The organism is Stenotrophomonas terrae, assembly GCF_039674165.1.
In the GTDB taxonomy this organism is placed as follows: Bacteria; Pseudomonadota; Gammaproteobacteria; order Xanthomonadales; family Xanthomonadaceae; genus Stenotrophomonas; species Stenotrophomonas terrae_A.
Window position 1 is genome coordinate 1 of record NZ_JBDJMY010000012.1, and the last position, 110,064, is coordinate 110,064.

The window sequence follows — 110,064 nt, forward strand, 5'->3', positions numbered from 1 at the left end:
TTTGAGCCCCTCTCCCGTTTGCGGGAGAGGGGTTGGGGTGAGGGCGGCTTTTGCGGCTGTACTGGTAAAGCCTTTGCCGAGCATGGCTCGGCACTACGGGCTCTACCGGGAAGGCCTCTGCCGAGCATGGCTCGGCACTACAGCCCCCCTGAGCTCAGGCCGACAGCTCCAGCAGCAGCTTGTTCAAGCGTCGTACGTAGCCGGCCGGGTCCTTCAGGCTGTCGCCGGCGGCCAGTGCGGCCTGGTCGAACAGCACATGGGCCAGGTCGTTGAAGCGGTCCATGTCGGGTTCCGCATCCAGCTTCTCGATCAGCGGATGGCTCGGGTTGAACTCGAATACCGGCTTGCTGTCCGGCACCTTCTGGCCGCTGGCTTCCAGGATCTGGCGCATCTGCAGGCCCAGGTCCTGTTCGCCGATGGCCAGGATCGCCGGGGAGTCGGTCAAACGGTGCGAAACACGCACTTCGGCCACTTCCTCGCCCAACGCAGTCTTCAGGCGCGTGGCCAGGCCTTCCTTGGTCTTGGCAACTTCTTCCTGCGCCTTCTTGTCTTCTTCGCTTTCCAGCTTGCCCAGGTCCAGATCGCCACGGGCGATGTCGGCGAAGGACTTGCCGTCGAACTCGGTGAGGTAGCTCATCAGCCACTCATCGATGCGATCGGTCATCAGCAGTACTTCAATGCCCTTCTTGCGGAACACCTCAAGATGCGGGCTGTCCTTGACCTGCTGGAAGCTCTCGCCGGTCAGGTAATAGATCTTGTCCTGGCCTTCGATCATGCGGCCGATATAGTCGGCCAAGGCAACGCTCTGCTCGCCGCTGCCGTCATGGGTGGAGGCGAAACGCAGCAGGCCGGCGACCTTTTCACGGTTGCCGTAGTCCTCGGCCGGGCCTTCCTTCAGCACCTGGCCGAAGTTCTTCCAGAAGCCTGCGTAGTCTTCCGGCTTGTCCTTGGCCAGCTTCTCCAGCATGTCCAGCGAACGCTTGGTCAGTGCCGACTTCATCGAGTCGATCACCGGGCCGGACTGCAGGATTTCACGCGACACGTTCAACGGCAGGTCGTTGGAATCGACCACGCCCTTGATGAAACGCAGGTACAGCGGCAGGAACTGCTCGGCCTGGTCCATGATGAAAACGCGCTGCACATAGAGCTTCAGGCCCTTGGGTGCGTCGCGGTGGTACAGGTCGAACGGCGCGCGGCCCGGCGTGTACAGCAGCGAGGTGTATTCCAGCTTGCCCTCGACCTTGTTGTGGGTCCAGGCCAGCGGGTCGGTCGGGTCATGCGCGATGTGCTTGTAGAACTCCTTGTACTCCTCGTCCTTGACCTCGGACTTGGGGCGGGTCCACAGCGCATTGGCGCGGTTGACGGTTTCCCACTCCGGGGTGGCCGGCTTGTCGGCTTCTTCGCCGTGATGTTCCTTCTGCAGCTCTATCGGCAGGCCGATATGGTCGGAATACTTTTTGATCAGGCTGCGCAGCTGCCAGCCATCGGTATAGCTGTCTTCGCCTTCCTTCAGGTGCAGCACGATGCGGGTGCCGCGCTCGGGCTTGTCGATGGTTTCAACTTCGAACTCGCCTTCGCCCTTCGATGACCAATGCACGCCTTCGCTGGCCGGCAGGCCGGCGCGGCGGCTGTAGACGTCGACCTGGTCGGCAACGATGAAGGCCGAGTAGAAGCCGACGCCGAACTGGCCGATCAGGTTGGAGTCCTTCTTCTGGTCACCGGACAGGTTCTTCAGGAACTCGGCGGTGCCGGATTTGGCGATGGTGCCCAGGTGCGCGATGGCCTCATCGCGGCTCAGGCCAATGCCGTTGTCGTCGATGGTCAGGGTGCGTGCGACCGGGTCGGCTTCGATGCGGATGCGCAGTGGTGCGCCGCCTTCAAGCAGCTCGGGCTGGGTCAGCGCTTCGAAACGCAGCTTGTCGGCGGCGTCGGCGGCATTGGACACCAGCTCGCGCAGGAAGATCTCCTTGTTCGAGTACAGCGAATGGATCATCAGGTGCAGCAGCTGCTTCACCTCGGTCTGGAAACCGCGGGTTTCCTTGTGATTCTGGTCAGTCATCGGTCGGGGTGCTCCGTTGCAGAGGGGCCGCGCAGCTGCGCGGCGGCTGCAACTGGGGTAAGGGTGAATGGGCCGATTTCAAGGTGGGAGCGGCCGGGGCGGGTGCTGGTCTATCATCTGCACACCCCAGAGTTGATCGATGTAGGCCGCCGATGTATTTGATTTGCCGCGTTTTGTCATTGGCTTTGCCGGTGTGGGCCGGATGAGCGCGCCGCACGGCAAGCTCGCCGCCGGCAGCGGCCAGGTGCGCATCGTGGGTGGGCGCTGGCGCAACACCCGCCTGCAGGTTCCTGAATTGCCGGGTTTGCGGCCGACCAGCGACCGCGTCCGCGAAACCCTGTTCAACTGGCTGATGCCCAAACTGCCGGGCGCGCGGGTGCTGGATCTGTTCGCCGGCAGCGGTGCGCTGGGGCTGGAGGCGGTGTCGCGCGGTGCCGCCCAGGCGCAGTTGGTGGAGCGCGATCCACGCCTGGTGGCCGCCCTGCGTGGGGTGGTGGAGCGGCTGGATGCAGCCGCCCAGGTCGAGGTGATTGCCGCCGATGCGGTGCAATGGCTGGACAGCGCGGCTGCCGCGCAGGCAGATGTGGTGTTTCTGGACCCTCCTTTTGCAGCCGGTTTGTGGGAACAGGTGATTGCGCGGCTGCCCCGGCATGTGGCTGCGGACGCATGGCTGTATGTGGAAGCGCCGGTGGGTGCGGCCCCGCTGTTGCCGGCGGAATGGCAGCTGCGACGCGAAGGCAGTACCCGCGAAGTGGGCTATGCCCTCTATCGACGAGCCGCTGCTACACTTCGCGGCGACATGAACGCGACCGAACCCGCATGACCTCAGCCAACCGCCGCATCGCTGTATACCCGGGCACTTTCGACCCGATCACCAACGGTCACATCGATCTGGTGAATCGCGCCGCGCCGCTGTTCGAGAAAGTAGTGGTGGGCGTGGCGCAGAGCCCAGCCAAGGGCCCGACGCTGTCGCTGGACCTGCGCGTAGCGCTGGCGGTGGAGGCCTTGCAGCACCACGACAATGTGGAAGTAGTGGGCTTCGATACCCTGCTGGCCCATTTCGTGCGCTCGGTGCATGGCGGGGTGCTGCTGCGCGGCCTGCGTGCGGTGTCCGATTTCGAATACGAATTCCAGATGGCCAGCATGAACCGCCATCTGATCCCGGAGGTGGAAACCCTGTTCCTCACCCCCTCCGAACAGCACAGCTTCATTTCCTCCTCACTGGTGCGCGAAATCGCCCGGTTGGGCGGGGATGTGTCCGGCTTCGTGCCGGCAACCGTGCTTGAAGCGTTGCGCAAGGCCCGCGAAGCTCGCGGGCAGTAAACCTCTTTCAGTAACACCACTTTCAACGGGAGAACGATCATGAAGAACACGATGCGCGTGCTGCTTGCCGCCTCGATGGTGCTGGCTGTAACCGCCTGCAAAAAAGAAGAAGCGCCGGTAGTTGAAGCGCAGCAGGCACTGGTCGCCCCGGCCAAGGACGACGATGCAGGCTGGAAGAAGTACCTGCAGGCCGTTGCCGTGCAGAACATGGGCAACATCACCGCCAGCCCGTTCCTGTACTACCTGCCGCCGGCTTCGGACCCGGAGTTCGCTGCCAAGTACGACCGTCAGGTCGAGAGCGCCACCACCGCCATTGGCCGTGGCATCCAGCCGGGCAACATGCTGGCCTTCGGTTCGTCGAACTCGGCCAAGATGGCTGACCTGATCGAAAGCGGCTTCAAGGACGTGCAGGCCGACTCGATGAAGGGTGTGCGCGTGGTGTTCATCGGCGACGCCGCTGACAACGCCCGCGTGCAGACCATCGTCAAGCCGACCGGCGCCGACTACATCTTCGTCGAAGCCAAGTAATTCAATGGCGGGGCTGCCTTGCGGCCCCGCTGTTGCCACGGCGTGACCCCCGCAGCGGTGGGGGTTGCTCCGCTTGCAGGTTGGCTCGGCCCCGGCCCGATGCGGCTGCGGCCAGGTTCAACAAGTCCTGCACATTGCCGATGCCGCCCAAGCCGGTCTCCACATCAGCGGAACGCTGCGGGACTGCGGCGCTGCCGCCAGCCCGGCCCCGGCAAAAGCAGGATCCGGTAAGCTTGCTGTCGGCGCTGCCCCTGGCAGGCCACGAACAGCAGGTCCGATGAACCGGCATGCGCCGGTTGCAAGCCCCGCTCTGACGGGAACACCGCAACAATGTCTCTGAAAATCAATGAGCTCTGCGTCAACTGCGACGTCTGCGAGCCGGCCTGTCCCAATCAGGCAATCGCCATGGGCGAGACGATCTATGTGATCGATCCAGCCCGTTGCACCGAATGTGTCGGTCATTTCGATGAACCGCAATGCGTGGTGGTGTGCCCGGTCGAATGCATCGACCCGGACCCGGATATCGTCGAGACCGAAGATCAGCTGCTGGCCAAACTGGCCGGCCTGCAACGCGACCACCCTGAGCTCTACCCATAGGAGAAACCAACGGCATGAAACACGTTGCTCGTTCGCTGCTGCTGTTCGCGCTGGTGCTGGCACCGGTTGCGTGGGCCGCTGATACCGCACCGGCCCGCGCCACGCACCCTGACGGCGCTGCGATTGCCAGCGGTCATTCGCTGGCAACCCAGGCCGGCATGGAAATCCTCGGCAAGGGCGGCAATGCGTTCGATGCTGCCGTTGCCGTGTCGTCCACCCTGGCGGTGGTTGAGCCGATCAGCTCGGGGCTGGGTGGCGGTGGGTTTTTCCTGCTGCATGATGCCAAGACCGGCAAGGACGTGATGCTGGACGCGCGCGAAACCTCGCCCGAATCCGCCACGCCGGACCGGTTCCTGGACAAGAACGGCGAGCTGGACCGCGACCGCTCGGTCAATGGCCCGTGGTCGGCTGGCATCCCAGGCCTGCCTGCGGCGCTGGTGAAGCTGGCCCGCGAGCACGGCAAGCTGCCGCTCAGCGATTCGCTGGCACCGGCGATCCGCGTGGCTACCGATGGTTTTCCGGTTTACGCACGCATGGCGCGTGGCTACGCCAGCCGCCGTGAGGTGATGGACCGTTATCCGGGTACCCGCGAGGTTTACCTGCGCAACGGCAAGCCGATCGCCGAGGGTGACATCTTCAAGCAGCCGGAGCTGGCACACACCCTGCAGCTGCTCGCCGCCAACGGATTTGACGGCTTCTACCGGGGTGAAACCGGGCGCAAGCTGCTGGCTGGCGTAAAGCAGGCCGGTGGCCGCTGGACCGCCGAGGAACTGGCCGGCTACACGGTCAAGACCCGCGAGCCTATCGTGTTCGATTACCGCGGCTGGAAGATCACCACTGCCTCGCCGCCGTCTTCCGGTGGCATTGCGCTGGCCTCGATGCTGCAGATCCTGGAACCCTGGGATCTGAACAAGATGGACCAGGCACACAGCACCCATCTGGTGGTGGAAGCGATGCGTCGCGCCTATCGTGACCGCACCTTCTTCCTCGGTGACCCGGACTTCGTCGACATCCCGCAGAAGGTGCTGACCAGCCGCGATTACGCACAGGGCCTGCGTGCCACCATCCATCCGGAAAAGGCCACGCCCAGCGACCTGCTGTCGGGCAACCCGACGCCGCTGGAAGACGACGAGACCACCCACTTCTCGATCATCGACAGCGAAGGCAACCGCGTTGGTGGCACCCAGACGGTGAACCTGTTGTACGGCTCGGGTTTGATCCCGGCCGGCACCGGCGTGCTGTTGAACAACGAGATGGACGATTTCGCGCTCAAGCCGGGCACGCCGAACGCGTTCGGGGTGATGGGCTACGCGGCCAATGCGCCGGCCAAGGGCAAGCGCATGCTCAGCTCGATGACGCCGACCTTCATGGAAAATGACGACAAGGTGGTGGTGATTGGCACGCCGGGTGGCAGCCGCATCATCACCATGGTGCTGCTCGGCATCCTCGGCTATGACGCAGGCCTGGATGCGCAGCAGGTCGCGGCCTTGCCGCGCTACCACCACCAGTGGTTGCCGGATGAGATTTCGGCCGAAACTGGTGCGTTCTCGCCGGAAGTAGCCCGGCAGCTGCAGGCGATGGGCCACAAGGTTGAACTGCCGGGTGACTCGGCAGCGGGTGGCCGTGGTTCCAGCCATGTGTGGGGCAACCTGCAGACGGTGGAGTGGGACCGGCGCAGCAATGTTCTCAGCGGCGGCAGTGATCCGCGCAACCCGGTGGGCAGTGCCGAGGTTCGCAAGTTCGGCAAGGCCGACTGAGTCAAACAGAAAACCCCGCTACGGCGGGGTTTTTCTTTGCCGGGTAACGCGCAGGTGCCGCGAGATCTGCTGGCACTGCATTGTCTGCGCCTTTTCGCTGTCGCAGGAATGAAAGCGAGGGCCGGAGGAGCACATGCGCAATGCCCAAGCCAGGCATCAATACCCCGACATAATCCGCAACACAGCCGTTGCCATCAACCCAGAAACAAGATGCAATGTTGCGCTGTTGATCTATAGCGGCCCGCGTCAATTATCCGTCAGCATTTACTTGCGAATATTTAACGCGCGGCGGGTAGAATTTTCATATGAAACTATGGTCGATTCGCGGTAACTCGCAAAAACTCGATGGCGGCGCAATGTTCGGCAACGCGCCCAAGGCCTTGTGGGAACGCTGGGCGCCAGCCGATGACGCCAACCGCATCGAACTGGCATGCCGGGCGTTGCTGGCCAGTCCTTTGGGCGGCAAGACAGTGCTGTTCGAAACCGGTATTGGTGCCTTCTTCGAGCCCAAGCTGCGTGAGCGCTACGGCGTGCAGGAGCCGCGACACGTGCTGATCGATTCGCTGCGTGAAGCGGGCTTTGAGCATGAAGACATTGACGTGGTGGTGCTGAGCCACCTGCATTTCGACCATGCCGGTGGCCTGCTGGCGCCGTGGTCGGAAGGTCGCGAGCCCGAGCTGCTGTTTCCCAATGCGACCTTCGTCATTGGTGCCGAACATTGGGAACGTGCCCGCCATCCGCACCCGCGTGATCGTGCCAGCTTCATTCCCGAATTGGCGGGTTTACTGGAAGCCAGCGGGCGCCTGGAGATCGTAAACGGTCCCCATTCGAAGGTGCTGGGCGAGTCGGTGCGTTTCAGCTTCAGCGATGGTCATACGCCGGGGCTGATGCTGGCCGAGATCATCGGGCCGGAGCAGGTCAATGGCCAGTCGCGCGGTGGCGTGGTGTTCTGTGCCGATCTTATTCCGGGGCGTTCGTGGGTACATGTGCCGATCACCATGGGCTACGACCGCAACGCCGAATTGTTGATCGACGAGAAGCGTGCGTTTCTGGAAGACAAGCTGGCGCGCAACGTGCATCTGTTTTTCACCCACGATCCGCAGTGCGCGATGGCGCAGGTGGTACGCGATGACAAGGGCCGCTTCGGCACCGCTCATGAAGTGAGCGAGTTGAAGGCACGTACGTTGGCGGCATGAGCTGACCAACGGCATGAAAGAAACTGACTTCCGGCACTGATTCCCGGCGCTGCCAAAGCCGACATTGCTCCCATCATTCTCAGATCGGGGCAATGTCTTGAAATTATCTTCTCTGTTGCGACGTGCCGGGCTGGCCATGCTGCTCTTGCTGGGACCGGTAACGCTCGCGCTGGCCGCGCCCACGCATGTGCTGCCGTTGCAGGTCAGTGCCGATCGCGCCACCACCATGGCGGTATGGGAGCCGGCGCAGGTGCGCGGCGTGGTGCTGTTCTCCTCGGGGCACGGTGCGTGGCCCGAGCGCTACGAGCGCTTGCTGCAATCCTGGGCAGATGCCGGCTTCGTGGTGCTGGCGCCGCTGCATGTGGATTCGATGAAGTATCCCCAGCGGGAGCAGTTTTCGTTGCAGCAGGGCTTGACCGAACGCTTCGCCGACATGCGCGCTGCCAGCGCCTACGCGGAAAAACACTGGCGTGGAATGCCGGTTGCGGCCACGGGCCACAGCTTGGGTACGCTGATCTCCGCAGCGCTTGGCGGCGCGTTTTCCGGGCTTGGCCCATTGCGTGACCCATCGGTGGTCGCGGTACTGGGCTTTTCTTCGCCTGGGCGGATTCCGGGCCTGGTGGATGCGCAGTCCTATGCTTCGTTGGCGGTGCCGCTGCTGCTGGTCACCGGCGATGAGGACAGGGTGCCGGGATTCGTGACGGACCCGGCCGATCACCTGTATGCGGTGGAAACCGCGCCTGCGGGCAACAACACCGGGGTGGTGCTTGCCGGCGGTGACCACAACCTTGTTGGCGGTGAGCCGGAAGCATTGTTCGAGCGGGCCCGCGAGCTGGGCACCGCGTTCCTGCGGTTGCAATTGCTCCAGGATGCGCATGCCGGAGAAGTACTGGCAGCTCCTGCGGCTGCAAACGAACGCTGGTTGCGGCGCTGACACACCGCGCTTGCTGCTGCAGCAAGCCCCGCCATGCCGATGCGCATGGCGGGGGTACCGTCAATGAATGGCGAAGCTGATGCCGTAAGCCGCTTGCTGGCCACGCCGGGCGGCCGCCCGCACCTGATATACCTGCACGGTATAGGTGCCTGAGTCCGGCAAAACGCCGTTCCACTCCTGTCCAACGCTGCCGTTGCCAAGCGCCGTGGCCACGCCGGGCACATCGCCTGGGGCATAGATGTTGAAGCCGACATTGCTGCTGCCGGTCAGGCTCACCCGCATGGATTGGCTGGCCTTGGCATTCAGTGTGTAGTTCACGCTGTCGTAGCCACGCAGGTTGTGGGTGGTACTGAAGCTGCTTGTCCCTTTGGCGAACTGGACGGGCACGGCGCTGACCTTGTCGGCGGCATCCGCAAGCGGGATGCCGAGGGCGAATGCCGCAGTCAGGATCAGGGTGATGGCAGGTTTCATCGTATTCACCATTTGATTGGGGTGAGGCTTGCGGCACCAACGCTGCAGGTTCCGGCCCTCAGGCGATGCGGGTGCCGAAGATGCGGTCGCCCGCATCACCCAGGCCCGGCATGATGTAACCCTTCTCATTGAGTCGCTCGTCGATGGCGGCGGTATAGATCTCCACGTCCGGGTGTACGGCTTCCAGTGCCTTCAGGCCCTCCGGTGCGGCGACCAGGAAGATGCCCTTGATGCGGCGTGCGCCGGCCCGCTTGAGCATGTCGATGGTGGCGATCAAGGTGCCGCCGGTAGCCAGCATCGGGTCCAGGATCAACGCATCGCGTTCTTCCAGGCGGCCGGTCAGGCGCTCGAAGTAAGGCACGGGCTGCAGGGTTTCCTCATCGCGCTGCAGGCCGACCACGCTGACACGTGCGGCCGGAATCAGCGACAACACACCGCTCAGCATGCCCAGGCCTGCACGCAGGATCGGCACCACGGTGATCTTGGCACCGGCAATGCGCTGCACCTGCACCGGCCCGGCCCAGCCGGCCTGGGTGTGGCTTTCCGTCTCCAGGTTGGCAGTGGCCTCATAGGCGAGCAGGGTGCCCAGCTCGTTGACCACCTCGCGGAAATCCTTGGTGCTCATGGACGCATCGCGCAGCAGGCCAATCTTGTGCTGGACCAGGGGGTGGCGGACTTCGACGATTTTCATGGGGAGGGGGCGCTGGAAGGGGAGGACGCCATTTTAGCGCTTCTGCGCGCCGGCCTCTGCCGTGGCAGCACGCCACGCGCAGCTGCCGGGCCGGGGCTTCGGGCGATGCGGCTCGGATAGCCGGCTATTGGCTGGACGCTGCCTGCCGCCTCGTCCAGGCAGGTTCAAGCAGGCAGCCGTGATCAATCCGGCCGGTGGCCCGGAACCGGGATTGCGGAGATGATGTCTGCAGCCGAGTGGGCGGCTCAGGGAGCTGATGAAATGCGGGTGAGTGCGGGTTTGTTGGTGTTGGCAGCGTGCACCGGTAGTGCCGGGTACGTATCAGCTCGGCCGCCGCTTGAGCGGGAAGTCGTGAATCCAAGTGAGGTGGTGTTTCGTTCCGGGGCGCCCTACATCGACCTGGGGCGGGGCCGGCTCGAGCCGCTGCAGCTGCGACGACACAACGGCGAGCCGGTCTACTACCGGCTGGTCCGCTACGACGCGGAATCTGGTTACGTGAACGAACCGGATACTGAGCCGGTGATACCTGCTCCTGCCGCCATGTCGGCTCGAAGGGCCGCGCCTGCGCCTGCGCCGACCGCAGTGCATGTCATCGAAAGCCGGATAGAGGGGCGTTTCGAAGGCTGGAGCGGTGCCAGCGTTTTCCATCTGGGGAACGGGCAGGTCTGGCAACAGGTTGATGGGCGCAGGCAGGCAGCGGACCGGCATTCTCCAAAGGTCACGCTGACCCGCTGGGACACAGGCTACGAGTATGAGATGCAGGTTGAAGGCGTGTCCGGCACGGTACGGGTGCGGCGTCGCTGACCCCGGCAGGGCAATCGAAGGCGCTGCGTGATCGATGGCGTGTTTCTGTGGCTGTACCCATGCCATGACAGACTGAAATATTCCCGCTTTGCCACTGTAACTGTCGCGTAACTGTACGGACATACCGTGCACACCCATCCTTTACACAGATTGGGGGCGGTAGTGCGCAAGAGCGTCTTGGTGGTAGCGGTGACGACCGCGGTGGCCTGCATGGCTGTCGCGCCTGCCTATGCACAACAGGCTACGGCCGATGCTGCATCCACTGTTGCCGGCGGTGCTGCGGCAGCCATCGACCTGGAACGCATCGAAGTGCGTGCCCAGCGCGAAGCACAGATCCGTGCGGTGGAACTCAAGCGCGACGCCAATGGCGTACAGGACGCGGTTGCTTCCGACTCGATGGGTGACTACCCGGACATGAACGTTGCCGAGTCGCTGCAGCGCCTGCCGGGCGTCAGCGTCACCCGTGATCAGGGCGAGGGTCGCTTTGTGGTGATCCGTGGCCTGGACGCGGCCTTGAACAGCGTCAGCATCGACGGCATCGCCATCGGTACGCCAGAGGATTCCTCACGCGCGGCACCGCTGGATGTGATTCCCTCCGAGTCCACCGAGCGGCTGCGGGTGATCAAGTCGGCAACCCCGGATATGCCCGGTGATGCCATCGGTGGCGCGGTGGTGGTTGAATCGGCCTCGGCCTTCGATCGCGATGGACGCTCCTTGAAGGGCAAGCTGGAAGCCAGCCACCAGGAGTTGTCCGGCGAGACCAGCCCGAAGGCGGCGTTCAATTACAGCGACGTATTCGGCGGCACCTTTGGCGTGGCGGTGGGCGTGAACTACCAGAAGCGCAAGTTCGAATCGGACAATACCGAAGTCGAGTACGACAACTTCGATGGTGGCGCCGACGATGATCTGGTCGCCGTCGATCTGCAGCACCGCAAGTACACCATCGAGCGCGAGCGCACCGGCGCCAACGTGAACCTGGACTGGCGCCCGGACGATGCCAACCGTTACTACCTGCGCACGCTGTACAGCCAGTTCGACGATGCCGAAACCCGCCAGCGCACCATCTTCGGCCTGGGCGATGGCGAAATCAGCGCGCTGGGTGGTGGTCGCTACCAGGTGGATGCGCTGCCGGCCGATGCCATCAGCAAGCGCATGCGCTACCGCACCAAGGAAGAGAATACCTTTGCGCTCAGCCTCGGCGGTGAGAACCGTTTGACCGACGCAGTGCTGGATTACCGCATCGGCTACACCAAGACCCGCGAGCGGGTGAACGATGAAATGGAGGCGCGTTTTGACTACGACGGCGATGACATGTCGGCCACGCTCAACCAGAACAGCGGCATCCCCGGCCTGAGTCTCAGCGACAGTGGCTGGATGGACAACGCCAACTACGCCTTCGACCGCGTGGTGATCTCGCCCAAGCAGATCGACGACAGCGAGCGCAGTGCTCAGGTCAACATCCGCTTCGACGGTGACAACGCCAGTTACAAGTTCGGCGTGCTCGGCCGTTGGCGCGAACGCGACGTCAATGTGGACGAAGCCGAGCTGCGCAGCGGTCCGGCGGTGGATCTGTCCAGCTGGAACGGCAAGACCCTGGATCACCGTGGTGGCAGCCTTGGCCAGGGCATGAGCTCGGCGGCGATGCGCGCCTGGTGGGCTGCCAACGGCAGCAAGTACAGCGCGAAGTCCGGCGATGTGGCTGGCAACCTGATGACCTCGCTGGAAGAGGACTATGTAGCCAACGAAGACATCCTTGCGGCCTATGCGATGGGCACCTGGGATATCGGCGCGCTGCGCGTGATTGGCGGCGTGCGTGTGGAGAACACGCAGTTCAATGCCACCGGCAACGACGTGGATGTTGCTGCCGATGGCAAGACCGTCAGCGTCACCCCGCGTACTGCCAACAGCAGCTATAGCAGCGTGCTGCCGGGCCTGCACCTGCGTTATGACACCAACAACAACTGGGTGCTGCGTGGTTCGGTCAACAAGACCGTGGCGCGCCCTGCGTTTGGTGATGTGTCGCCGCGCCTGGCGGTCAACCGCGACGATGAAGAAGCGCGTATCGGCAATCCGAACCTGGACCCGTACGAGTCCACCAACCTGGATTTCTCGTTCGAGCGTTATCTGGGCGACAGCGGCATCGTCTCGCTGGGGCTGTTCCACAAATCCATTGATGGCTATATCGTGCAGACGGTGACCGACAATGACCCGCAATATCCGGGCTTCGACGTCACCCGCTCGATCAATGGCGACAAGGCCAGGGTGTTTGGTGCCGAGTTCAACTGGCAGCAGCAGCTGAGCTTCCTGCCGGGTGCATGGGCGGGCTTGTTGCTCGGCGCCAGCGGCACCTGGCTGGATACCGATTTCGATCCGGGCATTGCTGGCCGCGAGCGTGATGACTTCAACCTGCCGCGTGCCTCCAAGAACATCTACAGCGCGCATATCGGTTATGAGTGGGGCGGCCTGAGCACGCGCCTGGCCGGTGTGTACCGCAGCGAATACCTGGATACCATCGGCGACAGCCGTGCCTTTGATATTTATGTCGCCCCGCACACCCAGCTTGATTTCAGCTTCGACTACAAGCTCAGCAAGAACGTGAGCCTGTACCTGGAGGCCTCCAACCTGCTGGATGAGCCGCTGGAGCTGTACCAGGGCGTGCGCTCGCGCACCCTGCAGAACGAGGAATACGGCCGCACCTACGCCGTCGGCGTGAAGGTGGCACTGTGAGGGCCGCGCTGCTCTGCACGGCAATGGCGCTGGTGCTCGGTGCCTGTCACCCGGCACCGCGGTCGGCGACGCCGCCGACCGCCGCCGATCTTGCCGAAGGCGCCACCGCCGCGCCGCCGAAGTTGGTGGCGGAAGCCTTCCTGACCCCGATGACGCCGGCCGACAACATCGATTCGCCGGCCAGCTGGCGCGGCGCCGACGGCCAGCTGTGGCTGATCGCCACCGCCAAGGCCACCGACAAGCTGGTGGTCTATGACGGCCAGACCGGCAAACACCTGCGTGACATCGGCAGCACCGGCACGGCATTGGGCCAGTTCGATCGCCCCAACGGCATCGCCGTGCAGGACGATCTGCTGTTCATCGTCGAGCGCGACAACCACCGCGTGCAGGTGCTGCAGTTGCCGGACTTCAAGCCGCTGGGTGTGTTCGCGGGCAACGATCTGCGCAAGCCTTATGGCCTGTGGGTGAACCCTGTGCAGGGCGGCTATGACCTGTATGTCACCGATTCCTACGACGATGGCGAGGATGCGGCCGGCAACGACATCCTGCCGGCGCTGGAGCGCTTGAACGAGCGCGTGCGCCGCTATCACGTCAGCATTGAGGGCGGCACGGTGCAGGCAAAGCTGGTGCGCAGCATCGGCGACAGCTCGCCCAAGGGCGCATTGCGCGTGGTTGAGTCGATCTGGGGCGATCCGGCCAACGACCGTCTGCTGATTGCCGAGGAAGATGAAACCTACGCCAGCGAGTTCAAGGTCTACAACCTGGCCGGTGATTTCAGCGGTCAGACCTTTGGCCGTGGCCTGTTCCAGGCGCAGGCCGAAGGCGTGATGTTGCGCACCTGCGGCGATGGCGGCTGGTGGATCACCACCGAGCAGGGGAAGCAGCGCAGCACCTTCCATCTGTTCGATCGAAAGACGTTGGCGCCGGTGGGCTCGTTCCATGGCAATACCGTGGCCAACACCGACGGTATCTGGAACAGCCAGCAGGTCTCGGCGCGCTTCCCGCAGGGCGCCTTGTACGCGGTGCATGACGATCAGGGCGTGGTGGCCTTCGATTGGCGTGACATCGCCACGGCGTTGTCGCTGCCGCAGGACTGCAGCAAGTGAGGGCCCAGCGTGTGAGCCAGCGGCTGTTATTGGCTGCCCTGATCGGCGCAGCTTTGAGCGGCGCGGCTGGAGCGGTGGGGGCAGCTCCAGCCGCCGAGCCCAATACGCAGGTGCCGGCGGGTAGCCAGCACTATGCGGCCAGTGGCTTCCCGGATCGCATCGTCGCCTCCCCGGCACAGGACGCAAGCAGCGGTTTTGCGGTGGCATGGCGTACCGCACCGCTGGCGCAGCCGCCGGTGCTGGAGCTGGCCGTGGCCGGTGATTCGCCGGACATGGGTCAAGTGCGGCAGCTGCGCGCAAGCAGCCAGGCCTTGCAGACCGAGAACGGCAACAGCCAGCATCATCGTGCCGTCATCGATGGTCTGCAGGCCGACACCCTGTATGCCTATCGCGTGCAGGGGCAGGGCACCTGGAGCGCGTGGCAGCACTTCCGCACGGCCGCTGCGGCGGGCGAGCCGCTGACCGTGCTGTACTTCGGCGATACCCAGAACAAGAACCTCAGTCATGTCAGCCGGGTCATTCGCCAAGGCTGGCAGACCGCGCCGGATGCGCGGCTGACCCTGTTTGCCGGCGATCTGGTCAGCGGTGGCGATGGCGAGGATGACAACGAGTGGGGCGAGTGGTTCGCCGCCGGCGGCTGGCTGTTGCCGGGTATGGCGATCGCCCCGGCGGCCGGCAACCACGAGTACTTCGAGGAATTCGAAGACACGCCGCAGGAGCGGCGGGTGCTCGGCAAGCACTGGCCGGTGACCTTCGCACTGCCGGCCAATGGCGCTGCCGCCACCGCCAGCACGACCTACTGGTTCGACTATCAGGGCCTGCGCGTGGTGGTGTTGGATGGCACCTCGGCGCTGGATCTGGGCACCGCCAAGGCGCAGGCAAGCTGGCTGCAGAAGGTATTGGAGGACAGCGCGCAGGTGTGGAATATCGTGGTCGTGCACCAGCCGCTGTATCCGCTGCGTGCAGAACGCGATACCTCGGTACTTGCCAGCGAGATCCGTCCGGTCCTGCAGCAGCACAAGGTGGATCTGGTGCTGCAGGGCCACGACCACACCTACGGCCGCCGCGCCGACGACGGAGCCGCCTTGCCGCAGTACATCTCATCGGTGGCCGGCCCCAAGCAGTACCGGCTGTCGCCGCAGGCGCGTGCGACGATGAAGCCCACTGCCGAGGACACGCAGTTGTTCCAGGTATTGCGGCTGGACGACAAGGGCCTACGCTACGAAGCGCGTACCGCTACCGGCCGCCTGTATGACGCGTTCCAGATCAGCCGTGACGCACAGGGCGGCAAGCACTTCAGCGAGATCACCGACGGGCGCATTCCACAACGCGATTGCCCGCGGCCGCTCTCGCCGAAGGGCCGCGATGACCGGTGTTGGGAATGAACCGATGAGCCGCGTGCTGATGCGTGTGGGTGCGATGTTGCTGGCCACGGTTTCGCCGCTGTTGGCCGGCGCGCAGGTGCTGCATCCGTTTGCATTGCCGCAAGCGGAGAACGCCCCGCAGGAAGTGCTGCTGGCGGTGGAAATCCCCGCCGGTGGCGCGATCAAGTATGAGTTCGGCGCGCATGGCGAACTGCAGGTGGACCGTTTCCTGTCGATGCCGGTGGCTTACCCGGCCAATTACGGGGCAATGCCACAGACCCTGGCCGGCGATGGAGATCCGCTGGATGCGCTGGTGCTGACCCGCTTTCCGGTCCAGGCCGGTGCGGTGCTGCGATTCCGGCCGGTGGCGGTGCTGCGGATGCGCGACAAGGGCCAGGCCGATGAGAAAATCCTCGGGGTGCCGGTAGATGCCGTTGATCCAACCTATGCCAAGGTCCACGACCTGGATGACCTGCCGGCGATGGAAGTCCAACGCATCGAGGCGTTCTTCCGCAGCTACAAGCAGTTGCCGGGTGGGGCGGACATCCAGCTCAACGGCTGGGGCGATGCGGCGCAGGCGCGGCAGGTGATCGATCAGGCGATGGCCGGCTATCGCGCCCAGGGCAGGCCCTGAGTATCGACCTGCTTCACGGCTGTGCCTTTGGCTTGCCCCTATAATGAACGCGGATTTGTCCCGATGTGTCATCGCGCGCGTGCCGCAGTTGCGGGCGTTGGGTGATGGCAACTGGAAGCAATGACGGCCCGGCCACGGGGTTGGCTGGGCGATCACGGCGGGCTGTCGTCAGAGGCAGGTGCCCAATCAAGGAGGGTGGTCATGCGCATTATGGGTAAGGCTTGGAGCAAGGTGGCCGTAGCGGCCATGTTGGTTGCATTGTCAGCGGGAGCCGCGGCGGCACCGCCGTTGGAGGAAGAATTCGTCAACCCCAGCGAAGTGCTGTTCGAGGGCGGCAAGGCTTACGCCGATGCTGGCGGTGGGCGCATGGAGCAGCTGCACAGCCGCAAGCAGGGTGGCGAGACGGTGTATTACCGTCTGGTTCGCTATGACAACGAAAACGGCTATGTGGACAACGACGGTACGCCGGCGTTGGCGCAGAACTTCCAGAGCGAATCCAGTATCGGCGCCACGCCATACCGCTATTTTGGCTCCGGCCATTTTTCGCGTCCGGATTTCTACAACAGCCCGTACAACCGCGACGCCCGCCAGCGTTATTCGGGCCCGGGTTACTTCGGCAGCTGCAGCCGCTATGACGGCTGCAAGGAAGTACAGATCGTACCGTTGTGGCCGTATTACCGCGGTTACTGAGTTTGCCGGCAGCGCATCGCCGGCAGGCGGCCTGATCGATGGATGTCACAACAGCAACGGCGCCTTCATTGGCGCCGTTGCTGTTTATTGGGGCGCAACTCAGGCGCTGAGCGCTTCGACGATGCGCAGCTTGGGGTGGGCCTTGGAACGCTGCTGGTATTCCTGCTCGATATCGGCCAGGCGCTTGGCGTTTGGGCATTGCAGCAGCATGTAGTTGGCGTCGAAGTTGAGCTTGGCGACCAGGAAGTCGATGAAAACACGCACCTTCGGCGACACCAGGCGGCCACCGGCAAAGACCGCGTTGAAGTCGTAGTTCGGGCCGGTCCAGCCCGGCAGCACGCGCCGCACCAGGCCGGCTTCGACAAAGGGCTTGGCCATCACGTCGCTGCTCAGCACCAGGCCTTCGCCGGCGACCATGGGTGCGTTCAGTGCTGAAGGGTCGTTGGCCAGCAGCAGGGGATTGACGGTGAACTCACGCATGTCACCGCCGTGCTCGGCCAAGGCCCAGGTGAAACGCTGGTTCTGGCCGTGTTGCGGCTTGCGCACTGCCAAGGTGCGGTGGAATTGCAGTTCATCCGGGTGCTGCGGTTCACCGTGCAGGTCGATGTAGGCCGGGCTGGCGAATACCTGGGTGCGCAGGCTGCCCAGCTTGCGCGCGATCAGGTTGGAGTCGGGCAGCGGGCCGACCCGTAGCGCCATATCCACTTCACCGCTGATCAGGTCCATGGCTTCGTTGCCCAGGTGCATGTCCACGCGGATGTCCGGGTAGGCACTCTGGAACTGGCCCAGCAGTGGCGCAATCCAGCTTGTGCCAATCGAATACGGAACGGTGAAACGCAACCATCCGCGCGGCCCCGACTGCAGCTGGCTGACGGCACTCTCGGCCTGGTCCAGCTCGCGGGCGATACGTTGGCAATGCTCGTAGTAGACGGTGCCGGCTTCGGTCAGGCCGAGGCGGCGCGTGGTCCGGTGCAGCAGGCGCGCACCCAGGCGGGTTTCCAACTCCTGCACCTTGCGGCTGACCGTGGTCTTGGGCTGGCCGAGCAGGCGCGCGGCAGCGGTGAAGCTGCCCTGTTCGACAACTTTGACGAAGATCAGGGTGTCGTTGAGATCATTGGCCATGGGAGAACCCTAGCGGCAGCGGAATTGTGCCGGCGACGGGATGATTATTCCCTTGAATTCGTACTAATCAAGTATGGATTTGAGGCCTACCTTGTACGCCTGTGTTCACGACGGACAAGTTGCCATGCGTATGCGCTCCCCATTGACCCTGCCTACGCCCCGCCGCGAACCCAGGTACAGCAATGTTCTGCGTGCAGGGATGACAGGCAATCGCTTGAATCCACTGCAGTTTGAAGCCCTGTCGGATGTCGCCACGGGGCTGCCTTCGGCGCACTCGAAAGGACCAGTAGCCGGCCTCCTGCGCACGCTGCTGCGCGCCGTTGTCCCATGGATGGTCCAAAAATTTCCGCGGGCGGGACAGTGATGCGCACTTTCCGCACAAGGTTTTCGCAACTTCCCGCAGTGCAGCGCAAACGCCCGCGCGATCCGGCGCCGGCGCTGCGATGTCGAAGCTGACGCTGTTGTCCTTCTGTCCCCTGATTACCTCCCCCCTTGGAGAATGAAATGAAAGGTATTTCGCAATCACCAGTGCTTCGACGTGCCGCGCTGGCCAGCATGTCGGCATTGACCCTGGCCGTGCTTGCCGCCTGCAGTGGCGGCCACGCAGAAAACGCCGCACCGCCGCCGCCCGAAGTCAGCGTCGCGCCGGTGCTGATCAAGCAGATCTCCCAGTGGGACGAATTCAGCGGCCGCGTGGAGGCGGTGCAGAGCGTGGAACTGCGCCCACGCGTCTCCGGCTATATCGACAAGGTCAACTATGTCGAAGGCGAGGAGGTGAAGAAGGGCGACGTGCTGTTCACCATCGACGCGCGCAGCTACCAGGCCGAATTCAACCGCGCCCAGGCCGAGTTGAACCGCGCACGCACCCAGGCCACGCTGGCCCGCAGTGAATCCGAACGCGCGCGTCGCCTGGCCGAACAGCAGGCCATCGCCACGGAAACCGCCGAGCAGCGCCGGGCCAGCGCCGATCAGGCCGGTGCGCAGGTGCAGGCGGCGCAGGCCGCTTTGGATGCCGCGCGGCTCAACTTGGAGTTCACCCAGGTGCGCGCGCCGATCAACGGCCGCGCCGGGCGCGCGATGGTCACCGCCGGTAACCTGGTCACCGCAGGCGACGCCGCCAGTGTGCTGACCACGCTGGTGTCGCTGGATACGGTGCACGTCTATTTCGACGCCGACGAATCCACCTACCTGCGTTACGCGCAGATGGCACGCGACGGCGAGCGCCCGAGCGAGCGCGACCAGGCCCTGCCGGTAAAGGTTGGCCTGAGCGGTGAGGACGGCTTCCCGCACGAAGGCAAGGTCGACTTCCTCGACAACCAGGTGACCCGCAGCACCGGCACCATCCGCGTGCGTGCGCTGCTGGAAAACAGCAACCGCGAGTTCACCCCCGGCCTGTTCGCACGCGTGCGGCTGCTGGGCAGCGGGCAGTTCCAGGCTGTGCTGGTGGACGACAAGGCAGTGCTGACCGACCAGGACCGCAAGTACGTCTACGTGCTGGACAAGGACGGCAAATCGGAACGGCGTGACGTGCAGCTTGGCCGCAACGCCGAAGGCCTGCGCATCGTCGAACACGGCCTTGCCGCTGGCGACAAGGTCATCGTCGACGGCGTGCAGAAGGTGTTCATGCCCGGCATGCCGGTGCAGGCCAAGCCGGTGCCCATGCAACGGGCCGCCGCCGCACCTCCGCAGGCCGTGAGCAGCATCAACTAAGCCGCCAACCACGTTTGCCGGCGCGGCTGCCGGCCGTCGCTGTCTGCGCCCTTGCGGGTGCGGGCAGGGCGACTGCAGCCCGGCGCCGGCTCTCCAAGGAATTCCCCATGGACTTTTCCAAGTTTTTCATCGACAGACCGATCTTCGCGGCGGTGTTGTCGATCATGATTTTCGCTGCCGGGCTGGTCAGCATTCCGTTCCTGCCCATCGGTGAATTTCCCGACGTGGTGCCGCCATCGGTGGTGGTGCGCACCGTCTACCCGGGTGCCAACCCGAAGGTGATTGCCGAGACCGTGGCCACGCCACTGGAAGAAGCCATCAACGGCGTCGAAGGCATGATGTACTTCAAGTCGGTGGCCGGCTCCGACGGCGTGCTGCAGATGACCATCACCTTCCGTCCCGGCACCGATCCGGACGAGGCTGCGGTGAAGGTGCAGAACCGCGTAGCGCAGGCGCTGGCGCGTCTGCCTGAGGATGTGCGGCGCCAGGGTGTGACCACCCAGAAGCAGTCGCCGACCTTCCTGATGGTCGTGCACCTGACCTCGCCAAAGGGTACCTACGACACCTTGTACCTGCGCAACTACGCACGCCTGCACGTCAAGGATGGGCTGGCCCGCATTCCCGGCGTCGGCGATGCACAGATCTTCGGTGGCGGTGACTACGCCATGCGTGCCTGGCTGGATCCGGAAAAGGTGGCCTCACGCGGCTTGACCGCCAGCGATGTGGTGCGGGCGATGCGCGAGCAGAACGTGCAGGTCTCGGCTGGCCAGCTCGGTGCCGAGCCGATGCCCAACAGCCAGTTCCTTACCCTGATCAATGCACAGGGGCGCCTGCGCAGCGAGCAGGAGTTCAGTGACATCGTGCTCAAGAGCGGTGCCGACGGCGAAGTGGTGCGGCTGTCGGATGTGGCACGCATCGAGCTGGGTGCGGGCGACTACACCATGCGTTCGCAGCTGGATGGCAAGAACGCCGTCGGCATCGGCATCTTCCAGTCGCCCGGTGCCAATGCGCTGGATATCCGCGACGCGGTGATCGGCCAGATGGACGAGCTGCAGAAGAGCTTCCCGGCCGACGTGAAGTACGAAGCGGTTTACGACACCACCATCTTCGTGCGTGATTCGGTCAAGGCTGTGATAAGCACGCTGCTGGAGGCAATCGCGCTGGTGGTGCTGGTGGTGATCCTGTTCCTGCAGACCTGGCGCGCATCGATCATTCCGCTGATCGCGGTGCCGGTGTCGGTGGTGGGCACGTTCGCGGCGTTGTACCTGCTGGGCTTCTCGATCAATACGCTGAGCCTGTTCGGGCTGGTGCTCGCCATCGGCATCGTGGTCGATGACGCGATCGTGGTGGTGGAAAACGTCGAACGCAACATCGAGGAAGGCCTGTCGCCAACCGCCGCCGCGCACCAGGCAATGAAGGAAGTTTCCGGTCCGATCGTGGCGATCGCGCTGGTGCTGTGTGCGGTGTTCGTGCCGATGGCCTTCCTGTCGGGCGTCACCGGCCAGTTCTACAAGCAGTTCGCGGTAACCATTGCCATCTCCACGGTGATCTCGGCGATCAACTCGCTGACCCTGTCGCCGGCGCTGGCAGCACGTCTGCTCAAGCCGCACGGTGCGGCCAAGGATGCACCGAGCCGGGTGATCGACAAGCTGTTCGGCTGGATATTCCGTCCGTTCAACCGCTTCTTCAAGACCAGCTCGGAGAAGTATGAGCGCAGCGTCGCGTCGATTCTTGGCCGTCGCGGTGCAGTGTTCGTGGTCTATGCGGTGTTGCTGGTGGGTACCGGGCTGATCTTCAAGCTGGTGCCGCCGGGCTTCATTCCCACCCAGGACAAGCTGTACCTGATCGCCGGTGTGAAGCTGCCGGAAGGTTCCTCGGTTGCGCGTACCGATGCAATGTTGCGCAAGGTGGCAAAGATCGCCCAGGAAACCGAGGGTGTCGCCCACACCATTTCCTTCCCCGGCTTGAATGCCCTGCAGTTCACCAATACGCCGAACACCGGTGTGGCCTTCATTCCGCTCAAGCCTTTCAGTGAACGCCACGGCCGTACCGCCGCGCAGATCAATGCCGAGATCAACCAGAAGATCGCCGGCCTCAAGGAGGGCTTCTCCTTCTCGATGATGCCGCCGCCGATCCTGGGCCTGGGCAACGGCAACGGCTACCAGATGTTCATCGAGGACCGTGGCAACCTGGGTTACGGCGCATTGCAGAATGCGTTGCAGGGCATGCAGGGTGCAGTGTCGCAGACCCCGGGCATGGCCTATCCGATCACCAGCTACCAGGCCAACGTGCCGCAGCTGGACGCGGAGGTTGACCGGGTCAAGGCCAAGGCGCAGGGCGTGCAGCTGACCGAGTTGTTCGACACGCTGCAGACCTACCTGGGTTCGGCGTACATCAACGACTTCAACCAGTTCGGGCGTACCTGGCAGGTGATCGCGCAGGCCGATGGCCAGTTCCGTGACAGCGTGGAAGACATCGGCAGGCTGCGTACCCGCAACGACCGCGGCGAGATGGTGCCGATTGGCTCGATGGTCACCATCAAGGAAACCTATGGCCCGGACCCGGTGCTGCGCTTCAATGGTTACCCGGCGGCCGATCTGGCCGGTGAAGCGGACCCGCGCATGCTGTCCTCGGCGCAGGCCATGACCAAGCTCACCGAAATCGCAGGGCAGGTGTTGCCGGCCGGCATGGTGACCGAATGGACCGACCTGAGCTACCAGCAGGCCACCCAGGGCAAGGCTGCCTTCATCGTGTTCCCGGTGTCGATCCTGCTGGCCTTCCTGGTATTGGCGGCGCTGTACGAGAGCTGGTCGTTGCCACTGGCGGTGATCCTGATCGTACCGATGACCTTGCTGTCGGCCTTGTTCGGCGTATGGATGACCGGCGGTGACAACAATGTGTTCGTGCAGGTGGGCTTGGTGGTGCTGATGGGTCTGGCATGTAAGAACGCCATCCTGATTGTCGAGTTCGCCCGCGAGCTGGAGATGGGCGGCAAGGGCATCGTCGAGGCCGCACTTGAAGCCTGTCGCCTGCGCTTGCGGCCGATCGTGATGACCTCCATCGCCTTCATCGCCGGCACCGTGCCGCTGGTGTTCTCGCATGGCGCAGGTGCCGAGGTGCGCTCGGTAACGGGTATCACGGTGTTCGCCGGCATGTTGGGCGTGACCTTGTTCGGCCTGTTCCTGACCCCGGTGTTCTATGTGGCATTGCGCAAGTTCATGTCGCGCCATGGCCATAGCAAGCTGGTCCAGCACGGTGAATCAACCCTGCATCACTGAGGCCGGATAAGCGGCAGCGGGAGGCGGTAGTTATCTGCCTCCCGCGCCATTCGGCCACGACTGGAATGCTGCTGCGGCATGACCCAGTTCCGCGCGGCATCAACTCATTCCCCAAGGGACAAGCAATGAACAACCCAAGCACAAAAATCGCACTGGTCACCGGCGCCACCCGAGGCATCGGGCTTGAGACCGTGCGCCAGCTGGCCAGCGCAGGCGTGCATACGCTGCTGGCCGGGCGCAACTATCAGGCTGCCGTTGCACGCACGCTGGAACTGCAGGCCGAAGGCCTGCCGGTGGAGGCAATACAGCTCGACGTAAATGATCCGGACAGCATCGCGGTGGCGTTTGAACATGTGCAGCAGCGGCATGGTCGCCTGGATATCCTGGTCAACAATGCCGGCGTGTTGATCGATGACCTGAAGCAAGGCGCCAGCGGGCAGTCGCAGGCGGTCTGGCGCAGTACCTTCGATACCAACCTGTTCGCCGTGGTTGAAGTAACCGTGTCCTTGCTGCCACTGCTGCGCCAGGCACCGGCCGGCCGCATCGTCAATGTGTCCAGCATCCTGGCTTCGCTGACCCTGCATGCGCAGCCGGGCTCAGCGATCTACGGTTTCCTGGCGCCGGCCTACAACGCTTCCAAGAGCGCGCTCAATGCTTGGACGTTGCAGTTGGCACATGAACTGCGCCACAGCCCGATCAAGGTCAACGCGGTGCACCCGGGTTACGTCAAGACCGACATGAACGCTGGTCAGGGTGAAATGGACGTGGCCGAGGGTGCACGTACCAGCGTAGCCATGGCGCTGATCGGCGCTGATGGCCCGACCGGAAGTTTCAGCTACCTGGGTGAGGTGCTGCCATGGTAACGCGCATTCTGGTAACCGCGATGGCGAGCGCTCTGCTGGCCGGCTGCATGACCGTTGGCCCGGATTACAAGGCACCGCCCATGCAGCCGGTAAGCCTGCACGGCGCAAGCGACGCTGCATTCTCTGTCGAAACGCCGGTGGCGAGCTGGTGGGCGCAGTTTGGTGACCCGGTATTGGAGCAGCTGGTGCACGACGCGCTAGGCGACAATCTGGACCTGCAGATTGGTTTGGCACGGGTACGTGCGGCGCGTTCAGTCTTCGTCGAGAAGCGTCTGGACCAGCTGCCGCACGTCACCGCAGGCGGCAGTCAGGATCGACGCATGCAGCCCGATCCATTGGTCGGCGGCGAGCGCGTCTTTACCGAAACCTACCAGCTCGGCTTCGATGCAGGCTGGGAACTGGATCTGTTCGGCAGGCAGCGGCGTGCGGCCGAAGCGGCACGCGCCGATCTGGGCGCCGAGCGTGACAGTCTGGCCGATGCGCAGGTGATGGTGGCTGCCGAGGTGGCGCGCAATTACTTCGAGCTGCGTGGCTCGCAGAAGCGGATTGCGGTCGCCCGCGACACCCTGGTCAATCTGCACGAGACCCAGCGCTTGACCGAAACCCGGCTCGAGCTCGGCGCAGGCAGCGAACTGGATGTGCAGAGCAGCCGCGCGCGCTTGAAGGCGATCGAAGCAAATATTCCACTGCTTGAAGTTGCCGAAGTGCAGTCGCGTCACCGTCTGGCAGTGTTGCTGGGGCAGCGTCCGGGCACGTTGGATGCACTGCTGCAGCCGCGCGAGATACCCGCGTTCGCCAAGGCCTTGCCCTTGGGTGATACCAGTGACCTGCTGCGCCAGCGTGCCGATGTACGGATGGCCGAGCGCCGCCTGGCTGCCGCAACCGCGCGGGTGGGCGTGGCCACCGCGGATCTGTTTCCCCGCATCAGCCTGAGTGGCTTCGTCGGCTTTCTCGGTGGCAATGCCAATGGTCTGGTCAACGGCAACAACAAGGCGTGGTCGTTGACGCCATCGATCAGCTGGGCAGCGTTCGATTTCGGCACGGTACGTGCGCGCCTGCGCGCCAGCAAGGCGCAGGCCGATGGTGCCGCTGCCGAGTATGAGAAGGCGGTGCTGCTGGCGCTGGAGGATACCGAGAATGCGTTGACGCGCTACGCCAAGGAGCAGGCGCGCCTGCGCATCGTGGTGGACCAGGCCGAAGCTGCCGGCCGCGCGGCAGCACTGGCCGAGTTGCAATACCGCGAGGGCTCGGAGGATTTCCTGGCCTTGCTGGATGCACAGCGCAACAAGCTGCAGGCCGACGACGCACTGGCGCAGGCGCAGGCCTCGGTCAATGTTGGCGTGGTCGGGATTTACAAGGCGCTGGGCGGCGACAGCCGGCCCTCGTCTGCAGTGGCAACCGCCAGCGTGGGCGCGACCAAGGGCTAGTGCTCGCGCTCGGCGGTGATGGGCGGCTGCCTGCGGCACCATGGGGCAGGCAGCCGCAGGCGCGCTAGGCGTGCGCGCTTGCTTGTGGTTGATGCTTTGAGAGTTCTGGCGCTTGCCGGTAGTTAAGAGGCGCTATTCGCCAAACCGGCGCCGATTGGCAACACCATCATTGTTCCGCGCCGCTGAGCGAAGGCGCGCCGGCGCTGTGTTGCTTGAGAAACAAAAAGGCGGCCGTGGCCGCCTTTTTGCTTTTACTCTTGCTTTGCTTTTGCTCGTGCGCAGATCAGGCAGCGTTGGCCTGTTCGCGGCGCGGGCCTTCGCGTAGTGCGCGGCCGACCATGTCGACCAGCACGTCCAGCTCTTCTTCATCCATGCCGAAATGCGGGGTGAAGCGCAGCGAGTTCTCGCCGCCGTGGATGACATTGACGCCGTGCATGCGCAGCCACTCTTCGGTGGAGCCGGCGCCGTAGCACTTGAACTGCGGTGCCAGTTCGCAGGAGAACAGCAGGCCGGTGCCTTGCACCTTGGTGATCAGGCCGCCGAGCTTGTCCTTGAGTGCTTCCAGTTTCTGCACGGCCTGCTCGCCGCGCAGGCGGATGTTCTGGCGCACTTCCGGCGACAACCGGGCGAGGGTGGCGCAGGCCACGTCCAGCGCACGCGGGTTGGTGGTCATGGTGTTGCCGTACACGCCCTTGCGGTAGAGCTTGGCGGCGTGTTCGGTCACGGCCAATACCGACAGCGGGAACTGCGCGCCGTTCAAGGCCTTGGAATAGGTCTCCATGTCCGGCGGGTCCAGCGTTTTGTAGCCCGGGTAGTCGACGAAGGACAACGTGCCGTGCGCGCGCAGTGCGGCCTGGATGGAGTCGATCAGCAACAGACTGCCGTGCTCGCGGGTCAGCTCGCGGACCAGCTTGTAGAAGCTGGCCGGCACCGCGCGGCCCGGGTCGCCTTCGCCCATGACCGGCTCCAGGAATACCGCCTCGATGAACCAGTTGTTGCTCTTGGCATCGGCGAACACCTTGCGCATCGCCGCTTCGTCGTACGGTGCAACGGTGATGACGCTGTTTTCGCCGCGGTAGCTGGCCAGGTGCTGGTCATAGGCCTTGCGGCTGGAATCGGAGTACAGCGCCGGCCGATCGGTGCGGCCATGGAAGCTGCCCTTGATCACCACGCGCTTGATGGTTGCGCCGGCATGTGGAGCACCCGGGTCGGTCTGCAGCTTGGCATTGATATCGGCAATACGTGCAGCCAGGCCGACGGCCTCGGAACCGGAGTTCAAACACATGAAGTGCGAGAACGGGCAGCCGCCACGGCTGTGCCCGATTTCCTTGCGCATGGCCTGCACGAAGCGGCGCTGGGCAAGGCTGGGCGTCATGATGTTGGCCATCACCTGCGGCTTGGCCGCTGCGGCCATCACATCGGCCGGGGTGTGGCCGAAGCCGAGCATGCCGTAGCCGCCGGCGTCGTACAGCACCGCGCCCTTGAGCGAGATCACCCACGGGCCGCTGGCGGCCAGGGCGATGTAGGGGACGATGGCGTCGTCGGCATAGAAATTGACGAAGCCGGCCTGCATGGCGTCGATCTGGTCTTTCTCGTCCAGATCCAGCAGATCGGCGGCTTCGGCCTTGATCCGGGTGTATTCGCTGGCAGCGGCCTGGATGGCGGCTGCCAGGTCGGGATGAGCAGCGGCCAGGCGTTCAACGCTGGCGTCGTCCAGGCCTGTGGTCAGGCGGCTGCCGGCGTGCGCGCGAAGCGGGGCGAGGGGGCCGAGTACGGTCATGCTCATCTCCAGAAGTTTCTTGTATATACCCATTATGTGGAGATTCTGGTCATATGGCAGCTATGATCTCGACATATTTTCGGGTAATTTCGTCGAATCGACGAAGTTGGTGAGCAATGTGAATATTTCCCCCGCCGACGAGCGCCTGTTATCCGTATTGCGCGAGGACGCCCGCGCCTCCACCGCGCAGATCGCCCGCCGGCTGGGGCTGTCGCGCACAACGGTACAGAGCCGCATCGACAGGCTGGAACAGCTGGGGGTGATTGCCGGTTACACGGTGCGTACCCATGAGGACTACGAACAAGGCCAGGTGCGCTCACACGTATTGATCACGGTGCTGCCGAAGAAGATGCCGGCCGTGGTCAAGGCGCTGCGGGACATCGCCGAGGTGCGTTCGCTGCATTCGGTCAGCGGCAACCACGATCTGATCGCGATGGTGGTGGTGGGCGGAGTCAGTGAGATGGATGTGGTGACTGACGCCATCGGTGCGATTGACGGGGTGGAGCGGACCAACAGCGCGATCATTCTTTCGACCAAGTTTGAGCGCTGAACGGACGCGGCATGGGCGGCGGTTGTTGGTGGCAATGAACACACCACCGTCCAAATACCGGGCTGCTGGCCGCCGGGAGCTACAATAGCCGGCTCCCCGTACGAAGTTCCGGCCTTGAAGAAGTCCGATTTCACCTATGACCTGCCTGAGGAATTGATCGCCCAGGCACCATTGGCCGAGCGTTCGGCCAGCCGTCTGTTGCTGGTGCCGCCAGCACCAGGCGCTTTCGACGACCGCCATATCAGTGATCTGCCGGATCTGCTGCAGCCCGGTGACCTGCTGGTGTTCAACGACACCCGTGTCATCCCGGCGCGCCTGTTCGGGCAGAAGGCCAGTGGCGGCCGCGTCGAAATCCTGATCGAGCGCCTGTTGGGCGGCCAGCAGGCGCGTGCGCAGATTGGCGCCAGCAAATCGCCCAAGCCCGGCAGCCTCATCCAGCTGGATGCCGGCGGCGAAGCCGAAGTGCTGGGCCGCGATGGCGAGTTCTACGTGCTGCGTTTCGACATCCCCGAGGCGCTGGAGTCCTGGCTGGTGCATGAAGGCCGGCTACCGCTGCCGCCCTATATCCACCGCGAACCCGGCGCCGATGATCGCGAGCGTTACCAGACCGTGTTCGCCAGGCAGGTAGGTGCGGTGGCCGCGCCCACTGCCGGTCTGCATTTCGACGAACCGCTGCTGGCGCGCCTGCGCGAGGGCGGCGTGCAGTTCGGCCATATCACCCTGCACGTGGGTGCCGGCACGTTCCAGCCGGTGCGGGTGGATGACCTGTCCCAGCATGTGATGCACCGCGAATGGCTCAATGTTGGCGCCGAATTGGTCGAGCAGGTGCGCCGTACCCGTGCTGCCGGTGGCCGCGTGATCGGCGTCGGTACCACCGTGGTGAGGGCGCTGGAGAGCGCCATGCGCGAGGGCGAGCTGCATCCTTATGCCGGCGAAACCCAGATCTTCATCACGCCGGGTTACCGCATCCGCAGCGTCGATGCGATGGTCACCAACTTCCATCTGCCGGAGAGCACCTTGCTGATGATGATCAGTGCGTTTGCCGGCAAGGCGCGGGTGTTCGAAGCCTATGCGCATGCAATCGTGCACAGGTACCGCTTCTTCAGTTATGGCGATGCGATGCTGCTGTTCCCGGCGGGCGAGGGTGCGGCGGATTGACGCAGTGCAGGGAGGGATCAAATGAGATAGATTCTCATTTGATCCGTTTCCGGCCATGGTGGTCGGTTCCGACGACCACTTCCGGAGTAATCCATGCGTCATCCGAAGCGTGCCGCCGGCCATCTGGCTGCCCTGTGTTCCCTCGTCCTGCTTGGCGCCTGCGCCAAGACCGGTGACAACCCTGCCTCTGCCGCCGCGCCGCAGAAAGCTACCGCCGCTGGTGAGGTCAACCTCTACACCACGCGCGAACCCGCCCTGGTCCAGCCGCTGCTGGATGCCTTCACCGCCGATACCGGCATCAAGGTCAACACGGTATTGCTGAAAGACGGTTTGACCGAGCGCCTCGCTGCCGAAGGCGAACGTTCACCCGCCGACGTGCTGATGACGGTGGACACCGGCCGGCTGCTCGACGTGGTCGAAGCCGGCCACACCCAGGCGATCAAGTCAGCGGTGCTGGAGGCTGCAATCCCGACGCATCTGCGCTCGCCGGATGGGCAGTGGTTTGCATTGTCGCTGCGTGACCGGGTGGTCTACGCCGACAAGGATCTGGACCTGAGCGGCTTCACTTATGAGAACCTGGCCGACCCCAAGTGGAAGGGACGGGTCTGCATCCGTTCCGGCCAGCACCCGTACAACACCAGCCTGTTCGCGGCGATGATCGCGCACGATGGCGCGGAAAAGACCGAAGCATGGTTGCGTGGCGTCAAGGCCAACCTGGCGCGCAAGGCTGCGGGCGGTGACCGCGACGTGGCCCGCGACATTCTTGCCGGTATCTGCGATATCGGCGTTGCCAATGCGTATTACGTCGGCCGCATGAAGAATGCCGAGGAAGGCTCCGAACAGCGCAGCTGGGGCGATGCCATCCAGGTAGTGCGGCCGGTGTTTGCCAGCGCTGCCGATACCGGCACGCACGTCAACATCTCCGGCGCCGCCGTCGCCCGCCATGCCCCCAATCACGACAACGCGGTCAAGCTGCTGGAGTATCTGGTCAGCGACAGCTCGCAGAGCCTGTACGCCCGTGCCAACTACGAATATCCGGTGAAGCCGGGCGTGGCGCTGGATCCTGTGGTGGCAAGCTTCGGCCCGATGAAGGTGGACCCGTTGCCGCTGGCCGAGGTGGTAGCCAACCGCAAGCTGGCCAGCGAGCTGGTGGACAAGGTCGGCTTCGATAACTGACCCTGCGGGTTCCCGACAGGCCGGCGCCGCCACAACGGGGCCGGCCTGTTGCTTTGTGATGGATAGTGCTTGATGACGTGGCGATGGAATCCGTGGCTGCTGGGCGCGGTAGCGGTGGCAGCACTGATGCTGGCACCGGTACTGGGGTTGGCGTGGGCCGCCAGCGATGGCAGTGCCGGGCTGTGGGCACACCTGTGGGCCAATGTGCTGCCGACGGCCTTGTTCAATACCGGCCTGTTGCTGCTGGGGGTGGGCGTGCTGGTCTGTGTGCTGGGCACCGGCAGTGCCTGGCTGGTGACCGCCTTTACATTCCCCGGGCGCAGGCTGTTGAGTTGGGCCTTGCTGCTGCCGCTGGCCGTGCCGACCTATATCGCTGCCTTCGCCTATCTGGATGTCCTGCACCCGTTGGGCCCGGTGCAGGGGCTTGTCCGTGACCTGCTCGGTTACGACAGTCCGCGCCAGTTCCGGTTGCCGGACATCCGCCATCTCGGCGGCTGCATCGTGCTGCTGGGTTTCGTGCTCTATCCGTATGTGTACCTGACCACCCGCGCCCTGTTCATGACCCAGGCCGCCGGCTTGCTGGAAGCGGCGCGCAGCCTCGGTGCCACGCCCCTGCAGGTGTTCTGGCGGGTGGCCTTGCCATTGGCGCGGCCGGCGATTGCGGTAGGTGTGGCCTTGGCCTTGCTGGAAACCCTCAACGATATCGGCGCCTCCGAATTCCTCGGCGTGCAGACGCTTACCGTGTCCATCTACACCACCTGGGTCAGCCGTGGTGATCTGGCTGGAGCGGCGCAGATCGCCTTGGCGATGCTGCTGGTGGTGGCCTTGTTGCTGGCCTTGGAACGGCATGGGCGGCGCCGGCAGCGCTATGCGAGCGTGGTGCGGCCGCGCCCGTTGCAGCCGCAGCAGCTGCGCGGCGGCCGCGCGTTGTTGGCGCTGCTGCTGGTGGCCTTGCCGGTGTTGCTGGGCTTTGTGGTGCCGGCGGCCTATCTGCTGTGGGAAGCGGTGGCGCGGCTGCAGGTAGCTGGCATTTCGCCGCAGTTGCTGGTCGCGCTGTGGAATACCGTGCGGGTGGCATTGCTGGCAACGTTCGCCGCTATGGTGCTCGGCCTGCTGGTTGCCTGGACGCTGCGCCTTGCGCAGGCGCGGCGAGGGCAGCGCGTGGCGGCGGCCAGTAGTCGCATCGCTGCGCTTGGTTACGCCATCCCCGGTACGGTCTTGGCCATCGGGCTGCTGTTGCCGCTGGGCGGATTGGATGCCATCGCGAGCCGACTGCTGGTGGTGTTCGGCGGCCAGCCGCAGATGCTGCTGATGGGCTCGGTGAGCATGCTGGTGCTGGCCTATACGCTGCGTTTCCTGGCGGTGTCGGTGGGCGGTATCGAGTCGGGTCTGGCCCGCATTCCGCTCTCGCTCGATCAGGCTGCTGCCAATCTGGGCGAGCGGCCGGCAGGCATGCTGCGGCGGGTGCATCTGCCATTGCTGCGTCCGGCCCTGGCCGCTGCCGCGTTGCTGGTGTTCGTTGACACCATGAAGGAGTTGTCGGCCACCCTGGTGCTGCGGCCGATGAATTTTGAAACCCTGGCGACCTGGTTGTATGCCGAAGCCGCGCGTGGCACCTACGAGGAAGGCGCGGTGGCGGCTTTGTTGATCGTCGTCAGTGGCCTGTTGCCGGTGATTCTGCTGGCGCGCGCGGGCGCGGCGTATGGAGTGGAAAATGCACGTTGAGACGCAACTGGTATTGGACGGTCTGCAGGTCGGTTATCCCACTGCGGGCGGCTTCAAACAGGTGGTGCAGGGCTTGTCGTTGCAATTGCAGCGCGGCCAGATCGGTTGCCTGCTGGGTGCTTCCGGCTGCGGCAAGACCACGGTGCTGCGCGCCATCGCCGGCTTCGAACCGCTGCAGCGCGGTCGCATCGAACTTGTCGGTCGCTGCCTGGCAACGGCGCAGCAAGGGCTGCCGGCCGAGCAGCGCCGGGTGGGCATGATGTTCCAGGACTACGCACTGTTCCCGCACATGGATGTGGCCGCCAATATTGGTTTTGGCCTGCGCGGGTTGCCGCGTGCACAGCGCCAGGCGCGGGTGCAGGCCTTGTTGCAGCACGTTGCATTGCAGGGGCTGGATAAGCGCTACCCGCACGAGCTGTCCGGCGGTCAGCAGCAGCGCGTGGCGCTGGCCCGTGCCTTGGCCCCGGCGCCGGACCTGCTGCTGCTGGACGAGCCGTTCTCGAACCTGGACGTGGACACCCGCCAGCGCCTTGCCGGCGAGTTGCGCGACATGCTCAAGGCGGCCGGCACCACCGTATTGATGGTGACCCATGACCAGGCCGAAGCGTTCGCGATGGCGGACCGCGTCGGTGTCATGCACGAAGGCCGCCTGCTGCAGTGGGACACGGCGCAGGCGCTGTATGCCGCACCGCTGGACCCCTTCGTGGCCGGTTTCATCGGCCGTGGCACGGTGATCGATGCCGCGCAACTGGGCGCGGGGCAGGGCGGGCGTGTGCTGGTGCGGCCGCAGAGTCTGCAGCTGGACCCGGCAGCGGCCTTGCGCGCGCGGGTCGAGGCGGTGGTGTTCCGGGGGCCCGGCAGCAGTGGCTGGGTGCGGCTGGCGCAAGGGGAGCGGTTGGAGCTGGATTTCGGCCCCGGTCCACTGCCGGAGATCGGCGCCGAGGTGGGCCTGGCCTGGCACGATCCTGCGCCGGTACGTTTCGCGGATTGACCGGTTTCGGCTGAAAGTTCGCCCTGCCGGTCCATATCCGCGACAATTGGCGCAACTGACGCCTCAATGCTTCCATGTCCAGATTGCAGTTCAAGCTCCAGAACACCGATGGCCGCGCCCGCCGTGGCCAGCTGTCCTTCCCGCGCGGCACCGTGCAGACCCCGGCCTTCATGCCGGTGGGCACCTATGGCTCGGTCAAGGGCGTGCTGCCCGAGCAGGTGCGCGCGCTCGGTGCCGAGATCATCCTCGGCAATACCTTCCATCTGTACCTGCGGCCCGGGCTGGATGTGATCGCCGACCATGGCGGCCTGCATGGTTTCTGCCAGTGGAACGGTCCGATCCTGACCGATTCGGGTGGTTTTCAGGTGTTTTCGCTGGCGCATCGCCGCAAGATCACCGAAGAAGGCGTCACGTTCGCCTCGCCGACCGACGGTGCCCGGGTTTTTCTGGGGCCGGAAGAGAGCATGAAGATCCAGAAGGTGCTGGATTCGGACATCGTCATGATCTTCGACGAATGCACCCCGTACCCGGCCACCGAGCCGGTGGCGCGCAAATCGATGGAGCTGAGCCTGCGCTGGGCCCAGCGCAGCCGCAACGCGCATGACGCCATGGGCAATGATGCGGCGCTGTTCGGCATCGTGCAGGGCGGGGTACACACCGAACTGCGCAGCCGCTCGGCCGAGGGCCTGCAGCAGATCGGCTTCGATGGCTATGCCATCGGCGGGCTGGCGGTGGGTGAGCCCGAGCACGAGCGCAACGCCATGCTCGACCACATGCACCCCATCCTGCCGGCCGATCGCCCGCGCTACCTGATGGGCGTCGGCCGCCCGGAAGACCTGGTCGAAGGCGTGGCCCGTGGCGTGGACATGTTCGATTGCGTCATGCCTACCCGCAATGCCCGCAACGGCCACTATTTCACCTCGTTTGGCACCGTTCGCATCCGCAACGCCCGCTATGAACGCGATATGGACGTGATCGAGCCCGGCTGTGGCTGCCATGCCTGCACCGGCGGTTACACGCGCTCCTACCTGCGCCACCTGGACCGTTGCAACGAGATGCTGGCGCCGATGCTGGGCACCCTGCACAACCTGTTCTATTACGAAAAACTGATGGCTGACATGCGCGCGGCCATCGAGGCGGGAACCTTCCAGGCCTTCCGCGAGTCCTTCTATGCAGCCCGGGGCCTGAGCGTTCCGGCGTTGTCGGGGGAGTAGCGGCGCTTCACACGGCTCGGGACTAGCTCCCGGGCGCGTGGCATACTTCACGGCTGACCCACGTTTCGCGGTAACTGCTGCAGGCCATCCGGCCCGGGTGGGTGCCGCCCAACATCAAGGACTACAAAATGACTCTCATGGCTATCCTGCTCCCCGTCGCCCAGGCCGCTCCGGCCGCACCGGGCATGGGCACCTTCCTGCTGCCCATCGCGCTGATCGCAGTGATGTACTTCCTGATGATCCGCCCGCAGATGAAGCGTCAGAAAGAGCACAAGGCAATGCTGGAGAAGATCTCCAAGGGTGACGAAGTGCTGACCTCCGGCGGCATCGCTGGCGTGGTCACCGACATCGGCGACAACTTCATCACCGTGGAAATTGCCGACAACGTCCGCATCCGCGTACAGAAGGGTTCGGTCGGCAACGTCCTGCCCAAGGGCACGCTGAAGTCCGCTGCCTGAGACTGATCCCTTTCCGTCACGTCGTGACGCCGCACAGGCGTCACGCAGGATCCTGCAATGCTTGAATTTCCGCGCTGGAAGTACTTCCTGATTCTGATCGTTCTGGCGGTCAGCGCGCTGTACGCGCTGCCCAACATCTACCAGAAGGATCCGTCCGTTCAGATCACCGCCAACCGTGGCGGGCAGATTGATGATGCGCTGAAAGAGCGTGTCAGCAAGGCGCTGAGCGAGGCCGGTGTTGCCACCAAGTCGGTGGAGCAGGAGGGCGACAACAACCTGATCGTTCGCCTGACGTCGCTGGATGCGCAGTCGCGCGCCAACGAGGTGGTGCGTGAAACGGCCGGTGAAAACTACACCGTGGCCCTGAACCTGGCCTCGACCGTTCCCGATTGGCTGGCCAACCTCGGCGGCAAGCCGATGGTGCTGGGCCTGGATCTGGTCGGCGGCGTGCACTTTGCCCTGCAGGTGGACCAGAAGGCTGCGGTGGACAAGCGTTTTGAAGCCTTCACCGAAGACGTGCGCACCACGCTGCGCGACAACCGCGTGTCCTACCGCTCGGTCGAGCGCCGTGGCGAGAGCGACATCGTGGTTTCGCTGGCCAATGCCGCTGACGCCGACAAGGCGCGTGCCGCGCTGGCCAAGGCACAGCCGACCTTCACCTATTCGGTGAATGGCGAGCGCATCACCGCGACCGTGCCGCAGGCGGAAATGCAGCAGATCGCCTCCGGCGCCATCGAGCAGAACCTGACCACCCTGCGTAACCGCGTCAACGAACTGGGCGTGGCCGAGCCGATCATCCAGCGCCAGGGCGAAGACCGCATCGTGGTCGAGCTGCCGGGCGTGCAGGACACCGCCGAAGCCAAGCGCATGATCGGTGCCACCGCCACGCTGGAATACCGCGCCGTGGTTGATGGCAATGCCGAAGATGCAGCCAGCACCGGCCGCATTCCGCCGGAAGCCAAGTTGTACCGCGACCGTCGCGGCATGCCGGTGCTGTTGAACAAGCGCACCATCGTCACCGGCGACCAGATGGTCAAGGCCAGCACCTCCACCGACCAGAACGGTCTGCCGGCGGTCAGCGTGACGCTGAACAGCGTTGGCGGCCAGCGCATGTTTGATTTCACCAGCGCCAATGTCGGCAAGCCGATGGCAGTGGTCTACACCGAGCGGATTCCGCAGGTGACCATGGTCAACGGTGTCGAGCAGCGCAGCTTCCGGGTCAAGGAAGAAGTGATCTCGGTGGCCAACATCAATGGTGTGTTCGGCAAGGAGTTCCAGACCACCGGCCTGGAGAAGACCGAGGCCGATGGCCTGGCCAAGCTGCTGCGCGCAGGTTCGCTGGCCGCGCCGATGGACTTCGTCGAGGAATACGTGATCGGCCCGAGCCTGGGTAAAGAGAACGTGGACCGTGGCGTCAAGGCGGTGGTGTTCTCGTTCGTGTTCACCCTGGTGTTCTTTGCCATCTACTACCGCATGTTCGGCGTGATCACCTCGGTGGCCCTGCTGTTCAACCTGCTGATCGTGGTGGCGGTGATGTCGATGTTCGGCGCGACCATGACCTTGCCGGGCTTTGCCGGTCTGGCCTTGTCGGTCGGTCTGTCGGTCGATGCCAACGTGCTGATCAACGAACGTATCCGTGAAGAGTTGCGATTGGGCATGCCGGCCAAGAAGGCCATCGCGGAAGGTTACGAGCGCGCCTCGGGCACCATTCTCGATGCCAACCTCACTGGCCTGATCGTCGGTGTGGCGCTGTACGCGTTCGGTACCGGCCCGCTGAAGGGCTTCGCGCTGACCATGATCATCGGTATTTTCGCCTCGATGTTCACTGCGATCACCGTGTCGCGTGCTCTGGCGACGCTGATCTACGCCAAGCGCAAGAAGCTGACCTCCGTGGCCATCTGACGCGAATCTCTTCGCAGAAACCCGCACCTCACCGGTGCGGGTTTTCCAAGGAACTCCTTGCATGAAACTGTTTCCACTTCACATCGTTCCGAACGACACCAACATCGACTTCATGAGTCACCGCAAGCCGGTGCTCGCGATCATGGTGGTGTTGCTGCTGGCCTCGTTCGCCATCATCGGCTTCAAGGGCTTCAACTACGCGCTGGAGTTCACCGGCGGTACGGTTGTGCGCACCCACTTTGAAAAGAGTGTCAACGCCGACACGGTGCGCGAGCGTCTGGAAAAGGCTGGCTTCGACAATGCCCAGGTGCAGAGCGTCGGCGGTGGCAATGACCTGATGATCCGCCTGCCGCCAGATGGCGAGCACAACAATGCTGCCGATGCCGCACAGAAGGTTGCCGAGAACGTCCGCATCGCGGTGACCTCGGCGGACAATGTCGCCACCGTGCAGCCGGGTGAGTTCGTTGGCCCGCAGGTCGGCAAGGACCTGGCGATGAACGGCATCTACGCCACGCTGTTCATGGTGATCGGCTTCCTGATCTACATCGCCGCCCGCTTCGAATGGAAGTTCGCCATCGTCGCCAGCGTCACCGCGTTCTTCGACCTGATCCTGACCATCGCCTACATGTCGCTGGTTGGCCGTGAGTTCGACCTGACCGTGTTGGCCGGTATGTTGTCGGTGATGGGTTTTGCCATCAACGACATCATCGTGGTGTTCGACCGTGTGCGCGAAAACTTCCGCAGCCTGCGCGTGGAGCCGCTGGAAGTGCTGAACCGTTCGATCAACCAGACGCTGTCGCGTACGGTTATCACCGCGGTGCTGTTCTTCCTGTCCGCGCTTGCGTTGTACCTGTTCGGCGGTGAATCGATGGAAGGCCTGGCCGAAACCCACATGGTGGGTGCGGTGATCGTGGTCATCTCCTCGATCATCGTGGCGGTGCCGTTGCTGAGCATCGGCCCGTTCAAGGTCACCAAGCAGGATCTGCTGCCCAAGGCCAAGGACGAGGAAGAGCTGGCCCGTCGTCCCTGACGGATCCGCACTGCCTCGCTGAAAAGCCGCGCCCTGCGCGGCTTTTCTTTTGCCCGTGATAGGTGCGAGGGCAGGGTGGTCCATGCGGTGGCGTCGGTTGTTTTCGATGCGGCAGCGCACTACGATCCTCCCGGTTCAGCGCGCAATCTGTTTGTGCTGCTGTCTTCTGTTTAGCCAACCGAGGTTTTCATGGTCATCAAACCGCGTGTGCGCGGCTTCATCTGCGTCACCACCCATCCGACTGGTTGCGATGCGGCGGTCAAGGAACAGATCGACTACATCAAGGCCCAGCCCAAGCTGGCCAACGGCCCGAAGAAGGTTCTGGTGCTGGGCGCCTCCACCGGTTACGGCCTGGCTGCCCGCATCAAGGCTGCCTTTGGCAGTGATGCTGCCACCTTGGGCGTCTTCTTCGAGCGCCCGGGTACGGAGACCAAGCCGGGTACGGCTGGCTGGTACAACACCGCTGCATTCGAAAAGTATGCGCACCAGGCTGGCCTGTATGCGCGCAGCGTCAACGGTGATGCGTTCTCCGATGAGGTGAAGCAGAAGGTCATCGAGATCATCAAGGCCGATCTGGGCCAGGTCGATCAGGTGGTCTACAGCCTGGCCGCGCCGCGTCGCAAGCATCCCAAGACCGGCGAGATCATCAGCTCCACGCTCAAGCCGATTGGCGCGCCGATCACCCTGCGTGGCCTGGATACCGACAAGGAAGTGCTGACCGAAACCACCCTGCAGCCGGCAACGGCCGAGGAAATCGCCGGCACCGTGCAGGTGATGGGTGGCGAGGACTGGCAGATGTGGATCGACGCATTGCTGGAAGCCGGCGTGCTGGCGCCGGGTGCGACCACCACCGCGTTCACCTACGTGGGCGAAGAGATCACCCAGGCCATTTACTGGAATGGTTCGATCGGCGCGGCCAAGAAGGACCTGGACACCAAGGTGCTGGCCATCCGCGACAAGCTGCAGAGCCTGGGTGGCGATGCGCGCGTGTCGGTGCTGAAGGCCGTTGTGACCCAGGCCAGCTCGGCGATCCCGACCATGCCGCTGTATCTGTCGTTGCTGTTCAAGGTGATGAAAGAGCAGGGTACCCACGAAGGCTGCATCGAGCAGCTCGATACCTTGTACGACATCCTCTACAACGGCCCGCAGAGCGGCGCCAATGCGGCAGAGCATATCCGCCAGCAGCTGCAGGACGCGCAGGGCCGTGAGATCGCGCTGGTGGACGGCGAAGGCCGTCTGCGTGCCGACTACAAGGAAATGGCGCCGGAAGTGCAGAGCAAGGTGTTGGAGCTGTGGCCGCAGGTGACCAATGAGAACCTGTACGAGATCAGCGACCTGGCTGGCTACAAGGCTGATTTCCTGCGCCTGTTCGGGTTTGGCATCGACGGCGTGGATTACGACGCCGATGTGAATCCGGATGTGGCTATTCCGGGGATTGTCGAGGTTTGAGTTTGTTGTTTTTGTAGTTGTGAGAAGGCCGCGCTTTGCGCGGCCTTTTTTTGGGGGCTTTTTAGCCAGAAGTGTCCCGGGATTTTGAGCTAGAAGCTCCCCTCACCCCAACCCCTCTCCCGCGTGCGGGAGAGGGGCTAGCAATGCTTGCGCTCGTAGTGCACTAAGCCCCTCTCCCGCCTGCGGGAGAGGGGTTGGGGTGAGGGCAGCTTTCAGCTTCATATGTGCCAGAACGCAACAACCCATCAACCAAACTCAAAATCCATCTCAGCCGTCGGTGGGCCGACAAAATCGCCTTCCACATAGTCAACGCCGGCGCTGAACAACAAGCTCATCGTCGATGCATCGGCCACAAACTCGGCGATGGTCAGGATGCCTGCCGACTGTGCCTTGGTGGTGATTTCCTGGGTCTTCTCCAACTGCTCCTTGGCCAAGGTCGGGTCAGCGGTGAACGCGCTGTCCAGCTTGAGGAAGCCGGGCTGGAAGTGGGCCAGCAGCTGGAAGGAATCCAGGCCCGAGCCAAACTGTTCCAGGCCAACCTTGCAGCCGATAGCGGTGATGTCGCTGAGGAACTGCTGGGCGTTGCGCAGGTTGGTGAATACCTTGGCCTCGGGAATCTGCAGCCACAACTGTGCGCCTTCCACACCTTCGGCCTGCAAGCCGTTGCGGATGACGGCCAGCAGCTCGGGGTCGGAGAACGATTCGGGGGTGACGCGCACCATCAGGTGGGTACGGTGACCGGCGCGGCGGCGCTCGCCCAGCGCGCGGATGGCATTGGCCACCACCCAGCGGTTGATCGGCGCCAGCAGCTCGTGCTCCTGGGCAATCGGCAGGAAGGTGGCGGGGCCGACCATCTCGCCGTTGTTTTCCATCTGCAGCGAGGTGTCGTACAGCTGGATCGGCTCGCCCATCAGGTTCAGCACCGGGCGGAAGCGCAGCTGGAAGCCATCGCCTGCCACGGCTTCGCGCAGGCGCTGCACCCAGCTCTGGATGCGCTCTTCCTCGACGCGGTCGGCAGCGCCAGGGTCGAATACCTTGACCGTGTTGCCGCCCAGCTCGATCGCGGCACGTGCGCAGTCATTGGCGCGGTTCAGGACCTGGCCGACGCTGGCGATCTTTTCGCCGACCTGCACGCCGCCGATGCTGACGGTGACGGTGGCCGAGCGCTCGCCAATGCTGAACACCGAGGCGGCAAACGCATCGCGTACGCGCTCGGCCATGGCGGCGGTGTGTGCATAGTCGCCGTGGGTCAGCAGGGCGAAGTTGTGCTCGCCGAAACGGGCCAGCTGCGCATCATCGCCGATGGCTTCGGCCAGTTTCCGACCCAGTGCGGCAATCAGTGCATCGGCCGAATCCAGGCCGATATCGGGCAGCAGCCGTGCGTAATGATCCGGCTCGACCAACAGGAAACCGTACTGGCCTTCGGCGCGGCCGACCTGGGCCACGGCGTTCTCCAGCTGCACCATGAAGGTGGGGCGGTTGAGCAGGCCGGTGACCTGGTCGCGCTGGCGCAGGGCTTCCACTTCGCGGGCCAGCTCCGGGTCGAACTCCTCGCGGCGGCGGAACACGATCTGGAAGCAGCTCTCGCCTTCATACGTCGCCGCGGTGAATTCCATCGTCGCCGGGAAGGTGTCGCCGTCCTGGTTGCGCGCGTCCACCGCGTACTGCGGCGGCGGTGCCTCGCCCTTGCTCAGCGATTTGAGCAGCTGCTTGAAGTTCTCGACATGCTGCGGTGCAACCATGTCCAGCAGCGAGATGCCTTCCACGTCGTCGAAGGATTCAAACCCGAACATGTCCAGATAGGCTTCGTTGGCGCGGATGTGCATGCCTTCGTGGATGTAGGCGATGGGGTCGCGCGAGGACGAGATCAGCGCATCGCAGCGGCGCTCGGTCTCGCGCATCTGCGCCTCGATCCGGCGCAGGCCGCGGCGTGCCTGCAGGTCGGTCCATTCGTTCTGCACCACCGACAGCAGGTGGTCTGGTTGCTGGCGCAGGGCGATGGCACGGATGCCATTGGCGGCCGAGTCCAGCAGCATCTGCGCATCGATGCTGTCGCTGAGCAGGATCATCGGAATGTCCTTGCCACTGGCGGCAACCTGCTGGGTCAGCAGCAGCTGCGGGATAGCGTAAGAGTTGGCTGCCAGCACCAGATCGATGGGCTGGCTCAAGGCCTGGCTCAGCTCGTCGGGGCTTTGCGGCCGGGAAGGGCGCACCGCGATACCGCTGTTGCGCAAGGTGCTGACGATGGCCTCGGCGCTTTCGGCACTGTCGTCAACGATCAGCAAGCGCAAGGTGATGTCTTTGGCGTTCTGCATTCAGGACTCCCGGGGGACGGGGTTTAATACACGATGCACGGCGGTGGCGTCTATGCGCAGGTCGTTTGCCTGTGACGCATTCCCTTGCGTGCGTTGCCTTGGCTGCTGCAAATGTTGGGTCAGGCATGCGCCTGCAGGTTGCCGGTCAGTATGCGGGCGATGGCTGTTGCCGCGCGTCATGGCTGGATGAATCCGCTTACGCGGCCATGCCGGCCGCGCGCCCGGACGCCCAGGCCCACTGGAAGTTGTAGCCGCCCAGCCAGCCGGTCACGTCCAACACCTCGCCGACGAAGTGCAGGCCCGGCACCAGCTGCGACTCCATCGTGGCCGAGGACACCTTGCGCGTATCCACGCCGCCCAGAGTGACTTCGGCGGTGCGGTAGCCCTCGGTGCCGCTGGCCACCAGCGGAAAATCGGACAGCAGGCTGGCGGCGGCCTTGAGTTCGGGTTCGTCGAGCTGGCGCATTGGCTTGTCCTTCAGCCATTGCTCGCACAGCCGCAACGCCAGCCGTCGCGGCATCACCTCGGACAACACCGTGCGCAGCTCGGAGGCGCCGCGCTCGCTTTTCATCTGCCGCAGCCATTGCGCCGCGTCGTGATCGGGCAGCAGGTCCAGGCGCAGGTCGTTGCCGGGTTGCCAGTACGAGGAGATCTGCAGGATTGCCGGCCCGCTGATGCCGCGGTGGGTGATGAGCATGAAGTTGCGGAAGCTCTGGCCGTTGCAGCGTGCTTCCACCGGCAGGGCAACGCCACTGAGCTCGGCGAAACGCTCCTGGTGCTTGCCGCTCAGGGTCAGCGGTACCAGCCCCGCACGGGTAGGCAGCAATTCATGGCCGAAGCTGCGCGCCACCTCGTAGCCGAAGCCAGTGGCGCCCATGCTGGGAATCGACAGCCCGCCGGTGGCGATGACCAGCGAAGCACTGTGGAACAGCCCCTGTGCGGTGCGCACACGGAAACCATCGGCACCGCGCTCGATCTGCTGCACGCCGCAATCGGTGCGGATCTGCACGCCGGCTGCACTGCACTCGTCCAACAGCATTCTTACGATCTGCTTGGAGGAGATGTCGCAGAACAGCTGGCCCAGTTCCTTCTCGTGGTAGGCGATGCCGTGGCGCTCGACCATCTCGATGAAATCGGAAGGCGTGTAGCGGGCCAGCGCCGATTTGCAGAAGTGCGGGTTCGCCGAAATGAAATTGGCTGCGGTGGTGCCGGTATTGGTGAAATTGCAGCGGCCGCCACCGGACATCAGGATCTTCTTGCCAACCTTGTTGGCGTGGTCGATCACCTGCACGATGCGGCCGCGCTGGCCGGCGGTGAGCGCACACATCAGGCCAGCGGCGCCGGCGCCGATCACCAGTACGTCGCAGCGGGTCACATTGTCTGCCACGACTGCTTACTCCGCCGGGCGCTTGCGCCAGACCGGGATCACGTCCAGCTGGATGTGATCATTGAGGATCTGCACCTCGCCATCCTGGATCAGCACGCTCCAGCGCATCGCACGCTGCACCTGCTCACCCCAGCGTTCGACAAACGCGGTGGGCAGGTCGACCACCGACAGGTTGTTGAAGCGGGTCAGGTGCTTGCCTTGCTTCTGCCACCAGATATCGGAGGCATTGCCGCCGTAATTGACGATCTGCACACGACGGCTGCGGTTGCAGGCCTTGCGCACGCGCGATTCATCCGGATGGCCCAGATCGATCCACTGCTCGATATCGCCGGTGTAGTCCAGCTGCCACAGGTCCGGCTCGTCCTCGCTGCTCAGGCCCTTGCCGAACTCCAGGCGGTCCTCGGCGTTGAGGGCGAAGGCGAGCAGGCGCACCATCAGGCGTTCGTCGGTTTCGGAGGGGTGCTGGGCCAGGGTCAGGTTGTGGGTCGCGTAGTAACCGCGGTCCATGTCGCTGATCTGCAGCTCGGCCTTGCGGATGGTGGCGGTGAGGGCCATGGGAATACCGGGTACAAAGACCGCCCATCATAATGCCTGGCCCTGCATCGGACCCCACTCGACATGCCTGCCCCTGATCTGCCCAGCCGCCTGCAGCTCGCCCCAGGCCCGTGGACCAGCCTGCTGGACGGCCTGTGCGCGCGGTTTCCGGCGGTTGCCCGGGCGCAGTGGCTGGACCGGTTTGCGCGCGGCAGGGTGCTGGACAGTGACGGCCAGCCGCTGGCGCCGGCGCAGCCTTGGCGGGCCGGGCAGGAGATCCAGTACTTCCGCGAGGTTGCCGACGAGCCCGTGGTGCCCTTCGTCGAACGCATCCTCTACCAGGACGACCACCTGCTGGTGGCCGACAAACCGCATTTCCTGCCGGTCACCCCGGCCGGCCGGTTCGTGCAGCAGACCCTGCTTGCGCGGCTGGTGGCCGTTACCGGCAATCGCGACCTCGCGCCGTTGCATCGGATTGATCGCGGCACCGCAGGGCTGGTGTTGTTCTCCAGCAACCCGGCCACGCGCGGGGCCTACCAGCGGCTGTTTGCCGAGCGCCGCATCGACAAAGGCTATGAGGCGCTGGCTCCGGCCTTGCCGGAACTTGCCTTTCCCTTGCAGCGCAGCAGCTGCATTGGCCGCGGCGAGCCGTTCTTCCGCATGGCCGAACATGCTGGTGAGGACAATGCACTGAGCCGCATCGATGTGATCGCCCGTGGCGACGCGGCCTGGCGCTACGCGCTGGAGCCGGTGAGTGGGCGCAAGCACCAGTTGCGCGTGCATATGGCGGCGTTGGGCGCGCCCATCCTTGGCGATGACTATTACCCGCAGGTGATCGAACGCGCGCCGGATGACTATCGTCAGCCCCTGCAGCTGCTGGCGCGCCGCTTGGCGTTCATCGACCCGCTCAGCGGTGAGTCGCGTGCGTTCCGCAGCGAACGCGAGCTGGGCTGAGCCTCAGCGTCGCTGCGCCAGCCAGCGGTCCAGCTGGGCGGCAAAGGCCTGGCGATCGCGCGCATGCAAGGTGGCCGGGCCGCCAGTCTGAACGCCGGCACCACGCAGTTCTTCCATGAAGTTGCGCACCGACAACCGTTCGGCAATGGTGTTGGCGGTATACAGCTCGCCGCGTGGATTGAGCGCCACGGCGTTCTTTTCCAGCACCCGTGCTGCTAATGGGATGTCCTGGGTCACCACCAGATCGCCCGGGTTGACCCGCTCAGCGATGGCGTCATCGGCAACATCCGGCCCGCCGGCGACCTGCATGGCGCGGATGAAGCGCGAGGGCGGGGTGCGCAGCCATTGATTGGCGACCAGGACGGTTTCGATCCTTGCCCGCTCGGCGGCACGGAACAGGATCTCCTTGATCACCACCGGGCAGGCATCGGCATCGACCCAGATTCGGGTGGCGGAAACGGCGTGTTCGGGGCTCATGCCGCGCAGTCTATTGGATTTGCCGAGTTTGCCGTAACCCGGCTATCGTCAGAAAATTGACTGATTTCAGCCACTTAATGGCCGAACTGAATCAAATTGAATTTCTGAATACGGTAAATATCGCTTTTTGGAACAAAGCCGCGTATCGTCCATCCCACTGTGCTTGCAAGGGTCACCGTGAATCGTGGCCTGATGCAGTTGATCTTCTTGATCGGCTCATCGATCCGCTTTACCAACGCCTGCAACTCAGTCTCGGCCCCGATATCCGGTGGCTGCGATTATTTCAACTTATGTTTCAGGAGTTAGTACATGTCTGATCGTCAGACCGGCACTGTCAAGTGGTTCAACGATGCCAAGGGCTTCGGCTTCATCACCCCGGAAAGCGGCCCGGACCTGTTCGTGCATTTCCGCGCGATCCAGGGCAACGGCTTCAAGTCGCTGCAGGAAGGCCAGAAGGTGACTTTCGTCGCCGTGCAGGGCCAGAAGGGTATGCAGGCTGACCAGGTGCAGGCGGTCTAATCGACCCCTTGCTACCGTAAGGTTGCTTGAAACGCCGGAAGCGAAAGCTTCCGGCGTTTTTGTTTGTGCGTGTTTTGAGGCGCAGGCTGCGACGGATCTTCATCTGGACTTCGCGCGGGACTGACGCTGCGTGTTGCCGGTGTTGGGTAGGATGCGGTTTCGATTGCTTGGAGCCGACGATGATCACGGTGCACCACCTGGAACAATCGCGTTCGCAGCGCGTGCTGTGGATGCTGGAAGAACTGGGCCTGGCCTACGAGCTGGTCAGCTACAAACGCGATCCCAAGACCTGGTTGGCGCCGGTAGAGCTGCGCAAGGTGCATCCACTGGGCAAGTCGCCGGTGCTGCAGGACGACACGCTGGTATTGGCCGAATCCGGCGCGATCCTCGAATACCTGACCGACCGCTATGACCTGCAGCGCAGCCTGTCACCGCAACCCTTGCCGGTGCAGGCGCCGGAGTGCCTGCAGTATCACTACTGGATGCACTATGCCGAAGGCTCGGCGATGCCGCCGCTGCTGATGAGCCTGGTGTTCGCCAAGGTGCGCAAGGCGCCGATGCCGTTCTTCGCCAAGCCGGTGGCGCACAGCATTGTCGACAAGGTGATGAAGACCTTCATCAGTCCGCAGCTGCGGCTGCACCTGGGCTGGATGGAGCAGACCTTGGGCCAACAGGCGTGGTTCGCTGGCGAACGCTTCACTGCTGCCGATATCCAGATGAGTTTTCCGATCCAGGCTGCCGCCGCGCGTGCCGGTTCGATGACGGACTATCCGCGGCTGCAGGCGTTCCTGGCGCGTATCGCCCTGCGGCCGGCGTTTCAGCGCGCGCTACAGCGCGGTGGGGCGTTGGATCTGGTGGGTGGTACGCGCTAGCTGCGTGCGCTTGCGGCCGCGCCTGTCCGGCCCCACTTTCTGATGATGAACGACATCTCCCCGCAGTTTGACAACCGCTTCCGCCGCGAGCTGCCCGGCGACCCCGAAACCGGGGTGCGCCGCCGCGAGGTGGTGGCTGCCGCATGGTCGGCGGTGATGCCTACGCCGGTGGCCACGCCACAGCTGCTGGCGCATTCGCCCGAGGTTGCCGCGCTGCTGGGCTTCGATCCAGCAACCGTCGCCAGTCAGGAGTTTGCCGACGTGTTTGGCGGCAACGCCCTGTACGCCGGCATGCAGCCTTGGGCGGCCAACTATGGCGGCCATCAGTTCGGCCACTGGGCCGGGCAGCTTGGCGATGGTCGCGCGATTTCGCTGGGCGAGTTGCTGGCCAATGGCCAGCGTTGGGAGCTTCAACTCAAAGGTGCGGGCCCAACGCCTTATTCGCGAGGTGCCGATGGCCGCGCGGTGCTGCGCTCATCGTTGCGCGAGTTCCTGTGCTCCGAGGCAATGCATCATCTGGGCGTGCCGACCACTCGCGCGCTCAGCCTGGTAGGCACCGGCGATACGGTGGTGCGCGACATGTTCTACGACGGTCATCCGCAGGCCGAGCTTGGCGCGGTGGTCTGCCGGGTGGCGCCATCGTTCATTCGCTTTGGAACCTTCGAACTGCCCTCGGCGCGTGGCGATGTGGGCCTGCTGCGGCAACTGGTTGAGTTCTGCATTGCCCGTGATTTCCCCGAACTGCAGGGCAGCGGGGAGGCGTTGTATGCGCAGTGGTTTGCTCAGGTATGCACGCGTACCGCGGTGATGGTGGCGCATTGGATGCGGGTGGGCTTCGTGCACGGGGTGATGAACACCGACAACCTGTCCATCGTCGGCTTGACCCTGGACTACGGCCCCTACGGCTGGGTCGAGGACTACGATCCGGACTGGACACCGAACACCACCGACGCGCAGGGCCGGCGTTACCGCTTTGGCACGCAGATGCAGGTGGCGTACTGGAACCTGGTGCGGCTGGCGCAGGCCTTGTCGCCCTTGTTTGCCGAGGTGACGCCGTTGCAGGCGGGTCTGGATGCCTTCCGCGACCGCTATGCGGCACAGGAACGCGCGGATCTGGTCGCCAAGCTCGGCCTGGGCGAGTTCCGCGAGGGCGATGCCGAGCTGATGGCGCAGTTCCAGCAACTGCTGCAGGACGGCGAGATGGACATGACGCTGGCATTCCGTGCCTTGGCGGCGGTCAACAGCAGCGCCCCGGACGTTGCGGTGCTGGAGGAGGCGTTCTACTCGGCGCCCGCCCGCGAACGCGTACTGCCGGCACTGAGCGACTGGTTGCTGCGGCATGCGGCGCGGGTACAAGCCAGCGCACAGGCACCACAGGCGCGTCATGCCGCCATGCAGGCCGCCAATCCCCGCTATGTGCTGCGCAACTGGCTGGCGCAGCAGGCCATCGACCGTGCCGAACAAGGCGATCTGGCCGGGATTGCTGAATTGCTCGAGGTGATGCGGCATCCTTACGACGAACAGCCCGGTCGCGAGGCATTTGCTGGCAAACGCCCGGAATGGGCACGCGACCGTGCCGGCTGCTCGATGCTCTCGTGCAGCTCCTGAGTACCCCTTCTTCGAATGACTGATATGACCACCTCCGCCCAACCCGAATGGTCGCGCCCGATCCGCGACGTCGCCGACTTTCCCAAGCCCGGCATCCTGTTCAAGGACATCACCCCGCTATTGGGTGATGGCGCCTGCTTCCGCGCTGCGGTCAAGGCCATGGCCGAGCCCTGGCGCGATGCTGGATTGCAGGCGGTTCTGGGCGTAGAGGCGCGCGGCTTCATCCTTGGCACTGCGCTGGCACTGGAACTGGGCGTGGGCTTCGTACCGGTACGCAAGCCGGGCAAGTTGCCGGGGCCTACCTTGAAGCAGGAATACGCACTGGAATACGGCAGCGATCGCATCGAGGTCAGCGTGGGCGCAACCGCGCCCGGCGCACGCGTGCTGCTGGTGGATGATGTGCTGGCGACTGGCGGCACCTTGCTTGCGGCCTTGCAACTTGCCGCCCAGCTTGAGGCACACGTCCTTGGTGGCGCGGTGCTGGTCGAGCTTGATGGCCTGGGTGGCCGTGAGCGTTGGCCGGATGGCCTGCCGCTGACCGCTACACTGGTTTACTGATCCACTCCCCCCAATCTGCGGAGTTCCGAATGCCGACGTTGAGTGAGCTGCTGTCTTCCTTCGATGTTGAACAAGGGCTGCTGCTTCCTGACAGTTGGCGCCAAGGGCGTACTGCCTATGGCGGTGTGCTCAGTGCGCTGGGCGTGGCAAGCGCGATGCAAAGCCATGCAGTAGCGCTACCGCCGCTGCGATCGATGCAGGTGACCTTCATCGGGCCTGCAGCCGGTCTGCTGCGTTTCGTGCCGGCGGTGTTGCGCGAGGGCAAGTCGGTGGTGAACGTCGGGGTGGATGTGTACTCCGACGATGCATTGGCGGCACGTTTGTCGCTGGTGTTCGGTCGCGCCCGCGACAGCGCGATTGCACATGATTTCGGTGGTGAGCTGCCGGCCAAGGGGCCTGCGGCATATCGCGACTTCGATATGGCGGCGATGCCGTTTGCGCCTGCCTTCACCCGGAACTTCCAGATGCGTCCTGCCGGTGGTGCGATGCCGGTGTCTGCTGCGGGATTCCCGGAGTTGCTGACCTGGATCCGCCATCGCGATGCCACTCAGGTTGATCCGGCGGTGGCCTTGATCGCGATGGGCGATGCGATGCCACCGGCAGCATTCACCAGCTTCAACGCTCCTGCACCGATCAGCTCGATCACCTGGAACGTTGAACTGCTTGAGCCTGCGCCGCAGGGCGAGTGGTTCCTGCTGCGTTCCTTCAGCCAGCATGCGCGCGACGGCTACTCGTCGCAGGATATGCAGGTCTGGGATGAGCAGGGCCGGGTGGTGATGCGTGGCCGGCAGAGCGTGGCGGTGTTTGCCTGATGCGCGCCTTGCGGGTGCTGGGTGGACTGGCGTTGCTGCTGGCGATGATTGGTTGGACTGCGTGGTTCGTCATCTGCAATGTGTATGAATTCTCGCCGGCCTTGGACCCGGTGGCATTTGCCTGTGGCTGGCTACTGAGTGCGGTGCTGCTCTGGCGCGTGTTCGGCGGCGTTGCCCGTCGTGTTGCTTGGCCGCTGTTCGCCATGGCGGCCTGCATCGGCGTGTACCTGCTGCTGATCCATCGCGGCATGGGCCAGATCACTGCGCTGGCGTTGTTTGTTGCGGCCAGCGTGGCGGTTGTCGCTGCGGGTTTCCGGGTGACGCAGCGCGCTGCCGCTGCGTGAAGCAGGTTCAGCGGGTCAGCTGGATTTCGCCTTCGGCCAATGCGGTGCGCAGGAAGCCGAGCACGGTCGGGCCGCTTTCACGATCGGCGCGGGCATAGCCTTCAGCGGTGCCGCCAACCGGGATGTAGGGGCCGGTGTCGCTGCGGAACGTCGTTGGCTGGTAGAACGGCGTGATCAGATGGCCGGCGTCGGAGTAATAGAGCAGTACGTCCGGTTGCGGCACGCTGCGCCGTTGCAGACGTTGCATTGCCAGCGCAGCCATTTCACCGGAGGCGCCAAGCTGGTCATCGCCGCCGGCAACCAGCAACAGCGGGCCGTTGATGCGTTCGATCGGCAACATCGCCTTCTGCAGCGCTGCGGCATGGTCGCCGGGTTGGTTCCAGTTGAGCTGTTCCACATAGGGCAGGAAGGGCAGGTCGCGGCCGCCGATGCTCAGCGCGGGTTCGTCGACGGCGCGGAAATCAGCCGGCGGCACATCGCGGCGGATACCACGGAACGGCGCCGGGCTGCCTACCCAGGACACCGCCGCCTGCAGGCGCGGGTCATGCGCAGCGGCGGCCATCGCCACGATGCCGCCCCAGGAACCGCCCATCACCCCAACCCTGCCGGCAAAGGGCTGCGTTTGCAGCCAGTCCAGCGTGTCGCTGATCGGGTCGATGGGCACGCGGACAAGATCCTTGGGCAGCCCGGGCATTCGGTAATAGGCAAGCGCGACCGCCACAAAGCCGTTGGAGGCCAACCATGCCGCATACATGTTGGCAGTAGTGATGCCGCCTTCGGCGCCACCAAGGGTGATAACCACCGGATATCGGCGGCCATCGGCCAGTGCGCCAGCGGGGTGATACAGGTTGCCGACCACACCCTGCAGCTGCAGGGGTATGGCGGCGACATCGGCGTTGTTGATCCGTCGCAGCAGGGTTTGTTGGCCGATGCGTTCGCCATCGACGAAGGCTTCCAGCTGCATCGTCACCGGTGAGAACCGCAGGCCGTCGGCCTCGTTGCGCAGCGGCAACGGCGTAGCCCGGCCTTTGCCGGATTCCGGCTGCATCGACCAGAACAGCCCCATCGCATCGATGCCGGCATAACTGCCGGCTTCGGCGCCGGCCGATGCGGTATCGGCAGTGCCGTGCTGGTCGGCGCGATAGGTGGCTTGCGCAAGCCAACGGCTGCCGTTGCTGTCGTGCATGGACAGCTGCAGCTTGACCGGCTGGGTCGGCAGCAGGCCGCTGACGCTGATCCGCACAGCCTGGTCGGCGGCACCCTCCAAAGGATGAACGTTGAGTTCGGCAGCCAGGACCAGAGAGTTGCAGCTGAGCAGCAGCGGAAGCAGCAGGTGCTTGAGCATGGTTGGCAGGGGCGGTGAATGGCCCGCGATGTTGCAGTGGCCAGAACTGCTGCGGAAGTGCTGCCGTCAGCCAATGGCACAGGCCGTGCGATGGCTGGCGTGGGTCGTGCGCGATCAGCCGCCGCGCTGGCGCATGCAGGCTTCAAACGCCTCGCGGTGCGATCTGCTCAATGGCAGCTGCGTGCCATCCAGCAGCTCAAGCGTTGCGTCGCCGTTGCGTCGCGGCAGCAGGCTGCGCACGCGGCTGCAGTTGACGATCACCGCGCGCTGCACCTGGACGAAGCCGGCCGGCGCCAATTGCTCGGCGAGCCGGCCGATGCTCTCGCGCAGCAGGTGAACCTGGCGGCCGACATGCACGCAGGCGTAATGACCTGCACTGTCTATGTAGTCGATGTCGGCGGCCGATATGTAGTCGCTGCGGCCGCCATTGCGGATGCGCAACGCTGCCAGCGGCGCGACGGTTTGGCGTGGTGACAGGTGTCGACGTGCACGTTCCAGTGCGACCGCAAGGCGGCGGGCATCCAGCGGCTTGGGCAGATAGTCGATTGCCCCCAGTTCGTAGGAGGCGAGTGCGTGCTGGCTGTGGGCGGTGGTGAAGATGATGGCCGGCGCCGGCGCCGGCGCCGGTGCCGGCAGGCTGCGCGCCAGCTGCAGGCCATCTTCATCGGGCAACTGGATATCCAGCAACAGCAGATCTACCGGTTCTGCAGCCAGCAGCAAGCGGGCCCCGGCGATGCTGCACGCCTCGCCAACGATCTGGATATCCGCGTGCACGCCCAGCAGATGCCGCAGCTTGTCACGTGCCAGCGCTACGTCGTCGACCAGCAGGGTGCGGATCATGCGGCCCGCTCGCCGGTGACCAGTGGTAGCTGGATGCATACCTGGTAGTGCGCGCCGTCGCGCTGCGCCCGGATTGTGGCTTGCTCACCATAGATGGCGTGCAGGCGTTCGCGGCTGGCTTGCAGGCCAATGCCCATGCCAGGGGCGGCGTCGCCAAACGGGTTGCGGATCTGCAGGCAAAGCTGGTCATCCAGCGACTCGAACTGCAGGTTGATCGTTGCCTCGTCTGCACCTGCAGCACTGGCGAAGCGGACCGCGTTCTCGATCAGCGGCTGCAGCACCAGGCTGGGTACGCGCGCATCCCAGGCGCCAGTGCTGACCTGCAGTTGTACCTGTACGGGGTGTTGCTGCAACAGTTGCTGCAATTCGACGAAGGCCATGGCGTGCGCCACTTCCTCGCGCAGGGCGACGAAGGGTTCGCTCTGCAGCAGGTTGCGCAGCAACTCGCCAAGCTGCGCCAACGCCGCATCGGCGCGCTCGGCATCGCGGTAACCCAGTGCGCCGATGGCATTGAGTGCGTTGAACAGGAAATGGTGGTTCAGGCGTGCCCGCAAGGCTTGTTCGCGCGCCTGTGCCAGCAGTTCGCCACGGCGGCGATAGCGACGGATATAGGCCAGCGCCTGGCCGATGCCGATGACGGCGATATAGGTAGGCAGTGCGAAAAGACTGGTGGCGGTCACCGCATGCAGCCAGTTGTCGGGCAGGGTGCGTGGAATTGCCAGTTGCGACAGGCAGTAGCCGAGCAGCCAGCCCGTCAGGGACAGCAGTGGAATGATGCAGGCGCCGGCGGCCAATAGCTTGGCTGTCGCCACGGCATCGTTTCCGGTGCCCAGCGGCCAGCGCGTGCACAGCCGCAGCAGCCACGGAGTTGCCAGCAACCAGCTGCTGTGGATGCCGAGCAGGAACAGCAGCGAGCGCAGCAGTTCGGCGGGCGCCAGGCTGCCGGCTGCGGGCCCGGTCAGCTGCACTGCTGGCAAGGTGACCAGGGTCAGCAGCAGCCAGCCGGCACCCACCGCAAGCCACGGGACGTCCGTGGCTTGCGTGTCACCAGCAGGGCTGGAAGTGTTGGCGTCGGGCTGCGAAGACATGTACGCGTTCAAGCGCCGGGCTGTGCCGGCGCCTGCTTACATCTTGCGGACGCGGAAACGCTTGCCCTTGATCTTGCCCGCTTCCAGCCGCGCCAGTGCCTTGCCCACCTGCTCACGGGCAATGGCGACATAGGAGCGGGTGGGGAAGATGTCGATCTTGCCGATCGCCTTGGCCGACAGCCCGGCGTCGCCGGTCAGTGCGCCGAGGATATCGCCGGCACGCAGTTTGTCGGTCTTGCCGCCATCGATGCGCAGGGTGGTCATTGCCGCCTGCGGCAGTTCTGCCGGGCGTGCGGTTGCCAGCGGGGTCTTCTGCCAGTTGAGCGGCTTGCCCTGCTGTGCTTCCAGCGCATCGGCACGGTTGCGTTCGCGGCCGGCGACCAGGCTCAGCGACAGGCCATTGCGACCGGCACGGCCAGTACGGCCAACGCGGTGCTGGTAGGTGTCGATATCGGTGGGCAGTTCGTAGTTGACGACGGCGGCCAGATCTTCCACGTCCAGACCGCGTGCGGCCACGTCACTGGCAACCAGCACGTTGCAGCTGCGGTTGGAGAACTGCATCAGCACTTCATCGCGGTCGCGTTGTTCCATGTCGCCGTGCAGGGCCAGCGCGGAGAAGCCGAACTGGCGCAGCGAGTTGGCTACTTCATCGACGTCCTTGCGGGTATTGCAGAACACCACCGCCGATTCCGGCGTGTATTTCAGCAACAGTCCGCCCAATGCCTTCTGGCGGTTGGCCGGCTCGGTTTCGAAGAACAGCTGCTGGATTGCCGGTGCTTCGGCTTGGCCATCGATGGTCACTTCGACCGGCTCATTGAGCAGGGCGCGGGCCAGTTCGCGGATCGCTTCGGGGAAGGTCGCCGAGAACAGCAGGCTCTGGCGTTCCTTGTGGGTGCGGCCGGCGATCTCGCGGATGGGCTCTTCGAAGCCCATATCGAGCATGCGGTCGGCTTCGTCCAATACGAAGGTGCGGACCTGGCCCAGGTTCAATGCGCGCTTGCGTGCCAGTTCCTGCACGCGGCCGGGGGTGCCGACCACGACCTGCGGGTCATGCGCTTCCAGCGAGGCCAGCTGAGGGCCCAGCGGCATGCCGCCGGTGAGGATCAGCAGCTTCAGGTTGGGGATGCCGGTGGCCAGCTTGCGCAGCTGCTTGCCGACCTGGTCGGCCAGTTCGCGGGTTGGGCATAGCACCAGCGCCTGGGTGCGGCTGATGGACAGGTCGAGCCGGTTGAGCAGGCCCAGGCCGAAGGCGGCGGTCTTGCCGCTGCCGGTGGGGGCCTGCGCGATCACGTCGCGGCCTTCCAGGATCGGCGGCAGGGCAAGCGCCTGTACCGGCGTCATCGAGGTATAGCCCAGCGCGTCGATGCCAGGAGCGAGTGCCGGCGACAGCGGCAGGGTAGAGAAGTCAGTCATGGCGTATTTTCGCAGAAGCCGGGCGGCGGCGCTTGCCATCCTGAATGGGTAGGCACCGCGCGCTTCATCTGCCGGCTCGCAGAGCGGGTTCAGCCCTTGCGGTTGCTGGTGGCAGGCTTGCCTTTGGGCGCGAGGGTCTTGCCGCCGGAAGGGCGCTGGTGAACGAACGGGTAAGGCACCGCTGGTGTCTCCGGCAGGCCCGCGCGCCACTGCTCCAGCACCGCAGCTACCGTCTTGCCGTTCTGGAACTGCGGTTCGGAGGGAAGCTCGCCTTGCTCCTTCTCGCGCCGCCGTACGTTGCCGGCGGCCAGCGTGTAGGCCCGGGCAAAGTCGTTGGTGGCGTTCAAGGCCTCGACCAGGAATGCGCGACCAAACCAGGTGGCGCTATCGGTATTGCCGCAGCCAAAGGACGGGCGGTCCTTGCGCGCGGCGGTGATAACCATGCGCTGCGGAGATCGCAACGCCGGCACGAACGCACCTGAAAAACAGGCCGAAACCACGATCACCGCATTGCCGATCTGCGCCTCGTCCAGCATCCGTGCAAGCTGCTCCGGCGCCAGATAGTCTTCCTGGTCGCGGCCGGTGTGCAGGTAAAAACTGTTGTCGTGCAGGCCGTGGCTGGTGAGGTAGAGGAACAGCACGTCCTCGTTGGGGTCCAGCTTCTGTCCCAACCCACGCAGTGCATGGCCGATGCTGTCGTAGGTGGCTTGAACCGGGGTTGCGCCGCCGTAGCCCAATGCAGGCCGGTTGACCAGGCTGATCATGCGGCCTTCGGCGCCCCAGCGCTTGGCTGACAGCTCCCGCAGGTAGGCCACCTCATTGGGAAATACATCTTCGTCGGCATCGCCGGCCACGCCGAGCACGTAGATATCGGTCACGCCTGGGCGCTGGGCGGGCAGGGCCGCCAATGCGCCGTCCAGCATCGTGAGCTGGCTGCCTTCAAGTTTGGGCGTGGTGGCCTGGTGTTCGGGCTCGTCCGCCGCATAGGCGAATGCAGGCCAGGCCGCGCAGACGGCAAGCAGGATGCTCGCGATGGTTGTGATCAGCAGGGGTGGGGAGTGCAGGGAACCGCGTTGGGCTGCCATTGCCGTAATCCATGACGGTGGGTATGGCGGCAAGGCCGGCTGACCCTGCTGCATCCAGTGGGTGCCCGCAGGCCGCCCTGGTAGCTATGGTGCCGGAGTCGGGGCTTGGATGCGTGGTTTGCGTCCGCTGGATGTGGGGCGCGCGCTGTGAGCGGCACGGCCACCGTCACGACTATTTCGTGATGGCCGGGTTGGAGTTCAGTGTTGGACCTCAGTCTGCCTGCAGCGACCAGCCATAGACCAGGGCAGACTTCTTCCTGAGGTTCTCAAGCTGTTCGGCGGCATTGATGGCGCTGTTCGCGCGATAGACAAGATTTTCCAGCCTGCACAGGATGCTGGCCTGCTCGTCATGGTCCGGCACCACCTCTACGATCCTGTCGACAAGCTGGTGCATCTCCAGCAGCTTCTGCTTGCGCTCATGCTCGCCGAGAGAGGTGGCGTCGTGCACCACCTGCTGTGCCAGAACGTCGAAGTGGTCCCGCAACTTCTCGTAGTCCATACAGCACCCGGTGCGATGGCGGACAGCCAAGAGTCTGCAATGGTGCTGTCGGGGATGGCCCTACATCAATGAGGGATACACCTTATTGAGACTAGGATTTATCTGACAAGGCCCTTGTCGTTATGGAGCGGCAGCTCAGAGATGGATGGCTCAATTGGAACGAGCGCGAGCCGACGCTGGGCATCGAGACTCAAGTACCAAGCAGGCGACGGGGAAAGGATGGAGTGCATACATTGCATGCTGGGTACGCGAATTTGTTGAACATCGCGCAAAGAAAAACCCCCGATTTCTCAGGGGTTTTTCGTGTTGCCGATACCTTTCGGTACCTTTATATGGTGGAGGTGGGCTCTACGGTAAACAGGCGGTAAGGCATTGGTCTGGAAGGTAAAAAGGTGCAGGCCAGCTACCTCATACCCCCAACGGTACCCCCAGCTTCAGGCGGCCTCGTTTCGCAACTGAACCCTGGCGGTGATCCATGCATCCACTTCGGACTCCACCCAGGTTGACGATGCACCAACGCGGACCGGTGGGGGAAATCCGCCCTCCCGGATCAGCTTGTACAGGGTCGACTTACCAATGCCGACCTTCTTCATGACTTCGCCGCGGCGCAGCAGCTGCAGTTCGCTCATTGCATTTCTCCTTCCAGCGCCGCGCGGGCGCTCTTGTTGTGTCGCTCAAACACGACTCACCTCCTGATACCGCTTGGCGCTACGATCCGCGCCATGGCGAAGAATCCCTATATCAACCAGACCCGCTCCGAGCTCTTTGACTCGGCGCAGAACCGCGCCGGCAAGTTGCAGGACGGCCCGCACTCCGACACCGGGCATCTGCTCCTGGCCATGGCCATGCAGCTCCACAACGCCGACATGGCCACGCGAGGGCCGGGCGGACAGCTGAAGGGCTCCGGTAGCTTGTCGGACGCCTATGCCCAGCGGCTGGAGCTGCTGCAGCGGAACGCTCGCTATGAGGTCCTGCGCGATGCTGCGGACGCAACGCTGGGCAGCAAGGCAACGGCGTGGCTGCAACCTGGCTACTACGACGGCAGCCCCTACCAGCAAGGCATGGTCTCTGACGCCGGCCTGCTCGAAGTGCTGGCCGAGCTGGAGCTGCTGAGGAAGCGATAGATCACGCATCGCTCGCCTCCTGCGGGCTGTGCGTCGGCTTCATGAAGGTGATCCAGTGCGTTCCCATCCGCTTGCCGGACGGATGGCCGAACAGTGGCTTGTTCGGCGTCAGGGCGAGCACTTCGCGCGTGGCCACCTGCACCTCGCTCCACTTGAAGATCAGCACGCCCTCCGGTCGCAGCACTCGGAAGCACTCGGCGAATCCCGCGCGAAGGTCATCCCGCCAGTCCGCGCCGAGCTTCCCGTACTTCGCCGCCAACCAGCTATGACGGCCGGCGCGCACGAGGTGCGGGGGATCAAACACGACCAGCGGGAACGCGTTGTCGGCGAATGGCAGGGCTCGGAAGTCCAGCAGCGCATCCGGGTGGACATGCACGGCGCGGGTTCCGTCATCGCGGTGGGTGCGATCGGTGACGATGATGGACTCGTGCCGCTGGTCGCCGAACAGGCAGCGCTGATCGCCGGGGTCGAACCACATCATGCGGCCGCCGCAGCACGGGTCGAGAACCACGGGCGTGTCAGCCAGCATCCTTCACCCCCTGCGGGCGGGCGGCGTCGGGCAGCGGCATCCATTCGACCGGATGCACCAGCATCTGCGTGCCATCCTCCAGTGCACACACCAACCATGCTTCGTCACCCGTCATCGGGTTCTGCACCCAGTGCGCGGCGTACACGCTGCCGGATTCGCAGCGGACCAGTACGCGGTCGTCCTTCGGCGCTGTGTCAATGGGCTGCCACTCCGGCGCGGCGCGCAGGGCGGCGCGGCGGTTCCATAGCTCCCGAGCCTCGCGGCGAGAACTCAAAAGTGCCGTGGACGCCTCGCACTCAAGGCACTGCACATAGTGCTCGGCTTGGGCTTGCTGCATCTCGCTGTCGGCACTCCCGCAGAAAGGGCACGGCTTCAACTCCCTGGCGCGCTGCTGGTCATCCATTGGACACCTCACTCTGCCCGCGATTCTCGCCAGCGAGCGCGACAATTGGCTGCAGCTCTCGAACCAGCCGCGTCATCGACGCGTGAGCATCGACAAGCGGACCGTAATCACCTGCCAGCGCGGTGACGATCTTGATTGCTTCCAGATACTTGGGCTGTCGCCAACCGCCGCCAGCCAGATCGAGGCCCGTTTCTTCCTTGATGCGCTCCAAGAGGGCCATCCCGCTCTCGGCGGCCTGAACTCGCAGGCTGTCTGCACTGCTGCGCTCGTAGCGCATCGTGCTCTTTGCCTGCTCTACACGTTCATTGATCTGCTTACTCACAAGCGAATCGACCAGCGCGTGATCAGCCTCGGTACCGCGCCGCATCAGTGAGGCAAAGAAGCCGACGGTGATTGGGTCCGGCTGGAGCTTTCCTGGCTTCACGCGCTCACGCAGAGAGCCCGAGTCCTGCAGTTCAAGCAACCCCCAGTTCTCAGGCAACTCGTCGGACTGAACAAGACCCTTGGGTGTGACCAGCCACCACAGGTTGCAGTAGCGGAAAACCGGCTGTGACTTCTCCGGCTGCTTCAGTTCGTTTAGAAAGTCGGAACGGCTGACCTTGATCTCGAAGCCTTCGATCTTGTGACCGTGGCTCTTCCACAGGCCGACGGCTACGGCATCCGCGTACCGGGTGCCGCCGCCCGTCTCCGGAGCGACTTCAAATACCAGGGCGTGCGACGCCCTGGGGTACCGGAGCAGCAGTGCGGCCCTAATATCGGCACTGGTGACTTTCTTCTGAGGTTCAGCCATTGGACACCCCCGCGCCGTCGCTGGTGGCCTGTTTGCGGATCGCGTCTATTTCGGCCTGCGCGTGCTCCGCCCACTTCTCCGGCGCCGCGAGGTAGTGATTCAGGAGGAACCGCAGCACGGCTGCCTGCTCATCCTCGGCGCGGCGCCCGATTTCATCACCGCGTAGGCGCAACACCTCCGCGAGACGGATGCACTGGAAGCACATCCGGCCGAGGATTTCTCGCACGCCGTCTGTGTCAGCGATTTGCACCGCCTCGCTGCCGCTGTTAGGGCTGGCGTCGATCCGGGCCTGCATCTGCTGTACGTGCCACATGGCTTCGCGGATCAGCGGCACCGGCCGCTGGTCGGGGCTGTACTGGAGGTCATCCAGTACATTCGAGAGGTGGGCCAGGGCGGCGCCCGCATGGTCGATCCCCGGCGCTGCGGGGGTGCTGGCCAGCGCGGCCAGGTGATCGTCGTATCGCACGAACTCCTGGTCCGGGATGATGCCGCTGTGCGACGCCACCGTGAACACGGCAATGCCGTCCACGTTCCGCCAGCCAGTGACCTGGCCACCATCAACCGGCGCTGCGGCGACGGGGGCGTACCAGTACGGTACGGCCTCAACGGGCTTGCTGCCGTTCACTTCCTCCCCGTTGTTCTTTCGGATGTAGGTGCCGGTCCCATACAGGGTCGGATAGCGGTAGTGGTAGCCATCCGGCTGACACACCGCCTCCTGCGCTGCGGCGGGCTTGCCAGATCCGGCGACCTCAATTGCGGTGAGTACCCATTCGTGCGGAAGCCAGGTGTCCACGATTTCGCGCGATTGGGGGAGGTAGGTGTGATCGCTGCAGTGGGCGAAAGCGGCAATGCGGGCGATGTTCAGTGCGTGCTCGCGCGCAATCGCCAGGTCGTTGCCGCTATCAGTTGAGCGTGACATTGATAACTCCCTTTTTGATCTCACGGATGTGGAAGGTCGTGCCTTCGGGCACGCCGTCCTCGCGCAGCATGTCGATGTAGAGCTGGGCGTTTTGCCGGACTTCGAGGAAACAGAGCGGCTGTGAAGTGCGACGGTTCTTGAAACGCACGGTGACGACGAAGATGGAATGCAATTCGACCGACGGGGGTTTCTGCTGAGCGCTCATAGAGTGAATCCTTCATGCGCTTCGGCGTCGAAACGCTCGGCCTCGGCCAGGTAGTGGGCGTTCCGCTCGCGCCGTTCGGTCGGCGTCCAGTGCGGGTCGACCAGTGCTATGACCGCGGCCTCGCGTGACGCATGTGCCTTCTGCCGGGCACGCACTGCCGGGTCGTGATCGAAGATGTCGAGTTGATTCTTGTGCGAGCGCATGGGGCACCTCACATGATGTAGCGAGGAAGGGAAGGGCGCCGGCCCGGAAAGCGGTCGAGCGGCTTGTCGAAGTTGTTCGCAATGCGCTCCGGTTTGTTGCCGGTGCGGGCCATCCACTCGTCGACGGTCTCTGGGTTGCCCGTCGCCCGGCGGGGTGGTGGGATCGTTGAAGCCATGCCGTTGCCTGCGGCACGTCTGCGCGCGTCGTCGGTCTTGTGGACAGCGGAGAGCAATTCGTTGTCGTTCGCTGCTGCGGTGTACGCGGCACGCTCCGCGGCCATGGCAAAGCGGGATGCACCTCGGCCGCTCACGCGCACGGCGATGCTTCGGCTCACCATCGTGTTGAGCGTGGCCAACAATTCCTCTCGTTTGGCGCCGCGACCAAGAAGGGCGAGCAGCTCGGATTGGCGTAGGCCGGCGGGGTGGCCGATAAGCAGCTGGCTCACCGCCTTCATCTGTTGCGCGCGGGTTGGATGCGTAGCGGGTGGGTTGACGAACTCCGTGTCGATACGGATCTTGCTTTGCATCACTCAAGCCCTCGCCAGTTCGTGATCGCGGGGCACGCGGAAGCCGGCCGCGTTGCGGTGGCCGCCGCCGTTGTACCTCTGCGCGATGGCGGACACGTCCAGGCCATCGGCTTGAGATTGCAGGGAGAAGACCCTGCCTTCGGCTGTGTCCCAGTAGCACGCGGCGAACGGCTGCCCTTGCGCCATCAGTGCGCCGGCGTCGCTGGTGAAGATGTGTGGGAGGCTAGCCGCCGGCACGGCGTATCCACCGATGGTCAGTGTGCGCTGGCATACGGCGACGAGCTCGGCCACATCCTTGTGATGCTTGCGTTCGATGGATTCGCCTTGCCGACGCAGGTCGTTGGGTGCCATTGCCGCGAGCTTGTCCCAGTTGGGAAAGGTGTACTCGTAGCTGAAGATTGCTGCGGATATCTCGCGTGTGCCGGGCAGATCAAAGCGCCAGAGGTCGCGGTCCTCGACGTGACTGACGAGTTCCGGGCGCGGCGTGTTGTGGAAGAAATCCCACGCAATGCCGGCACCGCTGCGGTTGATATCGATCAGTGCGTAGATGAGTGCCTTGTTGATGCCCTCGCACCGATCAAGCTCGATGCAGCCCTGGTAGTACTCCCAAGAATGGGGCGCCTTCCAGCGCTGATCCATGCGAACAACCGTGAGGTGCTCGGGTGCGGTGCGGTGTTCAGCACACAGGATCTCGTCGGCGGTTTTGTGGTGGTCCAGTACCAGAATGGATGCGGCACTGAGCTGCAGTGTCAGCATGACATCGCAGGGGTAACAGAAGTCCACGAAGATCACGTTCCGGCCGGCAACAGCAGGTGGTGCCGCGCCGTAGCTCGCTGCATGGAAGTCGGCATCGATGGCGCGGCTAACCGCCCAGGCGGCGGTGAAGCCGTCTGCACAGTTCGCGTGGTAGATGACGAGCGGCTTGTTGGGCTGGTTCATGACATCGCCCTCCCATGGATGAGCCAGAACAAGTCCGTGAGTTCTTGTGGAACATCCGGAAGTGCATTGGCGGCGAGGAAGGCCCGCTCAATGATGGTGTGAATCCGCTGCTGGTCGCCTTGGCCTGCGCCGAAGGGGACCTCGGGGATGGGCACGGAGTTTCCCGCGCACAGCATCTTTACCAGTTCGAGTCGTCCGTCCTCGTCGAGGCCCGCCACGATGTCCTCGAAGTTGATGTCAACGTCCATATCGACGTTCTTTGTCACGTACCTTTTCACTTGGCGGTCCTCTTCGATGAAGCGGGCTTGCCTGCGCTTGTGGCCTTCTTCGCACCGGTGGGCTTACCGCTGGCTTTTTTGGTGGGCTTCTTGGCCGACGCCGGGGGAGCTGCCTGGGCGTCGCCCTTCAATGCGTAGCCCTTCCCGCGCAGCGGCTTCGGCAGCCAGCCGGTATCTGCCAGGTGCTTGGCGGTCGCAGCCATGGCGGCGGCCTTCTTCATGGCGAGCACGGCTTCACCGGCAGTCTTGCCGGCGACATCGACACATGCTTCGGCCAGAAGTGGCTTCGGTACCAAGCCAATGAACGTCTCGGGCGTCGGCTGCCAGTGGTCGGCCATGTTGATACCCAGCCACACGGCAAGGTCAGGGCCGTTGTGGGAGGCGGGCAGGGTGAGCGCAATGAGGAACGCAAGCAGGTTGGAGCGGTCTGCGTCGGCAAGGCCCTCCAGCCATGGGGTCAGTTCGGCCGCCTTCTTGGGCACCTGTTTCTTCCATGCCTGCTGCTGCTTATCCAGGTCCGCGCGGGCTTTGCTGGCGGCAACGTCGGAGAGCTTGCGCTGAGGGTCCTCGCTGGCATGCTGGTTGGTAGCAGAAACAGTGAGCAGACGCTGCTGTGAGTTCAAGAGACCGACTTGGGTGATGAGGTGGCGCAACAGCAGTGTGAGTGCTTGCCTCGGCGAGCCGCTGAGCGACAGGCGAATGGCCGCCGCACGATGTGCTTCCAGCCGTTGCAGCATGTCGGCGCTTAATGTGGGCTTCTTGGGGCCGCTCTGCTTGGCCTCCGTCACCTTGCCGTCGGCAATGCTTTGCCCCGGCTTCAGGCGCCCGCGCGAGACATGAATGACGCCGCTATCGTCGAGGAAGATGAGCACACCGGTTGCGGCCTTGGCCTCGTCGTTCCATGTCTCTCTCTTGGCTTCGAGTTCGGCAAGCTCGATGGACAGGTTGGCGCTTTCCAGCTGGAGCGGCTCTGCTTCATCGGGCGTGAGCGAGTCGTCTTCATCGAGGAGCACGTCGTCAATCTGTTGCAGCCGCGCATTGATCTCATCCTGGCGAGCAGACTCAACATCGCTCAGTCCGTTGTACTCGGCGGAAAAGGGGCCATAGCCGTAGCACGCGCGGCCCATGTAGTCCAAGCGCGGATGCGCCTCCGCCCATGACCAGCCCGCGGCGCGTTCTGCTTGTGCAAGCTTCTCCAGCGCTTCGTTGGCCAGCCTTTCTAGAAGTGCGGCGTCGCTCAGGTAAGAGACGGAGCTGAACAGATCGCCGCGCAGGTTGCCGCCGGCCTGCTTGTACACGTCCAAGCCCACGTAGCGTGCCAGAGCGCTGTCGCTGCGGATCTCGTTCGTCGTGAGGCGGTCACGCAGTCGCTGGGGCGAGCGTTGCCAGTCGTACTCAATGTGCTCGGCCTTGGTGCCGAACCACGCGCGATACTGCGCTGCATGGTCGTCGCTGAGGGCAAGGGCCTGCAGCTGGTCAAGGTTGACCTCGCCTTCCTCATACAACGCGAAAAGCTCGGGGGCGACGTTGGCGAGTTTGAGTCGCTGCGCGACGACGGTTTCGGTGACGCTGAAATGAGCGGCTACCTCGGCGATCGTGCGGCTGGAATCGACCATCGCTTGGAACGCGCGGAACTGGTCCGCAGGGTGCATGGGCTCGCGGATAACGTTCTCGGCGGTGCTGACTTCAAGCGCGATGTGGCTGCTGACTTCCAGGCAGCTGACGGGGTGGTCGTCGGTAAAATCGCCACGCTCACGGCCCAGTTGGAAGGCGAGCAGTCGCGTGCCGCCGGCATCCACCAGGTAGTCACCATCGGTGGGCGCGGGCGATACCACGATGTTCTGCAGTTGCCCGTGCGCGAGCAACGACTGCAGCGTGGCTTCGATATGAGTCGCTGTGCGGCGCTTGCGCGAGTTGTTGGGAGAGAGCTGCAGCCGGCTGAGGGGCACGGATATGGTTTGCTGGTTGTGCATGGTTAGTCCTTGCTCGTGGCAGTGGCGTGGTTGCAGATGCCGGCTGCAGCGGCGGCGCGTGCGTAGGGCATGCAGCGGATGAGGCCGAGATGGGCCGTCCCATTGAGATCGCTGTTGGTGAGGACCAGCGTGTCAACGCTGATGCCGCTGGGTATGCGGTCGGCGTCCTGGTCATCGAGGATCTTGCTGAGGCCAAAGTGGCGAGCGAGCGCAACGGCGTTGCGCGTCTTGCCGCATGCATGGGGGCCATACACGATGATGGACTGATTCATGCGTCGTCCCTCTTTGCAATTACTCGCCTGGCATGCACGTAGTTACCGAAGCCCGCTCGCTTTGCGGCAGCGTCAAGTGCATGGGCATGCAGGATTCCCTCTTCACGCTTGATGCGCTTGGCGGTCCGCTTCAGCCGGTCGATGGTTACGCCCTTCTGTGCGCAGGCGCTGCACTGGTTTTCGGAAACCCAATGGCAGCCGCTGGGGCACGCTTGTAGATTTGTGCAACCGCAAAAGGCGCAGGCGCGTCCGGCGCTCATGGGTGCACCGCCTTAGCGCTGCGGCTGGCCTTCAACTCACTGGCTGCGCGTATGCCGCTATCGGTAAGCGTGGCGGAACTCGGCACATTGGGGTCGTCCAGCTTAATGAGGCCGGCGTCGCACATCTTGAGCAGGATTCGTTTGCTGAAGCTGACCGTCCTCTTCGGGCCGCTGGTACGGTTTACGCGCGGTGGCGCGCTGAAAGTGCCGGCGCTGCGGCGCAGCGTGTGTGCAGGGGCGTCGATGGCTTCGAGTAGCGCATCGCGCACCAAGGCAGTGTGCTGGTGGGCTTGCATGGATCAGTCTCCAGACGAAACGTGGGAGGCCACTGAGAGCTGGCGGCCGTCTTCGGTGAGGGTGTTGCGAAGGGGTGGAAGCCATGTGCGTCGGAACGCGAGGTATCGCTCACGGTTGGACGGCGGCGGTGGTACCGGCGCAAAGCGAGGGCAATGCATGAGCGAAAGAAACGCGAGGCTGCCGCTCCATACGGATGTGCGGCGGGTGAGGGTGATCATCCGCAGTTCTTCGCGCTGATCACGAGCACGGCGATGAGCAGTGCGTTGGCGATGAGTACGGCGATCACTTCCCCTGGAGTGCCATGACGGGGATCTCGTTCGTGGTCCTGCCGGTCGCTGGCGTCCTGGTAACGCGACTTCATGCCGCACCGCCGTGTTTATGGCGGTAAACCGCCATGGGCGGGAGAGGGCGCGTGCTGGGCTTGCGCGTCTGCCACAACCGCAGGGCCAGTGCGCCACCGGCGGCAGGGGCGAGCATGAGCATGGCAAGAGTGAGGGCCGGGCTCATTTGGATTGCTCCGTTGCGTCCCGTCGGAGCATGTCGCTGGTATCGATGCTGCAGTTGTTGGCCGCTAGGTAATCAGTCAACTGCCTGAGTTGTTCTAAGGGCAGCTTCAGGTAGAGGCCGTCGATGATTATTTCGCCAGCCACAAACTGGTAGCAGTTCGCAGCGTCGCCGACAAAGCTGACGTGGTTCGCCCTTTCCTCCGGTCCGCTGAAGAACACGACGATGCGGTTATCGGTTACGGAAATCTCGGCAGAGCCGATTCCGGGAACTTGCAGGCTCAGTGTGCTCATCAGCGGGCCTCCAGCGCGAGGTCGCGTGCCCGTGCCGCGCAGAGCGCGCTGACAACGCACATGTGATTCGAGCGGCGGCGCTGGTGACGATTCGCGCCGGTCTTCCTGCGGTTACGCAGAGCCTGGGCGAACTGACGTTCGTGGCTGGCCGCTGCACGGAGGCAGCGGACGACGATGGGGCGACCGAAGGCGGCTGCGTCGTCGGTGGAGGTGGGTAAGGCGATGACTGGGGTTGTGCAGTGCATGGTCGCGCTCTCCGCTGGAAGGGAGGCGGCGGCGGGCCTATGCGCGGGCCAGGGGGAGTTCTGGCGCATGGCTTCCGGGGGATTCCGGAGGGGGGCGGCCCGCCGGCCACCTGCCGGCGAGGGGGCCGGCAGGACGAACCGTACAAGTAAGCTTGCCCTTGTGTCAACAAGGAAACTTGCCTATGGGCTTTCGTGCAAAGCTTTGGCTTTCAGGGAAACGGGGAACGTCATGGATTTCGTGGCCGAACTGCGCCAGCGCTCGCACTACCCATATCTGCGCGGCGTGGTGAACTTTTTCGTGGTGATCGGCTATATCGCCGCCGGGCTTGTAGCGGTTCTGGGTGTGCTGATGGCTATGAAGGGCGGCGGCAACGGGCTCACGGCCGCGGTGATGCTGTGGATTGGCGCTGCGGTGGTGCTCGCGCTGGTACGCCTTGGGCGCGAGCTGTTCTTGATGCTGGCCGACATTGCCGATGGCGTTCTGTACATGGCCAAGGGGCAGTCAGAAAGCCTGCCGCCGCGTGCGAACACCGACTGGTGATCAGGCTTCCGGCAGTTGCGCTGCAACGTTGGTGATCAGCCCGGTGTGTTCAAGCGGAAAGCCCTCGGAGATTGCTTCGCGGGCTTGTTCTGCATCGGCAAGCAGCATTCGCAATTGACGGTTGCTGAGGGCTTCGAGCGAGGGCCTGGTGAGCAAGTGCTGCTGCACGAGCCAGTCGAGCTGGTAGGCGCGGGTCAGTAGCCGGATACGCTGCAAGCAAAGCTGACGGGTTGGGTCATTCCACGCAATGCATTCGTAGTCGCTGGGCGTGGAAAGCGTGCTGTTTTGCTGCTCGCGCGCGGCCTTGCGCTCAATTTTTTCAGCCAGTGCCTGTGCCAGTGCCTGTAGCGCTTGCGCCTCTTTCATTCTGTGCTCCCGTTCCCTGTTGCTTGCGCAGATACGACATGAAATCGACCACGTTGTCGGGCGTCACGGCACGCTCCTTCCTGGCCGCCAGATAGCTATAGGCGAGTAGGACGAGTTGTGCATCACCAGGATCTTCCGGGTTGAAGGAATCATCCAGTGCTTTGCAGGCCAGCCTGACAAGTTGATACGAGGACGCAAGCGTTGCAGGTTCGAGTAGCAGGGGCTGAGATTGGCGCTTGCTTGGTTCGGGTGATGCGCCATACGCGGCGGACGGCTCGTCCACGACGTAATGCCCGTCTTCAGATCCGTCGACCGCCAGGAACTGCTCAACCGTGAGCCCGAACGCCCGGGCAAGCGCCGGCAGGTAGCGGGGGGTGCGGGTGGGGATGTCCAGCAACTGCTGGATGTGCTGGTACTTCACATTAGGCGCGCCATTCGCGCGCACACGGGCAGCCAAGGCTCTCTGGGTGAGGCCTTGGGATTCCATCAGATGGCTGACAATTTCGCCTACTAGCATGCAAGCAATCTTGCGTGCTTGCTGAACAAGGTTGTTTGCCTTAGAGTGTGGCAAGGTTCCTTGTTCTTGGTGAGCGCATGACCCCCATAGACCGAGCGGTCAGGATTTGCGGAAAGCAGAGTGAGTTGGCCCGCCGGGTGACCGGCAAGCCGGCCAGCGGGTACGTGTACCACTGGCGCAACAACGGTGTGACCGCCCAGATCGCGGCCTGCATCGAGAACGCCGTCCATGCGGCTATTGCCGAGAGCGAGGAGGCGGCTGCCACGGCTGAAAAGCTGGGTGGCCCGGTACGCGCTGAGGAGTTGCTGCCGGATGCCAGCGTTCGATGGATCCGCGGTGAGGCCGGCCTGGTCACCGGCTACGAGAAGCAGCTGGCCCCGGTGGAAGTGGAGGGTGCTGCTCATGCGCACTGACGCCATGTCGCTACTACGCACAGTCGTTCCCATGGACAGCAATCTGGGCAATTGCGAGGTGGGCGCGCTGCTGGGCGCGCCGCCGGCCGAGAGCCGGGAGGGCGAGGTGTACTGCCTGACCGCCGACGAGTGGGCAGCATTGCGCCTGCCCAGCGGTGCCGGAGAGATACCCGCGTGCACGGCTGGAGCGCATTGAAATGCCGGGGCGCCGCGCATCACACATTGGCTGCATCCTGCGCCTGCTCGCTGCCGCGCTGCTGATCATCGGCAGCCTGCTGCTGATCGCAGATGGGCTGGCAGGGAAGCATCAGCATGGCAGCTACAGGGCCGATGCCCGTACGCGCGTTGTACCAGTGCATGGGTATGAGCTGCAGCCAAGGGTCGTTGGATTCCATGGCAAACAGTCTCGGCACGAACAGTGGGGCCGCGCATGAAGCCTGCGCCTCAGTTCATGACGCCGCGCCAAGAGGTCGTGTACTTCTACACCGACAAGGCCATACGCGAGACCGGTACGAACCGGCGCTCGTACGCGATGGTGGTGGCCGACCGCTATCTGCAGATGATGGCTGAGGACGATTGCGATGTGCCGTTCCGCATCACGCGCGGCGGTGACGTGGAGAACGACAAGAAGCATAACGGGCAGATACTCGGCCGCTATCTCGATGGCGTGGTGAAGAAGCTTCCCGCCGATCTTGAAGATGCGTTGGTGCTGAGTTTGCCCGAGCCCTACCATTCGGACTGCGAACGCGAGTTGGCCAGGCGCAGGGGAATGCTGGCCGTGCCGATGCCGAGCGGGGTACGCACTTCCGTTGCGAGTATGGCCGCGCTGTTCACCGAATACGCCGAACACGTGGAGGCGCTGGCACCGGCATTGGAGAACGGGCGCTTCGGGCCTGAAGACCGACCGCATCGCGGCAAGATCAACGCAACGGGCGACGCGGTCATCGCCGCAGTGCTTGCGGTGCGCTACGAGCTGGATCACTGCATCACGTCAGGTGCAAGCGGTGATTGACGTGGCCATCTACCGCGTGCCCCGGGCATCACGCCGCAACCGCCGCAAGGTGCTGAGCGTCGAGGCTCGTCGGGCCATCGATGAGGCCATGGCCCTGCTGAGCGGCGGCGAGACAGGCCTGCAGGGCGATGACGCATTGGCAGAGCGTGAGCGCTTGCGCGTTGAGGCAGAGGCGGCACGGCAACGGCAGGGCGAGCTGACGCTGGGAGCAGTGCATTGATCGGCGGCCGTGCATCTCGGGCTGTGCCGTTGCGGCCTGGATTCGACCCCGGCGAGCGAAGGTCGGGTGTGCGTTCGGCGCTGCTGAAACCCCGCACCCCGGGATGTATTGGGCAGACGATTGCGATCGCAGGCATCGGTGCGGATTTGAGCGATTGCGAGCGAATCGCAATTGCGAACCAGTCGCGGGTCCTCCCCCTACATGGGGCCATGCGGGTAGCCAAGCCGCAAAATCGGGGTAGTCAGTGGGTGTGTAAGTTACTGAAATCGCGGGAAAAGGTTGCTGATCGACAGGGCGCAATCACCACTTCGGGCCTGTGCCCGCAAAAACTCATCAGGTGGCCGGCAGCATGAGCGCGGTCAACTACGACGACGTATACCGCCAGCTGACCGATGCTGGCCTGGTGATCCCGTTCCGGGATGGCCTGCGGATCGGCACCAACAAGCCGGTGCGCGTGCGCGTGCTGGATGGTGGCCGCGAGAAGCGCGGCTGGTACCTGCTCAAAGAGTGGGCGCCGACCACCGACCGCCTGCTCATCGTTGGCTCGTTCGGCGTGTGGCAGGGCAACGACAACGGCGCGCAGAAAGTTGCGATGCCGAACGACGACACCGGCCGCATCTCGCCCGAGCAGGCAGCAGCAATGCGGCGCGTGTGGGCGGACGCGGCGAAGGCAGCCGAGAAGCAGCGCAAGGAAGAAGCGGAGGCGGCGGCCACAACTGCCGGCAAGGCCTGGGCACGCTTGCTGCTGGACGGCGAATCACCGTACCTGCGGCGAAAGGGTGTGCTGGGCTACGGCTTGAAGTTCACGAAGAACGGCACTGCAGTAGTGCCGCTCAGCGACACCACCGGGAAGATCCACGGGCTGCAGTTCCTGCGCTCGGCGCAGCAGGCCGAGCAGGGCAAGCGGCCGGAGAAAGAGTTCTGGCCGGCGGGCCTGGGAAAGAAGGGCCATTACCACCTGCTGGGGCACTCGCCGCATTGGATCGTCCTGGTCGCCGAAGGCTACGCCACCGCCGCATCGCTGCACGCGGCCACGGGCTATCCCGTCGTGTGCGCGTTCGATGCGGGCAACCTGCTGCCGGTCGCCGAGGCAATCCACAAGCGCTACAAGCTGGCGAAGATCCTGATCTGCGCCGACGACGACATCCTTGGCAAGTGCCGTGACCCGGCATGCCGTGAGCGAATCGCGCTCACGTTGCACCCCGAAACGTGCCCCGCGTGCGGCAAGCCGCACGGCTACAAAAACGCAGGCGTGGAGGCGGCCAGCACCACGGCCATGGCCGTCGGCGGTGAGTGGTTGCCGGTACGTTTCACGAATCAGGATGACCGCGTTGAAGCCTACCTCGCCGGCAAGGGCAAGGATTCGGATTTCAACGACCTGCATGCTCGCGAAGGCCTCGCCGTCGTCGGTGCCCAGGTGCAAGCCCGCCTCTCGGACCTCAAATGGGGTCCACCAGCCCTGCGCGCCGTTTCCTCTCCCCAACCCGGGGCAGGGGGCGGCAAGCTACGCGCCATCCAAAACCTTGACGAGCTGCTCGAGCGCTACTCGCTGATCTACGGTGGGGGCGGTGCAGTGTTCGATCACAACGAACATTGCCTGCTGCCGCTCACGGACATGAAGAACGCATGCGTTCGTCCCGAGCTGCACAAGGCATGGATGGAGCATGCCGATCGCGACATCGTGCGCTCCACGGAAGTCGGCTTCGACCCTGCAAGCGATGACGCCAACGTCACCTGCAACTTGTGGGGCGGCTGGCCAACAACGCCGGTTGAAGGGAAATGCGAGCGCATCATCGAGCTGTTGCGCTACCTGTGTAGCGAAGAGCGCAACAAGGCCGAGCTGTTCCAATGGGTACTGCGTTGGTGCGCATATCCCATCCAGCACCCCGGCGCGAAAATGAAATCTACCGTGGTGGTGCATGGCCGCCAGGGCACGGGCAAGAATCTCTTCTTCGAAGCCATCATGGCCATCTACGGCCAGTACGGCAGCATCCTCGATCAGAACGCGCTGGTCGACAAACACAACGACTGGGCAAGCCGAAAGCTCTTCCTCATCGCCGACGAAGTGGTCGCGCAGGCTCATCGCTTTGAGCAGAAGAATCTGCTCAAGGTGCTCGTGACCGGCACCAAGATTCGTATCAACCCCAAGCACATTGCCGCGTACGACGAGGTCAACCACGTCAACCTGGTGTTTCTGTCGAATGAAGAAATGCCGGTGGTGCTTGAAGAGGACGACCGCCGGCACTGCGTCATCTGGACGCCGCCCAAGAAGGAGCCGGCGTACTACAAGGCCATCATGGAAGAGCTGGCCCATGGCGGCATCGCCGCGCTGCACGACTACCTGCTCAACGTCAACCTCGGCGACTTCGACCCTGGCACCCTGCCGCCAAGCACCGAGGCCAAGCGCAGCCTGACCGAACTTGCACGCGACAGCCCAGTGGATTTCATCAACGCGCTGCGGAACAACGAGCTTGCGCCGATGATTGCCCAGCCCGGCCTCACCGCCGATTGGTTCGCCATCTACGTGCGCTGGTGCCAGGAGTCTGGCACACGCCCCGCGTCCATGAAGCGCTTCGTGAGCAAGCTGGAGAAGGGCCTGGGGCTGCCGACAACCCGCAAGGGCTATCGCGTCAGCTTCGGCACCAACGGCGTTCACAACATCAGCAACCCGCTCTCCGTGCTGCTGTTCGGCATGTCCAAGCCGGCGGAGTCGGACCAGGTCGAGTCCGACTGGCTGGGCAACCACGTACAGCAGATGCGACACCGCCGCGATGACTACTTCAAGGGCATCCGCCTGACGGACGAACAGTGGCGCCAGCAGGAGTGTGAGCCGTGAGTGGCTGCGCCGGTTTGCGTCATTTGCCGGCAAACCTGCCGGCAACTTTGCGGGCAAAAACCCCGCCGTTATTGGGTTTCTGCGGCATTGCGCCTTTCTCGCGCTTCCACGTGCGCGTGCACGCAGCAGGGAAGGAGCGACCTCACATGCGCAGATGCGCACACGCACGGGGTACATGCCCGCAGACGCCGCAATGCCGCAGAGCGCTAGGCGTGGCGGGCGTTTGCGGGTTCGGCGTGGGTGCAGGCCAAGCCGCAGGCGAGCCCCGATGCCGCAGAGCGCTCGCGCCCACGCGCGCAGGGGGTCTCATTCCCTTGTTTGGAAAAAAAATGGAGAGGGAGATACATGGTTGAAAGCATGCGCCACGAAGAGCTGGGCTTTCGCGAGTTCGCAACGCGCATGGGCTGGCGGCCGAGCTACATCACGGAGCTGCGTAAAAGCGGCCGCCTGGTGCTGACCGCCGATTCCCGGCGTGTGCTGGTGCAGCCCTCCATTGATCGCATCAACGCAACCCGCGATCCGTCGCGGGAGGGCGTCCGTGCGCGCCACGCCGCCGGGCGCACCGAGCTGCCTGCAGCTGCCAGCGACGCGCCAGCAGAGATGCCAGTGCCAGCGCCCAGCGTCGGCCCGGCGGGCGACCTGGAGGGCGATGGCGATGACATCGTCGACATCAACAGCCCGCACCAGGTGCGGCGTGCCAAGGCACTGGCCGACAAGGAAGAGGCCAACGCCCGCAAAGTGCTGCGCGAGGAAGCGCAGGAGATGGGGCAGTTGTTGGTGCGCGATGAGGTCGTGGCTGCGGTGAGCGAATCAGTCGTTACCCTTCGCCGCAAGCTGGAGTTGCTGCCGGCCACCATCGCTGCAACACTCGCTGCCACCGACGACGAGGATGAAGTGCGCACGCTTCTGCGGGACAGTATCGAAGCTGCGCTGGAATCCGCTTCAAAGAAGCTGTTCGCGCTGGGGCGCAAGAGCGCATGAGCGCCGTCATCGCCGCCCCGAGCTACGGTGACGCAGTGGCCGAGATCGCACGGGCCGTAGCCAGGGCAATTGCACCACGCAAGCACATGTTGGTCAGCCAGTGGGCGAAGGACAATCGCGTGCTGTCGTCCAAAGGCAGCTCCAGCCCAGGTGAGTGGGACAACACGCGCAACCCGCTGCTGGTGGAAGTGATGGATTGCTTCAGTGCGCGGAGCAACGTGCACGACGTGGTGGCTGTGTTCCCGGTGCAGTTCGGCAAATCGGAGACCGAGACCAACATCCTCGGCTACACCATGTGCGAGAACCCGCAGCCCATCATGGTGGCACTGCCCGGCGAGGTGTCGGCCAATAAGTGGATCGATCAGAAGCTCAACCCCATGATCGAATCCACCAAGGCCGTGCAGCGTGTGCTCACCAGCACCAACAGCCGGGAATCTTCCAACCGCCGATCCTTCAAGGATTTCGAGGGCGGCCAGCTCTATATCGAGCACGCCGGCAACCCGGTGCGTTTGAAGAGTACCTCGGTAGGCCTGCTTCTCGCCGATGAGTTCTCCAGCTTCGCCAGCGAGCTGCGCAGCGGCGATGACCCTGACGAAATGCTCGATGGCCGCACGTCCGCGTTTCCCAGCACGTACAAGCGCTTCAAGATCGGCACGCCAGAAATTGCCGGCCTGTGCCGCGTCACCGAGTTGTACCAGGCCTCCGACCAGCGGCGGTGGCACTGGCCTTGCCCAGACTGCGGTCATGAGCAGCCCTTCGAGTGGGCTGGCCTACAGTGGACGCCAGACTTGAAGCAATGCTGGTACGTGTGCCGCGAATGCGGCGTGGTGATCGAAGAACATCAGAAGACGCGGCTCATCGCGGCAGGCCACTGGGTGCCGGGCAATCCCGGCGCCCCCACACGCGGCTACCAGGCCAATGGCCTCTACTACCCGATGGGCCTCGGCCCGCGTTGGCTGGAGTTGGCCCAGCGTTGGGTGCGCGCCCAAGGCGACCTGGCCAAGCTCAAGACCTTCATCAATGACCGTCTGGCGGAAGCCTGGGAAGACAAGAGCACGGCCAAGGCCAAGCCCAACCTGATCAAGGATCGTCTGGAAACTTATCGTCTGCGAGTGGCACCGCAGGGAGTGTTGTGCATCACCGCCGGTGTTGATACGCAGGACGACCGCCTGGCCGTGCAGATCGTTGGCTGGGGCAGGGGCTTGGTGGCGTGGGTGCTGGACTACGTGGAGCTGGCGGGCGATCCGGCCGAGCTGCTCGTGTGGGCCAAGCTCACCGACCTGCTCAACCGTGGCATCGCGCATGTGAGCGGTGCAATGCTGCCGGTGGAAGCCACGTGCATCGACGCAGGTGGCCACCGCACTGAGTACGTCAAGCACTATTGCCGCCAGCGGCTCATCCGCCGTCCGCTGTGCATCTTCGGTGCAAAGCCCAACAACGCGCCGCCCTTGGGTCGCCCCAAGCTGGAAGACGTCAACTACAAGGGCAAGCTCGACAAGAAGGGCGTCACCATCTACCAGGTGGGCACGGTCAACATCAAGCAGTGGCTGTTCCCGCGGCTGGGGGCCGATGCTGAGCGCGAGCCTGATGCACGGCAGATCCACCTGAGCGAGGATCTTGACGATTTCTACGTCAACGGCCTGGTCAGCGAAAAGTACAACCCGAAGACAGGGCGGTACGAAAAGGTGCGTGGTGGCGTGCGTAACGAGCCGCTGGATACCTTCGTCTACGCCAACGCTGCGGCACATCATCAGGATTTGCGCCTGCACCGCATGAGTACCGCCGACTGGGACGTGCGTGAGCGCCGCATCGTCGAGCTCTCCCGCGAAGATTGGTCGCACGTTTCCCGTGAAACAACGGTTCCTGAGCAGATAGAGCAAACCGCCTCCGAAGCGCACAACAGCGTTTCCCGTGAAACAACGCCGGGTGAGGTGGTCGCCTTGTCTGTTCGCGCTGCGATCGATTCCGTCCTATGCAAGCTCGAGCGTGAGCCCTCAAGCGTGCCTTCGGCGGGTGAGCTTGCGACATGGGCGGCAGCGCAGGGTGGCACGCCTGATGAAGTAGCGCTGCTTGCTGCAATCAACAGCGTGCTGCAAGCGTCAGACGGGCAGGCCATCGCCGGTGTCATTCCAGCTGATCTGGCCAACAAGGCGAGCGATGTGCTGCGCGGGTTGGCCCCCATTCAACGCACGCGCCGGTTTGTGCGCGGTACACGTCACCAGGGTTTGAGGTAGGAGTACCCATGAAGCAGCATCACGAAATGACCCTCGCCCAGCAGCTCGCCAACTGGGGCCGTTGGCAACCGCCTCAAGGCGGCTTGTGGGGCGAAACCGAGCACGATCCAGTCAGCGCGAGGATCGAGCGCATCGTCCAGCGCATGGAAGCACAGGGGCGCTGGAAGGAGGCCAAGGTACTGCGCGTGGAAGCGGCAATGGGTGGTCGTTCAGAGGCCGAACGGCTCCTGCACCTCGCCCGGGTCGGCGTGCAGTTGGGGCGCTCGGCGTACTACGCGTACCTCAAGTCAGCGCATGCCTTCATCGATGGCGCGCTTCCACTCGAGCCGCTGTGGACTAAAGTCACCGTGAGCCAGTGGCATGACGACTACACGGTTGAGCGTCAGATGAGATCCGCGTGCTGTCCCCACGTGCTGATTGAAAAATGTTATCCGCATGAGCTTTGCATCGGGCCGCACTTCGATGACGGAAGCCTTTCCCACGTCTACTGCACCTGTGGGTGGAAGTGTGCTGGTGCCGCGAGCGACGAGGATGCGTTGGTCGCCTACAACGCTCTGGTGGGTTTTGAAGTGGTGCCGCTGTCTGAGTGGGTGCGCGTCGACCATGTTTCACGGGAAACGCTGGGTGACGATGATGACGACGAGTCCCCCTTCTGATGCGCGGTTGTAGGCTCCAGGTGTTGCTGCTCGCAGAATGCAGTGAGGTGACGGCAGCTGATGTAAGCCAGGCTGCAGGGCTTTCCCCGGCGAATGCATCAGCGGTGCTCAGTCAGCTCTTCAACGAAGGCTATCTCATCCGGCGGGAGGTGGTGGTAAAGCGGCGCGGTCGCCCGGCCCTTGCGTACCGGGTCAAGCTGTCGGATGCGAGTAATGACTGACCGCGCACATCAAACGGCGCCCCATCCCGTCGCCTGGCGATTGACCTGGAAGGATGGGCGCACATCCAACTGGCGTGAGATGCCCGCTCGAAAAGTGAAGCCGTCCGACGGTGGCGCTCGGCTTGAGTTTGCCTATGCGCCATGCGGCCACTGTGCTGCGTTTCCCGTGAAGCATGCGAAGTGACGCCAGCCTGCGGAATATTCAAGCATTGTTTGTTGCGTCCGGACGCGATTTTTCCAGAATGAGTTAGCGGCAGGGTTCGCCGCTAAACAGCCCCGCCAATGCGCGGGGCTTTTTGTTGCCCCGGCCCACCGATCAGGACCGATGGCCGACATGCAGCAACAACTCGACGAAGCAATTGCTGCGCGCCACGCATGGCGCACTGGCAAGACGCGTGCTGCTGCTGCCTTCGGTGATCGGCGCATCGAGTACTCCGTGGAAGGCATGAAGCAGCTGGACGCCTACATCGCAGAGCTGCGCCGGCAGCTGGCTGGCCCTGCTGCTCGGCGGCGTCGCGTTACTTACCTGGCGCCGCGTTGATGGGTACTGCAACGGTAGCCCGGGAGCGCTTGCAGGGCACTGTCCAGCTGGACAGGGCGATACGCGCTGCCGTCCACAGCGCGGCCCAGCAGCACGCGACGCCCATGGCATCGCAGCCGGCTGTGTCGGAAACCCGCAACCGCGGCGCATCGCGCATGCTGCGCAGCCTCAGCAGCTGGAATCCCGCGCTGGGCAGCCCGCGCAGCGATCTCCCCCGGCACGAGCTCAACACACTGCGTGCCCGCAGCTACGACGCCATCCGTAATTCGCCCATCGCCCGCGCGGCCATTGTGCGCAGCCGCACCAGCATCGTCGGCACCGGCTTGGTATGCAGGCCCGCAGTGGACTACGACGCCCTGGGGATTTCCCTCGAAGAAGGCGACCGCATCAACAGCCAGCTGCGTGCGAGCTGGGAGCGTTGGGCCGAAGACCCAGCCGAGTGCGACGTGGAGGCGGGCTTCGACATCTACGGCTTGCAGGCCTTGTCTCTTATGGCGTCGATGGCCGGCGGTGACGTATTCGCGTTGACACCCAGCGAACTGCGCACCGGTGGCGTCAATCATCTGAAGGTGCAGCTCATCGAAGCGGCACGCGTCAGCAATCCCAACGACGCAACTGACACAGCGACGCGCGCCGACGGCATTGAAGTTCGAGGCGCGACACCTGTCGGCTGTTGGGTACGCAATACGCATCCCGGCGATACCCACACGTGGGTGGCGCCGCGCTGGGACTACTACGACTTCTTCGGCGGTGCGACCGGGCGCCGGCGCGTGCTGCAGGTGTGGAACGAAAAGGAACGGCCGGGCCAGCTGCGGGGTGCGCCCTATCTGGCGCCGGTACTGGAGCCGCTCAAGCAGTTGGATCGCTACGGGGATGCCGAGCTCATGGCCGCCGTGGTAAGCGCCATGTTCACCGTCTTCATTGAGCGCAATGGCGAAACCGAGACCGATGAAAACGGCAATCCCATGCCGGTATTCGACGAGCCGGATGCGAGCGGGTCGGTTGCCTTGGGTAACGGCGCAGTGGTCGATCTTGCCCCTGGCGAGAAGGTGCATGACACCAACCCGCAGCGCCCAAATGTCAACTTCGATCCGTTCTTCACCGCTATCGTGAAGCAGATCGGCGCCACGCTGGAAATCCCGCTGGATGTACTGCTGCTGCAGTTCAACAGCAGCTACTCAGCCGCGCGTGCCGCCATGCTGGAAGCGTGGCGCTTCTTTAACCTGCGCCGCTGGTACCTGGTGCAGCAGTTCTGCCAGCCGTTGTACGGCTTGCTGGTGGATGAGGAGGTTGCCGCCGGCCGCGTATCGCTGCCCGACTACGCAGATCCCATCCGCCGCCGCGCGTGGACGCGTGCGCTGTGGATCGGCCCGGCAAAGGGCTCCATGGACGAATACAAGGAAGCACTGGCCGCCAAGGTGCGTATCGAGAACGGCACCAGTAACGAAGCCATGGAAACGGCCGCAGCGTCCGGCGAGGACTGGAACACCGTTTACGCGCAGCGCGTGCGCGAGGTCAACCAGCGCAAGCGGGACGGGCTATGGAATCAGCCGAATGCAGCGGTGGGGGGTGTTGGCTCGGGCCGCCCGGGGAGCACCCCGGGCGGTTCCGATCTGCTCGATGACGAAGACGCCGCAGGGCGCCCAGCCAGGAAGGGTGAAGAATGATCAGTGCCTACCAGCTCGCCGCATCGCAGCCGTGGCTTATCCAGCGTGAAGCATTGGAAACCGTGCTGTCGGTGGCCCAGCGCTACGGCGATGCCGAGGCGTTGGAAACCAAGCTCGGCCGCCCGCTCGACAATGCCCGCACCGTCACCATGCGCGACGGTGTCGCGGTGATTCCGGTCACTGGCCCCATCTTCCGCTACGCCAACTTGTTCACCGCCATCAGCGGCGCCACCAGCACGCAAGTGCTGGCAACCGACATCCAGGCGGCACTGGACAACCCGTACGTCAAAGCCATCGTGCTCGACTTCGACACGCCCGGCGGCGTAGCCACCAGCATCAATGAGCTGGCCGAGCAGATCGCGGCCGGACGGGAGCGCAAGCCCATCAAGGCCTACGTCGGCGGTGCCGCCGCATCGGCCGGTTACTGGTTGGCAAGCGCCACTGGCGAAATCGTTGTCAGCGAGACGGCGCTGCTCGGGTCCATTGGTGTGCTGATGTCCTACATCGACTCACGCGAGCGCGACGCGAAGGCGGGACTGAAACAGGTGGACATCGTGTCCAGCCAGTCGCCGGACAAGCGCATCGATCCGGACACGGACGAAGGCCGCGCGAAAGTGCAGGCGATGGTCGATGGTCTGGCCACGGTGTTCGTTGATGCCGTGGCCCGCAATCGTTCCGTCACTGCGGAAACCGTGATGGCCGATTTTGGCCGTGGCGGCGTACTGCTGGGCCAGCAAGCAATCAAGGCCGGTATGGCCGACCGCATCGGATCACTTGAATCCGTGATCGCCGAGCTGGCCGGTTCTGCCAGCAATTCCACGAGGAACAAGCCCATGGGTAACACCAAAGGGCAGGTCACGGTTTCCAGCACCGACGACCTGCGCAACGCGCTGGCAGCAGGCCACACCGCTGACCAGATCACCATCGCAAGCAACGAGCAGGCTGTTGCTGCTGCGCGTGCGGCCGGTGTGGAGGATGGCAAGCAGACTGCCACGGACACTGCCGTCGCCGCTGAGCGCACTCGCATTGCCGACATCCAGGCACTGGCCCGCAAGGGCTTTGAGAGCCAGGCGCAGGCGGCCATCAACAACGGCGACAGCCCGGAAGCCTTCGCCATGACCGTGCTCAAGGCGGCGAAGGATCGCGGCATCACGCTTGATGCCATCGGCCAGGATGCGCCGGCTGCTGCCGCCCATTCGCGGCCCACTGATGACAGTGGCAAGCCTGCGGCCACCCTCAACACGCGCGACGTGTACGCACGCCGTGCGCAAGCCAGTTCCAACAAAGGGGCCACCCTATGAACGCGAAAGTAGAGAACAACCGGACGGGTGACTTCCTGCTGTCCGAAGCCAACGGCAGCTACTCGCGCGAGAACGACATCCTCGCCGCCGGTGCAGGTGTGCTGCAGGCCGGTACCGTACTGGGCCGGCGCACTTCCGACAACAAGCTGGTGCCCCTCAATCCGGCCGCTGATCCGGCCGATGGCAGCGAGAAGGTGGCCGGTGTGCTGTGGGCCGGTGCTGACGCCACCACCGCGGATGTCGCCGTGGTGTCGGTCTGCCGCGCAGCCGAAGCGAAAGCCGAAGGCCTGCAGTGGCCCGCTGGCATCACCACCCCGCAGCAAACCACCGCGATCGCGCAGCTCGCTGAGCTGGGCATCGTTCTGCGCTGATCGAAGGAGCAAACCACCATGACCGATCTGATGTCCGATGTTTTCAATGGCGATGCTTTCAGCACCGTCTCCCTTACCGATGCCATCAACAATATTCTGTTCGTCCCGGGCCGCGCAGGCCAAGTGGCGGGCTGGGAAGAAGAAGGCGTCCCCACCACCAGCATTGCCATCGAGGAAGACGGCGGCGAACTGAAGCTGGTCAACCCGACCCCGCGCGGCGGCCCGGGCGAGGCGTTCAAGTCCGACAAGCGCAACATGCGCAGCTTGGTGATTCCGCACTACCAGGTGGACGACTACATCGCCGCTGACAGCGTGCAGAACGTCCGCGCGTTCGGCACCACCAATCAGTTGGAAGTGCTGCAGGATCGCGTCAACGCGCAGTTGCAGAAGCACGTCAGCTGGAAGCTGGACCCGACGCTGGAATACCAGCGCGTGGGTGCACTCAAGGGCCTGATCCTCAACGCGGATGGCTCCACGCTCTACAACCTGTTCACCGAGTTCGGCGTGTCGCAGGAAGCTGAGGTCAACTTCGCCCTGACCGATGCCACCCCGGCACCGGGGATTCTGCGCGAAGTCTGCTCCAAGATCGTCCGCAAGATCGCCGACAACCTGGGCGGGGTGCCGGTGGGCGCAATCTACGCCGAGTGCGGCGATGACTTCTTCGACGCCCTGTTGAAGCATGCGGAGGTGATCGAGTCGTACAAGGGCACCCCGATGGCGCAGGTGCTGCGCGAGGGTTATGTGACCCCGAACGGCACCGTTTACGGCGTGTTCGAGTTCGGCGGGATCATCTTTGAAAACTACCGCGGCGGCGTAGGCGGCACCCCGTTCATCGGCACCAACTCCTGCCACATCTTCCCGGTGGGTGTGCCCGGGTTGTGGCGCACCGTGTACGCCCCGGCGGACTACGAAGAGACCGTCAACACCATTGGCCTGCCGCGCTATGCCAAGCAGTACCCCACGGCGAATGGCAAGGGTCGCAGCCTGGAAGTGCAGATGAACGCCCTGAACTACTGCACCCGCCCGAAGGTGCTGATGAAGGGCAAGAAGGCCTGATTGACCGCCGCCGCACGCATATGCCCGGGTGGCGCGTGCGGCGGCGGATCTTCCCCCCTTGGCGAGTAGGGCAGATGAGCCAACCACATAGCAACCTTGAAAAGGCCGCAGAGAACACCGTGACGCGCTTCATCGTGCAGCTGGTAACACCCGCGCTGATCGGGCTTGTCGCGTTCTTCGGCCAGATGAAACTGGCGAGCATCGAGGACAGCCAGGCTTCGATGGCGAAGGAGCAGCGCGAGCAAGCCGACCGCTCCGGATCAATGGCATCGGACCTGCGCAACCTCAATACCCGTTTCGATCTGATCGCAGTACGCAAGCTGGACGAACTGGACAAACGCGTGGAGCGCCTCGAACAGGTGACAAATACCCCATGAGCATCATCACCACCATCCTCTCCCGCGTGCGGGCATTCTTCTACCAGTCGCAGGAGTTCACCCTGTGGCTGCCCGGCCTGGTTGTTCTTGCCGTGCTCGGCTACGTACTGCTGGGCGCGGTTGTCCGCGTTGGCCCCGATGCATTGGCCTGGTTGGCCGAACTGCCCGCGTTGTGCGCGTATGCCGCTGCATGGCTGGCCTTCTCGTGGGCCATCAAGGCGGTGTACATGCACGACATTCCGCGCGTATTGGAGCGGGATCTGCAGGAGCAGGTGCTGGCGGGCGATGCGCATGCGCGCTGGCTGCTGGTGAAGGATCGGCTGGAGACCTTTGCCGCACTGCTGCTGTCGCTGGCCTTCTTCTGGCCAGCGCGGTGATCGCCATGCGCAGGTTGACCTACATCCTTGTTCTGCTGCTATGTGCCTGTGCTGCTGCACCGGTACCCGCTGCATTGCCGCTCGTCGTGACGACGCCGGCGCCGACGGCCGAGCGCGTGGACGCGGTTGTTGAGGATATGCAGTCCGCGACGGCTGCGCATGCGGCACCGGCCATTGCGGCGGTGCGTGACGTGGTGCAGGCCGTGCTGCCGGCGCCGGAGGATGACGAGCCGCCGCTCGTCTCCCCGGCGGCGGTGGCCCATATCGTCCGCTGGGAGGTCACCAGCCCTGCGTACTACCAGCGCAAGTTGCAGCGTCCGATCTGGCCCGGCGGTGCAAGCGGCGTCACGTGGGGTATCGGCTATGACGGCGGCCACCAGTCGGCCCGCCTCATCCTGCGCGACTGGGAGGCCCATCCCGACGCGGCGCAGCTGGCCGGTACCGCCGGCATCACGGGCGGCCGCGCAAAGGCTGCCCTTCCGGCTTACCGCGACATCATCGTTCCTTTTGGCCTGGCCGAGCGCGTGTTCGTTGATACGTCTCTGCCCGTATACCGCCGGTCGACGTTGCATGCCTACGGCGATGGCGCGTTGTCCTTGCCACCGGATGCCTTCGGGGCACTGCTTGGCAATACCTACAACCGGGGCAGCTCGATGGTTGGCGATCGCAACCGGGAAAAGCGTGCCATCCGCGACGTCTGCATTCCTGCTGGTGATGTCACGTGCATCGGCATGCAGCTGCGCAGCCAGTGTCGCTTGTGGCGAGACACCGCGCTCGAGGCTGGACTATGCGGGCGCCGCGATAGCGAAGCCGCGCTCGCCGAGGGGGCGCGATGAACGCACTTCTGGCAAAGCTCACGGTGAAGCCGCTGCTCTGCTCGATTGTGGCTCTGCTGCTGTTGGTCGTGGTGCTAGCTGTGTGCTGGGGTGTTGATGCGCGAACAAGCACGGCGGATCTGACCACAGCGCAGGCCGCTGCAGACGTAGCCACCACACAGATGCAAAGCGCCCGCGCCCGCGTGCAGGAACTGACCGACGCGAATGTTGGCTGGCGCCGCACGGCAGGCGTGCTGCAGGCCGAGCTGAAGGCTGCGCAGGAGCAGGTCGTCACCATCCGCAAGCAGAGTGAGGCCGCCATCGTCGCAGCACAGGCCCGCGAGCGTGATGCGAACCAAGTCCTGGAAACGTTCATGGCCCGCTATGCGGAACAGGTAAAAGCCGCAGCCTGTGCGCAGGCTCTCACAAATGTGGAGGCCGTATGCCCGGCATTTCGCGGCTACTGATGTGCGTGCTGCTGGTGCTGATGTTGGCCGGTGCAACCTGCCAGCGAAAGCCTGAGCAGCCCGAGCAGGGCGTTGCCGTGGCTCCCGAGCCAGTGGTGGTGGAGCGGCGCGTGTACGTGCCGGTGCCGCGCATGCTTACCCGGCAGGAGGCGATCGCGGAAGGTCCCATCCCCATGTGCTACGACGTCGCAGCCCAGCGTCGTGCCGCCATCGAGCGCCTCAACGCACGCATGCAACAGATCCAGGCCCTGCAGGGCACGGAGGCCAAGCCGTGAGCTTCGACGAGTCGGTCATCCTGTCGCTGCACCAGGAGCTGTTCGAGCTGTTCGGCTCGGATGGGGTGGTGACACGCGCCGGCGTGAAATCGCCGGTGCGCGTGGTCGTCACCAGCGGTGTCGAGCGCTATGGCAGCAACGGCGAGGTGCTGGGTGTAGTCGATTTGGTTAGCTTCCAGTTGTCAGAGTGGCATCCGAAGGCGGGTGACCAGGTCGAGGTAAAGGGTTGGGTGAAGAAGATCGATGTCATTGCGAAGAACGACGGCTTCGTGGCCGAGGCGGTGATGCTTGGCTGAGCCCGCTCGCACCCAGCAGATTCTTGGGAACCTGCAGGCGCGCCTGCAGGAGATCACCGTTGCCAACGGGTACCGTACTGATGCCGGCGCCGACGTGCGGCTGGAAGAGAGCAGGGAGCCTGCAGAGGCGCCGCGTATCACTCTGTACTCCGGTCAGCGTGTGAGGCCGCAGGACGCGCGTACGCGTGGTGAGCGCGAGTTCACGCTCATCGTTGAGGCGCGCATCCCCGTCGCGCTGGACAGCGTGTACAGCCTGGCCAGAAGTATCGATGAGGACATCGAGCAGGCGCTGGATCAGTACCTGCCGCAGCCGCTTGCGCTGCCACTGGACTTTGAAGAATCGCTCACGCTGGATCGGCCTGATGGTCTGGCAGAAGTCGTGGTGCAGCAGATGTACACCACGAGGTACCGCCGATGACCACTGCGAATGTCGCGGCCGGCAAGCGGGGTCGCATCAGCATGGGCTTCGAGCTGCAGGGCGCGCTCAGTGCATCACGTAACTTGGGCCTGCTCGCCGATCGCCTGCCGTGGGTGCAGCGGCGGGCCATCCAGACCCTACGGCGGCGTCTGCCGGTAGAGGCGCGGCGTGACGCGCAGGCGGAATACAACATCGGCCTGCAGCGTTTCAATCGGGACATCAGCACGCGCATCACCGACGAGGAGATCAAGCTAGTCGGTCACTTCCGCGGCATTGGCCTGCGCAACTACGCAGCACGCCAGACAGCCAAGGGCATCACTGCTTCAGTGATTCGCGGTCGGCGCTCGCAGTACCCGGGGGCATTCTTCGCGCAGCTCAACAGCGGCAACGTGCAGGTGGTGTCCCGGTTCGGCGCGAAGCGTGTGATGACCCAGGGCCGCTACAAGGGCAAGCGCCGCCAGCCGATCGCCGTGGAGTACGGCGCCACCGTGGCGCAGATGCTCGCAAAGGGGCGACGCCCCGAGCGTCTTGCTGACTTCGCGCGCGGGGTGCTGCAACGCGAAGTAATGCGCCTGTTCGACTACTACGACCATGACGGTCCTATGACCACTAACACCGAGGATTCGCAATGAGTACCACAAAGAAGATTCGCATCTACGTGCCGCACACCCACAACGGCAAGAGGTACGTGCCTGATGCCAAGGGCATCGAGCTGGAAGTGAGCCAGCCCGATGCCGCGTTCCTGGAGTCGATCGGTGCTACCAAGCCGCCGTCGCTCGAACAGGATGTGTTGCTGGCCGCAGGCCGCAGCGCCAGCTGATCGAAACACCCGCTGAGCCAGACAACAGAGGTCAATGAACATGGAAACCAAAGATTTCAGCTTTCAAGGGAAGGTCTACCTGGGTACGCGCCTCGCAGGTGGCAAACCTGGCGTGCTGCGCTGGGTGGGCGATTCCCCTAAGTGTGAGGTGGCGCTGAGCACCGAATCGGAGACGCGGCGCGAAAGCTATTCGGGGAAGCGCCTGCCTTCAGCACGCCTGCAGAAGGGCAGTGACGCCAAGGTCAGCATGACCTTGAACTGGGCGAATGCAGACAATCTTGCGCTGGGGCTTTACGGCAAGATCATCACGGTTGCCGGCGGCAGCGTGACGGCCGAGGTGCTGCCCACTGGCCTGGTGGCGGGTGATGTGATCGCACTGGACCGCGGTGGTGTCAGCACGTTGGTGATTACCGACAGTACCGCATCGCCGGTCACTGCAACCGAAGGTACGCACTATGCACTGGAGTCCGCCAACGGCGGCATCGTGCGCATCATCGATCCTGCATCGTTGGTCCAGCCGTTGAAAGCTGCCTACCAACATACGGCGAGCAGGGATGTCTCCATGTTCACCGGCAAGCCACCTGAGCGCTACCTGCTGCTGGATGGCATCAATACCCTGGACAATTCGCCGGTAAAGATGCGGCTGTATCGCCTGCAGTTCGATCCGTTCAGCAGCATTCCGCTGATCAATGAGGGCTTCGGCACGCTGGAGCTGGAAGGGGCGGCCTTGTACGACGACGAGGCCGCGCTGGACGACGATTTCGGTGGCTTCGGCAAGATTGAGCAGTCGACGGCGGTGGCCTGATCCATGGCGAACAAGGTCAGCAAGCGCACCACCAAGGAGGCCGCCGGGGATTCCCCGGCGGCCCTGTCCGAGCTGAGTCCGGATATCACCATCACCGTCGCAGGCCGCAACGTTACCGTGCGCGAGTACGGCTTCTTTGAAGGCCTGGATGTGGCCCAGCGCGCTGTTGGTCTGATCGCCGACATGCGCGTGATGTGTGAGGGCGGCGAGCTCAATTACACACGCATCCGCCGTCTGTTTGCCCAGCACCGAGACCTGGTGGTGGAGCTGGCAGCGCAATCCGCCGATGTTGAGCCGGGCTGGGTACGTGGGCTGGAGAGCGACCGCAAGGGCTCGGCACTGTTCTTCGATACCTGGTTCGGTGTGAACAGCAGTTTTTTCATGCACGAAGTCGTCAACGAGATGCGCGATGCGAGGGCGGCGACGTCGATTGGTATGGCGCTTTCGCAGAACTCGCAGGTGCCGGCCTCGGCGACTTCGATCGAATCGGCCGGTTCACCGAGCGGCAAGTGATTGGGCTGCTCGCAGCCGTACGAGCCGGCAGAAAGCAGCATCGAGCAGATGCCATCGAGGACCGGGTGCTCGCTCGATGGGATGTAAAAGCGGCACAGGCGCGGGTAAGGGAACTGAGGAAATCGCAACGTGGCAAACCGCGACTTTGAGCTGACAATGCGCGCACGGGCGGACTTTGATTCCGCCCGTCGTGAAATCACCGGGACCTCCAGGGATCTGGGTGCGCTGGGTGATGCGGCAGTGGGTGCCAATGACAAGCTGGCTCAGAGCAGCCGATCCGGCTCCGGCACCGATCGCATCCGCGACATGGTGCAGAAGTCGCTCGCCGAGCTGGAGGGCGCGCGCGCGCTCCTGGACGCAGAGCAAGCCAGCGCTGTACCCGCGCAGTCGGGCGTAGCCGGGGCATTGCAGCAACAGGCCACGGCTTACCAGTCCCTTGCCGCTGCCAGTCGCACTACGCAGCAGAACGTTGCGGCGGAAATTGCGCTGATCGGTCAACTCGAAGCTCGGCTCGCACGAGGGGCCAGCAGCGCCGATGATCTGGCCGACACTGAAGCCGCGCTCGATGTGGCAATGCGCAAGGGGCTGGTCACTACCGATCAGTACGATGAGGCGCTGTCCAGGCTCAACGAAGAGCAGGTCAAGCTCGACCGCGAGGCGGAGAAGAGTGGCAAGACACTGCAGGCCACCGTATCCCGCTATGACAAGGCCACAGCAGGCCTGCAGCGCCTGGTCAAGGACGAGGCACAGCTGAAAGCGGCGGTTGACGCAGGCCGCATCTCGCGCGAGCAATACAACCGTGCGATGGCCGCGATTGGCAACGAGCGTGCCAAGCTGCTGGCCGTGCGTGATGGCGCACGGCAGGCAGCGTCTGCGATGGCGGGGCTCAATCTGGAATCGGCCAGCGCGCAGCGCAACCTTTCGCAGATGGTCAGCTACGCCGTGAGCGGACAGTGGCAGCTTGCCGGCAGCCAGATCATGCAGATGGGCAACGAGGCCGGCCTGATGGGCGGCCTCGTGTCGGGTGCTGGGCTTGCTATCGCCGGGGTGTTGGCCACTGTTGGTGGCCTCACTGCAGCAGTCGTGAGCAACTACATCGAGATGCGTGCATTCGACTCCGCGCTCATCTCCACCGGCTACAGCGCTGGAGTGACCAGCAGCGCCTTGGCCGGCATGCGCAACGAAATTGGGGGCGCGACCGGCAACTACGGCAATGCCCAAGCTGCGCTGGAGGCCTTGGCTGGATCGGGCAAAGTAGTTTCTGATGCACTGGAGGCGTCGGGCGCGGCGGCCGTGAATCTAGCCGAGTTGACGGGGCGCAGCATCGAGCAGACCACGGCCGAAGTGCTGACGCTGGCAGATGCTCCGACCGAGGGGTTGCTGAAGCTCAACGAGCGCTATCGGTTCCTCACGCTCGAGGTGTACGAGAACGTCAAGTCGCTGGAAGATCAGGGTAGGGCACAGGAGGCTACCCGCGTAGCAACCGATGCACTGGCGGCTGCTACCGCAACGCGTGTTGCTGAGATGCGTGCCAACGCCGGTTCCCTGGAGCGGGCGTGGTACGACGTGCGGGACTCCGTGCGCAGCGTGTGGCAACAGGTCAAGGACATAGGTCGGGACGATGCCGAAGCCCGCATTGCTGCTGGCCAGCGCGGCATCCTGATGTTGAATGACCAGCGGCTGGACGTGCAGCGCCGCCTTGCGATCGGGGGCATAGACAAAGCAGAGGCTGCGCGGGCCGAACAGCAGCTGCGCAGTCGCATCGCGCTGGAGCAGCAGAACATCGCGCAGTGGCGGGAACGCAAGGGCTTGCAGGATGAGGCAGCCGCGGCCAAAGCTGAGGAACTGCGGGTGCAAGACCAGGCGGTGCGCGCAGCGGCATCCGTCGACCGGGACATGGCGCGTATCGACAAGAAGGTCGAGCGTCAGCAACGGCTCAATGAACTGGTCGAGAAGTACAACCAGATTGCGGTGGCGAACCCTTCGGACAAGCGCCTGTTCGATGGCTCGTATGAGAAGCTCAAGGCGGCCATTGAGAAGGAAACCGATGGTGGAAAGCCGAAAAGCGGGACTTCCACGGCAAAACAAGCTGGGCCAGATGATGCCGCGCTGCGCGAGATCGACAATCTTGAGCGGCAAGTTGCGCTGCTGGCTGACCTGGGCGAGGGGCAGCAGCGTACCAGCGAATTCGCGCGGATCCGCTACGAGGTGGAGCAGGGTGCATATCGCAACGCCAGCGAGGCTGTAAAGCAACAGCTGGTGGATCAATCGCAGCTGCTCGACAGCGAGCGTGCGCGGCGCGAAGAAGCGGAGAAGAATCGCAAGCTCATCGAAGAGACCGGGCGGAGCTATGAGCAGCTGACCGATGCCCTCCGCACACCCGCAGAGGCAGCGCTGGACAAGGCGATCGACCAGATCAACGTGCTGAACGCAGCCATCAAGGCCGGCATCGCGGATCAGGCTGTCTACGACGAGACCCTGCAGAAGATATTCACCGGATCCTTCACGAAGGCGCCGACCTTTCAGGGCATCAGCCCGGAGATTGCTGGGCCATTCGGAGAGCTCAACAAGATCAGCGACGCCCAGGCCGAACTGGAAGCCTGGTACCAGACCCAGCTGGATCTGAATAACAAGTTCCGCGCCGAGAAGAAGATCTCGGATGAAATGTGGAACCAGCAGGAACAAGCGCTGAAGCAGCAGCACGAAGATGCGCTCGCGCGCATTGAGAGTGCACGCCACCAGGTGATGCTGGCTGGGGCCGCGGATGCATTCGGCAGTCTTGCTGAAATGGCCAAGAGCCATGCTGGCGAGCAGAGTCGCACGTACCGCGTGCTCTTCGCAATTTCAAAGGGCTTTGCCGTCGCGCAGGCTGCGGTCGCGCTGGCGCAGAACGTCGCCGAGGCCAGCAAGCAAGGTTGGCCGCAGAACATCCCGGCGATCGCTGCAGCATTCGCGCAAGGTGCAACCATTGCTTCCCTGCTCTCCGCGGCCGAGTACGCCACTGGCGGCCGAATTCGTGGTTCCGGTACCGGCACCAGTGACGATGTGCCGATATGGGCATCGAATGATGAATTCATGGTGCGCGCCGCCTCGGCACGTGAGCCGGGTGCCTACGCGTTTCTGGACGACTTCAACCAGCGCGGGATGTCTGCGCTGTATGACTGGCAACAGTTTGCCGATGGGGGTCGCATTGCAGCCAACGATTCCGTCGCCGGCCCGAACTGGAGCAGGGTCAACACATCAGCCACACGTGCTGCGCAGGCTGGGGGTTCGGCCGCGCTGCGCTTGTACAACCTCTTTGACTTGGACGCACTTGCGCAGGCTGTTGCAAATCACCCAGCGACGGAAAAGCAGATAGTCAACGTCGCTAGTCAGAACGGCCAGGCCATCCGTGCCGAGTGGAATACCTGATGGGCTTTGCCGCCAACAAGCCGCCCATCTGGCCCGTGGCACCCGACTGGAGCGAAGGCGTCCAGGAAACGCTGTCTTGGTCGACGGAGGTGCTGCGTGGTGATGCTACGGCATTGAGCGTGCATACCGGCCTGCGGCTTGGGCCTCGCCGCTCACTCTCCTTCCGCATCCTCGCTGGGGCACGGGAGAAGCGCGTGGCAGCGATGCTGCTAGCCGGGCACAGCGGGCAGTGGCTGCTGCCGGTCTGGCCGGACGTGCAGTGCCTGCCCGCCACAGTGACCGCTGGTGATGTGAACATCGCTTGCGACACCGCCGGCCGGGACTTCGTTGCCGGCGGCCAGGCATTGCTATACACCGATGTCACAACGTGGGAAGCGGTGGACGTCGCCAGCGTGACGGGCAGCCAGCTGCAGCTCACGGCCCCTGTGTCCGCAGCCGTAGCAGCAGGCGCCCGTCTGTACCCGCTGCGCCTTGCCCGACTGCAGGGTGATGCGGAGGAGACACACCTGAGCGACGACGTCAGCCGCCGGACGCTCACGTTCAACATCCGTGGGGCTAGCGAATGGCCGTCGCTGACTGCATCAACGCTGTACCTGGGGCACCCCGTGCTCACCGTCCGGCCGGATGAAAGCACCGACCCTGCCAGCACGCTGGAGCGGTTGCTGAAGAGTGTGGACTATGGGAGCGCACAGCCTTTCGTCCACGACATCAGCAAACTGGCGCTGCGCACGCAGCAGAGCCACTGGAAGCTATTCGGCCGTGATGAGCACACATGGTTCCGCTCGCTGCTCTATACGCTGGAGGGGCGCGGGAATCCAGTATGGGTGCCGAGCTGGGCAGCGGACCTGAAGCCGCTCTTCAGTGTGCCGTCCAACAGCACCACGCTGCAGGTCGAGTGGGCGGGCTATACGCTCTATGGCCTCGGCCGCCCCAATCGCCGTGACCTGCGCATCGAGCTGCAGGATGGCACCGTGTTGTACCGCCGGATCATTGACGCCACAGCTGCCAGCGCCGTCGAGACGCTGATGCTGGACCAGCCGCTGGCCAACACCGCGATCCCGGCGGCAAGGATCCGCATGATCTCGTTCCTTGCGCTGTGCACACTTGCCAGCGACGACATCGAGCTGCAGCACATCACGGATGCAGATGGCGTTGCCACAGTCACAACTGGGTGGTCGGAGGTTGTTCCCGATGCAGCCTAACCGCTTCGGCCGCAAGCGCGTCCATCTGTTCGTGTTCTCGCGGCAGAACCTGGTCTGGCGGTACTGCACGGCCGACCGCGCCCTTGTGGTTGATGGGAAGGTCTACACGTCAGCCCAGATTGAGCGAGGCGACATCAAGCAGACCGCCGAGCGCGCGAAAGACAAGCTCAGCATCAAATGTGCGTACCTACTCGACCCATCGGCTTTGGAATATCCGTCGACGCAGCCCCTTGGTGACAACTGGTTCCCGACCATCCCATCAGATCCGGTCACTGTTGTCTGCCTGGGCTACGACGCCGGCGAAGGCAATGCACCGACGGTCGAGTGGATGGGCGAAGTAACGCAGCCGAAGTTCACCGACACCGAGCTCGAGCTCCTTTGTGAGCCGACCAATGGGCTCGGCCGTGCGCGCGGCCAAGGGATGAAGTGGCAGCGCACCTGCGGGAAGACGCCTTACTCCACTGGCATTCGGGGCTGCAACCTCGATGCAGCGCTGTACGAAGTCAACGGTGTGGTGACCTCGGTCACCACCGCCGGCATCACCGTGGCGGAGTTCGCATCCGCTCCGTTCCCCTTGGGAGGGGGCTACATCACCTGGGCGCGACCCAACGGCATTATCGAGCGGCGCTCGATCACCGGTCACGCAGGTGACACGGTTGCATTGATGTTCGGGGCCGACGGGCTTGCGGTGGGTGCGGTCGTCAGCTCCTGGCCGACGTGCCCGCGTACATGGTCGGCATGCCTCGCCCGTGACAACACCCTCAACTATGGCGGCAGCATCTACAAGCCTGTGAAGAATCCCTTGGACGGAGTGTCGATGTCATGGGGCTGATTCGACACATTCGCCACCGAGCGAACATCTATGCATGGCGAGCAAGGTACTTCTGGCTCGATACCCCCCGGGGTGGCGCTGCGAAGGTGGCTACGTTCTGTTTCGCGGTCTTTGTGGTCATCCTGCAGCTGATCCGGCTCGCCGTCGCCAGTCTTGTGCCGCCACCTGCTGGAGAGCCTGCGAAGGCCGTCTATTGGTGGGTCGTGCAGCTGATCATCCTCGTCGTATCCGCAGCTATTTCGTATGCGATGCGGCCCAAGTCCGAGAAGCCGAAGCCCGTTGCCGGTGACGCCCCGACCGTAGAAGACGGCGCAGACGTGAAACATCACTTCGGGGACTGCTGGGTGAGCGATGAGTTCTTCCAGGCATGGCGGGTGACCGGAACAAAGCCGATCAAAACGAAGGGAGGCAAGAAGTGAGCGAACTGATCGTCACGCTTGCTCATTTGCGCACCATTCCGGGCTTCAGCGCCCGGGGTGGCTTCTGTCGCCGTGGAGCGCATTCCTTCTTCCTGCAGCACCGGCTGGACTGGAGCCGGTTCATACGAGAGGGAATTCCAGCAGCACAACTGGAAGGGACGGGGGATGCGATGGCGCAGGCGCTGGTGAACTGGGCAAGGGAGTGTGTCAGTGGGCGGTAAATCGAAAAAGGTCACGGTTGGTTATTGGTACGAGCTCGGCATTCATGGAGGGCTGGGGATCGGTCCGATCGATGCGTACCTGGAGCTGCGCGGCGGCGATAAGACCGCCTGGAGCGGCGTGGCCACGCATAGCCAAACGATACGAATCAATGCCCCGAATCTGTGGGGGGGCGAGAAAGACCAGGGCGGTATCGTGGGCGAGATTGACCTGATGTTTGGCGAAGCCGACCAGCAGCCCAGCGCACGGCTGGCGCGGATCTTCGGCCCCCAACAACCAGCGTGGCGCGGCGTCGCTACCTATGCTTTTGAAGGCAAATGGGGTGCGATGAACCCATACCCTCAGAAGGGCAGTCACAAGATCCGGAAAATTCTCTCCGGGTGGGATGGTGAATGCTGGTATCCAGAAAAAGCCGCGATCCGCATGGCCGGTACGCCCGGTGTTGAGCCGGACCTAATCGCCGGCTTCAACCATTTCGGTGGTGTGACGGAAGGTCGGATGGCAACTTCCATCCAATCTTCGCTCAGTTGGACTGCTGGCGCGCAGGCCCGGCTTTCAAAGAGCATGCTCTTTGTTCTGGAGTGGGATAACGCTTGGCTGGCCGCAAACCTGCCGCGGCGCGCAATTGTGCGCGACCAGGACACGCAGGACGTAATCTATGACACGGAGTGGGTCGGCGAGGCTTCGATGAAGTCGGGGCTCAATGCCGTCCTCGAAGCGATCAACCGGACGGATCTGCAGGCGCCGTATCACGCCGGGAACACGACCTCCCGGGTCGTGACTCTCTCTTACATCCCGCGCGCACTTGAATGCACCCAGTACACGGTCCGGCCTGCCGGTGCCGGGAACAGCTTCCATAACCTACTTCAGCTATACATCCCGGCGGTACCCGACAGCCGGCTGTATGGCATGAACCCAGCACATGCCCTGTACTACGTGCGCACGCATGGCGAGATCGGCAGGGAGCCGTTGGCGAACATGAACGACGCTAGTTTCCGTGCAGCGGCCGACCGCCTCTACTCGGAAGGCTTCGGTATCACGACGGAATATGCGCCATCTTCGGAGAGCGTCGAAGAGTTCGAACAGCGCATCTGCAAGCTGATCGGCGGCAGCGTCAGCCGCAGCCTGGTCGACGGCCAGTACTACCTCGACCTTGCCCGTGGGGAGTATGTGCTCGAAGACCTGCCCATCATCGGCGATGACGACATCCTGGACTTCAAGATGCAGCCGTCGATCCTTGATGGCGCCGTGAACAGCATCAGCGTTAAGTACTTCGACCCCAACAAAAAGGAGTCGATCAACACGCCGCCGGCACAAGTTCTGGCGTTGATCGATGCCTTCGGCCTGATCCACCAGGATGTTGAGTATCCGGAGGCTCCCACAGCTGAGCTTGCGACGCGGCTCGCAGAGCGTGACGTGAGGCTGGGGGCAACACCGACCAGGGCCCAAGAGCTCGTCGTGATCCCTGATGCTGTACGCGCGATCCGGCCGAACCAGTACTTCCGGCTGAAGTCGCCGAAGCGGCGCATCGCGGAGATGGTTTGCCTGCTCGGGGAGAAGCAAAGCGGAACGCTCAAGAGCGGCGGCGTGAAGCTGGTGGCCTCGGAGGACACCTATAGCCTGCCGGCCAGCGCATTTGTTGAGGTTGAGCCGGGGGTTGATACGCGCCCGGATCCGACTGCGCACCCGATCACCCAACAGGTTGCGTTTGAAGCGCCCTACATCGAGCTTGTGCAGCGGATCGACCGCGCGAACTTAGACGTGCTCGCGGCCGACGCGGGCTACATGATCGCGGCGGCAGATCAGCCCGCAGATGGTGGGCGGAACTTCGTGCTTGCTGTCGCGGACGTGACAGGCGCCTACGCCCAGGACGGCGTCGGCGAATGGTGCCCGGTGGCCTTCGTCGCTGGCGATCCGCTGACCGCCGTCATCGGCCGTCTCGAGCAGTCCATCCCGGTGACGTCGATCACCCATGCCGATACCATCGCTGTGGGCTCCGCGGCTCTCTGGGGCGGCGAGATCGTACGGGTCGATGCCGTGGATACGGATGCCGGGGTGATCACGCTGGGGCGTGGGTGTGCGGACACGATGCCGGCCGAGCATGCCGCTGGCAGCCAGGTGTGGTTCTACGACGACGCTGGGGTTTCCGACCTGGTCGAGTACGCGTCGGGTGAGTCCGTGCGGGTGAAGCTGCTGACGTCGACCGGCACGCAGATCCTGGATACTGCAAGCGCGCTGACGATCACGGTGCCCATCGTCGGTCGCGTGGGGCGCCCGTACCCACCCGCGCGATGCGCTGTGAACGGAACGCTGTACCCTGCCGCGCCTGTGGCAGTGACAGGAAACATCGTGGTGACCTGGGCATCCCGGGATCGGGACGCCCAGGCTGATCAGCTGTTCGACGCCCTGATGCCATCGATCACCCCGGCGCCGCTGACCCGGTTCGGCGTTCGCGTTCTGACCGGCGATCTTGTACCTGTCACTTCGCGCGAGGACGTCGCCGGCACAACTGCGACGATCAGGCTACCGGCTGCTGGGGCCTACGTCATCGAGCTGTACTCGCTGAACGATGCTGGTCCCAGCCTGCAGGTCTTCCGTGCGCAGGTCGACCTGACACTGGGGCCAAGCCCGCCGACCGGAGCCGAGATCCTGGCGCCGACCTGGACGCGGCCGGAAGTGATCATCGATGCCGGGGAGATCACCTGATGGCAGAGGTGATTTCTTACCGGTTCCTGGTGCGCGGTGGCGCCGAAGCCGCCGTGGCTGCGCTCAATGAAGTGCCGCTGCGGCGAGAGCTTGTCATCGAGACTGACACGCTGAAGATGAAGCTCGGCGATGGCGTGACGCGCTACAACGACCTTCCATACTTCTCGGGCGGCAGCACGATCATTACCGTCTCCGCCGCGCCGACCGCGGGCCAAGGGCAAGACGGGGACTATGCGATCTGGCCGAGCTCGACGGCCCCAATGCTCTACGGTCCGAAAGCAGCTGGTGCATGGCCTGTCGGTGTGCCGCTGAAGGGCGCGAACGGCACTTCCGGCAGCGCTTGGTTGCGTGGCACCGCCGTGCCGGCGAGCTCCCTGGGCGCAAACGGCGACTACTACTTGCGCACCACCACGAATGACGTCTATGCGAAAGCGGCGGGCGCGTGGTCGGTGGTTGGCAACCTGCAGGGCTCGCCAGGCACTCCGGGTGAGAAGGGGGACGCCGGCGTGCCGGGACCGTCCTCGCATTGCTTCCCTACCGCCAGCTTTAGTGGCGGGGCCGGTGTCATCGAAGTGGGCGCAGCTCAGTCCCTGTATGTGCCATTCGGGTTCACGGTTACCGGCGCCGCGCTGATCGCAGACCGGGTGGGCACGGTCCAGATCGACATTCGCAAGACGTCGTTTGCCACATACCCCCCGACGTCCCTCAACAGCATCTGTGGCGGCTCACCACCTACGCTTTCGAACGTCGATAAGGGCATCGTGTCGGACCTTTCACTGTGGGACGTGGACATCGCCGCCGGCGACACCCTCCAGTTCGTCTGCACTGCCTGCGTCGGCATCAAAGCCGCGACGCTGACCCTCACTGGATTCAGGAGCTAACTCGTGCCCCGCGTTATTCGAACCATCACGCTCAACTCCACGGCTTCGGATGCGAACTTCCGAGCCTTCGTGTCTGAGGTTGAGAGCCTGCTCGCCGCCTGCGGGCTGGTACGCACGACCGACACCGGGCAGATCAACTCTGCAACCGTAGCTCTCCCCTCGGTCGCGACCTTCGCGGGCTACAGCGTCTGGCGTTTTAACGACCCTCTGCAGTCCGCTGCCCCCGTATTTTTGAAGTTTCAGTTTGGAGTCGGTGCGAGCACGAACCGTTATGCAACGACGCTACAGATCGGCAAAGAGACCGATGGGGCCGGCAACCTCGTTGCGGCTACGTCCACCGCCGTGATCTCGTCAGTGCCTGGTACGGCCTCGAGCACTGCCTCGACAACGTGCTATGCCACCCATTCTGCAGGCTTTTTCGCCATCTCATTCGGGCTCGGGTATTACCCCGCAGCCTATACCGGCTGCTGCGACTGGATCGTGGAGCGCGTCAACGACAATACGGGGGCCGCTACGGCCGAAGGGGTCGTTGTGGTCGGGCCCTCGGCCAACGGCCAGCGCGCCCTGGCTCCTCAATCCGTTGTTGCCCGGTACCTCCCGTCGTTCTCGCTCACGACCGGCGGCGCATTGGGCTTTGTTCCATTCGCGGTGAACGATTCGAAGGTAGGGTTGTCTCCGCAATTGCCATTGCATTTCGTGCCGCTGCCGAAGTGGCGTCCTTTGGTCGGCACGGCCTCGAACATCGCGGGCGAAGTCACCGAGGGTCAGACATTTGAGGCAACCCTAGTGGGCACCGTGCCCCGGACCTACATCGGCCTCGGGGGTGCTTTTGGGTGCACCGCCGGCACGTCACCCACGACCCACACTGCAGTCCTATGGGAGGAGTGACGCATGGCAGACCCGATCAGCGGCTTCGATACGCAGACAATCTCCGTGCTTGGGGAAGACGGCTCGGTCGAGGCACTAGCATCCGTCCAGGCAATTGACCTTTCGCCACCTCAAGGCAACACAGCCCCCCAGACCCACGTAGTAGTCAGCCTCACGGGCTGAAAAGACAGGGCGGCGGCCCGACACCGGCAAGTGCCAGACCGCCGCTGCAACACACCTGATCTCACCAGGTGGCTTTGGCCGAGGCCCTGTTGCTCTCGAGAGCGCGGCAAGTCTCGGCGATCAACATCGCAAAAGGTGAGACATGCCCAATCCTGCAATCCCTTGGCCCGGCGGCAAGCGCCGGCTGATCAAACACCTGTATCCCCACTTCCCGGTCCATGAGTGCTACGTCGAAGCGTTCGCCGGTGGCGCGGCCGCGTTGCTGATGCGCCCCTATCCCGCCCCTGTGGAGGTCATCAACGACATCAACGGAGAGCTGGTGCGGCTATACCGGTGCATTCGACACCACCTCGATGAGTTCATCCGCCAGTTCCGCTGGTCGCTGGTGAGCCGGCAGATGTTCGAATGGGCCCAAATGGAGCGGCCGGAGACCCTGACCGACATCCAGCGGGCCGCCCGGTTCTACTACCTGCAGAAGCTGGCCTTCGGCGGCAAAGTGCAAGGCCAGAGCTTCGGCTACGTTGCCAGTGGCAGTGGCCCGCGGCTCAACTTGCTGCGCATCGAGGAGGAGCTGAGTGCCGTCCACCTGCGGCTGGCCAACGTCATCGTCGAGCATGGCCCATGGCACGAGGTCGTCGAGCGCTATGACCGGCAGGCGACGCTGCACTACTGGGACCCGCCGTACTGGGAAACGGAAGGCTACGGCGTGGAATTCCCCTTCGCTGAGTACGAGCGGATGGCCGATTGGATGCGGCAGGCCAAGGGCAAGGTAGTGCTTTCGATCAACGATCACCCAGAGATCCGCCGGGTCTTCGCCGGTTTCGACTTTGTACCCCTGCAACTGCGCTATACCTTGGGCAAAGAGGGCCGCGACACGGCAGCCGGGGAGTTGATCATCAAGAGCTGGAACGACAGCCAGGCGAGGCTGATCTAGCGCGCCCACTCAGAAAGGTTGATGGCATTGCGCTGGGTCGCATCCCGAAGCAGAAGGTCTAGGGCGCGATTCAATACATCGCGCCCCTGTTGAGCCTTCAGTCCTTCCGAGGCGGAGAGTGGGTGCGCGATGCCGTACTCTCTTTCCGCGCTGTCGTAATCATCCTGCAGATCCATGCAGTCCAGCCACGCGCGGTAGGCGGACTGCAGTGCGGCATGGGCAACAAGTACCGGGGCTTGGTTGTGGATCACGGGCGTGCCTCGTGGATGCGGTTGGTGCGTCCATATCTACGTCCCGGTTCTATAGACCTAAGTTATTTTCTTTGTCTGCACCCAATGAGGCTTCTTCAACCCATTGGCGGCACATGCAATGAACAGCCCAGCCACAATGGACATCCGAATTCGCACTCTTCCCTGGAGGGTTGCCGTCGACCTGATGCTGCACGGCATCGTGGCCGCCGATGCTATGCGTCCCCACAACCGCCTTCTGTCCTGTGAGCTGCGGGATGAGCTGCAGTCCTATAGGGCTAGATGAACCCCTGCAAGCTGCCCTCTGGATACACGCCAAGCTTCACTAGCCATGTGGCCACCAGCTCAATGATCGCCGTCTCGTCTTCGGGGTATTGGTCGATCAGGCGCTCTTCTACGTCGTCGCAGACTTCCCAGAACTGCTCACACTCGCCGTGCTGCTGCAGCGCGTGCCGGATCTCATTGAACGCCAGCTCGTAGTCGGCCCTTTGCTGATCATTCATCGTCAACTCCCGGCTCAACCATGCCTGCATCCCGGATGATCTTCTCCACGCGCTGGTGAAAGTAGATCCAGTCGGCCGGGGCCACGTACTGCTCGATAACCTCGGCTTCCCCGGCGACCTCTTCGGCCTGCTCACCTTCGGGGCTGGACTTGGCGATCGTGGCTGCCCGGGCCTTGAGGTCGTCCAGGCGGTGGTTCAGCTCGGCGCGGGTCAATTTGGCGTCCATGGACAAATCCTAAAGCTGGTGGGCGTTATGCTCCGGTCAAACGGAGGTGACGCGTGTGCTATTCAGCTCAGATCGAAGCCGACTACAAGAAGTTCGTACGCGAATTCGGTGCAGTGGTGGACTTGGGGCTGTTTGCTCAGCTTTGGCTGCGCGACAACAACAAGACCCGCCGACCGAAGACGCCCAGGGCGCTGGATCTGTCGTTCCTCCGGCCCGGTGACTCGAGCGTGGGCGCTATTGCTGCCGAGATTCGGGAATGGGACAACGAGGAAGTCGCACAGCTTGAGACGGAGTTGGCCAGGCAGGCCGAGCGTCTGGCCACTGCCGAGCAGAAGCTGGCCACCAAGCCCACGAAGACCGCGGCGAACGAGCAGCGGATCGCCGGCAACAAGATCGAGCAGACTAAGCGCAGGATTGCCGACCTGAAGCGCGCAAACCTTGAAGCCCGGGATTCCCGCATGTTCCCTGGGTACTACTGTCCGGTGCTGGTCAGCGAGGGCGGCAAGATGGTTGTGAAGCCGATGCGGTACCAGTGTCGTCCCGCTGGGAAGCCAGCGTTCTACGATGAGAAGTACCCGGGCACCTACAACGCCCGGCGCGACAAGCTGGAGGGCTTCTGGAAGGGGGAGTTCGGCCACACGCATGGCCTGCTACTGGTCGACACCTTCTACGAGAACGTGGAGGGCGAAGACGGCAAGAACAGGGTGGTCCAGTTCACCCCTCGCAATGGCGAGCTGATGCTGGTGGCCTGCTTGTGGTCACACTGGACTGACCCGAAGGGCCAGGAGCCGGATCTGCTGAGTTTCGCGGCAATCACCGACGAGCCGGAGCCCGAGGTGGCCGCCGCCGGCCATGACCGGACCATCATCAACATCAAGCCTGAGCACATCGAGGCCTGGCTCAACCCGGACCCCGCGAACCTGCAGGCCCTGTACGCGATCTTCGATGACAAGCGGCACCCGTTCTACGAGCACAAGATCGCGGCTTAAATACTTCTCAACCCAGTGCTGTGGTCCTTTTGCTATTCGAAACGAGCACTCTCAGTCAGGAGAGAGCAGGACGTCTTCAAATAGTCGGATTTCAGGATGCTCCGCCCAAAGCCGCGCCACCGCGCGCCGGAACTCGCTTTGATCTATCTCGGTGAAGGAGGTAATCGTGCCGAGCGGCAGCTTTTCGTGAGACGATAGATCGATACTCACTTCTTGCTCCCAGGGAACCCTTGTCGAATTTTCACGAAACTCGATTCCGCACTCGGCAAGCAAGACAGTGTCTGTTTCAACCAGCGTCCCTTTCTGGCCCGCAAACCAGATCGCCACCTCCCTTGAGAGGCTGAAACTGAGCCATGAATGCGGATATTGGCGGCTATCGACTGCAGTAAGGGTCAGAGCATTTTGCACGCATTCTGAAACATAGATGTCGGTGGCTCCTGCTCCTATCGTGTCGTCGCTGGCGTAGACCTGCCCCGTCCTCGCCGGTCCCTTCCTCGAAATCCCGGACCCATCATTGAAGGAGGCGGAGGTAATCCCTCGGTACAACTTCAATCTGCCCACCCCTTGTCGTAAGTGAGGGGTAAGTGTAGTCGGAGACGCATCTGGAGTGGCCTAGATGTCCGTGTACAGAAGCCGGCTGATCGCACGATTTGAGAGCAGTTGGCTACACGCTAACTCGATGCTCCCGACCCCCTACAACTGGCTCGATAACCCCGACACCTGCTACCTGTGCTTCAACTACGCGACCGTGGCGGTCCTGAAGCTGGAGGCGGGCAGGGTGGCCGGCACCCTCAACTGGCAGGGCCGGTCCTTCTGGTTCAATGCCGGCTCCTACCGCCAGGGCAAGATGTGGGTAGAGCGCTGGATCGCTGCGCGGGGCGATGACTTGCCGAGCAGGCCGGTGAAGCCTCGCCGTCGATCGCGGGAGAAGATGGTGCTGCAGGCACTGATCAGCAAGCAGCCCGCGGCTGAGGTGAGGGTGCCGAGGTAAGCTCGGCACTGCAGTCGAACGACATTCCGGACTGCAAATTATTCCTCGATCTATTCCAGCGGGGACTGCCGAGCTTGGCTCGGCAGTTAATAGCTTCGTGCGGACCCATCACTTCGTGACTCGTGAGCCCAGCTGATCACGATGCGTCACCCAGCCACCTCTTGGTCGTTCCCAGCAGCGTGATCGTCACCCGCAGGTCCCACATCCTTGCTCCGTCACGCAAGCTGCGGGTTCTGGGCGTAACGCATCTACGAGACTTCGACTGGAGCGATCGATGGTTACAGGCGCGCGGCCAATTTCTCAATTGCGTCCCTGGCATCATTGAGGTACGCCGACTTAACCTCAACGCGATGCCCATTGATGGTTTGCTTTCCGACCGTTACTGAGTGGAAGGGCAGTCCTTTGGCGAACGCAACAACACCAGTCGTCTGAAAGTCCCGTACTTCCACGAAAGCATCGTTGATGCCCGTGAACGTGAAGAGCTCTGGATTCGTCACCATGAGCGCCCCCACGTCCTGCTCAATCGAACGGAGAACCGCCACATAGGCTGAGGCAGGTCCCATATACTGAGTAAGCCGATTCTTCGCGATGAGGTGAACTTTTGGAAGCGCACGCTCAGCAGCTTTCAGCTTTGTCGCGAATGCGTATGCGGAGTAAATCTCCGATGGAAGCTTGAGCCCGTAGACAAGTGAAAACGCGTTCTGAATTGCCCGGCGCGAGGAATCGTCCGCCATCACAGGAAGAACAATTCGATCTGAAGTCGCTAGTGCAATCTGTGTGTACAAAGAAAAACTGGGATTGCAGTCGATGAAGACGGTGTCGTATTCGGACTCGAGTTGCTTGAGGAAGTCACTCAGCCAGTCAATGACGGCAATCCATGCATTGGTGCCCGGAATGTTGTTGTTCGCCAAAGTATTAACGGCGTTGGACTGCAATTCCAACAGTGGGTCGCCGCACACGAGGTCGATGTTGTGCGGGATCCCAGCGTTGAACCTGGCAGGGTTGGTAATGAAGTCGTGAGAGTTGAATGTAGGTGGCGAGTATGGGGACGGCAGACGCATTTGAAAGTAACCGCCAATGCTGCAGCGGGGAACCAACCCTTGCTGTCCGAGTAATTTCTCGCTGCCCCTATTATTAAGCCCACCCAAAAGCAACTCTGAAAGATTTGCCTGAGGGCACATGTCAAGGACAAGGACCCGCTTTCCAGGATTGACGGCTGCATAGCGAGTGATCGCCTGAAACGCCAAGCTGGTCTTCCCCGTGCCGCCCTTGTTGTTCCAAAACGCGTATTTAAAATCCATCGCGCAACCTCCCAAAGTGTCGTGTTTGGACATAGTACTGTCCGTTATGGACGCGTGCAAGTCGAATCAGGACTATTCACGGATGCTTGAGTGCGTCGCGATCGGTGCGATTGACCGGCCTCAATATTGGCTCCATGACGACGACAAGCAGGAAGGCCCAGTGGGCACGAAAGCGGGCGGCATCACTGTGGGACCAGGCCCGGCAGGTGGACGCAGCAGCGTCCGGCGATTGGCGATCGAGGCACAGGAGCAGCACCGGCGCCGACAAGCTGCGTCGGGAGGCCGCCAAGTTCGAGGCGATGGCAGCTCGGTGGGAGGGCGACTATATAGACTTGGCCGGCTGAGCCCGCAGCTTGTCCAGATAATCAGCCCATTCCTGCATCATCTTCCTGCGTTCCGGCAGGTGTGATGTCCGGTTGTAGGATCGGCCGTTCGGGTCCCGGACCTCATGCGCCAGCTGGTGCTCGATGATGTCCGGCCGGAAGCCCAGCACCTCGTCCAAAATGGTGCGCGCCGTCGCCCGGAACCCATGGCCGGTGACAGTGCCGGTCTCGTAACCCATGCGGCGCAGCGCCGCGGTGACGGCGTTCTCGGACATCGGCCTGTCGCGTGACCGGGCAGACGGGAACACGTAGCGCCCCCGGCCCGTGAGCGGCTTGATCTCTCCCAGCACTGCCAGCACCTGCTCGGAAAGCGGCACCAAGTGGGGCCGGCGCATCTTCATGCGCGATGCCGGGATGGTCCAAGTCTTTCCATCCAGATCGAACTCTGCCCATTCGGCCTGCCGCAGCTCCCCAGGGCGCAGGAAGACCATCGGTGCCATCTGCAGAGCGCAGCGTACAACCATCGTCCCGCTGTAGCTGTGCATCGCCCGGAGCAATGGCGCCAGCTCGTCCGGGTCGGTAACCGCAGCGAATGAATTGTCAGGCGGCGAGGCGAGGGCGCCACGTAGGTCGGCGACCGGGTTTCGCTTGGCTCTGCCGGTGGCGATGGCGTACCGCATGACCTGGCCACAGTTCTGCATGATGCGGTGGGCGGACTCGATGGCGCCGCGGCCCTCGACTCGCCGGGCAACGGCCAGGAAGTCGGTGGCCTCCAGCTCTGCCGCCGGCCTGCTGCCGATCCAGGGGAAGACGTCGTTGTCGAGCCATGCCGCGACCTTGATCCGGTAGCTATCCACCCAGTCACGTTTGGTCAGCCATTCCCGGGCGATTACCTCGAAAGTATTGGCGCCCAGCTCGGCGCGTGCAGCGGCTGCTGCCTTCTTGTGCTCCCCGGGATCGACGCCTCTGGCCAGCAGCTGGCGAGCATCCTCACGACGCTGCCGGGCGAGGGCAAGCGGGACATCGGGGTAGATGCCCAGGGCAAGCAGCTTCTCCTTGCCGGCTACGCGGTACTTCCAGCGCCAGTAACGGGCACCGGTCGGCTGAAGCAGCAAGTACAAGCCGCCACCGTCAGAGAGCTTCAGGGGTTTGTCACCGGGCTTGGCGCGGCGAATTGCGAGATCGGACAGGGGCATGTGGACTCGGGCGGTCTTGGGGGTATCGACTCCGGGGTAACCCCCAGATACCCCATGTTGTACCCCCACCGTCGCACAGACTGAAACGCACAACGGCGCACAGGCGCGGAAACAAAAAAGGCCGGAAACCCTTGTTGTTGTTGGGTTTCCGGCCTGTTTCGGGCCTTGACGGCCACTTCATTGGTGGAGGTGGGCGGAATTGAACCGCCGTCCGAAGGCACTCCATCCCCGGCACTACATGCTTAGCTCACCGTTGGATCTCGCCCTGTGGCAGCACGGTGTGCAAAGCGCACCCCAGGACCAGCCTGTTTTGGTTAAGCCGTGACTGACAGGCAGCCGTCACAGCCGGTTCCGTGATAATGACCCTACATCCACGAGCACGGGCACAAGTGGGTTCGGGGCTTACGCCTTAAGCGGCGAGAGCGTAGTTGTCGTCGTTGGCAACTAGAGTTTTGCAGCTGGATTTACGAGGAAAGCTACCCCCTCGGCATGCGCCAAGCGACTTCACAACCCCCGTCGAAACCAGTGCACCCCCGGTTAAGCGTTGATTTGTAAAGGTTCTGATCCTTTCGTGCCGACCAAACAGAGCAGAAACCTCGCTGACAGGGAGGATGCTACGGCAAAGAACCTGAACAGTCACGTGATAAGCGCGCATCCGACTCTGTCGATGGAAGGCTTGCGGTCCCGGTGCTCAACGTTCTGCTCTGCGAGCCTGCGGCAGGTCGGCTGGATGAAGCAGAATGCCCGCTTCATTCGTAGCACCGATATCTTAGGAGCACCCCGTGACGCTGGAAGCGTATTTGAGCAGTCATTTCGTTGATAAACCCACCTTCGCCTCGCTCGCCAACATTTCGTCTGCCCGCCTTGATGCGCTGCTGGCGGCCCAGGCCGTACCGGCGGCGTCCTACACCTGCAGCAATGGTGTGATCCGCTCGGCAGCATTCGGCGAGACAGCGATCAGCGAGCCGATTGAAGGGGAATTTTTCAGGCCGGAATGCGCTCGATGGGCCTTGATTGCCGATCAGGCGGCGCCCGGCGAAGAGCGCGACGCGGTGAGCACCGTGCTCGCGGGAGAGCTTGAGCGGCACCTGAGGAGCTGCGGCCTGGAGGTGTCCGCGGTGGAGGCGAAGGTAGCGAGTCTGCTGCCGCACTTTTTCAATGGCACGTTTGGCCTGTGTGTCGCGGCCCCGTCCAGCGGTGCGGGCATCGCTAAAAAGGAATTTCTCCAGGACAAGCTTGTAGCGCTTACCCGCAACGGAACCGAAACCGAACCTGCGGGTATCAGGCGAAGTGAGTTGTTGAAGCTGGTCGATGACTACGCCAACGCTGCGATGCCTTTTTCACCCGCCGAGTACGACCGCAGCAGCCGGAAGCGCCTGGTTGACGATTTCCGGGTGCTTCTGGCCAGCGACTGACGCTTCCGGCGTTCGACGCTGGATCGGCAGCGTATTCGCAACTGCCCGGGCACGCTTGCAGATCAACCGCCTGCTGCAGGCTTATAGCGATGAGCAGGCCGTTGACGTGGAGGAACGCGGGCGCGGAATCAGCGCGACTTCAAGGCCTTGAATACGAGCATTGAGCCGGTCATCAGGCAGGCGATGATGGTCGCGATTGACAGCGGCAGATGGAATTCCTGGCGGCCTGCCAAGGCGAAGCCAGCATGCAGCAGGGCGGTAAGGACGCCCATGCCTCCGCAGAGCAGGGCGTAACGCCTTGCGTTCGGCGTGCGCAGCACAACGTGTTGATAGCCGTGCAGCAGTATGCCGACCGCCACAGCGTTGAATACCAGAAAGCCCTGGATGCCGCCGGGAACCCGGAACATTTCCCACTCATGCCAGAAGGCAGCGTCGATCTGATGGGCAATCAAGGACAGCAGCGTTGCGGTGTACCAGCGATCCATCGTGAATGAGCTCCAGATCAGGCCGCTAGTCTAGTCAACTATCCCTTCGATGGCTGCCGAGGCAGCAAGTCCTTGTGCGGCGGGTCGTGCGTGGGAGTTAACGCCGCACCGACCTTTCTGCGACGTTTGACGCCTGAGCATGAGTGCCTGGACGTTTGGTGAAGTGAGGGCGGTCATGCAGCAGCGCGATGTGCGCAGCCTGCAATCATTGGCGGGCGATGTAGGGGCTGGGTTCCGGCGGCGGGCCTTGGCGCCTGCGCTGGTCTATGCGGTGTTGCTGATGGTGGTGCTGATTGCGGTCTTGGCTGGGCGGGGTCATTGGCCGCAGGTGGCGCCGTTGATGCTGCTGTTCTGTGCCGGAATGGTGGGGCGGATGCGCTCGATGCGGCGGCGCTGGTTGGGCATCTACCTGGCGGCGGTGACGTTGTTGCTGCTGTTGCAGTCGCCCTGGTCCGGGTTGGCGCCGGCGGGTGTGGAACGGGTGGCCTTGGTGGCAATGGCCTTTGCCTTGGCGCAGGTGTTGATTTACACCGTGCGGCTGTTGCAGCTTGCGCAGGAATTGCAGCTGCAGGCCAATGACCTGGATGATGCCGCGATCCTGGCCTTGTTGCCGCCGGAGGCTGCCGAAGATGCACGCCGGTGGCTGGCGGGGGATGACCGCAAAGTTGCCGAATTGAGGGACGTGGTCAGCTTGAGCGTGCTGTGCGCAACACTGCGGTCGCCCGGCACGCAACGCCGCCGGTCGCGGCGGGAACTGTTGCGCTGAAGCATCTGGCGCGGATAAAGCTGCTCTCGACAGCCCTCTCGGGCAGCTGCAGCGCGTGCGCGCACAACCTCAGCGCATGTAACCGAAAGCGAACTGGTCGAGGGCCGGTTTGGTTCATTCGTCCTGGAACGTTGGTCGTGTTGGCAGGTTGTGTTCATGCGCCAGCCAGGGTGGGTTTTCGGCATACATCTCCTGGATGAGCTGTTTGACCAACTGGATGTACTCGGATTCATCCGACCGACGGTAGTTGAGGATGACCGGGGATGTAGCCCGCTCCCCTTCGATGAGGCGGTAGACAATGTCGCTGCGCAGCTGCCGTGAAGCGCTGGGGACGATGCACATGCCGGTCTCCGCGGCCACCAGCCCAAGCGCGCTCTGCAGTTCCTTGGCCTCCAGCACCTCGGAGGGCTGAACGTTGGTCTCATGCAGCAAGCTGAGGACATGGTCGGCGAAACCTGGTCGAACATCCTTCGGGTAGACGATCAGCAGTTTTCCCGACAGCGCGGAGAGCGCCAAGCGCAACACCTCCGGCGGCGATGAAGGTGAGCTGGCACGCCTGCACACCACGGTGAAGTACACGTTCTAGTGCCTGTGCGCATGCTGCGGAGGCTGCAGCATGCAGCATGTTCCGGCCAGTCGACGCCCGCAGCGGCTGGTTGCTTGCGGGTTGGCGATGCGGCGGTTGCTCGTATCTGTGGACTTCACAATGCGCAGATGCGCTGGGCCGGCGTTGCTGTGGCGCTGCCCGCCATGTGGCGTGCTGCGCGACTAGAGGTGCTTGCGCAGATATATCCGCTGGTGGCCGGGCGGGAAATCGGCGAGTCGGCCGAACACCTCGTAGCCGTGGCGCAGGTAAAAGCCCTCGGCCTGCCAGTCGAAGGTGTCCAGCACTACGCTGTGTGCGCCGGCGGCCTTTGCCTGTTGTTCGGCCTGCAGCAGCAGTTGGCCGCCCAGGCCCTGGTCACGGAGCTCGGGATCAACCCAGAGCACGTGGATGGCGAGCCAGCCTGCGCAGATGTCGCCGAACAGGCCGGCGCAAGGCCTTGCGTCTGCCCCCTGGATGACCAGCTGCAGCGGCAGCTCATCGAAACTATTGCCGCTGGCCTTGCGGTTGAAGGCCAGCAGCTGTGCGCACAGCGCCTGCACATCCTGCGCGCTGGCTGCCTGCACCGTGCGCTGTGCAGGCATCAGGCGTTGCGGTTGTGGGCACGCATGGCGCGCTGCTTCTCACGGTCCCAGTCGCGTTCCTTGGCGGTGTCGCGCTTGTCGTGATTCTGCTTGCCCTTGGCCAGCGCGATCTCGATCTTGATCTTGTTCTTTTTCCAGTACATCGCGGTGGGTACCAGCGTGTAGCCGTCACGCTCGACGCGGCCGATCAGCTTGTCGATCTCGCGCCGGTGCAGCAGCAGCTTGCGCTGGCGGCGGTCTTCCGGAACGGTGTGGGTGGAGGCCTGGATCAACGGGGTGATCTGCGCGCCGATCAGGAAGATCTCGCCATCCTTCACATAGGCGTAGGCGTCAGTCATGTTGCCGCGGCCGGCGCGGATGGCCTTGACCTCCCAGCCCTGCAGCACCAAGCCGGCTTCGACCCGATCCTCCAGGTGGAATTCGTGGCGCGCGCGCTTGTTCAACGAGATGGTTTTGTCGGCCGTCCCGTTCTTTGCTTTATCCTTGCTTTGTTTCGTGCTCATTTCCGTATTGTCTCCGATTCGGGGGCTTCCCGAACACTTTCTGTATCTGTATCGCCATGACTACCATTCGTCGCAGCGCGCTGGTCGAACACTCCGCCGAGCGCATGTTCAATCTGGTCAACGATGTCGCCGCCTATCCTGGCCGGTTCCGCTGGTGTGACAAGGCGGAAATCCGGGAGCAGGGCGAGGAGCGACTGGTTGCCCGCCTCGATCTGGGCCTGGGTTCGTTCCGTACCTGGTTCATGACCGAAAACACCTTGCAGCGGCCGCACAGCATCGACATGAAGCTGCGCGAGGGCCCGTTCAAGCGCCTGCATGGCCGCTGGGAGTTCCACTCCCTGTCCGAAAGTGCCTGCAAGGTCACCCTGGAGCTGGAGTTCGAGCCGACCTCGCGCCTGCTGGGGCCGGCCTTGGCGCTGGGTTTCCAGGGCCTGGCTGACCGCATGGTCAACGATTTCGTGCGCGTGGCCGATCAGGAGCCTTGAAGATGCGCGTGGACGTGGTGCTGGCCTGGCCGGACCGTTACCAGCACCGGCAGCTTGAGCTGGCGGAAGGTTGCACGGTCGCCGAGGCGGTAGCGCAGGCGGCGCTGGATGGCGCTGCCGATGCTGTGGCAATGGCGGTGCACGGTGTGCTTGCGCAGCCGCAACAGCGGCTGCTGGACGGTGATCGCATCGAGCTGCTGCGTCCGTTGCTGGCCGATCCCAAAGAGAATCGCCGCCGGCGGGCGCGCGGCGGCGATTGATTCTGCGGCAGGGGCGCTGGCTCAGCGGCCCTTTTTCTTGTCCTTGGCCAGGTTGCGGCCGAACTGGCGCACGCTGTTGCGGGCCAGGTCGGCATCCTGCGTCGGGAAGTAGTCGCCTTCCCAGCGGGTGACCTGGTCGTTATCGAAGAACACGGTGAAATTCTTCACCTCGGTCCTGCCCAGGCGGTTCACGCGCTGGCTGGCGGTGTAGTCCCAACGCTGGGCGTGGAACGGGTCAGCGATGGACGGCGTGCCCAGCAGCGCGTTGACCTGCTGCTTGCTTTGGCCGACCTGCAACTGCGCCACGGACTGTTCACGGATCAGGTTGCCCTGATAGATGGGCTGCTTGTAGATGATGCCGCAGCCAGTAGTGGACAGGGCGACAACGGCGATCAACAGGAGGTTGCGCATTAGGTAGGGCGGTTGAGGAAATCAGGTCGATGATACACTCCCCGGCACCCAGCGCGATCTGACCGGAGATAACTGGCGTTAAACCGCCAATGAACACGATGGCCATGGAATCCAATGACCTGCGCAAAGTCGGCTTGAAAGTAACGCATCCGCGGATGCGCATCCTTGCTTTGCTCGAGCAGAACACCCCCCATCAGCACCACCTCACTGCCGAGGACATCTACCGCAAGCTGCTTGATTGCGGTGATGAGATCGGGCTGGCCACGGTTTACCGTGTGCTGACCCAGTTCGAAGCGGCGGGCCTGGTGCTCAAGCACAACTTTGAAGGCGGCCAGGCGGTTTATGAGCTGGACCGCGGCGGCCACCACGACCATATGGTGGACGTGGACTCGGGCAAGATCATCGAGTTTGAAAGCCCGGAAATCGAGGAGCTGCAGCGGAAGATCGCGGCAGAGCACGGTTTTGAGCTGGAAGAACACTCGCTGGTCTTGTACGTGCGTAAAAAGCGTAAGTAAGGCCTTGGCGGCACGACCCTTTGGCTGTTGCTGCTGAATCAAAAACACCGGCCAATGGCCGGTGTTTTTGTTTGTGTCCCTCGTATTAACCGATGGCAAGTGCCCACTGTAGCGCCGAGCCATGCTCGGCAAGGGCTTTCTCGAGCCACTGACAGCCCGCACCGTAGTGCCGAGCCATGCTCGGCAAGGGCTTTCCCGAGCCACTGTCAGGCCGCACCGTAGTGCCGAGCCATGCTCGGCAAGGGCCTTTGGAGCCAAGCCCGAAGAGCCAAGAGCTGCCCTCACCCCAACCCCTCTCCCGCAGGCGGGAGAGGGGCTTTTAAAGCCAAAGCCAAAGCCCAAGCCCAAGCCCAAGCCCAAAGCCCAAGCCCAAAGCCCAAAGCCCAAAGCCCAACCCGCCGTCCTCACGCCTCCGTCAGCAGCTTCCGCGCAGCCGCTCGCGCTTCCTTGCTCACCTCAGCGCCACCCAGCATCCGCGCAAGCTCTTCCTCGCGGCCCTTGGCATCCAGCAGCTCAACCGCACTCTGGGTCATGCCTTCCACCGGGGCCTTGCTTACCCGGTAATGCGCGTGGCCCTTGGAGGCGACCTGCGGCAGATGGGTCACGCACAGCACCTGGCGGCGTTCGCCAAGGGCGCGCAGTTTCTTGCCGACGATGTCGGCAATGGCGCCGCCAATGCCTGAATCCACTTCGTCGAAAACCATCGTCGGCACCGCATCCAGGCCCAGGGCGGCGACTTCGATCGCCAGCGAAATGCGCGACAGCTCACCGCCTGAGGCCACCTTGCGCAGGGCGCGGGCGGGCTGGCCGGCGTTGGCGGCGACCAGGAATTCGACCCGCTCGGCACCATTCGGGTCCGGGCGCAGCTGTGCCTGCGGCTCCAGCTCGATGCGGAATTGGCCGCCGCCCATGCCGAGCTCGCCAATCAGCGCGGTGGTGGTCTCTGAAAGAGAGCTCGCCGCGGTTTGGCGGCTGCTGGAAAGGGTGGCGGCCACGGCCTGCCAGCGGGCCGCAGCCTTGTCGATCTCGCCGGCCAGCTTGGCCAGGCGCTCGTCGGCGCCGCGCAGCTGCTCCAGCTCGGTTTCCAGGCGGTCGCGGGTGGCGGCAAGGTCTTCCATTGGCACGCGGTGCTTGCGGGCCAGGTCGTGCAGGCGGCCCAGGCGGCGTTCGATGTCTTCAAAGGCCTCCGGGTCGCTGTCCAGGTCGTCTTGGACCCGGTCCAGCTGGGCAAGGGCTTCGTGCAGCTGGATGCCGGCGGCATCGAGCATGGCGTCGACGTCGCCAAGCCTGGCGTCGTGTTGGCTGACCCGTCCCAGCTCGTGCCGTACCTGCTGCAGCAGAGACAGTAGGGAGGGGCCGTCCTCATCGCCATTGAGCAGGCCGC

The 110,064-nt window shown here is 63.8% G+C and carries 122 protein-coding genes and 1 other RNA gene (1 of these 123 only partly in view); 77 read left to right on the forward strand and 46 right to left on the reverse strand.

Annotated elements, in window-relative coordinates; all coding sequences use genetic code 11:
* Positions 1-154: 154 nt before the first annotated feature.
* The gene (gene htpG / locus ABE493_RS07415) at positions 155-2,059 is read right to left on the reverse strand and encodes a molecular chaperone HtpG (RefSeq protein ID WP_346498302.1); all 1,905 of its coding nucleotides are present in this window, start codon (positions 2,057-2,059) and stop codon (positions 155-157) included.
* 202 nt (positions 2,060-2,261) lie between these two features.
* On the opposite strand from htpG, the gene rsmD reads away from it, so the two are divergent.
* The 7 genes from rsmD (at position 2,262) to ABE493_RS07450 (ending at position 8,394) form a co-directional block, all read left to right on the forward strand.
* Positions 2,262-2,882 carry a 16S rRNA (guanine(966)-N(2))-methyltransferase RsmD gene (gene rsmD / locus ABE493_RS07420; RefSeq protein ID WP_346498303.1) on the forward strand — a complete coding sequence of 207 codons (621 nt, stop codon included), beginning with the start codon at positions 2,262-2,264 and terminating at the stop codon, positions 2,880-2,882.
* Positions 2,879-3,382 carry a pantetheine-phosphate adenylyltransferase gene (gene coaD, locus ABE493_RS07425; RefSeq protein ID WP_062166234.1) on the forward strand — a complete coding sequence of 168 codons (504 nt, stop codon included), beginning with the start codon at positions 2,879-2,881 and terminating at the stop codon, positions 3,380-3,382. The genes rsmD and coaD overlap by 4 nt, the downstream gene beginning before the upstream one ends.
* 39 nt (positions 3,383-3,421) lie before the next feature.
* Positions 3,422-3,910 carry a hypothetical protein gene (locus ABE493_RS07430; protein ID WP_346498304.1) on the forward strand — a complete coding sequence of 163 codons (489 nt, stop codon included), beginning with the start codon at positions 3,422-3,424 and terminating at the stop codon, positions 3,908-3,910.
* Positions 3,911-4,240: 330 nt separating this feature from the next.
* Positions 4,241-4,507: a YfhL family 4Fe-4S dicluster ferredoxin gene (locus ABE493_RS07435; RefSeq protein ID WP_057629977.1), complete on the forward strand. Its 267-nt coding sequence runs from the start codon at positions 4,241-4,243 to the stop codon at positions 4,505-4,507.
* A 14-nt stretch (positions 4,508-4,521) separates the two neighbouring features.
* A complete protein-coding gene (ggt, locus tag ABE493_RS07440; RefSeq protein WP_346498305.1) occupies positions 4,522-6,264 on the forward strand; it encodes a gamma-glutamyltransferase in 1,743 nt (580 codons plus the stop codon).
* A gap of 305 nt (positions 6,265-6,569) precedes the next feature.
* Positions 6,570-7,460 carry an MBL fold metallo-hydrolase gene (locus ABE493_RS07445; protein ID WP_346498306.1) on the forward strand — a complete coding sequence of 297 codons (891 nt, stop codon included), beginning with the start codon at positions 6,570-6,572 and terminating at the stop codon, positions 7,458-7,460.
* Positions 7,461-7,557: 97 nt separating this feature from the next.
* On the forward strand, positions 7,558-8,394 hold the full coding sequence (locus ABE493_RS07450) for a hypothetical protein (protein WP_346498307.1): 837 nt from the start codon (positions 7,558-7,560) through the stop codon (positions 8,392-8,394).
* 60 nt (positions 8,395-8,454) lie between these two features.
* Here ABE493_RS07450 and ABE493_RS07455 read toward each other — a convergent pair whose 3' ends face one another.
* The gene (locus ABE493_RS07455) at positions 8,455-8,865 is read right to left on the reverse strand and encodes a g-type lysozyme inhibitor (protein ID WP_346498308.1); all 411 of its coding nucleotides are present in this window, start codon (positions 8,863-8,865) and stop codon (positions 8,455-8,457) included.
* A gap of 58 nt (positions 8,866-8,923) precedes the next feature.
* On the reverse strand, positions 8,924-9,556 hold the full coding sequence (gene upp / locus ABE493_RS07460; RefSeq protein WP_346498309.1) for a uracil phosphoribosyltransferase: 633 nt from the start codon (positions 9,554-9,556) through the stop codon (positions 8,924-8,926).
* Between the two features lie 219 nt (positions 9,557-9,775).
* Between upp and ABE493_RS07465 the strand changes: the two genes are divergently transcribed.
* From ABE493_RS07465 to ABE493_RS07490, 6 genes are all read left to right on the forward strand, one after another.
* On the forward strand, positions 9,776-10,360 hold the full coding sequence (locus tag ABE493_RS07465; RefSeq protein ID WP_346498310.1) for a hypothetical protein: 585 nt from the start codon (positions 9,776-9,778) through the stop codon (positions 10,358-10,360).
* 210 nt (positions 10,361-10,570) lie between these two features.
* Positions 10,571-13,087: a TonB-dependent receptor gene (locus tag ABE493_RS07470; RefSeq protein WP_346498311.1), complete on the forward strand. Its 2,517-nt coding sequence runs from the start codon at positions 10,571-10,573 to the stop codon at positions 13,085-13,087.
* 23 nt (positions 13,088-13,110) lie between these two features.
* Positions 13,111-14,193, forward strand: a complete 1,083-nt coding sequence (locus ABE493_RS07475; protein ID WP_346498416.1) for a phytase — start codon at positions 13,111-13,113, stop codon at positions 14,191-14,193.
* A complete protein-coding gene (locus ABE493_RS07480; protein ID WP_430980728.1) occupies positions 14,190-15,578 on the forward strand; it encodes a metallophosphoesterase in 1,389 nt (462 codons plus the stop codon). Before ABE493_RS07475 ends, ABE493_RS07480 begins: the two co-directional genes overlap by 4 nt.
* 4 nt (positions 15,579-15,582) lie before the next feature.
* Positions 15,583-16,191, forward strand: coding sequence for an inorganic diphosphatase (locus tag ABE493_RS07485; RefSeq protein WP_430980729.1), 609 nt, complete (start codon positions 15,583-15,585; stop codon positions 16,189-16,191).
* Between the two features lie 210 nt (positions 16,192-16,401).
* A complete protein-coding gene (locus ABE493_RS07490; RefSeq protein WP_430980732.1) occupies positions 16,402-16,881 on the forward strand; it encodes a hypothetical protein in 480 nt (159 codons plus the stop codon).
* A 99-nt stretch (positions 16,882-16,980) separates the two neighbouring features.
* Here ABE493_RS07490 and ABE493_RS07495 read toward each other — a convergent pair whose 3' ends face one another.
* Positions 16,981-18,003 carry a LysR family transcriptional regulator gene (locus ABE493_RS07495; RefSeq protein WP_346498313.1) on the reverse strand — a complete coding sequence of 341 codons (1,023 nt, stop codon included), beginning with the start codon at positions 18,001-18,003 and terminating at the stop codon, positions 16,981-16,983.
* 555 nt (positions 18,004-18,558) lie between these two features.
* Here ABE493_RS07495 and ABE493_RS07500 point away from each other — a divergent pair.
* From ABE493_RS07500 to ABE493_RS07515, 4 genes are all read left to right on the forward strand, one after another.
* Positions 18,559-19,713, forward strand: coding sequence for an efflux RND transporter periplasmic adaptor subunit (locus ABE493_RS07500; RefSeq protein WP_346498419.1), 1,155 nt, complete (start codon positions 18,559-18,561; stop codon positions 19,711-19,713).
* Between the two features lie 107 nt (positions 19,714-19,820).
* Positions 19,821-22,991 (forward strand): efflux RND transporter permease subunit, encoded by a 3,171-nt coding sequence (locus ABE493_RS07505; RefSeq protein ID WP_346498314.1) that lies wholly within the window; start codon positions 19,821-19,823, stop codon positions 22,989-22,991.
* Between the two features lie 125 nt (positions 22,992-23,116).
* Entirely contained in the window at positions 23,117-23,854 is a 738-nt protein-coding gene (locus tag ABE493_RS07510) for an SDR family oxidoreductase (protein WP_346498315.1), read from the forward strand.
* Positions 23,848-25,281 (forward strand): efflux transporter outer membrane subunit, encoded by a 1,434-nt coding sequence (locus tag ABE493_RS07515; RefSeq protein ID WP_346498316.1) that lies wholly within the window; start codon positions 23,848-23,850, stop codon positions 25,279-25,281. The genes ABE493_RS07510 and ABE493_RS07515 overlap by 7 nt, the downstream gene beginning before the upstream one ends.
* A 283-nt stretch (positions 25,282-25,564) precedes the next feature.
* Here the strand turns inward: ABE493_RS07515 and ABE493_RS07520 are convergent, their stop codons facing one another.
* Positions 25,565-27,061, reverse strand: a complete 1,497-nt coding sequence (locus tag ABE493_RS07520) for an aminotransferase class III-fold pyridoxal phosphate-dependent enzyme (protein WP_346498317.1) — start codon at positions 27,059-27,061, stop codon at positions 25,565-25,567.
* A 118-nt stretch (positions 27,062-27,179) separates the two neighbouring features.
* Here ABE493_RS07520 and ABE493_RS07525 point away from each other — a divergent pair, with 118 nt between their 5' ends.
* From ABE493_RS07525 to fabV, 10 genes are all read left to right on the forward strand, one after another.
* Positions 27,180-27,611: an Lrp/AsnC family transcriptional regulator gene (locus ABE493_RS07525; protein WP_057630013.1), complete on the forward strand. Its 432-nt coding sequence runs from the start codon at positions 27,180-27,182 to the stop codon at positions 27,609-27,611.
* 114 nt (positions 27,612-27,725) lie between these two features.
* Entirely contained in the window at positions 27,726-28,769 is a 1,044-nt protein-coding gene (queA, locus tag ABE493_RS07530) for a tRNA preQ1(34) S-adenosylmethionine ribosyltransferase-isomerase QueA (protein WP_346498318.1), read from the forward strand.
* Positions 28,770-28,862: 93 nt separating this feature from the next.
* Positions 28,863-29,945, forward strand: a complete 1,083-nt coding sequence (locus tag ABE493_RS07535) for a Fe(3+) ABC transporter substrate-binding protein (protein ID WP_346498319.1) — start codon at positions 28,863-28,865, stop codon at positions 29,943-29,945.
* Between the two features lie 72 nt (positions 29,946-30,017).
* On the forward strand, positions 30,018-31,670 hold the full coding sequence (locus ABE493_RS07540) for an ABC transporter permease (protein ID WP_346498320.1): 1,653 nt from the start codon (positions 30,018-30,020) through the stop codon (positions 31,668-31,670).
* On the forward strand, positions 31,660-32,661 hold the full coding sequence (locus tag ABE493_RS07545) for an ABC transporter ATP-binding protein (RefSeq protein WP_346498321.1): 1,002 nt from the start codon (positions 31,660-31,662) through the stop codon (positions 32,659-32,661). Before ABE493_RS07540 ends, ABE493_RS07545 begins: the two co-directional genes overlap by 11 nt.
* A gap of 74 nt (positions 32,662-32,735) precedes the next feature.
* On the forward strand, positions 32,736-33,875 hold the full coding sequence (gene tgt, locus ABE493_RS07550; RefSeq protein ID WP_346498322.1) for a tRNA guanosine(34) transglycosylase Tgt: 1,140 nt from the start codon (positions 32,736-32,738) through the stop codon (positions 33,873-33,875).
* Positions 33,876-34,003: 128 nt separating this feature from the next.
* Entirely contained in the window at positions 34,004-34,333 is a 330-nt protein-coding gene (gene yajC, locus ABE493_RS07555) for a preprotein translocase subunit YajC (RefSeq protein WP_346498323.1), read from the forward strand.
* A 57-nt stretch (positions 34,334-34,390) separates the two neighbouring features.
* The gene (gene secD, locus ABE493_RS07560; RefSeq protein ID WP_346498324.1) at positions 34,391-36,235 is read left to right on the forward strand and encodes a protein translocase subunit SecD; all 1,845 of its coding nucleotides are present in this window, start codon (positions 34,391-34,393) and stop codon (positions 36,233-36,235) included.
* A 61-nt stretch (positions 36,236-36,296) separates the two neighbouring features.
* Entirely contained in the window at positions 36,297-37,265 is a 969-nt protein-coding gene (secF, locus tag ABE493_RS07565; RefSeq protein ID WP_346498325.1) for a protein translocase subunit SecF, read from the forward strand.
* Positions 37,266-37,454: 189 nt separating this feature from the next.
* The gene (gene fabV / locus ABE493_RS07570) at positions 37,455-38,714 is read left to right on the forward strand and encodes an enoyl-ACP reductase FabV (RefSeq protein WP_346498326.1); all 1,260 of its coding nucleotides are present in this window, start codon (positions 37,455-37,457) and stop codon (positions 38,712-38,714) included.
* A gap of 245 nt (positions 38,715-38,959) precedes the next feature.
* Here the strand turns inward: fabV and ABE493_RS07575 are convergent, their stop codons facing one another.
* The 3 genes from ABE493_RS07575 to ABE493_RS07585 all read right to left on the reverse strand — a co-directional run bounded on the left by ABE493_RS07575 (position 38,960) and on the right by ABE493_RS07585 (position 42,971).
* Positions 38,960-41,029, reverse strand: a complete 2,070-nt coding sequence (locus ABE493_RS07575) for an EAL domain-containing response regulator (protein ID WP_346498327.1) — start codon at positions 41,027-41,029, stop codon at positions 38,960-38,962.
* 196 nt (positions 41,030-41,225) lie between these two features.
* A complete protein-coding gene (locus ABE493_RS07580) occupies positions 41,226-42,416 on the reverse strand; it encodes an NAD(P)/FAD-dependent oxidoreductase (protein ID WP_346498328.1) in 1,191 nt (396 codons plus the stop codon).
* A gap of 6 nt (positions 42,417-42,422) precedes the next feature.
* Entirely contained in the window at positions 42,423-42,971 is a 549-nt protein-coding gene (locus ABE493_RS07585) for a YaeQ family protein (protein ID WP_057629788.1), read from the reverse strand.
* Between the two features lie 63 nt (positions 42,972-43,034).
* Here ABE493_RS07585 and ABE493_RS07590 point away from each other — a divergent pair, with 63 nt between their 5' ends.
* Positions 43,035-43,904, forward strand: a complete 870-nt coding sequence (locus ABE493_RS07590) for a pseudouridine synthase (protein ID WP_346498329.1) — start codon at positions 43,035-43,037, stop codon at positions 43,902-43,904.
* A 3-nt stretch (positions 43,905-43,907) separates the two neighbouring features.
* On the opposite strand, the gene ABE493_RS07595 is transcribed toward ABE493_RS07590, so the two are convergent.
* On the reverse strand, positions 43,908-44,381 hold the full coding sequence (locus tag ABE493_RS07595; RefSeq protein ID WP_346498330.1) for a YaiI/YqxD family protein: 474 nt from the start codon (positions 44,379-44,381) through the stop codon (positions 43,908-43,910).
* A 309-nt stretch (positions 44,382-44,690) separates the two neighbouring features.
* On the opposite strand from ABE493_RS07595, the gene ABE493_RS07600 reads away from it, so the two are divergent.
* From ABE493_RS07600 to ABE493_RS07625, 6 genes are all read left to right on the forward strand, one after another.
* Positions 44,691-44,900, forward strand: a complete 210-nt coding sequence (locus tag ABE493_RS07600) for a cold-shock protein (protein ID WP_054659637.1) — start codon at positions 44,691-44,693, stop codon at positions 44,898-44,900.
* A gap of 179 nt (positions 44,901-45,079) precedes the next feature.
* Positions 45,080-45,772 (forward strand): glutathione S-transferase family protein, encoded by a 693-nt coding sequence (locus ABE493_RS07605; protein WP_346498331.1) that lies wholly within the window; start codon positions 45,080-45,082, stop codon positions 45,770-45,772.
* Between the two features lie 45 nt (positions 45,773-45,817).
* Positions 45,818-47,380 (forward strand): protein adenylyltransferase SelO, encoded by a 1,563-nt coding sequence (locus ABE493_RS07610; protein ID WP_346498332.1) that lies wholly within the window; start codon positions 45,818-45,820, stop codon positions 47,378-47,380.
* Positions 47,381-47,395: 15 nt separating this feature from the next.
* The gene (locus ABE493_RS07615) at positions 47,396-47,938 is read left to right on the forward strand and encodes an adenine phosphoribosyltransferase (RefSeq protein WP_346498333.1); all 543 of its coding nucleotides are present in this window, start codon (positions 47,396-47,398) and stop codon (positions 47,936-47,938) included.
* 29 nt (positions 47,939-47,967) lie between these two features.
* Positions 47,968-48,750, forward strand: coding sequence for a thioesterase family protein (locus ABE493_RS07620; protein ID WP_346498334.1), 783 nt, complete (start codon positions 47,968-47,970; stop codon positions 48,748-48,750).
* Complete coding sequence (locus ABE493_RS07625; protein WP_346498335.1) at positions 48,750-49,094, forward strand: hypothetical protein; 345 nt, start codon at positions 48,750-48,752, stop codon at positions 49,092-49,094. Before ABE493_RS07620 ends, ABE493_RS07625 begins: the two co-directional genes overlap by 1 nt.
* A gap of 7 nt (positions 49,095-49,101) precedes the next feature.
* Here ABE493_RS07625 and ABE493_RS07630 read toward each other — a convergent pair whose 3' ends face one another.
* The 7 genes from ABE493_RS07630 to ABE493_RS07660 form a co-directional block, all read right to left on the reverse strand.
* A complete protein-coding gene (locus tag ABE493_RS07630; RefSeq protein WP_346498336.1) occupies positions 49,102-50,439 on the reverse strand; it encodes an acyl-CoA thioesterase/bile acid-CoA:amino acid N-acyltransferase family protein in 1,338 nt (445 codons plus the stop codon).
* Between the two features lie 114 nt (positions 50,440-50,553).
* A complete protein-coding gene (locus ABE493_RS07635; RefSeq protein WP_346498337.1) occupies positions 50,554-51,279 on the reverse strand; it encodes a LytR/AlgR family response regulator transcription factor in 726 nt (241 codons plus the stop codon).
* Complete coding sequence (locus ABE493_RS07640) at positions 51,276-52,367, reverse strand: sensor histidine kinase (RefSeq protein ID WP_346498338.1); 1,092 nt, start codon at positions 52,365-52,367, stop codon at positions 51,276-51,278. Before ABE493_RS07640 ends, ABE493_RS07635 begins: the two co-directional genes overlap by 4 nt.
* A 36-nt stretch (positions 52,368-52,403) precedes the next feature.
* Complete coding sequence (dbpA, locus tag ABE493_RS07645; RefSeq protein ID WP_346498339.1) at positions 52,404-53,780, reverse strand: ATP-dependent RNA helicase DbpA; 1,377 nt, start codon at positions 53,778-53,780, stop codon at positions 52,404-52,406.
* Positions 53,781-53,869: 89 nt separating this feature from the next.
* A complete protein-coding gene (locus ABE493_RS07650; protein ID WP_346498340.1) occupies positions 53,870-54,865 on the reverse strand; it encodes a C13 family peptidase in 996 nt (331 codons plus the stop codon).
* A gap of 211 nt (positions 54,866-55,076) precedes the next feature.
* Entirely contained in the window at positions 55,077-55,364 is a 288-nt protein-coding gene (locus tag ABE493_RS07655) for a hypothetical protein (RefSeq protein ID WP_346498341.1), read from the reverse strand.
* A 434-nt stretch (positions 55,365-55,798) separates the two neighbouring features.
* Positions 55,799-55,993, reverse strand: a complete 195-nt coding sequence (locus tag ABE493_RS07660) for a helix-turn-helix transcriptional regulator (RefSeq protein ID WP_346498342.1) — start codon at positions 55,991-55,993, stop codon at positions 55,799-55,801.
* Between the two features lie 93 nt (positions 55,994-56,086).
* Here ABE493_RS07660 and ABE493_RS07665 point away from each other — a divergent pair, with 93 nt between their 5' ends.
* Complete coding sequence (locus ABE493_RS07665; protein ID WP_346498343.1) at positions 56,087-56,488, forward strand: hypothetical protein; 402 nt, start codon at positions 56,087-56,089, stop codon at positions 56,486-56,488.
* A gap of 1 nt (position 56,489) precedes the next feature.
* Here the strand turns inward: ABE493_RS07665 and ABE493_RS07670 are convergent, their stop codons facing one another.
* The 14 genes from ABE493_RS07670 to ABE493_RS07735 all read right to left on the reverse strand — a co-directional run bounded on the left by ABE493_RS07670 (position 56,490) and on the right by ABE493_RS07735 (position 64,880).
* Positions 56,490-57,017, reverse strand: coding sequence for a class I SAM-dependent methyltransferase (locus tag ABE493_RS07670; protein ID WP_346498344.1), 528 nt, complete (start codon positions 57,015-57,017; stop codon positions 56,490-56,492).
* On the reverse strand, positions 57,007-57,420 hold the full coding sequence (locus ABE493_RS07675; protein WP_346498345.1) for a Lar family restriction alleviation protein: 414 nt from the start codon (positions 57,418-57,420) through the stop codon (positions 57,007-57,009). Before ABE493_RS07675 ends, ABE493_RS07670 begins: the two co-directional genes overlap by 11 nt.
* Positions 57,413-58,210: a hypothetical protein gene (locus ABE493_RS07680; RefSeq protein WP_346498346.1), complete on the reverse strand. Its 798-nt coding sequence runs from the start codon at positions 58,208-58,210 to the stop codon at positions 57,413-57,415. The genes ABE493_RS07675 and ABE493_RS07680 overlap by 8 nt, the downstream gene beginning before the upstream one ends.
* Positions 58,203-59,129 (reverse strand): hypothetical protein, encoded by a 927-nt coding sequence (locus ABE493_RS07685; protein ID WP_346498347.1) that lies wholly within the window; start codon positions 59,127-59,129, stop codon positions 58,203-58,205. Before ABE493_RS07685 ends, ABE493_RS07680 begins: the two co-directional genes overlap by 8 nt.
* Complete coding sequence (locus tag ABE493_RS07690; RefSeq protein WP_346498348.1) at positions 59,113-59,334, reverse strand: hypothetical protein; 222 nt, start codon at positions 59,332-59,334, stop codon at positions 59,113-59,115. Before ABE493_RS07690 ends, ABE493_RS07685 begins: the two co-directional genes overlap by 17 nt.
* Positions 59,331-59,537: a hypothetical protein gene (locus ABE493_RS07695; RefSeq protein ID WP_346498349.1), complete on the reverse strand. Its 207-nt coding sequence runs from the start codon at positions 59,535-59,537 to the stop codon at positions 59,331-59,333. The genes ABE493_RS07690 and ABE493_RS07695 overlap by 4 nt, the downstream gene beginning before the upstream one ends.
* 8 nt (positions 59,538-59,545) lie before the next feature.
* Complete coding sequence (locus tag ABE493_RS07700) at positions 59,546-60,064, reverse strand: hypothetical protein (protein WP_346498350.1); 519 nt, start codon at positions 60,062-60,064, stop codon at positions 59,546-59,548.
* Positions 60,065-60,067: 3 nt separating this feature from the next.
* Positions 60,068-61,003 (reverse strand): hypothetical protein, encoded by a 936-nt coding sequence (locus ABE493_RS07705; RefSeq protein WP_346498351.1) that lies wholly within the window; start codon positions 61,001-61,003, stop codon positions 60,068-60,070.
* The gene (locus ABE493_RS07710; RefSeq protein WP_346498352.1) at positions 61,000-61,251 is read right to left on the reverse strand and encodes a hypothetical protein; all 252 of its coding nucleotides are present in this window, start codon (positions 61,249-61,251) and stop codon (positions 61,000-61,002) included. Before ABE493_RS07710 ends, ABE493_RS07705 begins: the two co-directional genes overlap by 4 nt.
* Positions 61,252-61,277: 26 nt before the next feature.
* Positions 61,278-63,254 (reverse strand): ParB/RepB/Spo0J family partition protein, encoded by a 1,977-nt coding sequence (locus ABE493_RS07715; protein WP_346498353.1) that lies wholly within the window; start codon positions 63,252-63,254, stop codon positions 61,278-61,280.
* A gap of 2 nt (positions 63,255-63,256) precedes the next feature.
* Positions 63,257-63,526, reverse strand: coding sequence for a hypothetical protein (locus tag ABE493_RS07720; protein ID WP_346498354.1), 270 nt, complete (start codon positions 63,524-63,526; stop codon positions 63,257-63,259).
* Positions 63,527-63,782: 256 nt separating this feature from the next.
* Positions 63,783-64,082 carry a hypothetical protein gene (locus tag ABE493_RS07725; protein ID WP_346498355.1) on the reverse strand — a complete coding sequence of 100 codons (300 nt, stop codon included), beginning with the start codon at positions 64,080-64,082 and terminating at the stop codon, positions 63,783-63,785.
* 215 nt (positions 64,083-64,297) lie between these two features.
* Positions 64,298-64,444, reverse strand: coding sequence for a hypothetical protein (locus ABE493_RS07730; RefSeq protein WP_346498356.1), 147 nt, complete (start codon positions 64,442-64,444; stop codon positions 64,298-64,300).
* A gap of 142 nt (positions 64,445-64,586) precedes the next feature.
* Positions 64,587-64,880 carry a hypothetical protein gene (locus tag ABE493_RS07735; protein WP_346498357.1) on the reverse strand — a complete coding sequence of 98 codons (294 nt, stop codon included), beginning with the start codon at positions 64,878-64,880 and terminating at the stop codon, positions 64,587-64,589.
* 474 nt (positions 64,881-65,354) lie between these two features.
* On the opposite strand from ABE493_RS07735, the gene ABE493_RS07740 reads away from it, so the two are divergent.
* A complete protein-coding gene (locus ABE493_RS07740) occupies positions 65,355-65,666 on the forward strand; it encodes a hypothetical protein (RefSeq protein ID WP_346498358.1) in 312 nt (103 codons plus the stop codon).
* Here ABE493_RS07740 and ABE493_RS07745 read toward each other — a convergent pair whose 3' ends face one another.
* Both ABE493_RS07745 and ABE493_RS07750 read right to left on the reverse strand, forming a co-directional pair.
* Complete coding sequence (locus ABE493_RS07745; RefSeq protein WP_346498359.1) at positions 65,667-66,032, reverse strand: hypothetical protein; 366 nt, start codon at positions 66,030-66,032, stop codon at positions 65,667-65,669.
* A complete protein-coding gene (locus tag ABE493_RS07750) occupies positions 65,986-66,549 on the reverse strand; it encodes a helix-turn-helix domain-containing protein (protein ID WP_346498360.1) in 564 nt (187 codons plus the stop codon). The genes ABE493_RS07745 and ABE493_RS07750 overlap by 47 nt, the downstream gene beginning before the upstream one ends.
* A gap of 125 nt (positions 66,550-66,674) precedes the next feature.
* On the opposite strand from ABE493_RS07750, the gene ABE493_RS07755 reads away from it, so the two are divergent.
* Positions 66,675-66,962, forward strand: a complete 288-nt coding sequence (locus ABE493_RS07755; RefSeq protein WP_346498361.1) for a hypothetical protein — start codon at positions 66,675-66,677, stop codon at positions 66,960-66,962.
* A gap of 31 nt (positions 66,963-66,993) precedes the next feature.
* Positions 66,994-67,158, forward strand: a complete 165-nt coding sequence (locus ABE493_RS07760) for a hypothetical protein (protein ID WP_346498362.1) — start codon at positions 66,994-66,996, stop codon at positions 67,156-67,158.
* A gap of 19 nt (positions 67,159-67,177) precedes the next feature.
* Here the strand turns inward: ABE493_RS07760 and ABE493_RS07765 are convergent, their stop codons facing one another.
* Positions 67,178-67,357 (reverse strand): hypothetical protein, encoded by a 180-nt coding sequence (locus ABE493_RS07765; RefSeq protein ID WP_346498363.1) that lies wholly within the window; start codon positions 67,355-67,357, stop codon positions 67,178-67,180.
* A 35-nt stretch (positions 67,358-67,392) separates the two neighbouring features.
* On the opposite strand from ABE493_RS07765, the gene ABE493_RS07770 reads away from it, so the two are divergent.
* From ABE493_RS07770 to ABE493_RS07920, 32 genes are all read left to right on the forward strand, one after another.
* Complete coding sequence (locus ABE493_RS07770; RefSeq protein ID WP_346498364.1) at positions 67,393-67,974, forward strand: hypothetical protein; 582 nt, start codon at positions 67,393-67,395, stop codon at positions 67,972-67,974.
* Positions 67,958-68,194, forward strand: a complete 237-nt coding sequence (locus ABE493_RS07775) for a hypothetical protein (protein ID WP_346498365.1) — start codon at positions 67,958-67,960, stop codon at positions 68,192-68,194. Before ABE493_RS07770 ends, ABE493_RS07775 begins: the two co-directional genes overlap by 17 nt.
* Before the next feature lie 349 nt (positions 68,195-68,543).
* Entirely contained in the window at positions 68,544-71,030 is a 2,487-nt protein-coding gene (locus ABE493_RS07780) for a DUF5906 domain-containing protein (RefSeq protein ID WP_346498366.1), read from the forward strand.
* Between the two features lie 345 nt (positions 71,031-71,375).
* The gene (locus tag ABE493_RS07785) at positions 71,376-72,011 is read left to right on the forward strand and encodes a hypothetical protein (protein ID WP_346498367.1); all 636 of its coding nucleotides are present in this window, start codon (positions 71,376-71,378) and stop codon (positions 72,009-72,011) included.
* The gene (locus tag ABE493_RS07790) at positions 72,008-74,245 is read left to right on the forward strand and encodes a phage terminase large subunit family protein (protein WP_346498368.1); all 2,238 of its coding nucleotides are present in this window, start codon (positions 72,008-72,010) and stop codon (positions 74,243-74,245) included. Before ABE493_RS07785 ends, ABE493_RS07790 begins: the two co-directional genes overlap by 4 nt.
* 8 nt (positions 74,246-74,253) lie before the next feature.
* Positions 74,254-74,901: a hypothetical protein gene (locus tag ABE493_RS07795; RefSeq protein ID WP_346498370.1), complete on the forward strand. Its 648-nt coding sequence runs from the start codon at positions 74,254-74,256 to the stop codon at positions 74,899-74,901.
* The gene (locus tag ABE493_RS19430; protein ID WP_430980730.1) at positions 74,901-75,122 is read left to right on the forward strand and encodes a helix-turn-helix domain-containing protein; all 222 of its coding nucleotides are present in this window, start codon (positions 74,901-74,903) and stop codon (positions 75,120-75,122) included. The genes ABE493_RS07795 and ABE493_RS19430 overlap by 1 nt, the downstream gene beginning before the upstream one ends.
* 334 nt (positions 75,123-75,456) lie before the next feature.
* On the forward strand, positions 75,457-75,663 hold the full coding sequence (gpW, locus tag ABE493_RS07800) for a gpW family head-tail joining protein (RefSeq protein ID WP_346498371.1): 207 nt from the start codon (positions 75,457-75,459) through the stop codon (positions 75,661-75,663).
* A 104-nt stretch (positions 75,664-75,767) separates the two neighbouring features.
* Positions 75,768-77,330, forward strand: a complete 1,563-nt coding sequence (locus tag ABE493_RS07805; protein ID WP_346498372.1) for a phage portal protein — start codon at positions 75,768-75,770, stop codon at positions 77,328-77,330.
* Positions 77,327-78,631 carry a S49 family peptidase gene (locus ABE493_RS07810; protein ID WP_346498373.1) on the forward strand — a complete coding sequence of 435 codons (1,305 nt, stop codon included), beginning with the start codon at positions 77,327-77,329 and terminating at the stop codon, positions 78,629-78,631. Before ABE493_RS07805 ends, ABE493_RS07810 begins: the two co-directional genes overlap by 4 nt.
* A complete protein-coding gene (locus ABE493_RS07815; protein ID WP_346498374.1) occupies positions 78,628-79,002 on the forward strand; it encodes a head decoration protein in 375 nt (124 codons plus the stop codon). Before ABE493_RS07810 ends, ABE493_RS07815 begins: the two co-directional genes overlap by 4 nt.
* An 18-nt stretch (positions 79,003-79,020) precedes the next feature.
* A complete protein-coding gene (locus ABE493_RS07820) occupies positions 79,021-80,058 on the forward strand; it encodes a major capsid protein (RefSeq protein WP_346498375.1) in 1,038 nt (345 codons plus the stop codon).
* 119 nt (positions 80,059-80,177) lie between these two features.
* Positions 80,178-80,435, forward strand: coding sequence for a hypothetical protein (locus tag ABE493_RS07825; protein WP_346498376.1), 258 nt, complete (start codon positions 80,178-80,180; stop codon positions 80,433-80,435).
* Positions 80,432-80,812: a hypothetical protein gene (locus ABE493_RS07830; RefSeq protein ID WP_346498377.1), complete on the forward strand. Its 381-nt coding sequence runs from the start codon at positions 80,432-80,434 to the stop codon at positions 80,810-80,812. Before ABE493_RS07825 ends, ABE493_RS07830 begins: the two co-directional genes overlap by 4 nt.
* Positions 80,813-80,817: 5 nt before the next feature.
* Positions 80,818-81,648: a hypothetical protein gene (locus ABE493_RS07835; protein ID WP_346498378.1), complete on the forward strand. Its 831-nt coding sequence runs from the start codon at positions 80,818-80,820 to the stop codon at positions 81,646-81,648.
* Positions 81,645-82,094: a hypothetical protein gene (locus ABE493_RS07840; RefSeq protein WP_346498379.1), complete on the forward strand. Its 450-nt coding sequence runs from the start codon at positions 81,645-81,647 to the stop codon at positions 82,092-82,094. Before ABE493_RS07835 ends, ABE493_RS07840 begins: the two co-directional genes overlap by 4 nt.
* Entirely contained in the window at positions 82,070-82,369 is a 300-nt protein-coding gene (locus ABE493_RS07845) for a hypothetical protein (RefSeq protein WP_346498380.1), read from the forward strand. Before ABE493_RS07840 ends, ABE493_RS07845 begins: the two co-directional genes overlap by 25 nt.
* On the forward strand, positions 82,366-82,665 hold the full coding sequence (locus ABE493_RS07850; RefSeq protein WP_346498381.1) for a hypothetical protein: 300 nt from the start codon (positions 82,366-82,368) through the stop codon (positions 82,663-82,665). Before ABE493_RS07845 ends, ABE493_RS07850 begins: the two co-directional genes overlap by 4 nt.
* Complete coding sequence (locus ABE493_RS07855; protein WP_346498382.1) at positions 82,658-83,083, forward strand: hypothetical protein; 426 nt, start codon at positions 82,658-82,660, stop codon at positions 83,081-83,083. The genes ABE493_RS07850 and ABE493_RS07855 overlap by 8 nt, the downstream gene beginning before the upstream one ends.
* Positions 83,080-83,715 carry a hypothetical protein gene (locus ABE493_RS07860; RefSeq protein WP_346498383.1) on the forward strand — a complete coding sequence of 212 codons (636 nt, stop codon included), beginning with the start codon at positions 83,080-83,082 and terminating at the stop codon, positions 83,713-83,715. The genes ABE493_RS07855 and ABE493_RS07860 overlap by 4 nt, the downstream gene beginning before the upstream one ends.
* Positions 83,712-83,903: a hypothetical protein gene (locus ABE493_RS07865; protein WP_346498384.1), complete on the forward strand. Its 192-nt coding sequence runs from the start codon at positions 83,712-83,714 to the stop codon at positions 83,901-83,903. Before ABE493_RS07860 ends, ABE493_RS07865 begins: the two co-directional genes overlap by 4 nt.
* Positions 83,904-83,943: 40 nt before the next feature.
* Positions 83,944-84,708, forward strand: a complete 765-nt coding sequence (locus ABE493_RS07870; RefSeq protein WP_346498385.1) for a hypothetical protein — start codon at positions 83,944-83,946, stop codon at positions 84,706-84,708.
* A 3-nt stretch (positions 84,709-84,711) separates the two neighbouring features.
* Positions 84,712-85,221: a DUF6631 family protein gene (locus ABE493_RS07875; protein WP_346498386.1), complete on the forward strand. Its 510-nt coding sequence runs from the start codon at positions 84,712-84,714 to the stop codon at positions 85,219-85,221.
* Positions 85,222-85,350: 129 nt separating this feature from the next.
* A complete protein-coding gene (locus ABE493_RS07880) occupies positions 85,351-88,632 on the forward strand; it encodes a phage tail length tape measure family protein (protein ID WP_346498387.1) in 3,282 nt (1,093 codons plus the stop codon).
* Positions 88,632-89,834, forward strand: a complete 1,203-nt coding sequence (locus ABE493_RS07885; RefSeq protein WP_346498388.1) for a hypothetical protein — start codon at positions 88,632-88,634, stop codon at positions 89,832-89,834. Before ABE493_RS07880 ends, ABE493_RS07885 begins: the two co-directional genes overlap by 1 nt.
* Complete coding sequence (locus tag ABE493_RS07890) at positions 89,824-90,666, forward strand: phage BR0599 family protein (protein ID WP_346498389.1); 843 nt, start codon at positions 89,824-89,826, stop codon at positions 90,664-90,666. The genes ABE493_RS07885 and ABE493_RS07890 overlap by 11 nt, the downstream gene beginning before the upstream one ends.
* Positions 90,657-91,085 (forward strand): hypothetical protein, encoded by a 429-nt coding sequence (locus tag ABE493_RS07895; protein WP_346498390.1) that lies wholly within the window; start codon positions 90,657-90,659, stop codon positions 91,083-91,085. Before ABE493_RS07890 ends, ABE493_RS07895 begins: the two co-directional genes overlap by 10 nt.
* Positions 91,082-91,306 (forward strand): hypothetical protein, encoded by a 225-nt coding sequence (locus ABE493_RS07900; protein ID WP_346498391.1) that lies wholly within the window; start codon positions 91,082-91,084, stop codon positions 91,304-91,306. Before ABE493_RS07895 ends, ABE493_RS07900 begins: the two co-directional genes overlap by 4 nt.
* Complete coding sequence (locus ABE493_RS07905) at positions 91,296-94,010, forward strand: hypothetical protein (RefSeq protein ID WP_346498392.1); 2,715 nt, start codon at positions 91,296-91,298, stop codon at positions 94,008-94,010. The genes ABE493_RS07900 and ABE493_RS07905 overlap by 11 nt, the downstream gene beginning before the upstream one ends.
* The gene (locus tag ABE493_RS07910) at positions 94,010-94,891 is read left to right on the forward strand and encodes a hypothetical protein (RefSeq protein ID WP_346498393.1); all 882 of its coding nucleotides are present in this window, start codon (positions 94,010-94,012) and stop codon (positions 94,889-94,891) included. The genes ABE493_RS07905 and ABE493_RS07910 overlap by 1 nt, the downstream gene beginning before the upstream one ends.
* A gap of 3 nt (positions 94,892-94,894) precedes the next feature.
* On the forward strand, positions 94,895-95,779 hold the full coding sequence (locus ABE493_RS07915) for a hypothetical protein (protein WP_346498394.1): 885 nt from the start codon (positions 94,895-94,897) through the stop codon (positions 95,777-95,779).
* Positions 95,780-96,083: 304 nt separating this feature from the next.
* Positions 96,084-96,875, forward strand: a complete 792-nt coding sequence (locus tag ABE493_RS07920) for a DNA adenine methylase (protein ID WP_346498395.1) — start codon at positions 96,084-96,086, stop codon at positions 96,873-96,875.
* Here the strand turns inward: ABE493_RS07920 and ABE493_RS07925 are convergent.
* The 3 genes from ABE493_RS07925 to ABE493_RS07935 form a co-directional block, all read right to left on the reverse strand.
* The gene (locus tag ABE493_RS07925) at positions 96,872-97,126 is read right to left on the reverse strand and encodes a hypothetical protein (protein WP_346498396.1); all 255 of its coding nucleotides are present in this window, start codon (positions 97,124-97,126) and stop codon (positions 96,872-96,874) included. The genes ABE493_RS07920 and ABE493_RS07925 overlap by 4 nt on opposite strands.
* 275 nt (positions 97,127-97,401) lie before the next feature.
* The gene (locus ABE493_RS07930) at positions 97,402-97,626 is read right to left on the reverse strand and encodes a hypothetical protein (protein WP_346498397.1); all 225 of its coding nucleotides are present in this window, start codon (positions 97,624-97,626) and stop codon (positions 97,402-97,404) included.
* Positions 97,619-97,852, reverse strand: coding sequence for a hypothetical protein (locus tag ABE493_RS07935; protein WP_346498398.1), 234 nt, complete (start codon positions 97,850-97,852; stop codon positions 97,619-97,621). The genes ABE493_RS07930 and ABE493_RS07935 overlap by 8 nt, the downstream gene beginning before the upstream one ends.
* 53 nt (positions 97,853-97,905) lie before the next feature.
* On the opposite strand from ABE493_RS07935, the gene ABE493_RS07940 reads away from it, so the two are divergent.
* Positions 97,906-98,841: an SOS response-associated peptidase family protein gene (locus ABE493_RS07940; protein ID WP_346498399.1), complete on the forward strand. Its 936-nt coding sequence runs from the start codon at positions 97,906-97,908 to the stop codon at positions 98,839-98,841.
* 51 nt (positions 98,842-98,892) lie between these two features.
* Here ABE493_RS07940 and ABE493_RS07945 read toward each other — a convergent pair whose 3' ends face one another.
* Positions 98,893-99,249, reverse strand: coding sequence for a hypothetical protein (locus ABE493_RS07945; protein ID WP_346498400.1), 357 nt, complete (start codon positions 99,247-99,249; stop codon positions 98,893-98,895).
* Positions 99,250-99,520: 271 nt separating this feature from the next.
* Here ABE493_RS07945 and ABE493_RS07950 point away from each other — a divergent pair, with 271 nt between their 5' ends.
* Positions 99,521-99,832 carry a hypothetical protein gene (locus ABE493_RS07950; RefSeq protein WP_346498401.1) on the forward strand — a complete coding sequence of 104 codons (312 nt, stop codon included), beginning with the start codon at positions 99,521-99,523 and terminating at the stop codon, positions 99,830-99,832.
* 278 nt (positions 99,833-100,110) lie between these two features.
* On the opposite strand, the gene ABE493_RS07955 is transcribed toward ABE493_RS07950, so the two are convergent.
* The 3 genes from ABE493_RS07955 to ssrA all read right to left on the reverse strand — a co-directional run bounded on the left by ABE493_RS07955 (position 100,111) and on the right by ssrA (position 103,187).
* Complete coding sequence (locus ABE493_RS07955) at positions 100,111-101,166, reverse strand: ParA family protein (protein ID WP_346498402.1); 1,056 nt, start codon at positions 101,164-101,166, stop codon at positions 100,111-100,113.
* A gap of 289 nt (positions 101,167-101,455) precedes the next feature.
* Entirely contained in the window at positions 101,456-102,652 is a 1,197-nt protein-coding gene (locus ABE493_RS07960) for a tyrosine-type recombinase/integrase (protein ID WP_430980731.1), read from the reverse strand.
* Between the two features lie 181 nt (positions 102,653-102,833).
* Positions 102,834-103,187, reverse strand: a transfer-messenger RNA (tmRNA) gene (gene ssrA, locus ABE493_RS07965).
* A 247-nt stretch (positions 103,188-103,434) separates the two neighbouring features.
* Between ssrA and ABE493_RS07970 the strand changes: the two genes are divergently transcribed.
* Positions 103,435-104,067 carry a DUF6058 family natural product biosynthesis protein gene (locus tag ABE493_RS07970; RefSeq protein ID WP_346498403.1) on the forward strand — a complete coding sequence of 211 codons (633 nt, stop codon included), beginning with the start codon at positions 103,435-103,437 and terminating at the stop codon, positions 104,065-104,067.
* Between the two features lie 128 nt (positions 104,068-104,195).
* On the opposite strand, the gene ABE493_RS07975 is transcribed toward ABE493_RS07970, so the two are convergent.
* Positions 104,196-104,552, reverse strand: coding sequence for a DUF6713 family protein (locus ABE493_RS07975; RefSeq protein WP_346498404.1), 357 nt, complete (start codon positions 104,550-104,552; stop codon positions 104,196-104,198).
* A 139-nt stretch (positions 104,553-104,691) separates the two neighbouring features.
* Between ABE493_RS07975 and ABE493_RS07980 the strand changes: the two genes are divergently transcribed.
* Positions 104,692-105,318: a hypothetical protein gene (locus ABE493_RS07980; protein WP_346498405.1), complete on the forward strand. Its 627-nt coding sequence runs from the start codon at positions 104,692-104,694 to the stop codon at positions 105,316-105,318.
* A gap of 114 nt (positions 105,319-105,432) precedes the next feature.
* Here the strand turns inward: ABE493_RS07980 and ABE493_RS07985 are convergent, their stop codons facing one another.
* From ABE493_RS07985 to smpB, 3 genes are all read right to left on the reverse strand, one after another.
* Positions 105,433-105,897 (reverse strand): LysR substrate-binding domain-containing protein, encoded by a 465-nt coding sequence (locus ABE493_RS07985; protein WP_346498406.1) that lies wholly within the window; start codon positions 105,895-105,897, stop codon positions 105,433-105,435.
* Positions 105,898-106,086: 189 nt separating this feature from the next.
* Positions 106,087-106,506, reverse strand: a complete 420-nt coding sequence (locus tag ABE493_RS07990) for a GNAT family N-acetyltransferase (protein ID WP_346498407.1) — start codon at positions 106,504-106,506, stop codon at positions 106,087-106,089.
* Entirely contained in the window at positions 106,506-107,009 is a 504-nt protein-coding gene (gene smpB / locus ABE493_RS07995) for an SsrA-binding protein SmpB (RefSeq protein WP_346498408.1), read from the reverse strand. The genes ABE493_RS07990 and smpB overlap by 1 nt, the downstream gene beginning before the upstream one ends.
* 56 nt (positions 107,010-107,065) lie before the next feature.
* On the opposite strand from smpB, the gene ABE493_RS08000 reads away from it, so the two are divergent.
* Together ABE493_RS08000 and ABE493_RS08005 are read left to right on the forward strand one after the other, a co-directional pair.
* Complete coding sequence (locus ABE493_RS08000) at positions 107,066-107,494, forward strand: type II toxin-antitoxin system RatA family toxin (protein ID WP_346498409.1); 429 nt, start codon at positions 107,066-107,068, stop codon at positions 107,492-107,494.
* A 2-nt stretch (positions 107,495-107,496) separates the two neighbouring features.
* A complete protein-coding gene (locus ABE493_RS08005; RefSeq protein WP_346498410.1) occupies positions 107,497-107,754 on the forward strand; it encodes an RnfH family protein in 258 nt (85 codons plus the stop codon).
* Between the two features lie 21 nt (positions 107,755-107,775).
* Here ABE493_RS08005 and ABE493_RS08010 read toward each other — a convergent pair whose 3' ends face one another.
* Positions 107,776-108,165 carry an outer membrane protein assembly factor BamE gene (locus ABE493_RS08010; RefSeq protein ID WP_346498411.1) on the reverse strand — a complete coding sequence of 130 codons (390 nt, stop codon included), beginning with the start codon at positions 108,163-108,165 and terminating at the stop codon, positions 107,776-107,778.
* A gap of 104 nt (positions 108,166-108,269) precedes the next feature.
* On the opposite strand from ABE493_RS08010, the gene fur reads away from it, so the two are divergent.
* Positions 108,270-108,680, forward strand: a complete 411-nt coding sequence (gene fur / locus ABE493_RS08015; protein ID WP_057629813.1) for a ferric iron uptake transcriptional regulator — start codon at positions 108,270-108,272, stop codon at positions 108,678-108,680.
* Positions 108,681-109,084: 404 nt separating this feature from the next.
* Here fur and recN read toward each other — a convergent pair whose 3' ends face one another.
* Positions 109,085-110,064 carry the 3' portion of a DNA repair protein RecN gene (gene recN / locus ABE493_RS08020; protein ID WP_346498412.1) on the reverse strand. 688 nt of this gene lie beyond the right edge of the window, so 980 of the gene's 1,668 nt are visible here — the last part of the coding sequence; the start codon falls outside the window, past its right edge; it ends in the stop codon at positions 109,085-109,087.

Bases quoted from the DNA above. Each gene is read 5' to 3' on its own strand.
- ABE493_RS07830 (WP_346498377.1), top strand. From the start codon at position 80,432: ATGAGCATCATCACCACCATCCTCTCCCGCGTGCGGGCATTCTTCTAC.
- ABE493_RS07620 (WP_346498334.1), top strand. From the start codon at position 47,968: ATGCCGACGTTGAGTGAGCTGCTGTCTTCCTTCGATGTTGAACAAGGG.
- ABE493_RS07865 (WP_346498384.1), top strand. From the start codon at position 83,712: ATGAGTACCACAAAGAAGATTCGCATCTACGTGCCGCACACCCACAAC.
- ABE493_RS07630 (WP_346498336.1), bottom strand. From the start codon at position 50,439: ATGCTCAAGCACCTGCTGCTTCCGCTGCTGCTCAGCTGCAACTCTCTG.
- ABE493_RS07760 (WP_346498362.1), top strand. From the start codon at position 66,994: ATGGACAGCAATCTGGGCAATTGCGAGGTGGGCGCGCTGCTGGGCGCG.
- ABE493_RS07505 (WP_346498314.1), top strand. From the start codon at position 19,821: ATGGACTTTTCCAAGTTTTTCATCGACAGACCGATCTTCGCGGCGGTG.
- ABE493_RS07765 (WP_346498363.1), bottom strand. From the start codon at position 67,357: ATGGAATCCAACGACCCTTGGCTGCAGCTCATACCCATGCACTGGTAC.
- ABE493_RS07655 (WP_346498341.1), bottom strand. From the start codon at position 55,364: ATGGACTACGAGAAGTTGCGGGACCACTTCGACGTTCTGGCACAGCAG.
- ABE493_RS07835 (WP_346498378.1), top strand. From the start codon at position 80,818: ATGCGCAGGTTGACCTACATCCTTGTTCTGCTGCTATGTGCCTGTGCT.
- ABE493_RS07465 (WP_346498310.1), top strand. From the start codon at position 9,776: ATGATGTCTGCAGCCGAGTGGGCGGCTCAGGGAGCTGATGAAATGCGG.
- ABE493_RS07510 (WP_346498315.1), top strand. From the start codon at position 23,117: ATGAACAACCCAAGCACAAAAATCGCACTGGTCACCGGCGCCACCCGA.
- ABE493_RS07960 (WP_430980731.1), bottom strand. From the start codon at position 102,652: ATGCCCCTGTCCGATCTCGCAATTCGCCGCGCCAAGCCCGGTGACAAA.
- ABE493_RS07790 (WP_346498368.1), top strand. From the start codon at position 72,008: ATGAGCGCCGTCATCGCCGCCCCGAGCTACGGTGACGCAGTGGCCGAG.
- secF (WP_346498325.1), top strand. From the start codon at position 36,297: ATGAAACTGTTTCCACTTCACATCGTTCCGAACGACACCAACATCGAC.
- ggt (WP_346498305.1), top strand. From the start codon at position 4,522: ATGAAACACGTTGCTCGTTCGCTGCTGCTGTTCGCGCTGGTGCTGGCA.
- ABE493_RS07640 (WP_346498338.1), bottom strand. From the start codon at position 52,367: ATGTCTTCGCAGCCCGACGCCAACACTTCCAGCCCTGCTGGTGACACG.
- ABE493_RS07535 (WP_346498319.1), top strand. From the start codon at position 28,863: ATGCGTCATCCGAAGCGTGCCGCCGGCCATCTGGCTGCCCTGTGTTCC.
- ABE493_RS07690 (WP_346498348.1), bottom strand. From the start codon at position 59,334: ATGAGCGCTCAGCAGAAACCCCCGTCGGTCGAATTGCATTCCATCTTC.
- ABE493_RS08000 (WP_346498409.1), top strand. From the start codon at position 107,066: ATGACTACCATTCGTCGCAGCGCGCTGGTCGAACACTCCGCCGAGCGC.
- fabV (WP_346498326.1), top strand. From the start codon at position 37,455: ATGGTCATCAAACCGCGTGTGCGCGGCTTCATCTGCGTCACCACCCAT.
- ABE493_RS07810 (WP_346498373.1), top strand. From the start codon at position 77,327: ATGATCAGTGCCTACCAGCTCGCCGCATCGCAGCCGTGGCTTATCCAG.
- ABE493_RS07795 (WP_346498370.1), top strand. From the start codon at position 74,254: ATGAAGCAGCATCACGAAATGACCCTCGCCCAGCAGCTCGCCAACTGG.
- ABE493_RS07490 (WP_430980732.1), top strand. From the start codon at position 16,402: ATGGGTAAGGCTTGGAGCAAGGTGGCCGTAGCGGCCATGTTGGTTGCA.
- ABE493_RS08010 (WP_346498411.1), bottom strand. From the start codon at position 108,165: ATGCGCAACCTCCTGTTGATCGCCGTTGTCGCCCTGTCCACTACTGGC.
- ABE493_RS07785 (WP_346498367.1), top strand. From the start codon at position 71,376: ATGGTTGAAAGCATGCGCCACGAAGAGCTGGGCTTTCGCGAGTTCGCA.
- dbpA (WP_346498339.1), bottom strand. From the start codon at position 53,780: ATGACTGACTTCTCTACCCTGCCGCTGTCGCCGGCACTCGCTCCTGGC.
- ABE493_RS07515 (WP_346498316.1), top strand. From the start codon at position 23,848: ATGGTAACGCGCATTCTGGTAACCGCGATGGCGAGCGCTCTGCTGGCC.
- ABE493_RS07735 (WP_346498357.1), bottom strand. From the start codon at position 64,880: ATGAGCACACTGAGCCTGCAAGTTCCCGGAATCGGCTCTGCCGAGATT.
- ABE493_RS07495 (WP_346498313.1), bottom strand. From the start codon at position 18,003: ATGGCCAATGATCTCAACGACACCCTGATCTTCGTCAAAGTTGTCGAA.
- ABE493_RS07445 (WP_346498306.1), top strand. From the start codon at position 6,570: ATGAAACTATGGTCGATTCGCGGTAACTCGCAAAAACTCGATGGCGGC.
- ABE493_RS07660 (WP_346498342.1), bottom strand. From the start codon at position 55,993: ATGAGCGAACTGCAGCTGCTGCGCCGCGGCGAAGTCATGAAGAAGGTC.
- ABE493_RS07455 (WP_346498308.1), bottom strand. From the start codon at position 8,865: ATGAAACCTGCCATCACCCTGATCCTGACTGCGGCATTCGCCCTCGGC.
- ABE493_RS07595 (WP_346498330.1), bottom strand. From the start codon at position 44,381: ATGAGCCCCGAACACGCCGTTTCCGCCACCCGAATCTGGGTCGATGCC.
- ABE493_RS07840 (WP_346498379.1), top strand. From the start codon at position 81,645: ATGAACGCACTTCTGGCAAAGCTCACGGTGAAGCCGCTGCTCTGCTCG.
- coaD (WP_062166234.1), top strand. From the start codon at position 2,879: ATGACCTCAGCCAACCGCCGCATCGCTGTATACCCGGGCACTTTCGAC.
- ABE493_RS07485 (WP_430980729.1), top strand. From the start codon at position 15,583: ATGAGCCGCGTGCTGATGCGTGTGGGTGCGATGTTGCTGGCCACGGTT.
- ABE493_RS07950 (WP_346498401.1), top strand. From the start codon at position 99,521: ATGCTCCCGACCCCCTACAACTGGCTCGATAACCCCGACACCTGCTAC.
- ABE493_RS07435 (WP_057629977.1), top strand. From the start codon at position 4,241: ATGTCTCTGAAAATCAATGAGCTCTGCGTCAACTGCGACGTCTGCGAG.
- secD (WP_346498324.1), top strand. From the start codon at position 34,391: ATGCTTGAATTTCCGCGCTGGAAGTACTTCCTGATTCTGATCGTTCTG.
- ABE493_RS07910 (WP_346498393.1), top strand. From the start codon at position 94,010: ATGGCAGAGGTGATTTCTTACCGGTTCCTGGTGCGCGGTGGCGCCGAA.
- gpW (WP_346498371.1), top strand. From the start codon at position 75,457: ATGCAGCAACAACTCGACGAAGCAATTGCTGCGCGCCACGCATGGCGC.
- ABE493_RS07780 (WP_346498366.1), top strand. From the start codon at position 68,544: ATGAGCGCGGTCAACTACGACGACGTATACCGCCAGCTGACCGATGCT.
- ABE493_RS07590 (WP_346498329.1), top strand. From the start codon at position 43,035: ATGCCTGCCCCTGATCTGCCCAGCCGCCTGCAGCTCGCCCCAGGCCCG.
- tgt (WP_346498322.1), top strand. From the start codon at position 32,736: ATGTCCAGATTGCAGTTCAAGCTCCAGAACACCGATGGCCGCGCCCGC.
- ABE493_RS07430 (WP_346498304.1), top strand. From the start codon at position 3,422: ATGAAGAACACGATGCGCGTGCTGCTTGCCGCCTCGATGGTGCTGGCT.
- ABE493_RS07475 (WP_346498416.1), top strand. From the start codon at position 13,111: ATGGCGCTGGTGCTCGGTGCCTGTCACCCGGCACCGCGGTCGGCGACG.
- ABE493_RS07710 (WP_346498352.1), bottom strand. From the start codon at position 61,251: ATGGACGTTGACATCAACTTCGAGGACATCGTGGCGGGCCTCGACGAG.
- ABE493_RS07470 (WP_346498311.1), top strand. From the start codon at position 10,571: ATGGCTGTCGCGCCTGCCTATGCACAACAGGCTACGGCCGATGCTGCA.
- ABE493_RS07635 (WP_346498337.1), bottom strand. From the start codon at position 51,279: ATGATCCGCACCCTGCTGGTCGACGACGTAGCGCTGGCACGTGACAAG.
- ABE493_RS07820 (WP_346498375.1), top strand. From the start codon at position 79,021: ATGACCGATCTGATGTCCGATGTTTTCAATGGCGATGCTTTCAGCACC.
- ABE493_RS07870 (WP_346498385.1), top strand. From the start codon at position 83,944: ATGGAAACCAAAGATTTCAGCTTTCAAGGGAAGGTCTACCTGGGTACG.
- ABE493_RS07990 (WP_346498407.1), bottom strand. From the start codon at position 106,506: ATGCCTGCACAGCGCACGGTGCAGGCAGCCAGCGCGCAGGATGTGCAG.
- ABE493_RS07885 (WP_346498388.1), top strand. From the start codon at position 88,632: ATGGGCTTTGCCGCCAACAAGCCGCCCATCTGGCCCGTGGCACCCGAC.
- ABE493_RS07585 (WP_057629788.1), bottom strand. From the start codon at position 42,971: ATGGCCCTCACCGCCACCATCCGCAAGGCCGAGCTGCAGATCAGCGAC.
- ABE493_RS07955 (WP_346498402.1), bottom strand. From the start codon at position 101,166: ATGTCCAAACACGACACTTTGGGAGGTTGCGCGATGGATTTTAAATAC.
- ABE493_RS07500 (WP_346498419.1), top strand. From the start codon at position 18,559: ATGTCGGCATTGACCCTGGCCGTGCTTGCCGCCTGCAGTGGCGGCCAC.
- ABE493_RS07875 (WP_346498386.1), top strand. From the start codon at position 84,712: ATGGCGAACAAGGTCAGCAAGCGCACCACCAAGGAGGCCGCCGGGGAT.
- ABE493_RS07770 (WP_346498364.1), top strand. From the start codon at position 67,393: ATGAAGCCTGCGCCTCAGTTCATGACGCCGCGCCAAGAGGTCGTGTAC.
- fur (WP_057629813.1), top strand. From the start codon at position 108,270: ATGGAATCCAATGACCTGCGCAAAGTCGGCTTGAAAGTAACGCATCCG.
- ABE493_RS07715 (WP_346498353.1), bottom strand. From the start codon at position 63,254: ATGCACAACCAGCAAACCATATCCGTGCCCCTCAGCCGGCTGCAGCTC.
- ABE493_RS07745 (WP_346498359.1), bottom strand. From the start codon at position 66,032: ATGAAAGAGGCGCAAGCGCTACAGGCACTGGCACAGGCACTGGCTGAA.
- ABE493_RS07930 (WP_346498397.1), bottom strand. From the start codon at position 97,626: ATGAATGATCAGCAAAGGGCCGACTACGAGCTGGCGTTCAATGAGATC.
- ABE493_RS07545 (WP_346498321.1), top strand. From the start codon at position 31,660: ATGCACGTTGAGACGCAACTGGTATTGGACGGTCTGCAGGTCGGTTAT.
- ABE493_RS07650 (WP_346498340.1), bottom strand. From the start codon at position 54,865: ATGGCAGCCCAACGCGGTTCCCTGCACTCCCCACCCCTGCTGATCACA.
- ABE493_RS07600 (WP_054659637.1), top strand. From the start codon at position 44,691: ATGTCTGATCGTCAGACCGGCACTGTCAAGTGGTTCAACGATGCCAAG.
- ABE493_RS07675 (WP_346498345.1), bottom strand. From the start codon at position 57,420: ATGGATGACCAGCAGCGCGCCAGGGAGTTGAAGCCGTGCCCTTTCTGC.
- ABE493_RS07540 (WP_346498320.1), top strand. From the start codon at position 30,018: ATGACGTGGCGATGGAATCCGTGGCTGCTGGGCGCGGTAGCGGTGGCA.
- ABE493_RS07740 (WP_346498358.1), top strand. From the start codon at position 65,355: ATGGATTTCGTGGCCGAACTGCGCCAGCGCTCGCACTACCCATATCTG.
- ABE493_RS08005 (WP_346498410.1), top strand. From the start codon at position 107,497: ATGCGCGTGGACGTGGTGCTGGCCTGGCCGGACCGTTACCAGCACCGG.
- ABE493_RS07615 (WP_346498333.1), top strand. From the start codon at position 47,396: ATGACTGATATGACCACCTCCGCCCAACCCGAATGGTCGCGCCCGATC.
- ABE493_RS07805 (WP_346498372.1), top strand. From the start codon at position 75,768: ATGGCATCGCAGCCGGCTGTGTCGGAAACCCGCAACCGCGGCGCATCG.
- ABE493_RS07750 (WP_346498360.1), bottom strand. From the start codon at position 66,549: ATGCTAGTAGGCGAAATTGTCAGCCATCTGATGGAATCCCAAGGCCTC.
- ABE493_RS07725 (WP_346498355.1), bottom strand. From the start codon at position 64,082: ATGCAAGCCCACCAGCACACTGCCTTGGTGCGCGATGCGCTACTCGAA.
- ABE493_RS07685 (WP_346498347.1), bottom strand. From the start codon at position 59,129: ATGTCACGCTCAACTGATAGCGGCAACGACCTGGCGATTGCGCGCGAG.
- yajC (WP_346498323.1), top strand. From the start codon at position 34,004: ATGACTCTCATGGCTATCCTGCTCCCCGTCGCCCAGGCCGCTCCGGCC.
- ABE493_RS07980 (WP_346498405.1), top strand. From the start codon at position 104,692: ATGAGTGCCTGGACGTTTGGTGAAGTGAGGGCGGTCATGCAGCAGCGC.
- smpB (WP_346498408.1), bottom strand. From the start codon at position 107,009: ATGAGCACGAAACAAAGCAAGGATAAAGCAAAGAACGGGACGGCCGAC.
- ABE493_RS07895 (WP_346498390.1), top strand. From the start codon at position 90,657: ATGGGGCTGATTCGACACATTCGCCACCGAGCGAACATCTATGCATGG.
- ABE493_RS07730 (WP_346498356.1), bottom strand. From the start codon at position 64,444: ATGAAGTCGCGTTACCAGGACGCCAGCGACCGGCAGGACCACGAACGA.
- rsmD (WP_346498303.1), top strand. From the start codon at position 2,262: ATGAGCGCGCCGCACGGCAAGCTCGCCGCCGGCAGCGGCCAGGTGCGC.
- ABE493_RS07705 (WP_346498351.1), bottom strand. From the start codon at position 61,003: ATGAACCAGCCCAACAAGCCGCTCGTCATCTACCACGCGAACTGTGCA.
- ABE493_RS07695 (WP_346498349.1), bottom strand. From the start codon at position 59,537: ATGCGCTCGCACAAGAATCAACTCGACATCTTCGATCACGACCCGGCA.
- ABE493_RS07700 (WP_346498350.1), bottom strand. From the start codon at position 60,064: ATGCAAAGCAAGATCCGTATCGACACGGAGTTCGTCAACCCACCCGCT.
- ABE493_RS07815 (WP_346498374.1), top strand. From the start codon at position 78,628: ATGAACGCGAAAGTAGAGAACAACCGGACGGGTGACTTCCTGCTGTCC.
- ABE493_RS07520 (WP_346498317.1), bottom strand. From the start codon at position 27,061: ATGACCGTACTCGGCCCCCTCGCCCCGCTTCGCGCGCACGCCGGCAGC.
- ABE493_RS07720 (WP_346498354.1), bottom strand. From the start codon at position 63,526: ATGAATCAGTCCATCATCGTGTATGGCCCCCATGCATGCGGCAAGACG.
- ABE493_RS07890 (WP_346498389.1), top strand. From the start codon at position 89,824: ATGCAGCCTAACCGCTTCGGCCGCAAGCGCGTCCATCTGTTCGTGTTC.
- ABE493_RS07975 (WP_346498404.1), bottom strand. From the start codon at position 104,552: ATGGATCGCTGGTACACCGCAACGCTGCTGTCCTTGATTGCCCATCAG.
- ABE493_RS07845 (WP_346498380.1), top strand. From the start codon at position 82,070: ATGCCCGGCATTTCGCGGCTACTGATGTGCGTGCTGCTGGTGCTGATG.
- ABE493_RS07625 (WP_346498335.1), top strand. From the start codon at position 48,750: ATGCGCGCCTTGCGGGTGCTGGGTGGACTGGCGTTGCTGCTGGCGATG.
- ABE493_RS07670 (WP_346498344.1), bottom strand. From the start codon at position 57,017: ATGCTGGCTGACACGCCCGTGGTTCTCGACCCGTGCTGCGGCGGCCGC.
- ABE493_RS19430 (WP_430980730.1), top strand. From the start codon at position 74,901: ATGCGCGGTTGTAGGCTCCAGGTGTTGCTGCTCGCAGAATGCAGTGAG.
- ABE493_RS07575 (WP_346498327.1), bottom strand. From the start codon at position 41,029: ATGCAGAACGCCAAAGACATCACCTTGCGCTTGCTGATCGTTGACGAC.
- ABE493_RS07605 (WP_346498331.1), top strand. From the start codon at position 45,080: ATGATCACGGTGCACCACCTGGAACAATCGCGTTCGCAGCGCGTGCTG.
- ABE493_RS07610 (WP_346498332.1), top strand. From the start codon at position 45,818: ATGAACGACATCTCCCCGCAGTTTGACAACCGCTTCCGCCGCGAGCTG.
- upp (WP_346498309.1), bottom strand. From the start codon at position 9,556: ATGAAAATCGTCGAAGTCCGCCACCCCCTGGTCCAGCACAAGATTGGC.
- ABE493_RS07935 (WP_346498398.1), bottom strand. From the start codon at position 97,852: ATGGACGCCAAATTGACCCGCGCCGAGCTGAACCACCGCCTGGACGAC.
- htpG (WP_346498302.1), bottom strand. From the start codon at position 2,059: ATGACTGACCAGAATCACAAGGAAACCCGCGGTTTCCAGACCGAGGTG.
- ABE493_RS07920 (WP_346498395.1), top strand. From the start codon at position 96,084: ATGCCCAATCCTGCAATCCCTTGGCCCGGCGGCAAGCGCCGGCTGATC.
- ABE493_RS07860 (WP_346498383.1), top strand. From the start codon at position 83,080: ATGACCACTGCGAATGTCGCGGCCGGCAAGCGGGGTCGCATCAGCATG.
- ABE493_RS07665 (WP_346498343.1), top strand. From the start codon at position 56,087: ATGGCGAAGAATCCCTATATCAACCAGACCCGCTCCGAGCTCTTTGAC.
- ABE493_RS07680 (WP_346498346.1), bottom strand. From the start codon at position 58,210: ATGGCTGAACCTCAGAAGAAAGTCACCAGTGCCGATATTAGGGCCGCA.